Origin of the sequence: Martinezella lusitana (assembly GCF_900094565.1) — a bacterium.
Taxonomy (GTDB): domain Bacteria; phylum Pseudomonadota; class Alphaproteobacteria; order Rhizobiales; family Rhizobiaceae; genus Rhizobium; species Rhizobium lusitanum.
In genome coordinates this window covers 121,422-232,163 of the sequence record NZ_FMAF01000006.1, presented here as the reverse complement: position 1 = coordinate 232,163, position 110,742 = coordinate 121,422, and the positions used below count along the sequence as shown (strand labels likewise).

Below are 110,742 nucleotides of genomic sequence, written 5' to 3'. Positions count from 1 at the left end.
AATGGAAGTCGAGGCCGCGCTCCGCAAGACGGAATACGATCCGCGGGAACTGGAGCGGGTCGAGGAGCGTCTATTTGCGCTCCGCGGAGCCTCGCGCAAATATTCGGTGCCGGTGACCGAGCTTCCGGCACTGGCCGTTCGGATGATCTCCGATCTTGCCGATGTGGATGCCGGGGAGGAAAGACTGGCGCGTTTGGCTGGCGAGCTTGCCGTTGCCAAGGCGGAATATGATGCGGCCGCCCGCAGCCTCTCCGATAAGCGCCACCATGCCGGTGAAGCGCTTGCCGCCGCCGTGATGGCGGAGTTGCCGGCGCTGAAGCTTGAACGGGCGCGGTTCATGGTTGAAATCACCAGCGATTCGGAAGCGGCGACGGCCGATGGCATAGATGTCGTCGAATTCCATGTGCAGACCAACCCGGGCACGCGGCCAGGCCCGATCACCAAGGTCGCTTCCGGCGGCGAGCTGTCGCGTTTCCTCTTGGCGCTGAAGGTGGCGTTGGCCGACCGAGGTTCCGCGCCGACCCTTGTTTTCGACGAAATCGATACCGGCGTCGGCGGTGCGGTGGCGGATGCCATCGGCCAGCGGCTGAAGCGCCTTTCCGATCGCGTGCAGGTACTTTCCGTCACCCATGCGCCGCAGGTCGCGGCACGCGCTGCGACTCATCTGCTGATCTCCAAAGGCCCCGTTTCGGATGGCTCGGAAAAAATCTCCACGCGGGTTGCCACCATGGCGCCGAAAGACCGCACCGAGGAAATCGCCCGCATGCTAGCAGGCGCATCGGTGACCGAAGAGGCGAGGGCGGCTGCAAAGCGGCTGCTGGCAGGCAACGGCTGATCCCTGCACTCCAGCCCTCGTCCCATTGCCCGATTTTTCTCCTTGTTTTTGCGCATTCGGGACGGAAAACCGCTTCGCACTTTTTCTCGAAGTGCTCTAAAACATCTCCGAAATCGGGGAGTGTCGATTCATGAGCACCGAACAGAAGCCCGTCGAGGATTTGACCGAAGAGGAAGCGGCCGCCGCGCTCGCCTATCTGGCCGCGGAGATTGCGCGCAACGATGCACTTTATCACAGCAAGGATGCGCCGGAGATCTCGGATGCGGACTACGATGCGCTGAAGCGGCGCAACGATGCCATCGAGGCGCGGTTTCCGGAGCTCATTCGAGCCGACAGCCCTTCGCGGCGAGTAGGTGCCGCACCCTCGGAAACCTTTGCTCCCGTCGTGCATGCAAGGCCGATGCTGTCGCTGGACAATACGTTTTCGCAGGAGGACGTGGCGGATTTTGTGGCGAGCGTTTACCGCTTCCTCGGCCGTTTGCCCGACAACTCGATCGCCTTTACAGCCGAGCCGAAGATTGACGGCCTTTCGATGTCGATCCGCTACGAGAACGGGCGAATGGTCAGTGCTGCTACACGCGGCGACGGTACGACCGGCGAGAATGTCACCGCCAACATCAGAACCATCAAGGAAATTCCCCAGACCCTGCCAGCGGGCGCGCCTGCGGTCGTTGAGGTGCGTGGCGAAGTCTATATGGCCAAGAGCGATTTCCTGGCGCTCAACGCCCAGATGGAGGCGGAGGGCAAACAGACCTACGTCAACCCGCGCAACACCGCTGCAGGTTCGCTTCGCCAGCTCGACGCAAAGGTAACGGCAAGCCGTAAGCTGAAATTCTTCGCCTATGCCTGGGGCGAGATGTCAAACATGCCGGCCGATACGCAGTTCGGTATGGTGCAGACCTTCAAGACATGGGGTTTCCCGGTCAATCCGCTGATGGAGCGGCTGAATTCCGTCAATGACATTCTCGGCCACTATCAGGAGATCGGCCTGCAGCGGCCCGATCTCGATTATGACATCGATGGCGTCGTCTACAAGGTCGACAGCCTGGAACTGCAGGCTCGCCTCGGCTTCCGTTCGCGCTCACCGCGCTGGGCGACGGCGCATAAATTCCCTGCGGAGCAGGCGTTCACACATTTGATCGATATCGACATCCAGGTCGGCCGTACCGGCGCGCTGACGCCGGTCGCGCGGCTGGAGCCGATCACCGTCGGCGGCGTGGTCGTCACCAATGCGACGCTGCACAATGCCGATTACATCAGGGGTATCGGCAACAAGGGCGAGCCGATCCGCGACGGCCGCGATATTCGTGTCGGCGACATGGTGATCGTGCAGCGGGCAGGCGATGTCATTCCACAGATCGTCGACGTCGTGTTGGAAAAGCGTGAAGCGTCGAGCGTGCCTTACGAATTCCCTAGGGTATGCCCGGTCTGCGGCAGCCATGCCGTGCGCGATATCAACGAAAAGACCGGCAAGGTCGATGCCGTGACCCGTTGCACCGGCGGCTTCATCTGCCGCGCGCAGGCGACCGAGCATCTCAAGCATTTCGTCTCGCGCAATGCCTACGACATCGAAGGACTGGGTTCGAAGCAGATCGACTTCTTCTTTGCGAGCGATGACCCGGCGCTGCAGATAAAGACTGCGCCTGACATCTTCACCCTGGAAAGGCGTCAGCAGTCGTCGCTTACCAAGCTGGAGAACATCGACGGCTTCGGTAAGGTCAGCGTTGGCAAACTTTACGCCGCGATCAACGAACGGCGCCAGATTGCGCTCCATCGCTTCATCTTCGCGCTCGGCATCCGCCATGTCGGCGAGACGACGGCGAAGCTGCTTGCACGCTCCTATGGCACCTACGAAGCCTTCGAGATGGCGATGAAGGAAGCGGCCTCGCTTTCGGGCGACGCGTGGAACGATCTCAACAATATTGAAGGCATCGGCGAAGTGGTAGCGCGCGCGATCGTCGAATTCTACAAGGAGCCTCGAAATACCGAGGTGATCGCAAGCTTGCTCAAAGAGGTGCAGCCTCAGGAGGCCGAGCAGCCGGTGACTTCAGGCAGCCCCGTCGCCGGCAAGACCGTTGTCTTCACCGGATCGCTGGAAAAGTTCACCCGCGACGAGGCGAAAGCCAAGGCCGAGAGCCTGGGAGCCAAGGTTTCCGGCTCGGTTTCAAAGAAGACCGATATCGTGGTGGCAGGGCCGGGCGCAGGCTCGAAGCTCGACAAGGCGCGGGAATTCGACGTCCAGGTCATGACTGAGGACGAATGGCTCGACCTTATCGGCGGGTGAGGACGGCGGCGGTACTGCATCCGCCGCCGGAATTTTTCAAAGTCTCAGCCGCGCCATGGTGAAAGCGTCGACATATTCGCCATTGCGGAATGCGAAGGCTCTGAGCCGCCCCTCGGTTTCGAATCCGAACTTCTCATAGAGCCGGATCGCCGGTGCGTTGTCGACATAGACAGTCAACTCCACGCGCTTGATCGCCAGCCAGTTGTCGGCGGTATCGATGAGGGCTGCGAGGAGTGCGGAGCCGACGCCGCGGCCTGTAAAATCGTCATGCACGCCCATGCCGATTTGCCCAACGTGAATCCGCCGACCTGTGAGGCGGCGGAGGCCGGCATTGCCGACGATCTGTCCGTCAAGCACAGCCACAAGGTTGATCGCACCGGGCGCAGGCTTATCCAGCCACTGCTGCGTCTCCTCGATGCTTTGGAAGGGCAGGCGCAGCGTGCCGGCGCGAAAGCCGGAGAGGTTGGCGATCGATGTGATCGCTTCGGCATCGGACGGACGCGCTGCGCGAATCTCGACGGGTCCGATTTTGCCGGATCGTCGTTCGCTTGGTTCTGCCTGTTCGGAATTCATGGGCTCTCCTTGGGATAAGGGAGGAGAGCAAGGACCATTTCAACCCTGCTCGCCTCGGCAGGGTTGAAATGGATCGCGGTTCGCTCAGCGCAACACAGCTTCCACTCGCCCTGCAAGGGGTGAGGTGGTGATAAGATGCGTCGTGGTGGTGCGGTTTGCGATCATGAGGCGGATGATCCGATGCGAAAGCGTCATTGTCAATCGACTCCCATCATTTCTGCGATCCCCGACTACGACAGCACGTTCTCTCAAAGATTGCTTGACAGGCAACTATTTGGTTGCCTATAAGATCCAAAGAGGCAACCAAATGGTTCCGTATTGATATGAATGATGACGCGGTCTTCAAGGCCTTGGCGGATGCAAGCAGGCGACAGTTGCTGGATCAACTCTATGATCGCAACGGCCAGACATTGAGCGCGCTTTGCGAGGATCTGCGAATGACCCGCCAGGCGGTGGCAAAGCATCTCGCCATTCTGGAGGAAGCCAATCTGGTGTCCTCCGAAAAGCAGGGTCGGGAGAAGCTGCATTTTATCAATCCTCTGCCGATCAACGAGATCGCCGAGCGCTGGATCAACAAGTTCGAGCATCGGCAGCTGAGCACGCTTTCGGCCTTGAAGAAGGCGCTCGAAGGCGAGGGCGGCCAATAGCCCCAACAAGCACGACTATTGAAACAAGGAGAAATGACATGACTGGAAGCAAGTTCGTCTACGTCACCTTCATCCGCACTGCGCCGGAGAAACTCTGGTCGGCGCTTACCACGCCCGAATTCATCAGGCAGTATTGGTTCGACATGACGCACGAGACCGACTGGAAGGTCGGCTCGCCATGGAAGATGCTCTTTCCCGATGGCCGTATCGCCGATATGGGCGAAATCGCCGAGTTCGAGCCGCCACGACGTCTTGCCATCAGATGGCGCAACGAGTTCAGGCCGGAGCTGAAAGCCGAGGGCTGGTCGCGCTGCGTGATGGAGCTTGAGCCGGCCGACGGTGCGGTGAAACTGACGGTCACCCATACGATCGAGCTTGAGAATTCCAAGTTCATCGAGGCGGTCTCCGGCGGCTGGCCGAAGATATTGTCCAACCTCAAGTCTCTGTTGGAGACGGGCGGGGTCGCGATCGAAAGCAAATGAAGCCAAATGCTCTCGACGTGGTTTGAGGCGCTGTCGCCCTGGCGATGGCGCCTCGCGATGGGAGCTGCCGTCGGCGCCCATCGCTGAGCGGTCGTTCGTAGGCAGTGGCATTGGCGGCCTTCTCTTGCATAGCTCACCGGCACTCTTACCTTAGCGATGCCGCTCTAGCTCCGCGGCTGATATTGGAGGATGACCGATGAGTTCACCGAAATTCTGTGCCGCCATTGCCGCGTCTTTCCTGGCTTTGGCTCCTGTTTCCGCCTCTGCCGAAGTCGTCGGCAAGGTGGGAGTGGATTGGACAGGCAATGATATTCTGGTCGATGCCGTGTCTGATCCGGGGGTCTCCGGTGTCACCTGCCACGTCACCTATTTCGACCGCAGCGTCATAGACCGATTGCGCAAGGGCAACTGGTTCGAGGATCCTTCCAACAACTCCATCGCCTGCCGCCAGACCGGCCCGATCGAGATCGGCGATATCAATCTGTCCCAGAGTGGCGAGGAAGTGTTTCGCGCCGGATTGTCGCTTATCTGGAAGAAGCTGGTCGTGACCCGAATCTACGACAAGAAGAACGATACGCTGGTCTATCTCATCCATTCGCGGCAATTGACGGACGGCTCGGCCAAGATGACGATTTCGACAATACCGCTGTTCGGTCAGAATGTTAGCTGGAAGAACGGGAAACCCAAATAAGCTATCAGAATACCACATCGACAACCGTTAGAGGGTTATTACCAAAAAAAGTCATACTCTTTGGTTGTCGAATTCCTTCTAGTTGCTTTCGGATTGCATCTTTTTGATGCAATTTTGAAGACGAACAGTGAAGCGATGCTTCCGTCTGTTCACGGCCTGCATGGCTGGCGCATTGGCTACACCCCTGCCAACGCCGGTCGAACAAAAACGATCGCCCTGGAGCCTTGGCCCCAGGGCGATTCTCTTTTGCGGCAATGTGTTGAGATCAGGCTGCCTGCGCCAGTTGATCGGCGATGATGGTATCGAGGTTGAGGAAGCAGACCATGCTCTTTTCCAGCGCCACGATGCCGCGGCAGAAGGCGCGCTGTGTTTCCGGGATGATCTCCGGCGCCGGCTGCAGATCTTCGCTCTTGATGGTCATCATGTCGGAGACCTGTTCGACCAGGAGGCCAACGAGTTTTCCAGCTATGTCGGTGACGATGATCGCCGAGCGCTCGGATGGCTCGGTCATTTTCATACCGAGGCGGCAGGCCATGTCGATGACGGGGATGACGGCACCGCGCAGGTTGATGAGGCCGAGCACGTAAGGCGGCGTATGCGGCATGGGCGTTACCGGCGCCCATCCGCGGATTTCGCGGATGGCCATGATATCGATGCAAAACTCCTGATCGCCGAGATGGAAGGAGACGATTTCCAGGTAGGCGCCCGATTGTTTGATGGCGTTCGTCATGATTGAGGACTTCCCGTTTGGCGTCGGCGGCACGCGACGCTAGCGATTGAAAAAGAGGGATCGGCTGGAGCGGCTTGGGCAGCGGCAGCATCCGGTGGCTTCGGCGGAAAACGCCTGGCTGATCCGGCGGGCGTCATGCCCTTCTGAAAGAAATCGGTCTGCCGCGCTTTGCCTGCGGCCGGCGAAGTCGAGTCTTGCTTTTGTGGTTGATGTTGGCGCGGACAGGTTAGGATTGGTTTAACACACAGGCAGATTTCGCCGCGGTCTACCCGAAACGGCAAGGAAGAGCCGGGAGGACGCTTGAGACTTAGCGGCCCCCTGCTGCGACGATTTCGGCTCCGTCAAAACGTCTTGTTGAATTGCGTCCTCCACGACGAGCCGTTACACCGGCTGGAGGACCTTCCTTCGCCATTTTTCAGGCGGGATGGACGGTGGGGGCCGATCAAGGAATTGCAGTCATGAAAAGCGTGCGAATTGGTGTCTGGGTGGCCGTGTTGATCGTGGCCGGGATATTGGGCTGGCTGAGCTTCGGAAATGGCAGGGCGCCGGAGGCGGCAGCGGCGGGGCCTTACGGCGTGCCTTTCACGCTCGTCTCGCAGAGTGGCCAGCCAATCAGCGATCAGGCGTTTCGCGGTAAGCCTTCGGCCGTGTTCTTCGGCTATACGCATTGCCCGGATGTCTGCCCGACGACCCTGTTCGAACTGGACGGTTGGCTGCAGAAGGTCGATCCCGATGGCACCAAGCTCAATGCCTATTTCGTGACTGTCGATCCCGAGCGCGATACGCCTCAAATCATGGACCAGTATGTTTCCAACGTATCCAAGCGGATTACCGGCATTTCGGGCGATCCCTCGAAGGTGATGGACATGGTCAAGGGGTTCCGTGTCTATGCCAAGAAGGTGCCGGTGGACGAAAAGCAACCGAGCGGCGATTATACCATGGATCACACCGCCTCGGTTTTCCTGCTGGATTCGGCCGGCGGTTTTGCCGGAACCATTGCCTACCAGGAGGATCCGGACGTGGCGGTGAAGAAGCTGGAGAACCTGATCAAGAAGGGATAGGGGCCAAGATGGGCGACGGGGTTGGCGGCCAAGCGAAATCCAGATCCATCCTGATTGCCGGGGCGGGGCCTGTCGGCTTAACCGCCGCGCTTGAGCTTGCCCGACGCGGCTTCGCGCCGCGCATCATCGATGACGGCACTGGCCCGACACCCGCCGAGGAGAGCCGAGCTCTTGGTGTCAATGCACGCACGCTGACGCTGCTTTCCGCCTGCGGCGTCGGTGAACGCATCATCGCCACCGCTCAACCCATCGAACATTTTCGTGTTCGTTCGGGAGAGAAAACTCTCATCGAGCTGGATACCCGGCAGGTGAACGGTCGTTTCAGCGCCGTTCATGCTTTGGCGCAGGGCCGCACCGAACGCTTGCTGATCGAGGCGCTTTCGGCCCACGGCATTGCGCCGGAATGGCAAACGGCTGTTGTCGCGGGCGAGGTGGCCGATTTGAGGAAGCCGGAGGTTACGCTCAGGCATGCCGACGGCGCGATGGAAACGGTTCGGCCGGATATCCTCGTCGGTGCCGATGGTGCGCATTCTGTCGTGCGCAAGGCGCTGGGTGCCGGTTTCCCCGGGGAGGCGCTGGAGGCCTATTTCTATCTCGCGGATTTCCGCTACGAAGATCCGGTCGATACGCATGTCGCCGAGATCTCGCTCTTCGATCCAGGCATGATCGGACGCCTGCCTGTCGCTGCCGATGTCATACGCTATATTTCGACGCTGGAGGGTTTCGAAAGCCGCATCGTTCATCCGGCCAAGGTTGCCGAGAAGACCTGGGCCTCGCAGTTCCGCATTCACTTTCGCCATGTCGAGCCGATGGCGAAGGGCAATGTGTTTCTGGCCGGTGATGCTGCCCACATTCATTCGCCAGCCGGCGCGCGCGGCATGAACCTCGGCATCGAAGATGCCTGCTGGCTTGGCTGGCTCATTGCGGAAGGGCGAGAACAGGAGTATTCGGCGCTGAGAATTCCCGCCGTGAAGCAGGTGTTGAAGCAGACCTATGGCCTGACGCGACTGATCACCATGATAAATCCGCTGGCCATTGAGGCGCGCAATCTGTTGGCACCGCTACTCCTGCGATTCGGCCCGGCCCGGCTGGCCCTGCTTCGGAGTGTAGCCGGTTACGATACGCCAAAGCCGCCTTGGATCGATTGGGCCGAGTAAGAACGAGAAAGAGCGACGAGTTGAGTGAAATCCGCCTTTATGTGACGACGACCGAGAAGAAGGCAGAGCAGATCCTCGATCTGATGACGCCGGTGTTCGAAGACGAAGAGTTGCCGATCGCTACCAGCGAGATCGACGAGAAGAGGGACATCTGGGAAACCTCGATCTATCTCTACGCGGATGACGAAGACGACGTGCGCGCTCGCTTTGCCGCCTTGCTGAAGCCGACCTTTCCCGAGCTTGCCGTCGAAAAGGAAATCATTCCTGATGTCGATTGGATCGCCAAGTCGCTGGAGGGATTGAAGCCGGTTCGCGCCGGGCGCTTTCTGGTGCACGGTTCGCACGACCGCGACAAGATTGGCTCGAGCGACATCGCCATCGAGATCGATGCCGGCCAAGCGTTTGGTACCGGCCATCACGGCACGACGGCGGGTTGCCTGGAGACGATCGAGAAGGTTCTCGCCAGCCGGCGTGTGCGCAATGCCCTCGACCTCGGCACCGGCAGCGGCGTGCTGGCGATCGGGGTGCGCAAGCTGCGCAATATTCCGGTTCTTGCCACCGACATCGATCCGGTCGCCGTGCGTGTCGCGCGCGAAAATGTGCGCCGCAACGGCATTTCCTCAGGCATCGCGCTCGAGACTGCGCCGGGCTTTCATTCCACGGCCTTTTCGCGTCATGGGCCGTTCGATCTGATCATCGCCAATATTCTTGCGCGTCCGCTGATCAAGATGGCGCCGCAACTTGTGGCCCATCTGGCGCCGGGCGGCTCGGTCGTTCTTTCCGGCATTCTCGCCGAACAGCGCTGGAAGGTTCTTGCTGCTTATAATGGTGCGAAGCTGCGCCATGTGCGCACCATCTGGCGCAACGGCTGGGTCACCATCCATCTCGACCGGCCTTGAGCCGGTCGCTTTTCCGTAATCCTGTTTCCGACGAGAGAAAATAAAAAAAGGCGGTGCCGAGGCACCGCCTTGGATCGGCCTAGACCGATCTTACCCGCGAGCGTGTGGAGGAGTGCTCAAGCGGGCTCTACCGTTCTGATCATGATCCGGGGAGGGAGGAGGAGAACCGGACCACAACCGAATTAGAACGCGTAGCTCATGAACTCTTAGTGGCGATCGCCACGGCTTGTGCCGATTGCCCTGGACGTTTCGACTTCAAGCTGACGAAGCGAGCCGACGGAGTGGCGTACGGTGCGACGCTCGCCAGCCAGCGCCGGGCTAACATATGCAGAGCGGGAGATAGGCATTGTTTTTAGTCCTTTTTGGTTGGGCTCGTTGTGAGCCCCGTTCGATGCGCTGGATATAGCGACTCGCCCGCTTGCGTGGCAGGGGGTACGCCTCATGGGAGCCATGCGTCATATGCATATTGCATGCCGTGAAGATGTCATAATTGACCAGCGATGCTCATGAAATGGGCGGATTCGTTAACGGGCCAGGTTCGAGACCTGCGATGCTGCGGGCTCGATTTGCCGCCCAGCCGACAGTTTTCGCCCGCAGCCGAAAATCACGTCGCACTTCCGACAATCATGCTCTAACATACTGGCAGCACTCAGTTTCACGGATTCCCATCAGTCTCGGATCAAGCCATGTTTCAGTCTTTCGACGTCACCTCCACCCCGCAATTCGGCCGCGAACGTGTCGCCGGATTGCGCAACGCCTTCGGCGATCTCGGCATTGACGGCTTCCTCGTGCCTCGTGCCGATGAGTATCAAGGCGAGTACGTGCCCAGCTGCTCGGAGCGTCTGGCATGGCTCACAGGCTTTACTGGGTCGGCGGGTGTTGCACTTGTGACACACAGCCAAGCCGTGGTTTTCGTGGACGGTCGTTATGTGACGCAGCTCGCCGAGCAGGTGGATCGCACCGTCTTTACCGGCGGCGACCTGGTGAACGAGCCGCCGCATGTCTGGCTGCCGCGCAATGCAAAGAAGGGATTCCGGCTCGGCATCGATCCGTGGCTGCATACGGGCGCCGAAGTGCGGCGGCTGGAGAAGGCGCTGGGCGAAATCGACGGCAAGTTGGTTTTCCTGCCCCACAATCCGCTGGACCGGCTCTGGAGCGACCGGCCCGACGAACCGCTCGGCGGCGTCATCATTCAGGATATTGGCCAGGCCGGCATATTGGCGAGAGACAAGCTGGCGACGATCGCAGCCAGTCTGAAGGAAAAGAACCTCAAGGCGGCCTTGATCACCGATCCGTCCTCGGTTGCCTGGATCTTCAACATTCGCGGCAGCGACGTGCCGCACACACCGCATCCGCTGGCACGCGCCATCATCTATGCCGAGGCCGAGGCCGAGCTCTTCCTCGACAAGCGCAAGACCAAGGTCGAGGCCGAGGCCTACCTGGCGCAGATCTGCAAGCAGCTGCCGCCGTTTGACCTCGCCAAGCGGCTGGCTCTCGCGGCTGCGAATGGTGGGCGCATCCTGGTCGATCCGGACCTCGCTTCCTATGCGCTCACCGATATCATCCGCCGCGAGGGTGGCGAGGTCGTCGAGGGGAATGATCCCGCCAAGCTGCCGCGCGCCTGCAAGAATGCCGCTGAGATCAACGGATCCGCGGCAGCCCATCTGCAGGACGGCGCCGCCATGGTGGAATTCCTCTACTGGCTGGAAACCACCAAGCCGGGCACCGTGACGGAAATCGCTGCCGCCGAACGGCTGGAAGCCTGCCGCGCCCGTGTCGGCGAAAGCATGCAGAACCCGCTGAAGGACATTTCCTTCGATACGATCTCGGGCGCCGGCGAGCATGCCGCGATCATGCATTATCGCGTCACGACGGCGAGCGACCGGCTGATTCAAGCCGGCGAGCTGTTCCTGATCGATTCAGGCGCCCAGTATATCAACGGCACCACCGATATTACCCGCACGGTCGGAGTCGGCACCGTCCCCGAAGAACAGAAGCGCCTTTTCACGCTGGTTTTGAAGGGAATGATCGCGATCAGCACGGCGCGCTTCCCGAAGGGCACGCGCGGCTGCGATCTCGACCCGCTGGCGCGCATCGCGCTCTGGAAAGCCGGCGTCGATTTTGCCCACGGCACCGGCCATGGCGTCGGTTCCTATCTCTCGGTGCATGAGGGGCCGCAGCGCATCTCGCGGCTATCGACGCAGGAACTGTTGCCCGGCATGATTCTCTCGAACGAGCCCGGCTACTACCGCCCCGGCCATTTCGGCATCCGCATCGAAAACCTGATCTACATTCGCGATCCGGAGGAGATCGAAGGCGGCGATATGCCGATGCTGGGTTTCGAGACGCTGACCTTCTGCCCGATCGACCGCAGCCTGGTCCTTGTGGAACTGTTGACGCATGAAGAGCTGCACTGGCTGAACGACTATCATACCAAGACTCGTGAAGCGCTGATGCCGCTGATCCATGATGCGGATATCCGGGCCTGGCTGGAGAACGCGACGCTCGAACTCAGCCATTGAGACCATGCCATCCCGCCTCTCGTGTGAGGGGCGGGATCGGCTGCGGGCATTTCAAGCGCCGATGAAATGCCGCCAGGCCATCACGACGATCCAGCCTACGATCAACATGAATGTCGGCGGATAGCGCAAGCCCACCAGAAGGGCCGCGAATAGTGCCACCCTTGTATCCCAGCCGCCGATGAAGAAGGCCGGTGCGACGAGGGTCGTCAGCACTGCAGCGGGCACCGCATTCAGCGCCGCCTCGACGCGCGGCGGGATGCGGGTCATCTTGACGATGAGGATGTAGCCGCCGATGCGCGTCAAGAAGGTCACCACGGCTGCAGCCAGGATCAGCAGGACCATATGCGAATTGAAGTCGAGCATGGTCAGACCTCGTGGTTTTCGTGAACGAGGTCGGGCTTACGATTTGCTTTCACCGGCGGCAGAATAGCGGCGATGGCGACGCCGGCGAGCGCTCCGATGCTGACATGCCAGGGCGAGCCGACATAGCGATAGGCGAGGGCCGAAGCCGCGGCGCTGGCCACCACGACGGGCAGGAAGTTATCGCGCTTGCGAAAGCCTATGACGATTCCGAGGAAATAGATCGGCAGCAGGATATCGAGGCCGATGGATTTCGGATCGCCGATGAGACTGCCGAGCGAACCGCCGGCAAGGCTCACCAGTACCCAGGGAACATAAACCATTGCCGCAAAGCCGAAATACCAGGCGAAAGTTACGGGCTTGCCGCTTTCATGACGCTTGACCGTCTCGGCGAATTGCGGATCGACCAGCAGGAAGAAGGTGAAGAATTTTTCGACCGCCGAGAAATGCCTGATATAGCGGGCAATCGCCGCCGAATAGAGCACGTGGCGGAAGTTCACTGCCAGGATCGACAGCACTATGAGCCAAGCCTGGACGTTGTGGCCGAAGAGATCCAGCCCCACCATCTGGCTGGCACCGGCATAAACGGTGCCGCTCATCAGGGTCAATTCGCCGAGCGACATGCCCTGATCGCGCGCCAAGGCGCCAAACAAGGCGCCGAAGGGCGCTGCTGCAAGGCCGACGGGGATGCCACCCTTCAACCCGTCAAGAAATTCCGCGCGACTCATGGTCCGCTCTGTCCTTCATGGAAAACCCGGCACGTAATCCCGGACAGTGGATTTGCATCCCCGGGCGCGGATCACAAATATGATTGCACCCCTTGCGTGTCCGCTCCCGCGCGCTGTTCAATGGCGGAGCTGTAAGCTGCGCGCGAAGAGGCGGCAATTCAATTTACTTGATGGGTGAATTGATTTCCTTGATCCATCTTATTGGGCTTGTTCGCAAAATGGGAGGCGTTGACTATGAAGAAGATCACTTTTGCCAAGGAAGAGAAGGCAGCCATGGTCGCCCGCCTTCAGCGCTATTTCGCCGACGAGTTCGACCAGACGCTCGGCACGCTGCCCGCCGAATTCCTGCTAGATTTCTTCACCGCCGAGATTGGGCCCCATTACTACAATCAGGGCCTGCGGGATGCTCATGCCGCGCTGATGAGCAAGATGGAGGATTTCGGCGAGGCGATCTACCTGCTGGAGAAGGAGCCAGCCAAGGGTTGAACCCGGCTCTATTTTTTTGGCTGGAAGGTATGCTCCGGGCCGGGAAACGTCCGCGCCTTCACTTCTTCCGCATAGGTTTCCGCCGCCTTTGAAATGACGGGTGCCAGCTCCGCGAAATGCTTCACGAAGCGCGGCTTGAAATCGTTGAAGAGGCCGAGCATGTCGTCGGAGACGAGGATCTGGCCGTCGCAGGCGGGGGATGCGCCGATGCCGATGGTGGGGATGCCGATCGAGGCGGTGATCTCGCGGGCAAGCGGCTCGATCGTGCCCTCGACGACGACGGCGAAGGCGCCGGCATCGGCGACCGCCTTGGCGTCGCGCCGGATCTTGTCGGCTTCCTTGTCAGAGCGGCCGAGCGAGCGGTAGCCGCCCGTGGCGTTCACCTGCTGCGGCATCAGCCCAACATGCCCGAAGACGGGGACGCCGCGGGCCGTGAGGAAAGCGATCGTATCAGCCATTTCCTCACCGCCTTCCAGCTTCACGCCATCGCAGCCGGTCTCTTTGAGGATACGTGCGGCATTGCGAAAGGCCTGTTCTTTCGATTCCTGATACGAGCCGAAAGGTAGGTCGACGATGACGCAGGCATGCTTGACGCCGCGCATGACGCCCTGGCCGTGCGCGATCATCATGTCAAGCGTCACCCCGACCGTTGTCTCCATGCCGTAGAGCACCATGCCTAGGGAATCGCCGACCAGCAGCAGGTCGCAATGCGGATCGAGCAGGCGGGCGATCGGCGTCGTATAGGCCGTCAGGCTGACGATCGGGCGCGTGCCCTTCATCGCTTCGATGGCGGCGGGCGTCATGCGTTTGGTTTGTCCGACAGTGCTCATCTCAGGCGGCCTTTTCGCTGGCGGCCTGCTTGCGGCCGATTACGCGGTTGTCGAGCAAGCGGGTGGTGCCGATGCGTACAAAGAGGGCGACGAGCACGGGCTGGCCCTGCAGTTTCGTCAGCTCCGCCAGCGTATCGGGATGACGAACGGCGGCGACTTCGGCAGTTGCCAGCGGCTCCTTTTCGATGAAGGCGCGCAAGGCCTCCTCAAATGCGATGGGATCGTCGGCGCCGAGATCGTAGAGCCTTTCGGCTTCCGCCAATGCCTTCGGTACGATGACAGCGGCGGCACGCTCTTCTTGCGAGAGATAGACGTTGCGGGAGGACAATGCCAATCCGTCAGCATCGCGGACGGTCGGCACCGGCACAACCCGGACCGGCTGCGCCAGATCCTCGACCATGCGGCGGATGATCGCCACCTGCTGATAATCCTTTTCGCCGAAATAGGCGCTATCGGGCTGGACAATATTGAAAAGCTTGGTGACGACAGTGGCGACACCGGCGAAGTGACCGGGGCGAACCGCGCCTTCCAGCTCCGCACCGAGGTTCGGCACGTCAACCACCGCTTCCATCGGCCGGGGATACATGTCGGTCACGCCGGGCGCGAAGAGGAAATCGACGCCGCCGTCCCGCAGCACGGCGCTGTCGCGCTCAAGATCGCGCGGATATTTCGCCAGATCCTCGTTGGCGCCGAACTGCAACGGATTGACGAAGATCGAGGTGACAACGATATCGTTTTCCATCCTGGCGCGGGATACCAGCTCCATATGGCCGGCATGCAGGTAGCCCATGGTCGGCACCAGACCGACGCTCTTGCCGGCTCTGCGATGCGCAGCAAGGCGCTCGCGCAAGGCGGCTATCGTATTGACGATCTCCATAATGGCACTCCTCCGCGGGCCGCGCTGTCCCCCACCGCCCGTTTCCATCCCTTGAATTTGGCGGCTCTTCTAACGTGTGCAGTGCAAAAAGGCAATTCAATGCCAATCGGCCCCCATGGCTCCGGAGCGCATCGCCGGCAATCCGTGCACTGGCGTTGGGGTTCAATCGTCTGTGACTTTACCTAGAGCTATCCGATGGAGGAACGAAGCCAAGGGTGAATGAGAAGGGCGGTTCTAGAGCCTTCCACCAGGCAATGCGCTCGCTTGCCTGATCCAGTCTGAAAGACTGCTATCGTCGATCAGGTCATCCTCGTGGATATCGAGGTAGCGAACATCCTTCTGCTTCGACTGGCCCGGCGGTACCGGATCGAGCGATGCGCCGCGGAAGAACGTCACTTTCACATATCGCTCGTAGCAATGAAAACCAAGGAACCAGCCTTGGCCTTCGACGCCATATAACGGTGTGTTCCATTTGACCGCTTTTCTTGCGCCGGGAATGGTGCGTTCGATGACGTCGTCGATGGCGCGTCCGACGTGCTGCTTCCAACCGGGCATCGCCGCAATATAGGCCTGGACAGGCCCATTGCCTTCGCCTTTGGGTATTTGCGGGTTGCCGCCTGCAAGTAATTTAGGCTCCGTCAAAACGGCGTCTCTACTCTTTGGTGATGACGGCTGTTCTTTAGCACGGGCGAGCTAGATGTCTGCTTGCGGCCCCAAGTTGCGATTGCAGTCACGTCGTCATCAATGGCATTTGCCACTCAATTTCCGAATCTTCCCCTCAAGCTTAGCGCTTTTCTCAATCTTTTGCTGTTAGCTGCCCACATGGCGAAGATCGTGGCATTGGCGGCATATTTCTATCAGGCGGCGGTGGCCTTCGGGCTGCTGATCGCGGTCGCGCATCTGCTGGCTCCTGCTGATTACGCTGCCTATTCGCTCTTCATCTCGATCAGCCAGTTCGCGGCGATCTTCTGTTTCGAATGGATCCGCTTTGCCTGCAGCCGTTTCTATCCGGGGTCGACGCACGGAAGCGAGGCCCTGGAGCGAAGCGCGCTGACGATCGAATTCACCGTATGCGCCGCGATTTGTCTGGTGGCGGCATCTGCGTCGATTTTCTTTTCGGTTCCCGGCAAAATTGCCGTGTTCGGTGGCATGGTCGCTATCTTCCAGGGCGGCAGCGATCTCCACCTCACCATGTTGCGCTTCCGCCAGGAGTTTCGCGCCTTTTCGCGCCTCCAGGGTTCGCGCGCCACTATTCTTGCGGTCGGTACGCTGGCCGGTGCGGCCGTTGCGCCGAATTTCACCTGCACGGTCGCCGGCTTGCTGGCCGGCTATGTCGCCTACAGTATCTGGGCTGGGTTCCTCACGCGCAACAGCCTGCGCGAGGCGGCGCATTTCGAGCCGCCGCTGGTCCGCAAGCACTTCGTCTATGGCAGCGTCGCGGCCAGTGCATCGGTTATCGGCATTCTGGCGCCACTGGCATTGAAGTCGATCCTGACGTCGGTGCTGGGCGCAGGGGGGGCTGCCGGCGCGCTGTTGGCGTTCGATCTGCTGCAACGGCCTTTCGTGCTGATCGTTTCAGCCTTGCAAGCCATTCAATATCCGGATGTGGTTACCGCCTATGATCGCGAGGGCGCAACTCCGGCTTTCAGGAAGAAGCTCGGCGACTACTACTCGCTGTTGACCGGCTTTACTCTGATGACGGCGGCCGGCATCTTCGCGCTGTTGCAGCCCATCGGGCAATTCGTCATTTCCGCCGGCCTGCGCAACGAGTTTCTCGTGGCGGCGCCTTTCGTGACCGGCCTTGCGGTGTGCCGCGCCCTGACACTCAACATGCTGCCGACGCCGGCGCATCTGCAGCATCGGCTGCTGGCGATTTTCCTGCTCGCCGCGATCGACTGCGTGCTGTTGAATGCCGGGACACTGGCGGGCGGCTATCTCGGCTCCTTTGGCGATGCGGCCCTGATGGCCGGGGGCATGATCGGGGCGCTGATTGCGATGGCGGTCGGCGTGAAGGTGCTGATATCGCTGCCCTTCGATTTCGTCTGGCAGCCGGTCTTGCTCTCCGCCGTCGGCCTCGCCGTGCCGGTGCTTGCGACTGCGGGCTTCACCTATTCACTCTGGATATCGGTCTCGGCGGGCGTAATCGGTGGTGCGCTCTTCTGCCTGCTCGGGCTCTACAGCTATTTCGTTACGATGTTCCGGCCGAAAGCCCGGTCCTAGAGCATTTCCAGGAAAAGTGCGTAGCGGTTTTCCGTCCGGAATGCTCTTCGCGCTCAAAGATCTTCCAGCATCGAGAGTACACGATCGGCGCTGCGGTCCCAGGAGAAGCGGGCGACGTTTTCTCGGCCGCGTCGACGCAGGTTCTCTCGCAGGGCGCTGTCCTCGGCGATCCTTCGCATGCCGGTGATAAGCTCGGCCTGTCTGGTTGGATCGAAATAGAGCGCCGCGTCGCCGGAGGCTTCGCGCACGGCGGGAATATCGGCCGCGAGCACCGGGCAGCCCTGCGTCATGGCCTCGAGAGGCGGGATGCCGAAGCCTTCATAGAGGCTCGGAAAGACAAAGGCGGTGGCGTGACGCTGCAGCGCGGCGATCTCTGCATCGCTGAGCCGCCCCGGAAAGAGCAGGCGATCGCTCGACTGCGGACCATCCGATTTGAACACGGTCGGCGCAGTGCCGCCGACGACCACGAGCTTCTGGCTTTCGTCGCCGAGCGCCTCGAAAGCGCGCATGGCAAAATCGAGATTCTTGTTCGGCTTCATCGTGCCGACGAGCAGGAAGAAACCGTTGGTCTGCAGCCCGAGGCGTTGGACGATGGTCTCATCCGGCTCGATCGCGGCGAAATGATCGACGGCATTGTAGACGACATCGATCCCGCCGGACGAGACGCGGAAGACCGAGGCAAGCTCCTGGCGCGAAAACTCCGAGACCGTGCCGATCTTGGCGGTGCGGGTTAGCACCGTGCCGAGTGCGCCATGCAGCAGGCGGTAGCTGCGCTTGAAGGATTTGGGGTGCCGGAAGATCGTTACGTCGTGGATGACGACGGCCTGGCGGCGGTGCAGGATAGGGCCGCTGCCGCCGAAGCCGATCAGCCGGCCGCCGCGCGAACGCGCCAGCAGCGCCGTCTGCTCCCAGACATGGCCGGGGCCGGAGCCGAAGGAATCGATCACTATGGCGGAAAGCCCAAGATCGACTGGGGTGTGCCGCGGAACGGCCAGCCGCCAGCTTGCACCCTTTAATACGGCGGGTACATTGCCGGCGGAGATCTTACGGTCGAGCGCCAGCGTGAGTTCGCGCGCAAAGCGCTGTACGCCGGACAGAGGCTGGCCGAGAAAACGCCCGTTGATGATGATCGATTGCACGCGAAAAATCCCGATATCTCATTGATCGGGAACAGCTTGCACCATTTTCTTTAGAGAAGGTTTAGCCGGGCCGTCGCGATTTTACGCAAGCGCATCCTTGCTGCCGATAATGGCGACGCCACGCGTGCGCATTTCGTCGATCGCCGCCTTGACGCCGGCCGGATCGATACCGCGGCTCGCATCCTCAATGAAGCGAACGGTGACACCCGGCAGCATCTCGACCGCGTCGAGCGCTGAGAACTTCACGCAATAATCCGTCGCCAGCCCGCAGAGATCGAGCTCAGTCACCCCTTCGGCGCGCAGACGTGCGGCAAGGCCGGTGAGCGCCGCTTGATCGTTGTCGCGAAAGGCGGAATAGCTGTCAACGGCCGGATTCTGGCCCTTCTGCTGGACGAAGTCGATACCGTCGGCGTTGAGATCGGGGTGGAACATGGCGTCTTCGGTATTCTGGACGCAATGGTCTGGCCACATCATTTGCGGCTTGCCAGAGAGCATGCCCATTTCGAAAGGCTTCTTGCCGGGATGGGCCGAGGCAAAGCTGCCGTGACCGGCCGGATGCCAGTCCTGCGATGCCACAACCAGGTCGTATCTGCCGCTATCGATGAGCGCGTTGGCAACAGGCACCACCTGATCGCCATCGGGCACCGGAAGATTGCCGCCGGGGCAGAAGCCGTTCTGGATGTCGATGAGCAGCAGTGCTTTCATGAGGCCTGTCCTTCCGTCTCTGTTGCACTGCACGATGCCAAGCGACGGGATTCGGATCAAGCCTTTTGCGCCCCGCCGGCGGACCGGACGAGGCGCAATGGTTTGCAAAGGTTTACGCGGGCTTGTGGCCCTTCAGGCCGTAGAAGGCGATATAGACGTAGCAGATGATCGGCATCAGGAAGGCGAGATGGATGCCGATGGTGTCGGCAAGTCCGCCCTGGATCATCGGCAGGATGGCGCCGCCGACGATGGCCAGGCACAGAATGCCGGAGCCCTGGCTCGTATATTTGCCGAGACCGTGCAGCGCCAGGCTGAAGATCGTCGGGAACATGATGGAGTTGAACAGGCCGATTGCCAGCACCGACCACATGGCGACATGGCCGGTCGTGAGCACGGTGACCAGGAGCAGGATGATGACCGCAGCGGCATTGAAGGCAAGTGCCTTGCCGTCGTCTATATGGCGCATGATCAGCGAGCCGATGAAGCGGCCGATCATGGCGCCGCCCCAGAAATAGGAGACATAATGCGCGGCATCGGCCTCGGAGAGATGAGCGATGTCAGGCTGGCTCAAGAAGTTGACGAGGAAGCTGCCGACGCTGACTTCGGCGCCGACATAGAGGAAGATGCCAACAGCGCCGAGCACGAGATGGCGATACTGCCAGGCCGAGCCGCCGCCGCGCATCGGTTCGACCGTTTCCTCGTCTTCGACTTCGGGCAGCTTCAGCGCCGCAAAGATGGCGGCAAGCACCAGGAAAGCCACCGCAAGCAGTAGATAGGGGAATTTCACCGCACCCGCCTCGGCAAGGCGCATGGCGTCGATCTGTTCCGGTGTGGCGTTGGTTGCGGCAACGGTTGCGGCTGACAGGATCAGCATGGCGCCGAAGAGCGGTGCAATCGTTGTGCCGAGCGAATTGAATGCCTGCGTCAGGTTCAGCCGGCTTGCGGCGGTATCGGGAGGTCCCAATACGGTGACATAGGGGTTGGCGGCGACCTGCAGGATCGTGATGCCGGTGGCAAGCACGAAGAGGGCGCCGAGGAAGAGGGTATAGACGCGATAGCTGGCGGCAGGAATGAACAACGCGCAGCCGACGGCGGCAATAGCGAGGCCGGCGACGATCCCCCACTTATAGGTGATGCGCTTCACAAGCGCTCCGGCCGGCAGCGATACGATGAAATACGCGCCGAAGAAGCAGAACTGGATCAGCATCGACTGGGTGTAATTGAGCTGAAAGACGCTCTTCAGGTGCGGGACCAGAATGTCGTTCAGGCAGGTGATGAAGCCCCACATGAAAAAGAGTGAGGTGAGTGCGATAAGCGCGAATTGATAACTGCCCTGGCCTTGGTGTGCGGATGCACGGGCGCTGGTGGGCGCAGAGCTTGTTGCTGAGCCAGCCACTTTTTTATCCTCGGTTTTTGTTTTTGCCAGGCTTCGACGATCGGCCCGGGCGAGAGCCCGAACGGGCCGAGATGCAGGCTGGCAGCGGCTTGCCGAGATACCGCGGGAAACGCGCAATCCCGAAGCCGCCAAAGTCGATATAATCGATTAGGACCGGATTGGTAGCTTGCTAGCGATGCGGATTTTGCAGGGCTGGGATGTTGGGGGCGGGCGGCTGATTGAGCGTCTACCACAATTCATAATATAGGGTGCGCCAATCGGGGTTCATTTTCTCAATCAGCTCGATCTTCCATTGGCGATGCCAGCGTCTCAGAGACTTTTCCCGCTTTATGGCCGAAACGATGTCTGCGTGATCTTCATACCAGACGAACCGCGTGCACCCATACTTCCATGCGAATCCGGGTGTGTGACGCGCCCGTGGTTCTAGTGGGCACAATGCGTCCGATCGCAATGCTTGTGCGTGGATCCTCGCGTCAAGCCCGAGGATGAGGGGGTATTAGGAGATGGGGAGCCCTACAGTGCGTCCGGGGCCTTGCTCTGTATTCGCGTAGGCCTTCGCATTCGTGTGCGCCCTCTGGTCCCAAACCAGATGATCTAGGTAATCAAACCCTCTCCACAAACCCATCCAGCACACGTTTCTGTCCGGCACGGTCGAACTCGATCGTCAGCTTGTTGCCTTCGATCTCCGACACATTGCCATTGCCGAACTTGATGTGGAAGACGCGGTCGCCGATGGCGAATTTGGAGGGTTCGGAGGAGGTGGACTTGGCCACCAGCTCGCCGTCGATGGTGCGCACTTTCGGGCCGCTTTCGCCGTAGCCGATACGTTCGACGGCGTGGCCGGAGCGGCTGCCCCAGTTGTCGCGGGTCGCATCGGTCTTGTTGGCCTGGGCGCGTTTCCAGCCGGGGGTGGAATAGGAATTGGCGAAGGGCTCGGCCTTGTCGAAGCGCGACTGGCCATAGCCGCCACGGCCGTAACCGCCGTAGGATTGCTCGACTTCGGCGACTTCGACATGGGTGACCGGCAGTTCGTCGAGGAAGCGGGACGGGATGGTCGATTGCCATAGGCCGTGGATGCGGCGGTTGGAGACGAACCAGATGTGGCAGCGGTGTTTGGCGCGGGTGAGGCCGACATAAGCGAGGCGGCGTTCTTCCTCGAGGCCAGCGCGGCCGCTCTCGTCGAGCGAGCGCTGATGAGGGAAAAGGCCTTCCTCCCAGCCGGGCAGGAAGACGGTGTCGAATTCCAGGCCCTTGGCGGAGTGCAGCGTCATGATCGAGACGGCATCGAGGTTTTCGTTCTGCTCGACGTCCATGACGAGGGCGACGTGTTCGAGGAAGCCGCGCATGGATTCGAAGCTGTCCATCGAGCGGATGAGTTCCTTCAGGTTTTCAAGCCGTCCGGGCGCTTCCGCCGATTTGTCGTTCTTCCACATGTCCGTATAGCCGGACTCTTCGAGGATCTGTTCGGCAAGTTCGGTGTGCGGCGTATTTTCGAGCAGGCCCTGCCAGCGGCGGAAGGATTGCACGACGTCGAACAGCGCCTTGCGCGCCTTTGGCTTCATCTCGTCGGTCTCGATGATGTCGGCCGCTGCCGCCAGCATCGGAATATCGCGCACGCGGGCGTAGTCGTGCAGCGCGCGCACCGTGGTGTCGCCGAGGCCGCGCTTTGGGGTGTTGACGATGCGCTCGAAGGCGAGATCGTCGGCCGGCTGGCAGACCAGGCGGAAATAGGCCATGGCGTCGCGGATTTCGAGGCGCTCGTAGAAGCGAGGGCCACCGACGACGCGATAGTTCAGGCCGAGCGTGACGAAACGGTCTTCGAATTCGCGCATCTGGAAGGAGGCGCGCACCAGGATCGCCATGTCGTTCAGCTTGTGTTTGTTGCGCTGAAGCTGCTCGATCTCCTCGCCGATGGCGCGGGCTTCCTCCTCGGAATCCCAGGAGGCGTGCACCTGCACCTTGATGTCGTCAGGGTCGGTACGGTCGGTGAACAGCGTCTTGCCGAGCCGGCCCTCATTATGGGCGATCAGATGCGCGGCGGCACCGAGGATGTGCTCGGTGGAGCGGTAGTTGCGCTCGAGCTTGATCACCTTGGCGCCGGGAAAATCCTTTTCGAAGCGCAGGATATTGTCCACCTCCGCGCCGCGCCAGCCATAAATCGACTGGTCGTCGTCGCCGACGCAGCAGACATTCTGCAGCTCGCCCTTCGGCCGTTGGGCCAGGAGTCGCAGCCACATATATTGCGCCGTGTTGGTGTCCTGATACTCGTCGACGAGGATATAGCGAAAGCGCTGGTGGTAGTCCTTCAATATGTCAGGATTCTGCCGGAACATATTGATCGGATGCAGCAAAAGGTCGCCGAAGTCGCAGGCGTTCAGCGTCTTCAGGCGGTTCTGGTAAGCGGTATAGAGTTCGCGGCCCTTGCCGTTGGCAAAGGCGCGGGCATCGCCCTCGGGAATCTCGGCGGGGCCAAGACCCTTGTTCTTCCACGTGTCGATCATGCCGGCGAATTGCTTGGCCGGCCAGCGCTTGTCGTCCAGGCCCTCTGCCTGGATCAGCTGCTTGATCAGGCGGATGACGTCGTCGGTATCGAGAATGGTGAAGCTGGAAGAGAGGCCGACCAGCTCTGCATGGCGGCGCAGAAGCTTGACGCCGATCGAGTGGAAGGTGCCGAGCCAGGGCATGCCCTCGACAGCGCCGCCGACGAGCAGGGCGACCCGCTCCTTCATCTCGCGCGCCGCCTTGTTGGTGAAGGTGACGGCGAGGATCTGGCTGGGGAAGGCGCGGTTGGTGGAGAGGATATGGGCGATGCGGGTCGTCAGCACACGCGTCTTGCCGGTTCCGGCGCCGGCAAGCACCAGAACGGGCCCGTCGAGCGTCTCCACCGCTTCCGTCTGTTCCGGATTGAGGCCTGCGAGATAGTCCGGCCGGCGGTGGCTGTCGCGCGCCGCCATGGCACGGGCCGCAATGCCGCCGCCGATGCTGCCTGCATCCGGCGCAGAACGGCGCGGCGCCAGATGCTCCGGCTCCTCGTCAAAGAAGGGAATGTCGTCATGTCCGATGGTCATGTGGCCCAATGTAATGATTCTACCCTGAAAGGCAAAAGAAACGGGCTGAAAATAGAACAAAAAGTGCACATTCACAGGTAAAGCAGGTAACGGGGAGGCTGTTCCCGCATCTGAACGGGAGATGTGGGAGTGCGAATGAAACGCCTCGTTGTCTGCGGAAATATTACAACTTTGTCATAGTCTGCGGCAAAGCTTGCCGCATATGTATAAAAAAACGATATTGCAGAAAATCGGGCACAATCGTGCGTTATGAAGCCAACCCGAACTTGGCCTCGGCAAGCGCGCTTGACGCGACGAGGCCATGCCAAACCGACGACGCGATTTCATCGCCTCTGACACAACGAGCCGGAGACGTGCATGACCGCCTGGAAGCAGCTTTCCTTGTGTTTTTTCTTGCTGGTGGCAGGTCTTGCCGCCGCCGTGGCCTTCGTGCCGGGCGCAGCTGGCCTGTTGCGGGGAGCTGGCGTTCCAGAAGCCGTGGTGGCGGTTGTTGCGCCCGGCAAGAGCGACACTGGCGAGAAGCAGGCTAGTGCTGCCAATGGCGGTGCACGCCGCGGCCAGAATGTGCCGCTCGTCGTTACGGAGCCGGTGGTCGGCGGCATCGTCAATGACCGCCTCAGCGCCATCGGTACAGGCGACGCCATTCGTTCGGTCGTCGTCATGCCGCAGGCAGCCGGCACGATCCGGGAAATCCTCATCAAGTCCGGCGATCGGATAAAGCAGGGACAGGTGTTGGCCCGCCTCGACGATGACGAGCAGGTCATCGCTCGCGGCCAGGCGGAAGTAGCGCTGAGGAGCGCATCCGAGAAATCCCAGCTCTATCGCAATATCAAGTCCAGCGTGTCGCGCATGGATGTCTTCGATGCCGAGATCGTCGAGCAGGGGGCCAAGCTGGCGCTGCAATCGGCGGAACTCGCCTTGAAGCGCCGCGATATCGTTGCGCCGATCGACGGCATCGTCGGGATCGTGCCGGTCGTCGTCGGCGACAACGTGACGACGACGACCAGCATCGTGACACTGGACGACCGCTCCGAGATCCTGGTGGACTATTGGGTGCCGGAACGCTTCGCCAATACGGTCAAGGTCAATCAACCGGCGGAAGCGACATCGGTTGCGCTGCCGGGGCGCGTCTTCGCCGGTGTGGTCGAGGCGGTGGACAATCGTATCGATGGCGCCAGCCGGACCTTGCGCGTGCGCGCCCGCATCGACAACGCCGCCGATGAGCTGCGGGCCGGCATGTCCTTCAATGTCGGCATGCGCTTCTCCGGCGAAACCTATCCCTCCGTCGATCCGCTTGCGGTGCAGTGGGACGGAGAGGGCGCGCATGTATGGCGCGTTGCCGACGGCAAGTCGTCGAAGGTGCGTGTCAGCATCGTGCAGCGCAATCCGGATGCCGTCTTGGTCAAGGGTGATCTTCGCGATGGCGATCTCATCGTCATCGAAGGATTGCAGCGTGTGACCGAAGGCGGCGACGTTCGGTTTGCGCGCGATGTCGCCCAGGCCTCGGAGGTCATCACGCAATGACGGGGCAGGGCGATGAGATGAAGGAAGCCGGCGCGGGTTCGGGCAAGCAGTCCTTCACCGCGCTTTTCGTGCGCCGGCCGATCCTGGCGCTGGTTTTCAATACGCTGTTGGTCGTTGCCGGCCTTGCCGCTTATGTCGGGGTCGAGGTGCGTGAGCTGCCGGATGTCGACCGTCCCGTCGTCACGGTGCGAACCGTATTCGACGGCGCGTCGCCGCAGACGGTGGATCAGGAGCTGACCAAGGTCATCGAAGGTGCTGTCGCTCGCGTCAGCGGTCTGAAATCGGTCTCCTCCAGCTCGTCCTTCGGACAGAGCAGGGTGACGCTGGAGTTCTCCGACGCCACGGATCTCTCGGTCGCCGCCAACGACGTCCGCGATGCCATCGGCCGCATCACCGAGCAATTGCCCGATCAGGCCGATGCGCCGCAGATCGTCAAGGCGGATTCGGATTCGCAGCCGATCATGCGCCTTGCCGTAACCTCCAGCACGTTGACGATGGACGACCTGACGCAGCTCGTCGACAAGGAGATTACCGACCGGCTGGCTTCGGTCGAAGGCGTTGCCGATGTCGAGCTTTACGGCGATCAGGAGAAAGTCTTCCGGATCGATGTCGATCAGGCAGCGCTGGCGGGGCGAGGATTGACGATCGGCGATCTGACGACCGCGCTTGCGACGGCCGCGCTCGACGTGCCGGCGGGGTCGCTGAAAAGCGCCCGTCAGGATATAGTCGTGCGCGCTACGGCTGCGCTGCAGACGCCGGAGGATTTTGCGCGGCTGATGGTCAAGGACCGTGTGCGGCTTTCCGATGTCGCTACCGTAACGCTCGGTCCGCGCGACGGGACGACCGCGCTGCGCTCCAACGGCGTGCAGGGGATCGGCCTCGGCATTATTCGTCAGGCGCAGTCGAATACGCTCAATATCTCGGAAGGCGTGAAGTCTGTTGTCGCGCAACTTTCGAAGTCACTGCCCGAGGGGACGCGTATCGTCATCACCAGCGACGATGCCGTGTTCATTCAGGGAGCGATCCACGAGGTCGTGCTGGCGCTCATCCTTTCCGCGCTGATCGTCACCGTCGTTATCTACCTCTTCCTCAGAGACTGGCGGGCAACGCTGATCCCGGTCGTCACCATGCCGGTGGCGCTGACGGGTACGCTCGCCGCGCTCTACATGGTCGGTTTCTCGGTCAATATCCTGACGCTGCTGGCGATCGTGCTTGCCACCGGCCTCGTGGTCGACGACGCCATCGTCGTGCTGGAAAACATCGTCCGTCGCAGGGCCGAGAAAATCGGGCCGCGGGCCGCCGCCGTGCTCGGCACGCGCGAAGTCTTCTTCGCCGTCATTGCGACGACGGCCACGCTTGCTGCGGTGTTCATTCCGCTGTCGTTCCTGCCGGGGCAGGTGGGCGGCCTGTTCCGCGAGTTCGGCTTCGTGCTTGCCTTCTCCGTCGGCCTGTCGTCGATCGTGGCATTGACGCTTTGCCCCATGCTCGCGTCGCGCATGCTCACCAAGGAGATGCGCGAGGATCACGGCATGCTCGGCCGTTTCGGCGAGCTGTTTGCCACCGTCTATCGTCGGACGCTGCGGGCCTGTCTCAATGGACCGCTTGTGGTCATCGTCTTCTGCGCCCTGTTCTCGGCTGCCGCCGTCTTGGCATTCATGAATGTCAAAAGCGAACTGACGCCAAACGAAGACCGGGCCATGGTCATGCTTCGCCTGACCACGCCGCAGGGGGCGGGTCTCGATTACACGAAGGATCAATTGCAGCGCGTCGAGGAGCGGCTGCAGCCGCTGATGGATAGCGGCGATATCCGCAATATCTACGCAATCTCCGGCATGAACGGCCAGAAGAATAGCGGTTTCATGGTGCTGACCCTGGCGCCATGGAGCGAACGTCATCGCACGCAGCAGGACATCGTTTCCGACATCAACCGCGCCACGGCAAATGTGCCGGCCCTGCGCGGCAACGTTATTCAGGCCAACAGCCTGCGCATTCGCGGCGCCGGCAGTGGCGTGCAGATGGCGCTTATCGGCAATAATCATGAGGCGCTGACCGAATCGGCACTGAAACTGGTGCAGGCGCTCGATGCAACGGGCCAGTTCGACACGCCGCGTCTTAACAACGAACCGACCCAGGCCCAGGTTTCCGTCGCCATCGATCGCGAGCGCGCTTCCGATCTCGGGGTCGATATTACAGGTCTTTCGGTCGCGCTGCAGTCGCTGCTTGAAGGGCGTTCCGTGGTCGATGTCTTCGTCGCCGGCGAGTCCTATCCGGTGCTGCTGACCTCGACGATGCGCCCGATCGACGATCCGACCGATCTTGAGAACGTCTATTTGAAGACCGGCGACGGCAAGATCGTGCCGATGTCGGTTATCGCATCCTTGAAGGAGAATGCTGTTGCGCCGCAGCTGACCCGCGAGCAGCAGCTTGCGTCGGTTGCGATCACCGCCGGCCTCAAGAACGGCATGTCGCTCGGCCAAGCCGTCGAGGAGGTGACCAGGATCGCGGCACCGCTATTGCCGCCTGGCGCGCGGTTGATGCCGTTGGCGGAAGCGGCAACGCTGGAGGAGAATTCCAGCGGCATGGCGCTGACCTTCGGCTTTGCCATCGTCATCATCTTCCTGGTGCTTGCTGCGCAGTTCGAAAGCGTGCTGTCGTCGCTGATCATCATGTCCACGGTGCCGCTTGGCCTTGCCTGTGCCGTTTTCGCGCTTGTCATCACCGGTTCGAGCCTCAACATCTACAGCCAGATTGGGCTGGTGCTGCTTGTCGGCGTGATGGCGAAGAACGGGATACTGATCGTGGAATTCGCCAACCAGCTTCGCGACAAGGGCGAGGGCGTGCGCGAAGCAATCGAAAAGGCCTGCGCGCTCCGCCTACGTCCCGTCATGATGACCATGATTGCGACCATCCTCGGTGGCGTGCCGCTGGTGTTTGCCGAAGGCGCGGGCGCGGAAGCGCGCATAGCACTGGGCTGGGTGATCGTCGGCGGGCTTGGTTTCGCGACCCTGGTGACGCTTTACATCACGCCCGTCGCCTATCTCCTTATTGCCCGCTTCGCCAAGCCGCAGACACATGAGGAGCAACGCCTGCATGAGGAAATGTCGGACGCGGCGCTCCGCGCGAAACTGGCCGATCTCCGTGCTGCGGAATGAAGGTCGAGCACGGGTGAGTTGCGCCCGCTGCAGCTTCTGCGCTTATTTATGGCAAATCATGTGTTACGATTAGCTGTTTATTAAGCATGTTTGCTAATGATAGTGACCTGTAACCGCCGGAGTTCAGGTGTTGTTTTTGCCTGGCTTCCCGTTTGCCGACACTCTCGGCCCGCGCGCATGAGCGCCCGCGGCAAGGTTCCAATGTCTCATTGTATTTGTTGCGTATTGTTGCGTCCGGAGTTCGTGTGCCGTGAGTATTTTTTCGACTTTCATCAGGGTCAGTCCCTCTGTGAATACAGCGCTGGAAGTGCTGAGGGACACCCAGGTCAAACTGAACAATGCCGAACGGCAGATGTCGTCCGGTCTGCGTGTGCAGACGGTGAAGGACGACGCTACATACTGGAAAATTTCGACTCTGACTCGCACCGATGTCGGCGCCATTTCGGCGGTGCATGATGCGCTTGGCCTTGCCGCATCCACGGTCAGCACCGCCTCCACGGGCGTCAGCAGTGCAATCGACATCGTGACGCAGATCCGAACGAAGCTTGTCAGCGCCTTTGAGACGAGCGTCGACAAGACGAAGCTCAATGACGAGATTACCGAACTCAAGCAGCAGCTTCGAAGCGTCGGGGAGTCGGCAAGCTTCAACGGCGTCAACTGGATCGTATTGCAGGACGGCGAAGACCCGACAGAGCCGCACCAGGTGCCGGGCTCTCTCATCCGCCACACCAACGGAAGCATTTCGATCGGCATGCTGAACTACGAGGGCGTGGCATCGACGGGAGGCACCATCGTCCCAGCGGATGCGCGATACCTGATCGATGATCAGTCGAGTGGAACCGGCGGCTACGGCGTGCTGACCTCGACGGCCTTTGCGACGGATGCCGCGGCAGCGAAGAACTATGTACTGATCGACAGCAAGAATGGCGACACGAGCGGCCAGGTGGAAATTTCACTCGATGCGAATACGACGAAGGGCGCTATCGTCGATATGGTCAATACAGTTACGGCGATGTTGCAGCAGCTCAATACGATCGGCTCGGCCTTCGGCTCCCTGGAGACACGCATCAACCTTCAGAGCCAGTTCGCCGGCAATCTCAGCGATTCGTTGACGAGCGGCGTCGGCAAGCTCGTGGATGCCAATATGGAACAGCAGTCGAGCAAGGTATTAGCGTTGCAGACCCAGCAGCAGCTCGGGCTGCAATCGCTTTCGATCGCCAATGCGAGCTACAATACGGTTTTGCAGCTCTTCCAGAATCTCTGACTGTCGGGCCTACGCCGCAGCGGGGTGAAACGGGTTGATGTCAGCCCCGCAGATCGCGGGCGGCGATTGGTTTCCGCAAAAGCTGTGCCTTTGCGCTATGCACAGGGGACAAAGGTCCGGATAAGATTTCTCTTCATCATATTGCCGCAATGCTTCATATCTGCTGCGGCCATCGAACCGGAGAGCGACGATTCTATGATCAAGAAAATTGCCATCCTTGCCCTAGCGGCAGGTTTTTTGAATGCATGCACCACGACTGACCCCTATACGGGCGAGCAGAAGGTGTCCAATACGGCGGGCGGTGCAGCACTCGGTGCCGGCGTCGGTGCGGTTGCCGGTCTTCTCATCGGTCATTCCCCGGCTTCGCGCCGCAATGCCGCGCTGATCGGCGCCGGCGTCGGTGCGCTCGCAGGTGCCGGCATCGGCAACTATATGGATCAGCAGGAATCGGAGCTGCGCGCGCAGCTGCAGGGCACCGGGGTTTCGGTTACCCGCGCGGGTGACCGCATCATCCTGAACATGCCGTCGGCGATCACCTTCGATGTCGACCAGGATGCGATCAAGCCGGAGTTCTTTGCGACCCTCAATTCCGTCGCCATCGTCCTGCGCAAGTTCAATCGTACGCTGATCGACGTCAACGGCCACACGGATTCGACCGGTAGCCTGCAGCATAACCAGGATCTGTCCGAGCGCCGTGCCGGCTCGGTTGCCTCCTACCTCGGCAGCCAGGGCATCGACCAGCGCCGCATGTCCGCCATCGGCTTCGGCCCGTCGCAGCCGGTCGCGTCCAATGCAAACGAAGCTGGCCGCGCCCAGAACCGCCGCGTCGAGATCCAGATCGCACCGATCACCCAAAACGGCTGAGTCTTTTCAACCAGTGCGGCCGGGTCTCACGACCCGGCCGTTTTGCTTGCGCGCTTTTATCACGCGTGCATGCTTGCACCCTTGGTGATCTTGTCGACGATCTTCTTGTCGGCGCGGATCGCGATGCCGACGACCTTGGCATCTTCAGGAGCGAATTCGGAGAAAACGGCGCGATTGGCGACGTCGTGACCGGTCGCGAACATCTCCTCGATGAATAGCGAAGAAGTGACGCCGCGTTCCAGCGAGCGGCGATGGATGGTCGCGATGCTGTCTTCATTGGCCGAGAGGACGATGATCGGCTGGATCGATAATGCGTTGTAGACGTTGCCGGCACGATCGCGATAGGGTTCGCCGATGATTTCCGGACTTTGTCCGGCAATGCCGCTTGTCAGGAACGCGGTCACATTCAGCTTTTGCCAGGATTGAAGATCGTTTCGCAGAACGATGGCGATTTTGGTATCGAACATTGGTGGTCACTTTCATGCAGTCTGGACATGGGACATTGCGCGGGGATGTAGCCGTAGAGACCTTCGAGCGTCTTGAACGTTTGTGCGTGACGCCAGAGGCGAACCGCATCCTGTCGGCGCCCCCCTATCCGGGTATCGAGCGCATCCAGGCACAGTTTCGCGGCGATGCCTTCGAACTGCATCGGCACGATACCTATGCGCTTGGTGTCACCATGCGCGGCGTGCAGACCTTTCGTTATCGTGGCGAGCAGCGCAATAGCCTGCCGGGGCGGGTGATCGTCCTCCATCCGGACGAACTGCATGATGGCGGTGCTGCAACCGATGACGGCCTCGTCTACCGCATGCTCTATCTGGAGCCTTCCGTGCTGTTTCAATGCCTGGCGGCTGCCCGTATCGGGCTGCCCTTCGTCGACGAACCCGTCATTGAGGACAACCGCCTTGCCGGTCTGCTGCTGGCGGCACTCGGCGAGCTCGATCGCGAACTGGATGAGCTCTTTGTCGACGATTTCGTCTCCCGCCTTGCTGACGGCCTCGTGCAGCATGCGCGCTTGCCACAGAGGCCGTTGGGCAGCATCGCCTGGGGGCAGGCGAAGGCAGCGCGGGACTATCTCGAGGCGCATGTCACGCGCGACGTGCGTTCACAGGAACTCGAGCGCATCACCGGCCTCGACCGTTTTGCGCTCGCGCGGCATTTCCGCGCCGCCTTCGCGACCAGTCCGCACCGCTTCCTGCTGATGCGGCGGCTGCAGCAGGCGAAGGTGATGATCGGCAACGGCGAGTCGATCGCCGAGGTTGCCGCCGCGACCGGTTTTGCCGATCAGAGCCATCTGACGCGGCATTTCAAGAAAGCCTTCGGCATCGCACCGGGCGCATGGGGCAGCATGGTGCGGGGAGCCGGACAGCGAGGCTGACCGGCCCTCAGTGAAATCCGAGGAACTGCTTGAGCTCCGGTGTCTGCGGGTTGGCGAAGACTTCGCCCGGCGGGCCGATCTCATGCACTCGGCCCTGGTGCATGAAGACGACGCGGGAGCAGACGTCGCGGGCGAATTTCATTTCGTGCGTCACCATCAGCAGCGTCATTCCTTCGCTTGCCAGCTCGCGCACGACGGCGAGAACCTCAGCCACAAGCTCCGGGTCGAGGGCCGAGGTGATCTCATCACAGAGGAGCGCGATCGGCTGCATGGCGAGCGCCCTGGCAATGGCGACGCGCTGCTGCTGGCCGCCGGAGAGCTCGTCCGGATAGGCGTCGAACTTGTGCCCGAGACCGACGCGGTCGAGCATCCGCCGCGCCATGGCCTCCGCCTCGGCCTTGGCGATCTTCTTGACGACCATCTGCGACAGCATGACGTTGCGTCCGGCACTCAGATGCGGGAACAGATTGAACTGCTGAAAGATCATGCCGACCTTCAGACGTAATGCTTTCAGATGCAGATCATCTGGAAGAAGCTGCGCGCCTGCAACAGAGATCGAGCCGTCGTTGATCGTCTCCAACCCGTTGATACAGCGCAGCAGCGTCGATTTTCCCGAACCACTCTTGCCGATGATGGCGATGACTTCGCCCGGCTCGACATCGAGGTTGATGCCTTTCAGGACTTCGTTGCTGCCAAAGCTTTTGCGGACTTCAGTGACCTCGATGAGCGACATTGAGCTTCCTTTCCAGGATCTGGCTGCTTTTCGACAGCGGCCAGCAGAGGGCAAAATAGATGAGCGCGACGAAGCCATAGACGGTGAATGGCTGGAAGGTCGCGTTGGTGATGACGGTGCCGGCCTTTGACAGCTCGACGAAGCCGATGATCGAGGTGAGGGCAGTGCCCTTGACGACCTGCACGGAGAAGCCGACCGTCGGCGGCACGGCGATGCGCAGCGCCTGTGGCAGGATGACATAGCGCATCTGCTGGATATAGCCCATGCCGAGGCTGGCGGAGGCTTCCCATTGCCCCTTGGCGACGGCCTCGACGCAGCCGCGCCAGATCTCGGTGAGGAAGGCGGACGACCAGAGGGTCAGCGCTGCGCCGGCGGCCAGCCAAGCCGGCACGTCGATGCCGAAGAGGCCAAGGCCGAAGAAGGCGAGGAAGAGCTGCATCAGCAGCGGTGTGCCCTGAAACAGCTCGACGAAGTATTCGACGGCGATGCGACCGGCCTTGCGCTTGCCGATGCGAAGGAACAGCAGGATCGCGCCGACGATGGCGCCGCCGGCAAAGGAGACCAGCGACAGAAGTATCGTCCAGCGCGTGGCCAACAGCAGGCCGCGGAGAATATCCCATGTGGTGAACTGGATCATCGGCTGGCCCTGCGTGGAAAGATCAATGCGCCCACGCCCGCGAGCGCCTGTCGGAGCAGGATCGCCAGCCCCAGATAGATCGCCGTGGACACGAAATAGGCTTCGAAGGCGCGGAACGAGCGTGACTGGATGAAGTTTGCCGCGAAGGTCAGATCCTCTGCCGCGATTTGCGAGACGACCGATGAACCGAGCATGACGATGACGACCTGCGACGATAGCGCCGGCCAGATGCGTTGCAGGGACGGCACGAGAACGACATGGCGGAAGGTCTCGAACGGCGTCATCGCGAGGCTCGCGCCGGCTTCGAACTGGCCACGCGGCGTTGCCTGTATGCCTGCGCGGATGATCTCGCAGCTATAGGCGCCGAGATTGATGACCATGGCGAGGTTGGCTGCGGTCATCTCGTTCATCTGGACGCCGATGCCGGGCAGGCCGAAGAAGATGAAGAAGAGCTGGATCAGGAAAGGCGTGTTGCGGATCAGCTCGACATAGGTTGCAACGACGGGCTTGAGCCAGCGTGGGCCGAGCGCGCGCGCCCAGGCGCAGGCGATGCCGAGGATGATGCCGAGCACGGCGCCGATCAGGGTCAGCTCCAGGGTGACAAGGATGCCCTTGATCAGGACAGGGTAATATTCGGCGAGCCAGCCGAAGTCGAAATGATAGCGCATGGGAAGATACCTCGCTCGGACGGACCGCGCCGCCAGCCAGTGGTGCGGTCCGTCGTGCGTTGATCAGAAGCCGGCGGGAAGATCGGCACCGAGCCACTTCTGCGATATCTTGTTCAGCGTCCCATCGGCCTTGGCGGCGGCGATGATCTCATCGACCTTTTTCTGCAGGGCCGGCTCGCTCTTGTTGAAGCCGATGTAGCAGGGGGAGTTGGTGATGAGGAATTTCATCTCGGGCTTTTTCGGCGGGTTTTTGGCGAGGATTGCCGCCGCGACGACGTTGCCCGTCGCGATCAATTGCACCTGGCCGGAGAGGAAGGCGGAGATGGTGCCGTTATTGTCTTCATAGCGTTTGATCGTCGCGTCCTGCGGCGCGACCTTCGTCAGCGCCAGATCCTCGATCGCGCCACGAGTGACGCCGATCGTCTTGCTGGAAAGGTCCTCCGGCTTGGTGGCGGCGATGTCGGCGGGGCCGAAGATCCCGTTGAAGAAGGGCGCGTAGGCGTCGGAGAAATCGATGACGGCCTGGCGTTCGGCATTCTTGCCGAGGCTTGAAATCACCAGATCGACCTTGTTCGTCTGCAGGTAGGGAATGCGGTTGGCGCTGGTGACCGGCACGAGCTCGGTCTTCACGCCAAGTTTTTCGCCGATCAGGTTGGCCATGTCGATGTCATAACCCATCGGCGCCATATCCGTGCCGACGCTGCCGAAAGGCGGAAAGTCCTGCGGAACGGCGACGCGGAGCGTGCCGCGCGATGTTATGTCGCTCAAGGCATCCGCCCGGGCTGTGTGCGGGGCGGAAAGCGATCCCATCGCGAGCATCGCGATGCCGAGTGCCATGAGCAATTGTCTGCGCTTCATCGAGTGTCCTTCCAATCGGGCTATGTGAAAGCTGGAGGGCAAAACGCAAGACCCATGCCAGTCGCCGGCACGACGTTCATCTCAGGCGGCTGCCGGTGTCCTCGCGAGAGGGGTTCGTTTTCGATGGATAGTTTGCCGGCGCTTGCCTAAAAAATACGCATTTTAAGGTCGCGGCGTTTCTTTGCACGCGTCTATCCGGGGCGCTGCAAACGGGCACTCATGCAATAGAAGCAAGGGGCGATGTGGCGCGAGAACGGTGGATCATTTTCATGGCTGGACACCGCCACATCTATGTCCCATAGAACCGACAAAAGGTTAACGTCCTTTGACGCTCGCGATGGGAGATTCGGAAGATGGTGCTGGCTGATGCTAAGGCGGGAAAACGCAACGAGGCGGGGATATCAGCCGTTCTCGGCATTCTGAAGCAGACGTTCGGAGAGCGCTTCCAGACCGGCGAAAGCTTCCGCGCCCAGCATGCCCATACGACCACCTATATTCCCGCGCAGCTTCCCGACGGCGTGGTTTTCGCCGAAACGCGCGACGACGTGCAGGCTGTCGTCAAGGTCTGCGCCGAGCATAAAGTGCCTGTCATCCCCTTCGGCACGGGCTCTTCGCTGGAAGGGCAGGTGAATGCACCACAAGGCGGAATTTCCCTCGATTTCAGCCGGATGAACCGGGTTCTTGAAGTGAACGCCGAGGATCTGGATTGCACCGTCGAGCCAGGCGTGACCCGCGAGGAGCTCAACACGTATCTTCGTGACACCGGCCTGTTCTTCCCGATCGATCCCGGCGCCAATGCCTCGATCGGCGGCATGGCGTCCACTCGCGCCTCGGGCACGAATGCGGTCCGCTACGGCACGATGAAGGACAACGTGCTGGCGTTGACTGTCGTTACCGCCAATGGCGAGGAAATCCGCACCGCCCGCCGCGCCAAGAAATCGTCCGCCGGCTATGATCTGACCCGGCTGTTCGTCGGCGCGGAAGGAACGCTTGGGGTGCTGACGTCGGTGACGTTGCGCCTGCAGGGAATTCCCCAGAAGATCGCCGGCGGCGCGTGCGCCTTTCCCGATATCAAGGCGGCATGCGATGCCGTCATCATGACGATCCAGATGGGCATTCCCGTTGCCCGTATCGAGTTGCTCGATGCCATGCAGCTTCGGGCCTGCAATCGCTATTCCGGCCTGACCTTTGACGAGAAGCCCACGCTTTTCCTCGAATTTCACGGCACCGACGAGACTGTTGCGCTGCAATCGGCACAATTCGCCGAGATCGCAGCCGAGTGCGGCGGTGGTGAATTCCTTTGGACTGTTAATGCGGAGGAGCGCAACAAGCTCTGGAAGGCGCGGCATGATGCCTATTGGGCAGCGCGCGCCCTTGCGCCTGACCTGGCGGCACTGTCGACGGACGTCTGCGTGCCGATATCGCGGCTGGCCGAATGCGTCGCGGAGACCCAGGCCGATATCGAGGCGAATGGATTGTTGGCGCCGATCGTCGGACATGCCGGCGACGGCAATTTCCATGTGCTTGTCCTGTTCGACGACAAGACCCCGGAAGGTATCGCGACGGTCGAGGCTTTCGTTGCCCGCCTCAATGCGCGTGCACTGGCCATGGATGGCACCTGCACAGGCGAGCATGGCGTGGGGCAGGGCAAGATGTCATTCCTTGAACAGGAGCTCGGCGATGCCGTCGATTTGATGCGACAGATCAAGGAAGCGCTCGATCCCGATGCCATTTTCAACCCTGGTAAGATATTCCATACGCATTGAAAGGTGGAGCATTCCCATGATCTTGGCTTGCTACCCGCGTGAATGGCGCTAGGCTTGAGCCACCCTTTTCTGACCGTTGTCATGGAAAGCGGCCAGGATGCGCTAGATCACGCCGCATCGTTCGGGAAAAATGATGCGATTTTGCAATGGGATCGGATAGAAACGTGCGTATCCGGGGCGATGTGGTGTATGTGCTCCGATAGGTTACGGTCTATCGTATATTTGGAATGAAGATTGGAGACGGTGCGCATTGTTAGGTAAGGTCCTGGTTTTTCTGGGTGGATTGCTTGTGGTAGTGCTGTTCGTGGCGCTGCTCGCTCCGATCTTCATAGACTGGACCGATTTTCGTAAGAATTTCGAGGATCAGGCGAGCCGTATCATCGGCAAGAAGGTGACGGTTCACGGCACCGTCGATGCGCGCCTCCTGCCTTTTCCCTCCGTGACGCTGCATGATGTTCGCGTTGGTCAGGAGGCCGATGGTACGCCTCTGGTGCAGATTGCCGAATTCTCCATGGATGCCGAGCTAGCGCCCTTTCTTTCGGGCGAAGCGCTGATCTTCGATATGCGCGTGTCGAAACCGAAGGTGCACCTGCGGCTGGCAAAGGACGGCACATTGGATTGGATGCGCGGCAGCCAGCCAGAGATTCCCGCCAAGTCGGTGGTGCTCGAAAGCGTGCATGTGGACGATGGCGATATCCTGTTCATCGACGAGCAATCCGGCCGCACCCGGCATATTACCGGTTTCAATGCTGAGATGTCGGCGAAATCGCTGGCAGGGCCATGGCGGATCGAAGGCGATGCGGCGCTCGATGGCGAGCACGGTAACTTCAGTATTTCCAGCAGCCAGCCTGATGACAACGGCGTTTTGCGCGTTCGCACCCGGCTGATGCCCGACCGGCATCCGCTCAACGTCGATCTTGATGGCGAGTTGAAGCTGGTCAACAGCAAACCGGACTACATGGGTTCGTTCAACGCCGGGGTCGACGACAAACGTTCTGGCAATTCTGGCGACCAGCAAGTCCAGCCTCGCATCAAGGGCCGTTTCGAGCTGACCAACGATCGTATTCGCGTTCCCGAGTATAGGCTGGAAGTCGGCGCTGCCGACGATCCCTACGTGGTGACGGGCGAGGCGACACTGGATACCGGGACCAAGCCGGAGTTTCTGCTGACCGCCGATGGCCAGCAAATCGACGTCAATCGCCTGGGTAACAGCAAGGGTCCCAATGGCAAGACCAACCGGAACCCGGCCGTTTCGGCTCGCCAGCGTTTGAACAGCCTGATTGAGACCGCAGCAGAAATTCCGGTGCCGCAAGTGCCCGGTAAGGCGACCTTCCGTTTGCCCGCGATTGTTGCCGGCGACACGACCATTCGCGACGTGCAGCTCGATCTCGAGCCGGCGGGAACGGGCTGGAAGATCGATCATGCGATCGGCACGCTGCCTGGGCGCACGCAGGTCGAAGCGCGGGGCAATCTGATGCTGCAGGGCGAGCCGAATTTCATCGGCAATCTCGTCGTCGCCTCCAGCCAGCCCTCCGGCCTCGCCTCCTGGCTGGTGGGATCCGTGGATCCGTCTATCCGCCAACTGCACCAGGCCGGCTTCTCCTCTGACGTCAGCTTGCGGCATGAAGAGCAGCGCTTCGAGAATCTGGAGATCGCCATCGGTTCGGCTACGCTCAAGGGCCGCCTCGATCGCCAGGCGCCGAACGACAAGGATGCGCCGAAGCTTGCCGTCGATCTTACCGGCGATGCGTTCGATCTCGATGCGCTGAGAGCGTTGACCGGCCTGTTCACCGGTCAGGACGCCGGCGAATCCCTTTTTGATCACCGGATCACCGCTCATCTGCAGGCTGCGAAATTCGTCGCCTTCGGCGTGCCGGCCGACGATGTCGATACATCGTTCTCGATCGCGGATGGCGCACTGACGCTTGACAAGCTTGCGGTACGCAATGTCGCCGGCGCGGAGATCACTGCGACGGGCCGCGCCGACGGTTCGCCCGCGAGCTATAAGGGATCGGGCGAAATCACTTTCAAGGCGGCCGATCCCGGCCCCTTCTTCGAAATGCTCCGCCAGCATCTGCCCCATCATCCTGTCATGGATCGTCTGGTGCGCAACGCCGCCTGGTACGGAAACACCGCGCTTCGCGGCGCGGTGACGCTCGGCGGCGATCAGGACAATGCGTTGACGGTGACGCTCGCCGGCGTGTCCAACGGCAGCCGCGTCAATTTCGATTACCGCATGTCCGATCTGGCGGCGTTCGCAGGCAAGGGCAAGACGACGCTGGAAGGAACGCTCGAAAATTCCGTGACGTCGATCCTCTTCGGTCAGGCCGGTCTCGATCCGCTGCCGGTCGAAGCCGATGCGAATGGCCGCATGACCTTGAAAGTGTCCGCCAGCGGCACAGATCCGGCCGATGCGGCGCTGACTTTCGCGACCGATAAGACCTCGTTCACTGCAAACGGCAAGGTCGACGTGCGCCCCGACAGCTTCCTCAACGGCAACGTCGCACTATCGCTCGATAGCGCCGATCTCGATCCCTATTTCGTCATGAACGGCATCGGCATCCCGCAGATGGGCACAGGCTTACCGGTCAAGTTCCAGGCCAATGCCGCTGTCAGCCCCGACAAGATCGTATTCTCCGGCATGAAGGGGCTGTTTGCCGACAACAATGTGTCGGGCGCGCTCACCTTCGATAGAAAGGCGCCGAACATAAAGGCGACCGGGGAATTGGCGCTAGACAAGGTGGATCTCGGCTGGCTGGCCGAGGCGATCTATGGCCCGATCACGGACGCCAAAACCGGCAAGCTGACCAGGGACAAGCTCGGATTGCCGGCTTTCAGCGGGCTCGATATCGGCATCAAGCTTTCGGCGAAGCAGGTATGGCCGGGCATATTCGGTCCGATTTCGAATTTCACCGGCAATGTCGCCTACAAGGGCGAGGAATTGCGGCTGAACGATCTGTCCGGCGGCTGGAACGGCGGCACGCTGAATGGCAGCCTGATGCTCGCCAATTCCGACGGCACCGGACTTATGCAAACGAAGCTCAGCCTCGCCAACGGCGATCTTGCCGCGGTCGCCTGGCAACGTGACGGTGCGCCACTTGCCAGCGGCCGCTTTGGCCTGGCCATGAATGTCGAAGCCAGCGGCAAGAGCATGGGCGACCTTGCAGCCAACGCCAGTGGTTCGGGCGAGGTCAAGCTCGGAGAGACTCATGTGCGTGGCCTTAATCTGTCCGTCCTGCCGCCCTTGCTGTCGGCGACGGATCAGATCCAGGGCGATATCACGGCCGAAAAGGTGTTGCCGATCGTGCAGACGCTGCTCAACAATGGCGAGGCGGTGCTGCCGGCCACGAGCATACCGTTCAATATCTCCTCCGGCGTCGTGCGTGCTACGAACATCGTTGCCGGCAACGATGTGGCGAAGCTCTCCGGCAATGCCGAAATCAGCTTGCCGGATGAGCGTATGCGCGGCTCTCTCGGCATCGACTTGAATGCCGCAAGCGAGGCGCAGAGTGGCGCCGAGCCGGCTTTGCGCCTCGATTTCGCCGGCCCGCTGGCAACGCCCGGCCGGACGATGGACGTGAGCGACGTCACCAGCTTCCTGTCGCTGCGCGCTTTCGAGCGCGAGCGCCGGCGCGTCGAGCGCCTTCAGGCCAATGTCCTCGAAAAGCAGCGGCTCCGGCGCGAGGTCTCGCTTTACAAATACGTGGCCGTTGCGCGCGAAGCCCAACGGCAGCGCGACGCGGCCATCGAGCAGCAGCGGCGGGCCGAAGAAATCCGGCTGCGCGATTTGATGAGGCAAACTGCGGCACAGAAGCAAGCGGACGAGGAGGCTAAGGCCAAGGCCGCCGCCGAAGCTCGTGCCAAAGCCGAGGTCCAGCAATTGCCGGCGCTCAACGGCCAGTCGCCGCAGCCGACAACGCCATTGAACTTCAACGGATTGCCCGGTGTCGCCCAATAGCGCATGGCTTTGTGCGGCATTGGTTTCAACCGGATGCCGTAATCTGGAGCAGTGACGCTAGTTGCGTTCTTTCAGCCACTTGAGAACATAGAGGCGCAGCGCGGAGGAGAGGTTGCTCTCTGCATCGCGTCCGTCGTCGATTTCGGAAATCAGCGCTGCGAGCGACGTGCCGCGTACATTGGCGATTGCCTTCAGTTCTGTCCAGAAGGCATCCTCAAGAGAAAAGCTCGTGCGATGGCCATGCAGCGTCGCGGAATGTTTACGGATCATCGGCGGGTCGATCAAAAAAATCGGAAACGGTGGGATATTTGTAACGTGATTCAAAATGCACGGGTAAGCAACTGATTTCGGAAGTTTTTTAATTCTGGCGCAGTAGTCAGTCGTCTGTTTCTAGCGTCTCCCTGCGGCCGGCCTCGTGTTCTTTTGTGGCCTTGTCGTTGAGCGCCTTCGTCAGGTTCTTTTCCGTCTTGGTGCGGCCAAACGTGATGCGGTTCTGTTCTGCCTGCTTTTCTTTCTCGGAACGAGCCTGTTTCTTGCGGAACTGGCGCAGATTGACGATTTCGGCGTTCATCGATCTTTTCCCGTTGCCGATGTGGAAAGGGGAAGCGGATGCTTCCCCGACATGCTCACTGCTTCTTGCGGAATGCGTCGAGAGAGACGACGGAACCAGGCTTCTTTTCCTCGCCGTCCTTGGCCGCTGCCGGCTCTTCGGCGTGTTCGGCCGTCACGGGGTAGGCGGTGATCTCGCTGGAAGTGATTTCCTCGTCGTCGGCCAACGGCACGTCGAACTCCAGTTCGAAGTTGACGGAAGGATCGTAGAAGCCGCGGACCGCGTTGAAGGGGATGACCAGCTTTTCGGGGACATCGGAGAAAGACAGGCCGATCTCGAACTGGCTCTCAGTGACTTTCATATCCCAGAACTGATGCTGGATGACGATGGTCATCTGCTCTGGATACTTCGACTTCAGGTGCTGCGAAATGCGCACACCGGGAGCGCCCGTCAGAAAGGTGATGAAGAAATGATGATCACCGGGCAAACGGCCGGTGGCGCCAACCTCGGTCAACACCTTGCGTATGACTCCACGCAGGGCGTCCTGTGCCAAAATGTCGTAGCGGATATGATCCTGCGCCATGCTTTCCTGTCTTTCGTTGGCCCATGCTTTTTGTAAGGCTTATGCCACGCCGAACGTCGACGGGAAAGCCCCGTGCGCGAGTCATCGCCTCGTCATATATAATATAGCACTGGAGGATAAGGTGAAGGCTTCTGTTGCCAGGTGCCTTCGAACCCCGCCTAAGAGTGCGACCCCTTAGGACTTTATTTGAAGTGTCACACCGCGATTAAGCAGCGAGACGAGCTTCCGCATAGTTGTCGTTTGCAACTACAATTTTAGCCCGATAACGGCGGTACAATGCCGAGCAAAAAGTCGATCTTTACACCCTTGTCGATCCTGTTTCGCCCCCATCAAAAGCCGGTCTGACGCCAGTTAGCCGGCCGGTTTTTGGTGGAGGCGCCGGGTACCGCCCCCGGGTCCAATAGGTTTATTACACCGCTCATTTATCGCCATAGCCGGCCCGAAGACCGGCATGGCTGATATAGTGTTTTCCGCGGGCGAAGGGAAGGGCAATTGTCATAAATGCTTTGCTGAAACATCGGTTTGCGACAGGAAGGCAGAGAATCGGTGAGATTATTGTCAGCCGCGGTTGGTTTCCCACCAGCTTGTCACTAGAATTGCGAAAAAGGAATCGGCCGGGCGCGGCGGCGAACTGCCGCTGGCGGCACTCGCGCTGTCCGGAAAACTTCAAGAGCGATTTCGGAGCTGAAGATGGTTCGCCACCCGGAGTATCAATACCTCGACCTGATGGCGCACCTGCTCGATAACGGTGATCGCCGGATCGATAGAACGGGCGTCGGCACCCTGAGCGGCCTCGGAGCGATGATGCGCTTCGATCTCTCGAAGGGGCAGTTCCCGGTCTTCACGACCAAGCGCGTCTACTGGAAGCTCGCCGTCAAGGAAATGCTCTGGTTCCTGACGGGTGACACGAACATCCGCAACCTCCTTAAGGAAAACGTGCGGATCTGGACCGATTGGCCATTGGCGAAATATCGCAAGGCCACCGGCGAGAACATCGATCAGATCGCTTTCGAGGCGCGAATTCTGGCTGACGAGGCTTTTGCGCTCGAGTGGGGCGATCTCGGCCCGGTCTATGGCAAGCAATGGCGCCAGTGGCGCGATGCCGAGGGCCGGGTGCATGATCAGCTCGCATCGGTCATTCACGACCTGAAAACCAATCCCAGCAGCCGCCGGATGATCTTCCATGCGTGGAATGTCGGCGAATTGGCCGACATGGCGCTGCATCCCTGCCACATGGTCTATCAGTTCCATGTGTCGAACATATCCGGCGCCGAAGGCCGGCGTCCGCGCCTCAGCCTGATGGTCTTCCAGCGCTCGTGCGATCTGTTCCTGGGGAACCCCTTCAATATCTCGCAGCAGGCGGCCTTGCTGGCCATGGTTGCGCAGCAGGTCGATATGGACGTGGGGGAACTGGTCTGGTCGGGCGGCGACGTGCACCTCTATCTCAACCATCTGGATGCGATCCGCGAGCAGTTGAGCCGTGAACCCAGGCCGTTCCCGACCCTGCGCTTGCTGCGTCGGCCCGACAGCATAGACGGCTACCGCATCGAGGATTTCGAAGTCGTAGGCTACGAGCCGCACGCGGCGATTGCGGCTGAGGTTGCCGTCTAGGCGGCGTTTCGGCCGGGCAACGAATATTAGCCCGAGGGAACGAACGTTGCGGCCGTGATTGCCATGGTACCCGGCGCTTTCAGGCTGTCGGTGGGGAATCGGGCTCAGTGCGCCGATCGAGTAGCAGTTGCAGGAACGCCAGATCGAGCCATCGGCCGAATTTCGTGCCGACTTCCGGGAGAAAGCCGACCTGCTGAAAGCCGAGCTTCTCATGGAGCCTGATCGAAGCGACATTTCCGGCCTCGATGCCGGCGATCATCGCATGCTTTCCGATGGTTTTGGCGCGCTCGATCAGCTCGACCATCAACGCCCTGCCGATTCCGCTTCGATATTGATCATTTCGGACATAGACGGAATGCTCGACCGTATGCCGATAGCCGTCGAAGGCCCGCCAATCGCCGAATGAGGCATATCCGACGACTTCGCCGCGATCGTCAATGGCGACCAGCACCGGATAGCCCAGCCTGCGCCGATCCTGCAGCCATCGCTTTCGATTGTCCGCATCGACCTGTGTCTCGTTCCAGATCGCGGCTGTGTTGACGACGGCGTCGTTGTAGATCGCGGTTATTCCCGCGACATCTTCGTCATTGGCATCGCGAATTTGCATCGATTGCTCCGTGAAGCTATCCACTAAATTGGATTCTGGTGTGATTGATCGTTTCACTCTGTCATACGCCGATTTCTGCGCTTGTCCACTATGTTATCATAAAAACCAGCAAGCTGATAACGGGACGGCCTAAGGCATGAATTAACTTTCACATATTGCGTCAATATATCAATTATTTAGCTATGGAATCGTTGTGGATTTCCATATTGCCATCCTCAGGAAAGTCTACTATAGTAAAACGATGTCTCAACTTGATGAAATCGACAAGCGCATCGGTGCGCGCATTCGCATCGAACGCGAGAGCCGCGGCTGGTCGCTGACAGAGCTTGCCGAACGTTCCGCCGTTTCCCGCGCCATGATCCACAAGATCGAGCGTGGCGAGAGCAGTCCGACGGCAACGCTGCTCGGCAAGCTGTCGGGTGCTTTCAGCCTGAGCATGTCGACATTGATGGCACGTGCTGAAATGCAGCAGGGCCGTTTCCTGAAGAAGGAGGATCAGCCCGTGTGGGTCGATCCGCAGACCGGCTACGAGCGGCGGCATGTGTCCCCGAAGTCGGACCTGCCGCTGGATCTGGTTCGCATCGAATTGCCCGCGGGAGCCGATGTTCCCATGCCGGCATCGGCCTATGCTTTCATGCGGCAGCTCATTTGGGTGCTGGAGGGCGAGCTGATTTTTCTCGAAGGCGATGCAAGGCATCGGATGTCGGCAGGCGATTGCCTCGAGCTCGGCCCGCCGACGAATTGCGTGTTCAAGAACGAGAGCGGCAGGCCCTGCATCTATGCCGTTCTTGTTCTCCGCAACGCGTAGAGCAAGCGTCGCGGCGGCTAAGTTGCTTCCGGCGATGCGTTCACCCTTTCGCGGACGAAGCGCAGAAACAGGTCTTGGGGAAGCCGATGAATGCGATCGTCGACATGCGACTGGTGGTTCCAGATGCGAAAAGTCGGTGGGGAGGATTGCAGACAAGGCCTGCAAGGAGGGCCGGGGTGCGGCACGACCCTCCCACCGCCAGCCCACACGAGAGCACGAACAGCAGCATGCCGTGGGCGAGGCATCAAATAAATGGGTCAGCATTTTCCTCCATCTCCGGCCAACACCGCATCGAGACCGCTCGGTCCGGATGCGGTGCCGTACCGTGTTTGACGTGCCCTGATAGGTCTTGACCGGCGACTATGGATGACGGGAAGCGCGGCGATTGCCCATTCGAAATGGTCGGCAGCCTATAAGAAAAAGCTATGGTGCATGTCTTGGCCGATCGCTTTTTGGCCCATCGCCCATGGGCAAAACTTATCGTTACCGCGCCGCATTCCGCTCGTCGGCCTGATCGTGAGGCGCTATGTTGTCGTCCTTGCGTGAAGAGGGAGATCGGTCGTGGATATCGCAGTCATCGGAGCCGGCGCGATGGGCAGCGCCATTGCGATGCGTTTGGTCGAGAATGGCGCGAAGGTGCTGACCTATCTCGAAGGCCGTTCGGCGACAACGATCGATCGAGCGAAGTCTGCGGGCATGGAGGTTGTCGGGCTGGACGCTATCGCCGGAGCCGGCCTCATCCTTTCCATCGTTCCACCCGCCGCCGCCATCGGCGTGGCCGAGCAGATCGCAGCAGCCGTGCGTCGACGCGGCACGAAGACGACGTTCATGGATTGCAATGCGATTTCGCCGCAGACGATGGTGCAGGTCGCCTCGATCTTTGCCAGCGATTGCGGCGTGGTTCTCGATGGTTCCATCATCGGCGGCCCGCCGAAGCCCGGCCAGAAGGGACCCAAGCTTTATGTCAGCGGAGATGCGGCCAACAGCAGCGCCATGCTGGCCGAACGCGGGCTTCAGGTGCGCCGCATCGATGGGCCGATCGGCGCCGCATCGGCGCTGAAGATGTGCTATGCCGGCATCAACAAGGGCGTGACGGGCCTTGGGACCGCCATGCTGCTCGCCGCCATCCGCTCCGGAGCGGATGAGGCCCTGAAACGCGAGCTCCAGGAAAGCCTGCCGGATCTCGATGCGAAATTTGTGCAGGGCATCCCAGACATGTATCCGAAAGCCTATCGCTGGGTCGCGGAGATGGAGGAGATCTCGGATTTCCTCGGCGAAGATGATCCCGCCGCGCTGATATTCAAAGGCATGGCCGGTCTTTACCGCAAGATGGCGGATGATCGCGAGGATGGCGGCGTGCTGGCCGGACAGCTCGATAAACTCAACAATGGCGGTTGATTGCAGGCGGGTGGGTGCTTTCCAAGGTCTGTCAGCGCTATCATGCAATGGAATCATGAGGCCGACTCGCCTATGGCGATGGTGACGTTGTTTGAGGGAGGAAGCATGACCCAGCCGATCAAGACCATCGTCGTTGCCGTTTCGCGCAATGGCATTATCGGGCGTGACGGCGACATGCCCTGGCGACAGTCGTCCGACCTCAAGCGCTTCAAGGCGATGACCCTCGGAAAACCCGTCATCATGGGACGCAAGACATTCCAGTCGATCGGCAAGCCGCTGCCCGGCCGGCCGAACATCATCATCACTCGCGATGAAAGCTTTTCGCCCGAAGGCGTAACGGTGGTGCATTCGCTGAGCGAAGCCATCGATGCCGCGTCCCGCCTTGCGACCGAGAGCGGCGTCGACGAGATCTGCATTCTGGGCGGTGGCGAGATCTATCGGCAGGCGATCGGTCTGGCCGACCGGTTGCTCATCACGCATGTCGAGGCGGAGGTGGATGGCGACACCTCCTTCCCGGCCATCGATCCCGCCCTTTGGCAGGTCGACAGCGAGCTTGCCGTGCCCGCCGGCGAGAAGGACACCTATCCGACGCGTTTCGTCAGTTATTTTAGGCGAAATGCATAAGGGCTGCCCTGAAAATTCAAATATTTTCCAGTTAATCCGCCGAACTTCCTGAAGTTGCGTTGAAAGCAGGTGCGTCGATACCTATAACGGGATGCAATCGCTGCGGCCTGCTAATTTTGCGGGTTCGGCGCGGTGCTGGGAGTCAACAAACAAAGAGGTTTTGATGCCTTGGAGCAATCAGAATGGCGGCGGCGGTGGCCCGTGGGGCGGCGGCGGCGGCGGTGGAAATAATCAGGGACCTTGGGGGCAAGGACCGAACCGGCCGCGGGGAAGCGGCAACGGAGGGCCTCCGGATCTCGAGGATATTATTCGCCGCGGCCAGGACCGGTTGAAAGGCTTTATCCCTGGTGGCTTCAATGCGGGCGTCTTTCTTATCATCGCTGCGGTTATCGGTGTTTTCTGGCTGATTCAGTGCGTCTATACGGTGCAGCCGGATGAGCGCGGTGTGGAACTGCGTTTCGGCAAGCCGAACACGGAAGTCTCGATGCCCGGCCTGCATTTCCATTTCTGGCCGATGGATCGCGTTGAGTTCGTGAAGGTCACGGAACAGCAGCGCAATATCGGCGGTCGCTCGGCCGCCGGTTCGACTGCCGGCCTGATGCTGACGGGCGATCAGAACATCGTCAACGTCCAATTCTCGGTTCTCTTTGTGGTAACCAATCCGCAATCCTATCTCTTCAATCTCGAAAGTCCCGACGAAACGCTGCAGCAGGTTGCAGAAAGCGCCATGCGCGAAGTCGTCGGCCGCCGTCCCGCCCAGGACATCTATCGCGATAACCGCCAGGAAATCGCCGTTCAGGTGAGGGCCATCATCCAGGATACGCTGGACCGCTACGGCGCCGGCATCGCCATTACTGCCGTGCCGATCGAGGATGTAGCACCGCCGCGCGAAGTGGCCGATGCGTTCGAAGAAGTACAGCGCGCCGAGCAGAACGAAGACCAGCAGGTTGAAGAGGCCAATCAATACGCCAACCAGCAGCTCGGTCAGGCCCGCGGTCGCGCGGCTCAGATCCGCGAAGAAGCGGCTGCCTACAAGGATCGTGTCGTAAAGGAAGCTCAGGGTGAGGCGCAGCGCTTCATCTCGATCTACGACGAGTACATCAAGGCACCGGAAGTCACCCGCAAGCGGCTGTTCCTTGAAACCATGGAGACCGTTATCGGCAATTCCAACAGTGTCATCATCGACGACAAGCAGGGCGTCGTGCCCTATCTGCCGCTGAACGACATCGGCAAGCAGCCCGCGACGCGGGCGGGCAAGCCCGCCACTGCAGCTCAGCCGGAGGCCAAATAATGACGTCCAGCCGTTTACCAACCATTCTCATCGCGCTCGCGGTGCTGCTGCTGCTCGTTTATTCGTCGGTGTTCGTGGTCAATGCCCGGGAGCAGGCTATCGTCCTGCGTTTCGGCCAGATCCGCGCAGTCAAGGCGGAGCCGGGGCTCTACTTCAAGCTGCCCTTCGCCTTCATGGATGCTGACCGCGTTCAATACATACAGCTGCAGGAACTCCGTTTCGATCTGGACAATATCCGCGTCCAGGTGTCGGGCGGCAAGTTCTACGAGGTCGATGCTTTCGTGGTCTACAAGATCACCGATGCTCGCAAGTTCCGCGAGGCGGTGTCGGGCGATCGTGATGCGGCGGAATCCCGTCTCAGAACCCGCCTCGACGCCTCGCTGCGTCGTGTCTACGGTCTGCGCAACTTCGAAGCGGCGCTTTCCAACGAACGCGCGTCGATGATGACCGAAGTGCGCGACGATCTGCGCCGCGATGCCGAGACGCTTGGTCTCAACATCGAGGATGTCCGCATCCGCCGCACTGACCTGTCTCAGGAAGTGTCGCAGAATACTTACGATCGTATGAAGGCCGAGCGTTTGGCGGAAGCCGAGCTCCTCCGCGCACGGGGTAACGAAGAAGGCCAGCGCCGCCGCGCGATCGCGGACCGTCAGGTCGTCGAGCTTATCGCGGATGCGCAGAAGGATTCGGAAGTCCTGCGTGGTCAGGGTGAAGCCGAGCGCAACGGCATCTTCGCCGATGCCTCGTCGCGCGATCCGAATTTCTACGAATTCTATCGCACGATGGCCGCCTACAACAAGGCGTTCGTTTCCGGTGGCAAGACGCTGGTCCTGCCGCCGAACAAGTCGGACTTCTTCAAGTTCTTCGATAGTCCCAACGGTACCGCGCCCAATTCCGGCGCGCCGGCGCTGGCCAGTCCGACGACGACTCCGGCGAACTGAGGCGTCAACCCGCTGAAATCCAAGGGCTGCCTCACGGCGGCCCTTTTCTTTATCGGAAACGACATCACCTTTGCCATAAATGCCTTGGTCGGATTGAGGTTCGGGGATTTCGCAAAAAGGTGATTTCGCGCTTCATCATTCCGCCTTATGTTGATGCTTATTCAAGATTTCCCTTTATCGATGAGGATGCCTGATGGCCCCGACCATTCGCCTGCCTTTCAGACGTTCGTTCGCTTTGCTGGCCAGCATGGCGCTGATTGCCGGTCCCGTCGTCGGTGGCGCCGAACAGGCCTATGCGCAGACGCAGAATAGCGGCGCGGCTGCGGGCGCTCAGGCACCGGCAGCCACCAACAACCAGACGCCGCCTGCGGACACGCCGACGATGACGATGAACCCGGCGATGAATGCCGGCCCCGCTTCGGTTGCAGATCTTGCTTCCGGTTTGCTCGATGCCGTCGTCAACATCTCCACCTCGCAGAAGGTGAAGGACGAGGGGGACGGCCCGGCGACGCCGAAGGTGCCGGACAATTCGCCGTTCCAGGATTTCTTCAACGATTTCTTCAAGAACAGGAATAACGAGGACAGCAACCGCAAGGTAAGCTCGCTCGGTTCTGGCTTCGTCATCGATGCGGCCGGCTATATCGTCACTAACAACCACGTCATCGAAGGCGCCGATGATATCGAGGCGATCTTCCCGAACGGGACGAAGCTGAAGGCGAAGCTGATCGGAACCGATACGAAGACCGATCTCTCGCTCCTCAAGGTCGAGCCGAAGCATCCGCTGACGGCGGTGAAGTTCGGCGATTCCTCCAAGATGAGGATCGGTGACTGGGTGATGGCGATCGGCAATCCCTTCGGCCTGGGTGGATCCGTGACCATCGGTATCGTTTCTGCGCGCGGGCGCAACATCAATGCCGGTCCGTACGACAACTTCATCCAGACGGATGCGGCGATCAACAAGGGTAATTCCGGCGGCCCGCTCTTCAATATGAAGGGTGAGGTGATCGGCATCAACACGGCCATCATCTCCCCGAGCGGCGGCTCGATCGGCATCGGCTTTGCCGTGCCTTCGGAGCTGGCCGAGGGCGTCGTCAAGCAGCTCAGGGATTTCGGCGAAACCCGTCGCGGCTGGCTCGGCGTTCGTATTCAGCCGGTGACGGATGATGTCGCCAACAGTCTCGGTCTCGGCAGCGCGAAGGGCGCACTCGTGGCCGGCGTCATCAAGGGCGGCCCCGTCGACAACGGCACCATCAAGGCAGGTGACGTCATCCTGAAATTCGACGGCAAGGATGTGGCTGAAATGCGCGACCTGCCGCGTGTCGTCGCTGAAAGCCCGGTCGGCAAGGAAGTGGATGTGATCATCTTCCGCGACGGCAAGGAGCAGACCGTCAAGGTCACGCTTGGCCGGCTGGAAAATAGCGATCAGGCGGCAGCGGCGAGCACCGACAAGGACAAGCAGCCTCAGCTCGCGCCTGATGGCGACGGCAATCATGACGGCGTCATCAATCCGGACGGGGGCGATGGCGGCAATGATGATGGCATGGATGGACAGGACCAGGGTGACAACCAGCAGCAGTCGCCGCAGGCTCAGCCACCGGCCCAGGCAAACACAAGTATCCTCGGCATGAAGCTGGCGACGCTGACGGCCGAGAACCGCAAGAGCTTCGGTATCGCCGATAGCGTCGATGGCGTCGTCATCACGGAAGTTGCACCGGGTTCGGCTGCCGCCGAGAAGGGCCTGAAGCCCGGGGATGTTGTCGTCGAAGTCGCGCAGGAATTCGTGCAGACGCCGAGTGCCGCATCGGAAAAAGTGGCCTCGCTGAAGCGGGAAGGGCGCCGAAACGCGCAGTTGATGATTGCGTCTCCAAGTGGCGACTTGCGCTTTATCGCTGTTGCTCTCGAGTAGACACTTCAGTTTTCCGTTTGCCGCTGCGACCGCCACTCGGCGGCACGCAGGCGGTAGACGACGTGGCGTCTTAATTGCGGATGCGTGTCCGGGATCTGCGGATGGTCGAAGTCGATCGCCGGATCAGGATGCATGCCGATCCTTCGCATGACCGCCAGGGCGCGACGGTTGTCGTGAACGGCGATCGACAGGATTTCATCAAGCTTCAGCGTCGCGAAGCCGTGGCGCAGGACCGCCAGACCCGCTTCTGTGGCATAGCCATTGCGCCAGTGGCGTGCTGACATCCTCCAGCCGATTTCCACCGCGTCCTTCGGCAAATAGGGATCGAGCTGCGGCTTCGACAGCCCGCAAAGGCCGATCGCTTCGCCGCTCTGCTTCAAAGCCATCACCAGAAGATCGAAGCCGGGTTCCGGGACGATGCTCCGGATCATGGTGAAGACGGTATCGGCATCTGCTCGACTGCGGCGAAAGGGAAAGAACGCAAGCACGGCGGGATCGGAGCTGAGCTCGTAGAACAGATCGCGGTCCTCTTCCCGGCAGGGCCGGAGGGTCAGCCGGGACGTCTCGAGGAGGGTCATCGCCCGACGCGCCATTCATCCGCAGTCAGGCGGTAGAGCACGTGCCGTTTCAAATGTGGGTAGGTGTCCGGCACGTTGGGATGGTCGAAATCGCCACCGGCGACGCGATGCATGCCGATCCGCTCCATCACGGAGGTCGACCTGGTATTGTCGTGCACGGCAAAGGAAACGATCTGGTCGAGACCGAGCTTTTCGAAGCCAAGCGCGAGCAGCGCCCGCGCTGCCTCGCTGGCAAATCCCTTGCCCCAGTAGCGAGCCGCGAGCCGCCAGCCGATTTCGATTGTGCCCTTGGCTATGGGGGGCTCAAGGTGATCGACACGTGCCAGCCCGCAAAAGCCGATCGTCTCGCCGCTGGCTTTTTCCTCCAGTGCATAGAAGCCGAGGCCGGTTTCGGCGATCATCGAGTGGACGCGGTCGAAGAAGGCATCGGCTTCCGCACGGTTGCGGCGGAAGGGAAAGAACTCCATCACAGCCTCGTCGGAATTGATCTCGAAGACCAGATCGCGGTCCGTCTCGCGCCAGTTGCGGATGATGAGGCGTTCGGTTTCGGTGATGATCATCGATGGCACCCGATATTGGCGGCTTCCGCCGTTTCTATGGTTTGATGAAGTCGCTCTTTCGATAGCCCTGGAGATAGAGCAGGGCGGTCAGATCGCCGTGATCGATGCGCATGCGAGCCTGTGCCGAAACCGTTGGTTTGGCGTGCAGTGCGACACCGGAGCCGGCGAGCTGCAACATGCCGAGATCGTTGGCGCCGTCACCGACGGCGAGCGCGTCGTCGGTCAAAATGCCGAGTTTTTCGGCGATCTCGGTCAGCGCATCCACCTTGGCCTGCTTGCCGAGGATCGGTTCTTCGACGAGGCCGGTGAGGACGCCTCTTTCTTCCAGCAGGATATTGGCGCGATCCTCGTCGAAGCCCAATGTCGCGCCGATGCGGTTCGTAAAGACGGTGAAGCCGCCGGAAACGAGGGCAGTGTAATACCCCTTCGCCTTCATCGTGGCGATCAGCTCAGGACCGCCCGGCGTCAGGGTGATGCGTTTTGCGATGACATCGTCGACCACGGAAATCGGCAGGCCCTTCAGCAGGGCCACACGCTCGCGCAGGGCGGGCTCGAAGGCGATTTCGCCGTTCATGGCGCGGGCCGTGATGTCGGCGACCTTCTCCTTCAGGCCGACTTCGGCCGCGAGTTCGTCGATGCATTCCTGGCCGATCATCGTCGAGTCCATGTCGGCGATCAGCAGTTTCTTGCGCCGTGTTTCGGCTTCCTGGATCACCAGGTCGATCGGCGCGCCGCCGATGACGGCGAGGATGTTGGCTTCCGCCGCCCGCAGGTCGGCATCGTCGCGCAGCGCGATATCGCAAGCGATGCCGTCGGCCAGCCAATAGAGCCCTGAGGCCTTGACGGCATCTGCTGCCTGTTCAGCGATGGCCGGAGCAAGAACGGGATTTGACGGATTGGCAATAAGCGTGGCAACGAAGGCCATGAGCAGAAACCTTGTGAGCGATATCGACGCGATCCTGATAACCGGGCCGACCGCCAGCGGCAAGTCCGCACTGGCGGTTGAATTGGCGCGTGCGCATGGCGGCGTGGTCATCAATGCCGACAGCATGCAGGTTTATGATACGTTACGCGTGCTGACTGCTCGGCCTTCGCAGGCGGATATGGAGGGCATTCCGCACCATCTTTATGGTCATGTGCCGGCAGCGCAAGCCTATTCCACCGGCGTCTGGCTGCGCGAGGCCGCCGCATTGGTGGAACGATTGCGCGATGAGGGGCGAATACCTGTTTTCGTCGGCGGAACAGGGCTTTACTTCAAAGCGTTGACAGGTGGTCTTTCCGACATGCCTGAGATTCCCGTCGAGATTCGAAGCCGTCTGCGGGAACGACTCCTCGCGGAGGGAGCCGAAGCGCTGCATCGCGAGCTTGCCGACCGCGACGGTGCCGTTGCTGAGACTCTCAATCCTCAGGACGGCCAGCGCATCGTTCGCGCCCTGGAGGTGATTGAAGCGACAGGCCAATCCATCGCCGCCTTTCAGGGGAAGACCGGGCCAGTCGTGATCGATCCTGAGCGCGCCCGGAAGATCGTGGTGTTGCCGGACCGTGCCTTGCTGCACGAGCGCATCAACAGCCGCTTTGAAAAGATGCTGGCGATGGGGGCTGCGGACGAAGTGCGGGCCCTGCTGGCGCTGGAACTGTCGTCGGAGATGCCGGTCATGAAGGCGATCGGCGTGTCGCAGATTGCCGCGATGCTAAGAGGCGAGATGACGCGAGAGGACGTTCTGGAAACCGGAGCGGCAGCTACACGGCAATATGCCAAACGGCAGATGACGTGGTTTCGCAATCAGATGGACGAAAGCTGGGAGCGCATCAGCCCATAGGCTGACCGGTCAATCCTTGTCGTAAAGACTGCTCAGCGGCTTCTTCAGGATACTGTCGCGCAGCGAAAGGCCGGGCTCCCGCCGCAGGGACGGAGCGGGGTCTCTCGTCGGCATCGCGCGAGCGCCAGTCGTGTCGTCGCCACGGATTTCGCGGCGCAGTTCCGCGAGCTTGCTGTCGATCGATGTCTGCATAGAGGCCGCCGTCTGCGGCAGAGCGTCGGCGCGCGGCAGCATGTCCGGGCGATAGGGTTCAATCGATGGCAAGGTCGCCTCGATCAGGCGCCTTGCGGATTGTTCGATAGGGGCATCGCCAAGATCGTTCCTGATCTCAGGCATAACTTCACTCGCGGCATTGTAGCTCTGCTGCAGGGCGGAAATATCGGGAGCGGAGATCGAGCGCATGCGGCTGACAATGGTCCGCAGGTCGACGGTGTCAGGTGATTCCTCGCTGGCTTTCGCCACGCTGCCATTGGCTTTCGGCAGCAAATTCTCCGCCACGCGGGAAAAACGCATGCGCATCGGCACGGCAATGGCTTCGCCGAAGGCGATGGCTTCGCCGTTGCCTATGGATGACAGAAAGCTCGTCGTCGATATGGAGGAGTTCGGTATGGCCGAACGGATGATTTCCTGGTCGCGATCGTTGGCAAGGCGCATGGCGAACAGTGTCGAGCATTGCGACAGGATCGTCTGGTCGAGTTCGCCCGGACGCTGGGTGATGATGCCAAGCGAAACGCCGTATTTGCGTCCCTCCTTGGCGATGCGGGAAATGGCCTGCCGAGTGGGCAGGAAGCCGAGCGTCGGATCGGCGGGGATATAGCGATGCGCTTCCTCGCAGACGACGAGCATATGGATCGCGCCATCGCTCCAGAGCGTCAGCTCGAACGCCATGCGGCATAGGACTGACGCGACGGAGTTGACGACTTCCGAAGGAATTCCGGCGAGCTGGAAGGTGCAAATCGGCTTACCATCGCCCGGAATGCGGAAGATCTCGGCAATGGTCTCCATGATGGTATCGGTGATCGTGTTGTTGGAGAACATGAAATTATAGCGCGGATCGTTGATTGCCGAGATGACGCGCATTTTCAGCGAGCGCAGGTGCGGCTTTTCCTGGCGCCCCTCCAGCCGTCCGATGCGTTCGTCGATGAGCGCCAGCAGGTCGGCCATGCGATAGGGAACCGGCGTATCCGCCGTCACCGATGCTTTTTCCGACTGGCGACGCATCAAGGTTGAATCGCTGCCGCGAAAGGCGCGTTTTGCCTCCGGAATGAGATCGCGCAGCGCATCGAGCTCTTCCGGTACCGCCGGACGGCCACGGAAGACGACTTCGCTGAATTCCTCGAGCCGCATCAGCCAGAAGGGCAGGTCGAGCGTATCGGTATCGATGACGACGGAGTGCCTCGGAAAGGCGGCGGCGAATTCGTTGTGCGGGTCGAGGATCAGCACCCGCAGCTTCGGATCGGCGCCTATTGCCTTATGCAGCAGAAGCGAGACGGCGGTCGATTTGCCGACGCCTGTGGAGCCGACCACGGCGAAATGTTTCGACAGCATCGACGGGATGTGGATGGCGGCATCGATGCTTTCGTCCTGCGTCAGCTTGCCGATGACGCAGCTGCTGTCCTTGCCGGCATCGAAAATACGCATCAGGTCGCTGGCGCGGATGCGATGCGCGATGGCGCCGAGATAAGGATAAGCGGAAATGCCGCTTGAGAATTCCTCGCGGCCATCGGGCTCGACACGGACTTCGCCCAGCAGCTCCACTTCGATACGGAAGAGGTTGTCCTGCTCTTCGCCCCAGCCGATGTTGCTGGTGTTCATGGCGTAGACCATGGCGGCGACGCGATTTGCCCCGACGCTGATGGAGATCAGCTTGCCGACGGACCAAAGTTCCGTGAGATCGGTGCCGCCATTCTCGGCGACGGCGGCAATGGTCGCGCTGGAGCCGTTGCACGCGACAACGCGACCGAGAAAGCGATTTCCCGGCTTTAGTTTGTCGCGGCGATCAAAATCTCCAGCCTTGCCGGACGTCTGCAGATCATTATTGAGCAAACGGCTACCTCGAGCGTTAGATAGCGGAGCATAGGGTCGGCGGCTTAACAAAATCCTGTAGGCAAGCCATGCTTTTTACTTGGATCGGGAGAGGGCGCGATTTTTTATTGCTTGATGCGTTGACGCTTCGAAATTTTCTGTCTATCACTCGACCCCATGAAAATTTCGACGGTTCTTATCGTGGTGGGAAAGCGCATGGGCAGGATGGTGTAACCATCCGGCGACAGCCACCCATGCGCTAGACGACAGGCTCCCCAAGGAGCCTTTTTTTATGCCCGAAATCGAGATTTCATCTTTCCAAACCTCCAGCAGATAGCGGAACAAACGTATGACCGGCACAGATAATCAGGCGAGCGACAATCGAATGACAGGCGCGGAGATCGTGTTGCGGGCGCTCAAGGACAATGGCGTCGAACACATCTTTGGTTATCCGGGCGGCGCGGTGCTTCCGATCTACGACGAGATTTTCCAGCAGGACGATATCCAGCACATTCTCGTACGCCACGAGCAGGGCGCCGGTCATGCGGCCGAAGGTTATGCCCGCTCGACCGGCAAGGTCGGCGTCATGCTGGTCACCTCCGGTCCCGGCGCAACGAATGCGGTCACGCCGCTGCAGGACGCGCTGATGGACTCGATCCCGCTGGTCTGCCTGACCGGTCAGGTTCCGACCTCATTGATCGGCTCCGACGCTTTCCAGGAATGCGACACGGTCGGCATCACCAGGCCCTGCACAAAGCACAATTGGCTGGTCAAGGATGTCAACCAGCTCGCAGCCGTCATTCACGAAGCCTTCCGTATCGCGCAATCAGGCCGTCCAGGCCCGGTCGTCGTCGACATTCCGAAGGATGTCCAGTTCGCTACCGGCACCTACACGCCGCCGGAAGCGCATGATGTCCAGAAGAGCTATCAGCCCAAGGTTCAGGGCGATCTGAACAAGATCAACCAGGCCATCGAACTGATGAAGAATGCGCGCCAGCCGATCATCTATTCCGGCGGCGGCGTCGTCAATTCCGGCCCCGAAGCCTGCAAGCTGCTGCGGGAGCTGGTCGACTTGACCGGCTTCCCCATCACGTCGACCCTGATGGGCCTCGGCGCTTATCCGGCGTCCGGCAAGAACTGGCTCGGCATGCTGGGCATGCATGGTTCTTATGAGGCGAACATGGCGATGCATGATTGCGACGTCATGGTCTGTATCGGCGCGCGCTTCGACGACCGCATTACCGGCCGCCTGAACGCCTTCTCGCCGAATTCGAAGAAGATCCATATCGATATCGATCCGTCCTCGATCAACAAGAACGTTCGCGTCGATGTCGGCATTCTCGGCGATGTCGGCAATGTTCTCGAAGACATGGTTCGCCTGTGGCGGGCATTGCCCCAGAAGCCGGCCGCGGATCGTCTTGGCGACTGGTGGGGAAACATCGCTCGCTGGCGCGCGCGCAATTCCTTCGCCTACAAGCCGAGCGACGATGTCATCATGCCGCAATATGCCATTCAGCGCCTCTACGAACTGACCAAGCATCGCGACACCTACATCACGACCGAAGTCGGCCAGCATCAGATGTGGGCGGCCCAGTTCTATGGCTTCGAGGAGCCGAACCGCTGGATGACCTCGGGCGGCCTCGGCACCATGGGCTATGGCCTGCCGGCAGCGCTCGGCGTGCAGATCGCCCATCCGGAGAGCCTGGTCATCGATATTGCCGGCGATGCCTCGATCCAGATGTGCATTCAGGAAATGTCGGCGGCGATCCAGCACAACGCGCCGATCAAGATCTTCATCCTGAACAACCAGTACATGGGCATGGTGCGCCAGTGGCAGCAGCTGCTGCACGGCAACCGCCTGTCGAATTCCTATACGGAAGCGATGCCCGATTTCGTCAAGCTGGCGGAAGCCTATGGTGCGGTCGGCCTGCGTTGCGAAAAGCCCGGCGATCTCGATGCGATGATCCAGGAGATGATCGACGTCGACAAGCCGGTCATTTTCGATTGCCGCGTTGCCAATCTCGCCAACTGCTTCCCGATGATCCCCTCGGGCAAGGCGCATAACGAGATGCTGCTGCCGGACGAGGCCACCGACGAAGCCGTCGCCAACGCCATCGACGCCAAGGGCCGTCAGCTGGTCTGATCGAATGGCCGGGGCGCGGCAGACGCCGCGTCCCGGACCGTCGAGCTTACCAATGTCGAGTTGGCACACCGAACAAGAACTGAGGAAACGGAACAAGGACAATGAACGCACACCTTCAACCCACGGGCTCCGCCTACTTCATCTCGCCGGAAACGGCGGCAGCGGAGAGCCACACGCTTTCGGTGCTTGTTGACAACGAGCCTGGCGTGCTTGCCCGCGTCATCGGCCTGTTCTCCGGTCGCGGTTACAACATCGAAAGCCTTACGGTTTCGGAGACCGAGCATCAGGCGCATCTGTCGCGGATCACCGTGGTAACGCGCGGCACGCCGCAGGTGCTGGAGCAGATCAAGGCGCAGCTTGAACGCATCGTTCCGGTTCACCGCGTCGTCGATCTCACGGTGCGCGCCCGCGAACTCGGCCAGGAGCGGCCGATCGAGCGCGAAGTGGCGCTGCTGAAGGTGACCGGAAGCGGGGAGCTGCGTGCCGAAACATTGCGGCTGGCAGACGCCTTCCACGCCAAGGTAGTGGATGCGACCGTCGAGCACTTCATTCTCGAGATCACCGGCAAGTCGTCGAAGATCGATCAGTTTATCGCCATCATCAAGCCGCTTGGTCTCATCGAGGTATGCCGTACGGGCATCGCGGCGATGAATCGCGGCCCGCAGGGTATGTGACACCTATCCGTCGTTGACCGGTTTGCGGGCGTCGCCTAGCCTTTGCGACGCTCGGGCCGGATCGATGGCCGCATTTGCAGCGGGGTAAGAAGGGTGGCATTCGTCGTCGGGGAAATTTTGCCTGATCTCGGCGAGAAGCATTGGCATCCGCCGGCCGGAATGCGCCTCGGCGCTACCTTCTTCGTGCGTAACGACTTCCCTTGGCTCGGTCACTATTTCGGTTCACAGAAGTTCGCATCCACCCTGTCGCCTGGCATAGGCGGCATCGTTTCCTGGGGTGGCCGCGTGCCGGCCAAGACGGCAGCGGCGATCGCCCGGTTTCGTCGGCTGCCGCACTGGCATCTGGAGGACGGCTTTCTTCGTTCCGTCGGCCTCGGCAAGGCCGGGACCATCCCGCTTTCCATCGTCATTGACGATCTCGGACTACCTGTCGATGCAAACACGTCGTCGCGGCTCGAGCGTCTGATCGAGGGCGCCGGCGAGGCGGGCGAGCTCGGCCGGGCCATTCGAGAGCAGATCGTTCTCAACAGGCTCTCGAAGTACAATCACCTGCCGCATCGGCCGCCCCAAGTCGAGCGGACGGGCAAGCGCCGCATTTTGTTGGTCGACCAGGTCGTCGGCGATGTCTCGGTTGGCAGGGCGCTCGGTTCGCAGGCCTCCTTTGAGCGGATGCTTGCCGATGGGCTGAAAAGCGGTGCGCAATGCCTGATCCGCACCCATCCCGATGTCATGGCGGGACTTCGTAAGGGATATCTTACGAATGACGCTGCCGCGAAGGGTGGGGCGGTACTGATCGATGATGCCGTTTCGGTGGCGTCGATCCTGGAGGTCGTCGACGAGGTCTGGACGGTTTCGAGCCAGTTCGGTTTCGATGCGCTGCTGCGCGGCATTCCGGTTCGCTGCTACGCGGCACCCTTCTATGCCGGCTGGGGTGTGACGCAGGATCATTTCGGCGTCTATACGAAAGCAGCGTTGGCAGGCAGGCGCACGAAGCTGCGATCCGTCGACCAGATCGCAGCTGCCGCCTTTTCGCTTTATCCGACCTATCGCGATCCGGCGGACTGGCGAGAGATCGCCGTCTTCCGGGCTATCGAGCTGATCGTCGCGCAGCAGAGGGCGGCGGCCTGAGCCTACAGCATTTCCAATGACTTCTTTCGCGATGGCGGCGGAAACGCGGCATCGAGGACGGCCCAGTCCTCGTCGGTAATGTCGAGGTCTACGGAGCCACGATTTTCCTCGATGCGCTGCGGGTTCGAGGATTTCGGAATAGCTATCACGCCATCGCGGTCCAGCAGAAAGGCGAGAGTGATCTGGGCAGGGGTGGCCTGGTAGGTCTTGGCGATGCGGATCAAATCCGGATGGTGGGTCAGTCGGCCCTGTTCGATAGGGGAATAGGCCATGATCGGAATGCTGCGTTCCTGGCACCAGGGCAGCAGATCATATTCGATGCCGCGTCGGGCAAGATTGTACAGCACCTGGTTGGCGGCGACATTGCCGCCGTTCGGCACGCCTAGAAGCTCGTCCATATCGGCAACGTCGAAATTCGACACGCCCCAGGCTTCGATCTTGCCGACCGCCTTCAGGTGTTCGAAGGCTTCCACCGTCTCGGCAAGCGGATGATTTCCGCGCCAATGCAGCAGATAAAGATCGATGCGATCCGTCTTCAGGCGCTTCAGGCTGCGCTCGCAGGCTTCGACAGCACCTCTGAGGCTTGCATTGGCCGGATAGATCTTGCTGACCAGGAAAACCTCGTCGCGCCGCCCCTCGATCGCCTTGCCGACGATCTCCTCCGAGCCGCCATCGGCATACATTTCGGCAGTGTCGATCAGCGTCATACCGAGATCCAGCCCGATCTTCAGGCTGGCGATCTCATCCCGGGCCTGGGCGGCATTGTCTCCCATGTTCCACGTTCCCTGACCGAGTGCGGGAACCGTGACACCGGAGGGTAGGGTGACGGTAGGAATGGGGTCTCGCATGGTATGTCCTCACTGCAGAGAGCGGAAGGATAGTTTCATTCCGCCGGATTTCAATCGACACGGCTGATGTCACCGTGACAATCGCATTATGGCTTTCGGATTGCGCGCGAATTAGTGTCAAGCCAGACATGCGTCGCCATACTCGGCGCGCATGACAAGAATCACGAGAAAAATTTTGGATGCCGCCCTTTGTTACAATACGGTGTCCGGGGAGGCTCCATGGCGCTGGATACATTTCTGGCTCTTCTTCTGTTCGCATTCACGACCTCGATCACGCCGGGGCCGAACAACATGATGCTGTTTACATCGGGCGTGAATTTCGGCTTTCGGCGCACCATCCCGCATATGCTCGGCATCGGCGTCGGCTTTTTCGTGCTGCTGATTGCGGTGGGGTTGGGATTGGGCGCGCTTCTGCACACGGTGCCGCTGCTCTATACCGCGCTGAAATTCGCCGGCGGGGCTTATCTCGTCTGGATTGCCTGGAAGATCGGCACGTCGCGCAGCCTCAGCGAGAGGGAAAGCGGTGCCCAGCCTATGAGCTTCCTCAGTGCCGCCGCCTTTCAGTGGGTCAACCCAAAGGCCTGGGTGATGGCCGTCACCGCCATGGCGACCTACACCAATGAGCAGCTCTATCTCTTCAGCGTGCTGCTGGTCGGCCTGGCTTTTGCTGCTGTGAATGTTCCGAGCGTCTCGACCTGGGCCGGCTTCGGCTCGGCGCTGCGCGACTGGCTGTCCGATCCAGTTCGCCTCAAACGGTTCAACATAACGATGGCGGTGCTGCTGGTGCTCAGTCTCTGGCCGATGCTAAAATAGCGCTATGGATGGTTTATTGAGCATCAGCCAGAATATGCCGACTACGGAAAAAAATGCGGGAAAGCCGCAGGCGAACCAGACACGGTAGAGCCGGTGATAGGCTGAGGGCAGCGGCAATCCTGCCGCTGACGCGGACCGTGCGAGATTGCGCAGCCGGATTTGTATCCAGACGACCGGCAACCAGAAAATCCCTGTGAGAACGTAGAGCAGCAGGGACAAGGCGATCCACCCCTCCTGAAGCGACCAGCCGATCGATTGCGCCAGAAGATAGCCTGTTACCGGCTGGAGAATGGCAGCGGTCGCGGTGAAGATGGTATCGGCGATGACGACCGTGCCAGCGACATGTGCAATGAGTTTGGGATCACCGGTGCGATGCGCCATGACCATGAAGAAGGCGATGCCCGCGCCTGTGCCAAAAAGCACGGTGGCGCCGACGACATGCGCGAGACGAAGAAATTCCTCCAGCAGCATCAGCGTTCCTCCAATACCGCAAGTGTGGCAACCGTCAGCAGGATCGACGGCAGGACTTTGACAAGCGGTCCGAGCGGATCGAGCCAAAGGGATGGTTCGAGTAAGGTGCCTCCGGCGAGATAGGCGAGCGTGACCGCGAGCATCCCGTATAACGCCGTGCGCGCGAACGGCCGCACCAGGATCAGCACGCCGAGGGCCATGTCGATGAAACAGGTTGCGATCGTCAGCGTCGTCGCCATGTCCTGAGACATAAAGGGCAGGAAATGCCGGCTTGCGGTGATCGGAGCCAGTATTGGCACAATTCCGGACACTATCCAGAACAGCGCCAGGCCAGCGATCATCAGGGGCTTCAGCAGGTAAAGACGGGCGGACCACACATCCTGAATGCCGGAAGGATTGGCGTCGAGTATCTCCGCCGCCGTCGTCAGACGCTGGCTGAGACGATGTTGCGCACTCCGTCGGCTGAGAACACCTTCGGACATTACCGCCATAGCGGTGGAGCGGAGCGGAGAGCGCCATCCGAGCCGTCCGGCGATATCGGCAGCCCATGTGACCGGTCTTGCTAGGCCGGCCGGTATAGCTACGACTGGCACTGGCGCTAGGCCAAACCAGTTTCGATGAAGTGTGACCAATTCGCGGAGCGTCAACACATCGTCGTTGGCAAGATCGATATCTGCGCCGGATGGAAATTGACCGGCGATTGCTTTTGAGACGGCCGCTGCGACATCATCGACCGAGATCGTTTCCATCGGGCTTTGGGCATGGATGAGCGGGAAGGCAAAGGGCATGGCGGCCAGCGCGCGCAACAGTGCCGTACCACCATGCGCATTACGGCCGAGAACAAGGGCGGGTCGGAGGATCACATGGTTGAGCCCGCTGGCCGCAAGTGCCTCATCGGCGTTGCGTTTTGTCGTCAGGAATGGTTGCTTCTTGCCGCCGCCATCGGTACGCGCGGAAATCTGCACGATGAGGTCGATCGCCGATTGTTTGGCTGCGACATAAAGGGCGTGCATCGCCCTTTCCTGTGTGGCGGCAAGATCGTCCGAAAGCCCGTCCTGAAGCGCGCCTGCACAATTGATAACGGCCTGATGACCGCTCAGCGGCACTTGCCAGTTCGAAGGATCCGTCATCGTCGCCAGATCGGCTTTGATCCAGGTGATCGAAGGATATTTGATCCGCGCCCGGCTGGGATTGCGGGCAAGACCCGTAACCAGATGCCGTTCCGCGTGCAATCGCGCCGCGACCGCTGAGCCGATGAAACCAGTTGCGCCGAGAATCAGAATGTTCATGACAGGCAGATTAGCCAAAAGCGCTAGCAAAGGCAGTGGGTTGCGGCATCCAGGCACGGTTGCAACAATGAAGAAGATGCTTGGCGACCGTCTGGCTAAAGCTTAAGCTCGAGTCCCGTCCGATAGGGAGATCCATGATGCACGATCATGACGACCACCATCACCATGATCACGACAACAGTTATTCCGACATGCAGGCGCGCGTGAAAGCGCTGGAAACGCTGCTGACGGAAAAGGGCCTGATCGATCCGGCGGCGATCGATCGCATCGTCGAAACCTATGAAACGAAGATCGGGCCGCGAAACGGGGCGCAGGTGGTGGCAAGGGCCTGGAGCGACCCCGCCTTTGCCGACTGGCTGCGGCGTGACGCGACTGCAGCGATTGCGAGCCTCGGTTTTACCGGCCGGCAGGGCGAGCATATGCGCGCGGTGTTCAATACGCCGGATACGCACAATCTGGTCGTCTGCACGCTTTGCTCCTGCTACCCATGGTCCGTGCTCGGGTTGCCGCCGGTCTGGTACAAGGCGCCGGCCTATCGTTCGCGTGCGGTGATCGATCCGCGCAGCGTGCTGGCCGAATTCGGCCTGACGCTGCCGCAGGAAACGAAAATCCGTGTATGGGATTCGACGGCAGAGCTGCGCTATCTGGTCATCCCGCAGCGGCCCGCCGGCTCCGAACGTCTGGACGAGGCTAAATTGGCCGATCTCGTCAGCCGCGATGCCATGATCGGAACGGCGCTCGCCAGATCCCCGGAGGCAGCGATATGAACGGGCCGCATGATCTCGGCGGGCAAATGGGGTTCGGCCCGGTTGCGCCGGAACCGAACGAGCCGTATTTCCATGCCGAGTGGGAAAAACGCGCTCTTGGCATCACGCTTTCCTGTGGTGCCTTTGGAGCCTGGAGCATCGACGAGAGCCGGCATGCGCGCGAGAATATTCCGCCGGCCAACTATCTTGCCGCCAGCTACTACGAGATCTGGACCCGAGCCATCGACATGCTGCTGGAGCGGCATGGTTTCGCGACGGCCGAGGAGTTGCAAACCGGCCATTCTCTCCACCAGGGTGCGGTGCCGAAGCGGGTTCTGAAGGCTGAGATGGTCGATGCGGCGCTCAACACGGGTGGTCCTTGCGATCGGCCTGTTGATTCCGCACCGCTCTTTGCCGTCGGCGAGCGCGTGCGCACCAGGAATTTCAATCCGACTGGCCACACAAGGCTGCCGCGTTATGCTCGCGCCAAGGCCGGCGTGGTCGAGGCCGTACAAGGCTCCTTCGTGTTCCCCGATGACAATGCCCATGGCCGGGGCGAGAATCCGCAATGGGTCTATACCGTTGTCTTCGACGCGCTGGAAATCTGGGGCGAGGGTGCCGATCCCTCGCTCACGGTCTCCATCGATGCCTGGGAGAGCTATCTTGAGCGCCTATCAGATCGTCTCGCCTCTGGCGCAATCGCCTGAAATGCCAAAGTCCGATGATGGCGCGCCGGTTTTTCCCGAGCCGTGGGCTGCCGAAGCTTTCGCCATGACCGTGCATCTGCATGAGAGAGGCTTGTTTGCCTGGAGTGAATGGGCGGAACGGCTCTCGGCCGAGCTGCACAAACCGGGCCGCGCGCCTGACGGCAGCGATTATTTCGATTGCTGGGTGGCGGCTCTCTCCGGCCTGCTGGTGGCGAAAGGCATTGCTGATGCGGACGTGATCGCCGACCTGCAGAGAAGCTGGCAGCGAGCGGCGGAGGCGACGCCGCATGGCAAGCCGATCGTGCTGGAAAACGATCCGCAGCGCTAGAACAATTCCAGGAAAAGTGCGCAGCGGTTTTCCGTTCGGAATTGCGTAAAAACAACTGCCTAGGTTGGTCTAGGACGAGAACTGCTTGTAGCATTCGTCCGCAACCTGCTGAAGCATCTCGCGGGAGATCTCGCCGGTCACGGTGTAGCCGAGACTGCCAACGATCCAGTAGAAGGTCTCGACATCTCCGCTGCTGGCGAAACGGAAGCTGGTCGTGGTATTTTCGGTATTGTGCCCGACGAGCACGGTCAGGCGCTGGCCGTTGGCATTTTCATACATGAACATGGCTCCCGGCGTGCCGTTGATCGGCAAGAGCCTGCCGCCGACGAGTTGGAAGCCAAGCACTTGCAGGCCCGGCACCTTGAGGCCGGCGACATTCATGCGTTTGCCGAGCCATGTGGCGAGATGCGCTTCCTGATCCGCGCCGACTTCGACGGGATGGCGCACCTCGCTGGCATAGACGATGAAGGCCGAATGCGCCTGCTGCGGCCATGCTTCCATGGCGGTCAATTGCAATTCAGGCCGCGCAAACAGATCCGGGCCGAAATGGCCTGCGGCAGCGCCGGCAAGGAAGAGCGTCAGCGCGGCTGCGACCGCAGTCAAGCGGCGAAACCGATGCTGCGCTGCCTCGTTTTTCGGCGAAGTTTCCTTGCCTTTCGCGATCAGATCCGGATCGCCGTCCTTCGATATCGCATATGGTTGGAACAAGGCTTTGATGCCCTCGTTCTGGGCCTGCCACGCGGCGACCGCAGCGGCATCTTCGGGGTTCTCGGTAAGCCATGCCTCCAGCTGCGCGTGTCTCTCCGGCGGCAGTAAACCATCAGCAAAGGCGTGGAGGTCCGCTTCGGTCACGGTCAGGTTGCGTTCGGTCATTTTGGTCTCCGAAGCGTAATGACATTGTCGGCGCTCAATAGGCTGGTCATCTTCTGGCGCGCGCGTGAGAGACGCGACATGACGGTCCCGATCGGGATATCAAGCATGCCGGCGACATCCTGATAGCTGTAGCCTTCGACGACGACGAGCATCAGTACCGCGCGATAGTCCTCGGCCAGGCTGTTGAGGGCCGCTTCCAGCTGCGACCGTTGCAGCGGGTCGCTGTCCGTCTCGGTCGCAGGCAAATGGCTGTTGTCGTCGATGTCGACGAAATTGCGGTTGGCTTGTTGGCGCAATCCGTTGCGATAGAGATTGGTCATGATGGTGAGAACCCAGCCGCGCAGGTTCAGCCCGCGCCATTGGCCGCGCCGCACCAGCACTTTCTCCACGCAGTCCTGAAGCAAGTCCTCGCCGTCGGCGTCGGAACGGGCGAGGCTGCGCGAATAGCGTCGCAGCGAGGGGAGGAGCGCCAGCACCTCCGCCTCGAAACTATCGGGCGCGGAAGGCATTGCCGCCGCGCCCTTTCCGCTCCCGTCAGGGCTTTGCGACATCCCATACGCCCTTAAAGCCATCGCCGGCGACGTCGCCGGACTTTGCATCCTTGACGAAGAAATAGAGCGGCATACCGTCCTTTGCCCACTGTTTCATCCCATCCTTGCGGGTGATGATGGAATATGCACCTTCCGCCTTGGCTTTGCCATCGGCCATGAGCGGCGGCCAGGCTTTCGCGCAATCACCGTTGCAATTGGACTCGCCCGACTTGTCGTTCTTGAAGGTGTATAGCGTCATGCCGTTTTCGCCGGCAAGAACCTTGCCCTTGGCGCTTTCGACTGTCTTTACCGGTGCTGCGGCGAAGGCGGCTGTGGCAAAGGCCGATGCCGCGGCGAGCGCAGCCAGGAATGTCACGGTCTTCATGATATCTCTCCTCGGGTGATGAACGGGTATTCGTCCAGGCCTCGCATTCTGCGCTGCCGGATGTGAGACACGCTCCGCCCCGATTTTATTCCCGCCCGCCAGGTGTTTTTTTACGGCTTGCTTCCTGAGGCCGAATCCTGCCAAGTCGGCCCATGCAATTCGCGCCGCAACAAGACGAAGCGCTCAAGGCCGTGGCCAAATGGCTGAAGGAAGGGCGTTCACCGCTGTTTCGCCTGTTCGGCTATGCCGGCACGGGCAAGACGACGCTGGCGCGGCATTTTGCCGAGAATGTCGATGGCGAAGTTCTGTTTGCGGCCTTTACGGGCAAGGCGGCGCAAGTGCTGCGCTCGCGCGGGGCAAGCAACGCCAAGACAATCCATTCGCTCATCTATCGTCCGCGTGGCGAAGAGGCCGTCGAGGATGAGGAAACCGGCAAGACCTCGATCGCGCCGATGTTCACCATCAACCGGCAGAGCCCGGTTGCGAAGGCCGCGCTCATCATCGTCGACGAATGCTCGATGGTGGACGAGGCGCTCGGCAAGGATCTGATGAGCTTCGGCACGCCGATCCTCGTGCTCGGCGATCCCGGTCAGTTGCCGCCAATCTCCGGCGGCGGCTTCTTCACCAATGAGGAGCCGGATTATCTGCTGACGGATATTCACCGACAGGCCCGCGACAATCCGATCATCCAACTCGCCATGCATGTGCGCGAGGGCAAGGAGATCATGCATGGCGACTATGGCACGGCGCAGGTGATTTCGAAGAACGAGGTTACGCAGCCTTTGGTGATGGAGGCGGATCAGGTGCTTGTTGGCACCAACCGCACCCGCAAACGCTACAATCAACGTCTGCGCGAGCTCAAGGGCTTTACGGCCGAGTATCCACAATCCGGCGATAAGCTCGTCTGCCTGCGCAACGATCCCGCCAAGGGCCTGCTCAACGGCTCACTCTGGCAGGTCATGACCTCATCCAGGGAAACGGCGAAACCGGGTATCAATCTTTTGGTGCGCCCGGAAGACGACGACATGGACAGGGGTGCCGCAAAGATCAAGCTGCTGAAGCAGGCCTTCGAGGATGTCGAGGGCGAGATCCCCTGGTCGACGCGCAAGCGTTACGACGAGTTCGACTACGGCTATGCCCTGACGGTGCACAAGGCGCAGGGCTCGCAATGGAACAATGTGGTGCTGTTCGATGAGAGTTGGGCGTTCCGCGATACGCGCGAACGGTGGCTCTATACGGCCATCACCCGCGCCGCCGAGACGCTGACCATCGTCCGCTAGAACCGCTTTTTTTCTGTGCAAACCGCGATAGGGTCAGCCTCTGTCCGGGTGTCACTGGGCGGTGATGGACCGCCGAGCGCTTCATCAATCTTTTGCATGGGTCGATGTTCGAATCTCGTTGGTCTTGCTGTCCGCAATGGCATAAAACGACGGTATTATCCTCTTCGAAAATCAGGGATTTCGATCATGCCTGCCAAGCTTTCCGTGAACCTCAACGCCATAGCCATGCTGCGCAACCGGCGTGACCTTCCCTGGCCGAGCGTCACGGGGCTCGGTCGTATCGCGCTTGCTGCCGGCGCCAGCGGCCTCACGGTGCATCCACGGCCCGATCAGCGGCATGTCCGCTTCTCCGACCTGCCCGAGATCCGGGCGCTGATCGATGACGAATTTCCGGAGGCGGAGTTCAACATCGAGGGCTATCCGAGCGACGAATTCTTCGATCTCTGTGCTTCAGCAGAGCCTGAGCAGGTGACGCTTGTGCCTGATGATCCCTCGCAGGCGACTTCGGACCACGGCTGGGATTTCCGCAAGAACCGCGATCTGCTGATCGACGTCGTTGCCAAGTACAAGAAGATCGGCTGCCGCGTGTCGTTGTTTGCCGATGGCGATGGCGATGCCGACGCCGTGAAAATTGCCAAGGAGGTCGGTGCCGATCGCATCGAGCTTTACACAGGTCCCTACGGCGGCTGCTACGACGCCCCGGAACGCGCTGCCGTCATTCTCGAAGCGCTCGGCAAAACAGCTGATGCCGCCTTCGCCAATGGCCTTGACGTCAATGCCGGCCACGATCTGACGGTTGCCAACCTGCCTGCGCTCCTCAAGCGGATTCCGAAACTTGCCGAAACGTCGATCGGCCACGGGCTGACCGCCGATGCGCTGGAATATGGCATGGCCGAAACGGTGCGGCGCTTCCGCCGGGCCTGCGGGCAAGCGGTTTAATCAGCGGCTGCAAGCGTCGGGATCGCGGATCCATCAAAGCTGGCGGGCGTCGTAATGAAGGCGGTTGTCTTCGATCTGTCCTCGATGAGCTGCCGCCCAATCGGCGAGATGCCGCGCTGTTTCCGACAAGGAATGTCCGAGCGGTGTCAGCGTGTATTCGACCTGCGGCGGCGTGCTATGGCGAACGGTGCGTTCGACCATGCCGTCACGTTCGAGTGTCTTGAGTGTTCTCGTCAGCATTTGTTGCGAAATGCCGCCCACCTGCCGCTTGATTGCATTGAAACGCTGTGAACCCGCGCGAAGCGTGACGACCACCTGGATCGTCCACTTGTCGCCGACGCGGCTGAGGATCTCGCTTACCCCCTTGCAGTCAGCTCCTGCGGGCGTGCCGGTCACATCCATCTGACCTGCTCCTAAAAATATGCTTTTGACGGTTACTTCTTGGTCTCATAAATGGCTGTGGTCAACATTGTAGACCTTATTTTCGACCCGGAAATGTTGAGATGGGGTCACCCACGGAGACCACGATGAATCTCTTCTATTATCCCGCCGCCTGTAGCCTGGCCGATCACATAGCGCTCATCGAGGCCGGGCTTCCCTACAAGCTCCTCAGCATCAACCGCGAAAAAAGGACGGAAGATGGCCGGGATTTTCTGTCGATCAATCCGAAGGGCTATATCCCGACCCTCGAGATGAACGACGGAACGATCCTCACGGAGAACCAGATTATCCTCGCCTATATTGCGGAACAGAGCGGCAAACTCGTGCCCGACGATAGCATTCTCAGGTGGCGGACCTTCGAGGCGCTCGCCTTCATGTCCTCCGAAATCCATGGAAGCTACAACCCATTCTTCAGGGATTTCCCAGAGCCGGAGAAGGAGCGCGCCCGCGAGAAGCTCAAGAAGACCTTCGCCATTCTCGCCGATCAGATGGGCGACAAGGCATTCCTGGTGAGCAACGAGATGACGATCGCCGATTGCTATCTCTTCTGGGTCCTGATGGCCGCGCCGAGAAGCGGCATCGAGCTGCCGAAAAATCTGCGGAACTGCCTGGATCGCATGAAGGCGATGCCTTCCGTGATCCAGGCGCTCGCAGAGGAGGGATTGAGTTGACCGGGCGACAGTCCGAGCGAGCCGCGCATGCCCCGTTGCCGGGCGTACCCGTAACAGCGGTGCGTTTGGCTGGGAGGGGCGCCAGTGAACGAAGGGCCGCAAATGGCGCAAAATGGTCTTCAGGAGCGCCGGGAAACGGCTGGTGGTATTTCTTGTATGATACCGAACAGGTTCTCCGACGCGACGCGGTTAGAATTTGCGTCCAGAGCGTGAAAACTCCCTCGCCCCGCTTGCGGGGAGAGGGCTGGGTGAGGGGCTATGCTTGAGGCTGCGGCAAAGAAAGTCTTGCCTGGCCGCTCCAATAAATCAACCGAGCAATGCGGCCTTGTGTTCCTCAAAGAAGCTGCGCAGCGTCTGCGGCTCCTTGCCGGTCAGCTTGTTGAAGTCGTTAGTGAGGATGTCGAATTTGCCGGCGCGGGCGTTGGCGTCGGCGGAAACGAGCATGTCGACCACGAATTTCGGCAGGCCGGCGCCGGTCAGGCCTGCGGCGAACTGCTCGTCGTTGACCTGTACGACTTCCAGAGGACGGCCGGTGATCTTGCTGACGACGCTTGCGACATCTTCGATCGTCAGGGATGTGGAGCCCGTCAGCGTATAGGTCGCGTTGTCGGTGGTGTCGGAGGCAAGTGCTGCGGCGATAGCGAGCGCGCAATCGTTGCGGCTGATGTTGCTGGTACGGCCGCCGCCGGTCGCTGTGTACCACTTGCCGACGGCAAGACTATGCGGCAAGCCCATCATATAGTTGTCGAAATACCAGGCGTCGCGCAGGATCGTGTAGCCGATACCGCTCGCCTTGATGGCATTTTCCGTGCCGAGATGGTCGGGTGCGAAGGAGACAAGCGAGTTTTCCGGAGCCGGCATGGAGGTATAAAGGATGTGTTTCACACCAGCCTTCTTTGCAGCTTCGACGGCAGCCGTGTGCTGCTTCAGGCGCAGACCGGGAACGGCGAGTGCGTCGGTGCTGATGATCAGCAGGCGGTCGACGCCGGCAAAGGCGGCGGGCAGCGTGGCGGCATCGTCGAAATCGGCCTTGCGGGTGATGACGCCCTTGGCGGCGAGATCGGCAAGCTTCTCCGGGCTGCGTGTGGCGGCGATGATGCGGCCGGGGGCTACCTTATATGTCTCCAGCAGGTGATGAATGACGCGCTGGCCGAGCTGGCCTGCGGCACCGGTGACGAGAAGAGTGCTGCTCATGTCTTTATCCTTGTTTGACCGCCGCGCATTGCAAGGGTCTGGGTTGCTCTCAAAAAGAGACTAGCACTAGAATAGGAATTGACTTCTAGATGTAAAGGAGGCAGTTTTTCGGCTCCAAGTTACGAAAAGGGAACCGGCATGAGCGCCAGCACCGTCGTCAATCTGCGCAGCATAGATCCGCCGCTGCGCGACGTCGACCTCAGCAATCTCGATTTCAGCAATTGTCCTGTGCGCGATTTGATATCGCAAATCGGCGGCAAGTGGTCGGTGCTGTTGCTGGAAACGTTGGCAAAGCGGCCTTACCGCTTCGGCGAGTTACGCCGTCTGGTGCCCGATATTTCCCAGCGTATGTTGACGCAGACGCTACGCGACCTTCAGCGCGACGGCTATATCGACCGCGAGGTTTTCCCGACAAAGCCGCCGAGCGTCGAATACAGCATGACCGATCTCGGCCATTCGCTGTATCAGCCGTTGGCACAGCTTTTGAACTGGGCAGAGGCCAATCACGAGTCCGTGCGCGCAGCGCGCGCCCGTTTCGATCAATCGCCGGACTGAGCCTCGCAGTGAAGCCTTTGAAGATCGCCATTGTTGGCGCCGGGCCTGCCGGCCTTGCCGCGTCTCTCTTTCTCACGCGCGCCGGTCATATTACCGACATCATCGAACGCTTCGACAGCCCGGCGCCGGTCGGCTCGGCGCTGATGCTGCAGCCGACCGGATTGACCGTGCTTGAAACACTCGGGCTCGGCCCGGCCATCCACGCAACCGGCAACCGCATCGACCGCTTGTTCGGCACGGAAACCACCCGTGGCCGCACCGTCCTCGACGTGCGCTATAACGCGCTGCCGAGCGGGCGCTATGGGCTTGGCGTCCATCGGGCGGCTCTTTTCGATACGCTTTACGATGAAGTCTCCGCTCGGAGACACCCGATCTTCACGGGACAGAAGATCGTAGGCGTGATGGAAGAGGGTGATCGCAGCTATCTCTCTGTCGAGGGTGGAGAGCGTCTCGGACCATACGATCTTGTCATCGATGCCAGCGGCGCGCGGTCAGAGCTAGCAGCGGCTTTGCCGCGGGCGCCGCGGGCGCGCAATCTTGTCTATGGCGCCTTCTGGGCGACGCTCGATTGTCCGGATGGGCTCGTGGATCAGGCGGCGCTGACGCAGCGTTACGACAAGGCGAGCGTGATGATCGGGGTTCTGCCGATCGGCAGCAGAAAACCGGATATGCCGAAGCAGGCGGCTTTGTTCTGGAGCTTGAAGGTCGCCGATGTCGACGAAGTTCGCAGGCGCGGGCTCGATCGCTGGAAGCAGACTATCCGTGGTTACTGGCCTGAATGCGAGCCGTTGTTGGAGCAGGTGACGGATTGGGAGCAGTTGACGCTGGCGCGCTATGCGCACCGCACCGTGAAAGTACCCTATAGCGGGCGAACGGTCTTCGTCGGCGATGCAGCGCATTCCACCAGCCCGCAACTCGGGCAGGGCGCCAACATGGCGCTGCTTGATGTGGCGGCGCTGGCGCATGCGCTTGCGAGCCATGACACGATAGAAACAGCACTTTCCGCCTATGCCGGAGCGCGACGGATGCATGTGCGGCTGTTTCAGCTGCTGTCGCTGGCATTCACGCCATTTTATCAGTCGGATTCGGCCGCTTTGGCCTGGATCCGGGATCGGCTGGTGGCGACCATCGCCAAGGTGCCCCCGGCGCCGCAGATCCTCGCGGCGATCGTTTCCGGCACCTTGGTCGATCCCTTTGCGGCCGCCGGCCTCAGCGAATGCGACTGGCTGCGGGCTTCCGCTCCTCAGCCGTCCTGATCACTTTTCCCGCTCGGTCAGGAAGGCGAGGAGCGCAATCACCGGGAAGGCGATGCCGAACCACGAGGCGAGGTTCCAGCCACCGGCGGCATAGGCCCAGCCGCCGAGCGCCGAACCGATGGCGCCGCCGCCAAAGAAGGTTGCCATATAAAGGCCATTCAGCCGGCTGCGATGTTCGGCGCTCAGCGCGTAGATGGCGCGTTGGCCGAGGACAAGATTGGTCTGCACGCCGAAATCGAGCATGATGCCGGAGAGCGTCAGCGTGATCAGTGCCAGCAGCGAACCGCTGCCTGAGACATGGCCGATAAAAAAGGCGACGATGGCGAGCGCCATGGCGAAGGCGGTGGCAAGTTTTGTCCAGCCGCGATCGGCGACCCGGCCGGCAATCGGCGAGGCGACTGCGCCAGCCGCGCCGGCGAGCGCGAAGAGGGCAATGCCGTTCTGCGTCAGGCCGAAAGCGGGGCTTGCCAGCAAGAGCGGCGTCGTCGTCCAGAACAGGCTGAAGGCGCCGAACATGCAGGCCTGATAGAGCGCGCGCCGCTGCAGCACCGGCGTATGCAGGGCGAGGTGACCCATGGAGGAGAGCAGCTGACCGTAATGCAGCCTCGTATGCGGTACCCGGGTCGGCAGCACGACGCGCAGTATGACGGCGAGACCGATCATGATGGCGGCCGAGATGATATAGACGGCGTGCCACGAAAGGAGTTCTGACAGGAAGCTTGCCGCCGGGCGGGCCAGCATGATGCCGCAGAGCAGGCCGCTCATGACGTTCCCGACGACCGCGCCGCGGCTGGCATCCGGCGCCATATGGGCTGCGAAGGGCACCAGGACCTGCACGGCGACAGATGCAAGGCCGATACAGAGCGAGGCGAGCAGGAACAGCGACGGCGACCAGGCGAGGGCGGCGCCGACAAGTGCAATCGCCGCAAGCGCTACCAGCGTCAGTACCAGCTTACGGTTCTCCAAAAGATCGCCGAGCGGCACGATCAGTAGCAGGCCGAGACCATAGCCGATCTGGGTCAGGGTCACGATCAGGCCGGTTGCCGCCGGAGAGAAGCCGAGCGACTGGCTGATGGGACCGGCCAGCGGCTGACCGTAATAAAGATTGGCAGCCACCAGTCCGCAGGCGGCGGCGAACATGAAGGTCATCAGCGGCGAAATGGTCTTCTCAGGGAGCGGCATGCTCTCGGTCCTGGCGGCGGCACTTGCAGTCATGGCTCTATTCCTTGATGGGGCGGGCAGGAGAGTGGGCTCCCCGAAATTCTAGCGAAAAATCAATCCAGCAGTTTCATGGTGACCTCGGCAACCGCGAGCATTGTTTCATGCTTACGGCCGGTCTTTCCGACTACGCGCATGCCTTTCGTGAGGCAGAGCATCGCGCAGGCGGCGCCCTCGGCATCGACATGCTGTGGTATGGAACCATCCGCTTGTCCGAGGTGGATCAGATCGAGGATACGCCGCTCGTCAAAATCGAAAGCGACGCCGACGCGGCCGGCGACCTCCTGGTCGAAGAGCGCGAGTTCTGTCGCGCTGCCGACGACGAGGCAGCCTCTTCGGCCGACCTCGCCGCACGAGGCTTCAGCGAAGAATGTCACCAATGCGCGCAGCTTCTCATAGCCGTTTGTGGCGCTCGCCAAAGACTCGTCGATCAGTTGCTGGCGCACATGACGATAGCGATCGAAAGCGGCTAGGAAGACGCCGCGTTTGTCGCCGAAAGCCTTGTAGACGCTGCCTGCGGTCAGCCCCATGGCCTCAGTCAATTCGCTGATCGAGGCGGCATAATAGCCGCGCTCCGAAAAGACCCGCAGTGCTTCGTCGAGCGCTGCGTTCATATCGAATTCCCTGGGGCGGCCGCGAAGTCTGGGCGCGATATCGATGGTGTCCGTTGTCATGCGACTCTTTTAGGAAATGATCGTTTCCAAATCAAGCGGATTTTTGCGTTGCAGCAAGATTATCCCTGACGGCGACTATCGTCAGTCGGAAAGGTGACCGCCGGTTGCGTTGCCGTTACTGGTATATGAGCGCCATACGGATCGCGTTCTCGTAGCGCCCGTCTGCGTACACGAATCTGCTTGTGACGCGTTGGTGGTCATGGGCCGGTTACAGGTCGAGCTCCCATGTCTGGCCGTTCAATTCCGGGCCGAACATACGATGCCTTTCCTCTGCGACGAGCCTGAATCCGGCTTTGACATAGATGCCGCGAGCGATATCGAGGATGTCGTTGGTCCACAGCGAAAGTTTGTCATAGCCGGCATCGCGCGAGAAGCGGATGCATTCGTCGACCAGAAGCTTGCCGAGGCCGAGGCCGCGCGCCGCCTTGTCGACGTAGAGCAGCCGGAGCTTGGCGACACCATTGCCGCCGTCGGCGACCATGGCGGAGCCGACATTCAGGCCGCTCCGTTCGGCGATCCAGCACCGGTCCTTTGCCGGATTGAAGTTGGACAGGAACTTGCCCGCGACGTCGGCGACCAATGCCTCGAACCGATGATCCCAGCCGAATTCCTCGGTATAGAACCGCGCCTGACTTTGGACGATCCAGCCGATGTCACCGGGCCGCGGGGCGCGGATGATGGCAGGGGGCGCAGCGGCCTGGTCCGTGCCGAGCGTATCCTGGATCGTCCGCATCGCTTCGACGATGCGCTCGGGCTCGCCGATGGCAAGCCTGTCGAAATATCCCGCGATCTGCGTGCGGGAGCGGCGGACGAACTCCTCGAACTGAGCCTGCCCCTTATCGGTGACATTCATGATCTGGCTGCGCGCATCGCTCGGGTCGGGCTCCGTCTCGATGAGCCCGTCCTCGCGAAAGCGCTTTACGATGCGGCTGAGATAGGCGGGATCGAGATGTAGCTCGCGCGTCAGTGTCGAAGCGGCGACGCCACCGCGAGAGCCGACTTCGAACAGGACGCGCGCGTCCGTCAGCGTATAGGGGCTATCGAGATAGGCCTTGTTCAGCACGCCGAGAAAGTTCGTGTAAAAGCGATTGAAGTCGCGGACGGCATCTATGGTCGCGAATTCTGCAGCAACAGTCATGGAACATCGTCTCCTTAGATATAAGAGACGATGTCCATCATCTATTGGACTGAGTCAAGTAAATTGGTTTTCACCTATGCGGCGCGGCTACTGCGGGCGCCTTCCTCCGCAAGAGCAAAATCGACGGCAGCTTCAGCATGGATGGTCGTCGTGTCGAAGCCGGGCAGGATCAGCGCATTGGGATCGAGGATGAGGCAGATCTCGGTGCAGCCGAGAATGACGCTGTCGGCGCCCTCGGCCTTGGCACGCTCGATGATGTCATGCAGCTTCCGGCGCGATTCGTCCTTGATGATGCCGGCGCAGAGTTCGTTGAAGATAATGTCGTGGGTCACCGTGCGGTCTTCGGGGCCGGGCACCATGATGGAGACGCCATTCTCAGCCATGCGTTCGGCATAGAAACCGTGCTCCATGGTGTAGCGCGTGGCGAGCAGCAGCGGCTTGACGCGACCCGCAGCCTTCAGCGTGGCAGCGGTTTCGTCTATAATGTGGATGAGCGGCACGGAAATGCGGGCGGCAACTTCCGGCGCGATCAGGTGCATGGTGTTGGTGCAGATGAGCACGCATTCGGCGCCGGCTGTCTGCAGGCGATGTGCGGCATCGCCGAGGCGGGCGGCGGCATCACCCCAGCGCCCGGCCTTCTGCAAGGCCACGATCTCTTCGAAATTGACCGAGTACATCAGCAGTTCGGCGGAGGAGAGGCCACCCAGCCGGTCGCGAACCATTTCGTTGATCTGGCGATAATAGACCGCCGAACTCTCGAAACTCATGCCGCCGATCAGGCCTATGGTGCGCATATTACTGTTCTCCGCTCTTGTCTGTGAATGGAGGAATGGTGCCGCAATTCATGCGCCTTGTGTTTGCAAACTTTGTGATGCCTGCAATTGAATCTGCAATGATTTGCGCATATTTCATGTTTTGTGCAAAATGACGGCGTGATGATAAGGATTTCTGCACATGCTTGATGAGCGCGACCGAAAGATTCTCGAATTTTTGCAGGCAGATGCCGGCATATCGGTGACGGAACTTGCCGATCGCGTGGCTCTATCAGTCTCCGCCTGTTCGCGTCGCATCCAGCGGCTGGAGGAGAGCGGCCACATCGCCAGGCGCATCGTCGTGCTCGACCGCGAGAAGATGGGCGTACCGACGACGGTCTATGCGATGATCAAAACAGCGCATCACGCCGACGAATGGATAGAGACGTTCCGCAAGGCGATCGGCGACATTCCCGAGATCGTCGAGGCGCATCGGCTGACCGGCAACTACGACTACATTCTGAAGATCGTTCTGCCCCGTGTCGAGCACTACGACGTCGTCTACAAGCAGCTTGTGCGCAGGGTCGAGCTGTTCGATGTTTCGGCGTCAATCTCGATGGAAGAGCTGAAAAGCGGTGCTTCCGTTCCCGTCGGCTATGCGCAGTAAGTTCGCCACAATCACGTGCTGATTTTGCATATCACCTTGTTAAAGGTGTCATGGGGAGCAAGTGCTTTTGGGTTGTACAATCACATGCGTGGTTATCGCCGTGGAGGCAATTCGCAATGAGCAATGCAGATATTCAAAACTACTTTCTGCCCGGTGAAAAGTTGTTGTGGCTAGGCCGGCCGAAACAAGGCCTCATGTTTAGCAAGAAAGACATGCTGCAAGTGCCGTTTTCGCTCATATGGGGCGGTTTTGCAGTCTTCTGGGAAAGTATGGCCATGCGCCAGGCCAATGCTCCGCTCTTTTTTAGATTATGGGGCGTGCCGTTTATATTAATTGGCCTGTACCTCATCATCGGCCGTTTTGCGCTGGATGCGTTTGTTCGCGCCAGGACACAGTATGCGGTCAGCGATCAGCGCATAATAATCTTGCGCGAAGGCTGGTTTTCCAAGCTTCTGACCTTGCCGTTGCAGAGGTTGCCGGCTCTTGATTTGGATCAGAGAGGCGATGGCACGGGGACAATCAGCTTTGGAAGCGATGCCCAAGTTGGCTATGGCCGCCGCAACGGCATAAGCGCCTGGACTCCCGCGCTTTCAAATGCTCCTCAATTTCTTGGTATCACCGAGGCGCGTGAAACATTCAATCTCATCCAACAAGCACAGTCGACGAAACCATCTTAATTTGTATCACAGCTGGCGGCCGCAGGGGTGCCATGCATAAAAGATGATTGCCGCTCATCCTTCGCAACTCTACGTTTTCGATGAACCGCAGACATGAGGGGTCGCCATGCAGGATTATCACGTTGTCATCGTCGGGGGCGGTTTTGGCGGTTTGCAACTCGCCAATGATCTGAAGGGTGCGCCTGTCCGCATCACGCTGATCGATCGGCGCAACCACCATCTGTTTCAGCCGCTTCTCTATCAGGTCGCGACCACCTTGCTTGCCACCTCCGAAATCGCCTGGCCGATCCGCAGCTTCTTCAGGGATCGGCCCGAGGTGACGACGTTGCTGGCTGAGGTCGTCGGCGTCGACAGCGAGGCGCATCAGGTGCTGCTGAAGGGCGGCCAGACCATTGCCTACGATACGCTGGTGCTGGCGACGGGGGCGACCCACGCCTATTTCGGCCATGACGAATGGGAGCCGGTGGCGCCCGGCCTGAAAACGCTGGAGGATGCGACGACCATTCGCCGCCGCGTCCTGCTGGCCTTCGAGCAGGCGGAACTGGAGAGCGACCCGGCGGTGCGCGACGCGCTCCTGACCTTCACCATCGTCGGCGCGGGTCCCACGGGGGTCGAGCTGGCCGGCATCATCTCGGAACTGGCAAGGACGACGCTGCCGAAGGAATTCCGCAACATCGACACCAGCAAGGCAAGGATCATCCTGGTGGAAGCCGGGCCGCGGGTGCTGGCGGCCTTCGCCGAAGACCTGTCCGCCTATGCTCTCAAGGCGCTGGAGGCGCTCGGCGTCGACATCCGCTTCGGCAAACCTGTCACCTCCTGCAGTGCGGAAGGGGTGACGATCGGCGATAGCTTCGTGCCATGCCGCACAATCGTCTGGGCGGCGGGTGTCGAAGCGTCGCCGGCGGCGAAATGGCTGGATATCCCGGCCGACCGTGCCGGTCGCGCCGTTGTTGACAAGGAGCTGCGGGCGCCGGGCAAGGAAGATATCTTTGTCATCGGCGATACCGCATCCGTCCTGCGCGAGGATGGCAGTCCGGTGCCGGGGATCGCTCCGGCCGCCAAGCAGCAGGGAGATTATGTCGCCAAGGTCATCAAGGCGAAGCTGGCGGGCAAGCCGGCACCCGGGCCGTTTCGCTATCGGCATCAGGGCAGCCTTGCAACGATCGGCAAGAGTGCCGCGATCATCGATTTCGGCTGGATCAAGCTCAGGGGATGGCTCGCCTGGTGGGTCTGGGGCCTTGCCCACATCTATTTCCTGATCGGCACCCGCTGGCGCATCGCGGTCGCCTGGAGCTGGCTGTGGATCTATATCAGCCGGCAGCACAGCGCCCGGCTGATCACGCAGAAGGAAACCATGCGCGAGGAATGAAAAAGGGCAGCCACAGTGGCTGCCCTTTCTTATAAGCCGTTGCGCCGTGACGCTTAGGCCAACGATGCGATGTCGATGACGAAGCGATAGCGGACGTCGCTCTTCAGGACGCGCTCATAGGCTTCATTGACCTGATCGATATTGATCACCTCGATCTCCGAGACAATGTTGTGCTTGCCGCAGAAATCGAGCATTTCCTGGGTTTCCTTGATCGAGCCGATCATTGAGCCGGAAAGGCTGCGACGGCCAGGGATCAGCGAGAAGGCATGGACCGGGACGGCATGTTCCGGAACGCCTAGCAGCACCATGCTGCCGTCGTATTTCAGGAGATTCAGGTAGGCATTCCAGTCGATGGCGGTGCCGACCGTATTGAGGATAAGGTCGAAGCTGCCTGCAAGTTTGGTAAAGGTTTCGGCATCGCTGGTGGCGTAGTAGTGGTCAGCGCCGAGCTTGAGGCCGTCTTCCTTCTTCGACAGCGTTTGGCTCAGAACCGTCACGTCAGCGCCCATGGCATGCGCCAGCTTGACCCCCATGTGACCGAGGCCGCCCATGCCGACGATCGCGACCTTCTTGCCCGGACCTGCCTTCCAATGACGCAGCGGCGAGTAAAGCGTGATGCCGGCGCAGAGGAGTGGCGCACCGGCGTCGAGCGGGATATTCTCCGGGAAGGAGAGGACATAGCCTTCCTTGACGACGATCGAGTCGGAATAGCCGCCGAAAGTCGGCGTCTTGCCGTCGGCTTCGACGTCGTTATAGGTCTGGACGAGGCCAGGCATGTAGTGTTCGTAATCCAGGTCGCGCGTGGCGCAGGTCGTGCAGGAATCGACGAAGCAGCCGACGCCGACGCGGTCGCCGACTTTGAATTTCGTCACCTTGGAGCCGACGGCAGTCACGATGCCGGCAACTTCGTGGCCCGGCACCATCGGGTACTTGGAGAAGCCCCATTCATTGCGGGCCTGGTGGATGTCGGAATGGCAGACACCACAATATTTGACGGAGATCGCGACATCGTCGTCGTTCGGCTCGCGGCGTTCGAAGGTGAACGGCGTGAGCGGCTTCGACGCGTCGGTGGCAGCATAACCCTTTGCGATAGGCATGGGAGACTTCCTTGTTTTCGGATGGGGTGGGAGTGGAATTGGGATGGCGCACTATGCATCGGGAGCGGACCGGAGCGTTAGAGCGATCCTGCAAGCTTTATGTACGATCCTGCGAATCTAAATGCGCGGCTACCCTTTCGCACTCGGGGTAGGTTCCCTAGATAAGCCTCAACAGCTCCTCGAAAAACAGTTGGTTGCGCATGACACTTCCCTTCAATCCCAATCAGGAACTCGCATCCATCATTGCCCGTTTCGCCACGGAGGACGGAGAATACCGCACGCCGATAGATGGTCTCAACCTATACCGGCAGTCGGCTGCGACAGTATGGCAGCATGGGGCTTATCGGCCTTGCTACGCCATTGTGGTCCAGGGGCGGAAGACTTTGACTGTTGGCACTGATACGTACCATTACGGTGTCGGCGAGTATATTTTGACTGCCCTCGACCTGCCCGTATCGAGCCAGGTAACCAATGTCCGCAGTGACACGCCGTATCTCTGTTTCAGCATGGCGCTGGACGGTGAGCGCCTGAAGGAGCTTTTGTCGCGCGTCAACGTTCCACGCCAAGCGGTGACGGCGGAGCCCTTGCGTGGGCTTGCGGTCAATGCGGCGTCGCCAGAATTGCTCGATGCCTCGTTGCGGCTGCTCAGATTGCTCGATCAGCCCGAGGATATTTCGGCCATGGCGCCATTGATCGAGCAGGAGATCCTTTATCGCCTGCTAACCGGGCCGAACGGTCCCCGGCTGCTGCAGGTCGCGATGGCGGAAAGCCAGAGCAACCGGGTGGCGCGTGCCGTTGCCTGGCTTCGCGGCAATTTCGAGCAGCCGTTGCGCATCGAGGAACTGGCTGAGCGTGTCGGCATGAGCGTTTCCTCACTGCACCATCATTTCAAGGCTGTCACCGCCATGTCGCCGATGCAGTATCAGAAGCAGCTTCGCTTGCACGAAGCGCGTCGCCTGATGATCGTCGAGCAGCTCGACGTCGGCTCGGCCGGCCATCGCGTCGGTTATCAGAGCCCCTCGCAATTCAGCCGCGAGTACAGCCGCCTTTACGGCCTGCCGCCGCTCAAGGATGTCGAGGCCATGCGCAATAATGCTGTGGCGGCCGAATAGGCCTAGCTGATGGGTGCGCCACAATTGCCGCCGTTCCAAGTGTAGCTGGGAACGGCATCCTGAGGTCCCCACAGGCCCTCGAAACGACCGTAGCCGGCATCGAACCGGATCGTCAGCGAACCCATTCCATATTTGTCGGACCAACGCAGCGTTCGCGCGGTGCCGTGCGCTGTCCCGATTTCCGACAAGGTGCCGGCCGTTGTATTGCCGTCATCATCGAAGCGATAGGTCCCCGATATGTGGCCCTTTGGGTCGGCCTGTAGCGAAGTCTCGACATCCACCAGCAACCCACTAGATAGAAGCTTGCCGCAATAATGTCCGTCGGGTCCGGTAAGCGGCTTTGTCGTTGCATGTGCCGACACTGTAAGGGGAAACAGGGGAAGGGGAAACAGGCCGAGCACAAGGCAGATCCCTACAATGCGGGTAGGTGCCCGCTGTTTGCTCCCGCCCGTGCCGCTGCCAGCCGGGAAGCGGGGAGGTGACGTCTCGTAATGAAGGTTGAACGCGGCTTTCATCAAAGGATCTCGAAAGGAAACGGATGTGCCGGCAAGCTCTATCCACCACGCGCCGGCCATGACAAGCGCGCTCCGATTTTTGGCGCAGTGCAGCAACGAATTCCGCTTGACGACCGCTTCGGCGTGCTGCATAACGCGGCACGAACCGTACCGTACGGTACGCATTTGGGAGTGGCCATCGTGCTGAGCGAAGTAGGACAGTCGAGCGAGTTTTCGCCGCGCCAGAACGCCGTTCTGGAGCAGGCGCTGCGTCTGCTCGTCGACGGCGGCGAAAAGGCGCTGACGACCTCGGGCGTCGCACGCGCCGCCAATTGCTCGAAGGAAAGTCTCTATAAATGGTTCGGCGACCGTGACGGTCTGCTGTCGGCGATGATCGCCTATCAGGCGAGCAAGGTGCGCACCTTCGAGCGCAATGGCGAGCGGCTGACGGTGTCGAGCCTGCATGATCATCTCGTTGTCTTCGCCCGCGATCTGCTGGAAGTTCTGGCGGGCGACGTCTCGCTGGCGCTGAACCGCCTGGCGATCGGCCAGTCTAACCGCGATGGCTCGAAGCTCGGCAAGCTTTTGCTGGAGCGCGGCCGCCGGCAGATCGACCGCCGCGCCAGCGGCTTGATCGACGCTGGCAAGCGGGCAGGGCTGCTCCGTTTCACCGATGCCGACGAGGCATATCACACGCTTTACGGGCTCATCGTTTCCGATCTGCATGTCCGCATGCTGCTCGGCGAGCCCGGTTTGAAGGATTCCAGCCGTCAGGCGGAGAGGGCTGTTACAGCCTTCCTCAAGCTTTACGGCACGGAAAAGGTTTTGGCGGAAGCAGCGGCGACCGTCTGAGACATCGAAATTATACCCAGACAAGCAAAGGGAAGGACAAACAATGCGCGTCTATTACGATCGTGATGCCGATCTCAACCTCATCAAGTCGAAGAAGGTCGCCGTCATCGGCTACGGTTCCCAGGGCCGCGCTCATGCGCTGAACCTCAAGGACAGCGGCGCCCAGAACCTTGTGATTGCGCTGAAGGCCGGTTCGCCGACCATCAAGAAGGCTGAAGCCGATGGCTTCAAGGTCATGACCGTTGCCGAAGCTGCCGCATGGGCCGACCTGATGATGATGGCGACCCCGGACGAGCTGCAGGCCGACATCTACAAGGCCGACATCGCTCCGAACATCCGCGACGGCGCTGCAATCGCTTTCGCTCACGGCCTCAATGTCCATTTCGGCCTCATCGAGCCGAAGGCTTCGGTCGACGTCGTCATGATCGCGCCGAAGGGCCCGGGCCACACGGTTCGCGGCGAATACCAGAAGGGCGGCGGCGTTCCCTGCCTCGTTGCCGTTCACCAGAATGCTTCCGGCAATGCGCTTGAACTCGCTCTCTCCTACGCTTGCGGCGTCGGCGGTGGCCGTTCGGGCATCATCGAAACCAACTTCCGCGAAGAGTGCGAAACCGACCTCTTCGGCGAACAGGTCGTTCTTTGCGGCGGTCTCGTCGAACTCATTCGCGCTGGTTTCGAAACGCTGGTCGAAGCCGGTTACGCTCCGGAAATGGCCTATTTCGAGTGCCTGCACGAAGTGAAGCTGATCGTCGACCTGATCTATGAAGGCGGCATCGCCAACATGAACTATTCGATCTCGAACACGGCCGAATGGGGCGAATACGTCACTGGCCCGCGCATCATCACTGAAGAGACCAAGGCTGAGATGAAGCGCGTCCTGAAGGACATCCAGACCGGCAAGTTCACCTCCGAGTGGATGCAGGAATACCGTTCGGGTGCTGCCCGCTTCAAGGGCATCCGCCGCAACAACGACAGCCACCAGATCGAGGAAGTCGGCGCCAAGCTGCGCGGCATGATGCCCTGGATCGGCAAGAACAAGCTGGTCGACAAGAGCGTCAACTAAGCTTTCCGTACGATGAAGCATTGAAAGCGGGGCCGAGGAGGGAAACTTCCTCGGCCTTTCATTTTCTGCGACCTAATCCGGGCTGGCGAGCTATTCGCGAATTCGCTATAGGGTTGTATATGAACTCCGATGAAACCAATTTGGCTCGAGCGGCGACCAAGCTCCATGGATATTGGCAGGCAGCCTATGCAGCATTTGCTGAATATCCATCTCCTGAAATTCTGGATGCGTCGCCATTGCTTGACGCGGAGAAGATTTTGCTCGAATTGCGTTCTGCACCTTTAGCGAACTTAAGTGGGAACGCTCTGAGTGGCTACGCCACGAGCGCCATGACCACCGTTGGGGGAGTCAAGGAATACAGACATTATCTGCCGCGCATTCTGCAGCACGCTTTTTTGACCCCGAGTGAGCCAGGCTTTGATCCGCTGATAATCTTGTCGAAGCTGGAATATGCTAACTGGCGTAGATGGCCAGTGTCAGAGCGTTCTGCGATCGAGAACGTTTATCGCGCGTCGTGGCACTGGGCACGATTGCAGCATCCAGACGAGTTCGATGCGACGAATTGGTTCGCCTGCGTAATTCGTCTCGAAAAGGATATTGATTCTGTTCTGAAGTCATGGCTGTCCAATCTGACACCGAATTCTGCCCTTCAACTCGCTGACGTCATCAGTCGGTCGGACGGGCTGCCATATGGTCGCTCTTTTTGGGAAGATCTTGATTTGGCGACAAGGCGGACGATCGCCGATTGGCTTTGCGGCGATGGATTGCAAGCTGCCATAGTGGCGGTTGTCGACAATGTAGCCGATAGAGATATGTGGCGCATCGATTCCATTGAGGCTGCTTTGGCCCTTTTGCGTGCGATGCCCTGCCGTTAACGCAGGTTTGGAGTAGCCGGCAGGGCAAGTTTTGCTTGGGTCAACAGAGCCAACTCCAAGCCGCTTGGGGCGATGAGAGCAACAACTAAGTTCAGACCGATTTCTATTTCCGTACGCTAACATAGAGCCATTTCGTCGGCTTGCCGTCGAAGCCACCTCCATCGGCTTCGGTTATCGCTACATCTCTCCATCCGCCTTCATTCAGAAGAGCCCCCAGCCATTCGGCCGAAGGATAATTATAGTAGCGGCCGAGCGTGTCATGCCCCTCAGCAGCGCCGGCCTTGAAGCTGCTATGGAAGATGCCGCCGTCCCTCAAAGCACGCAGAATCCGATCGAAGATATTTGGGAGGTCTGATCGCGGTACATGAAGGAGGCTGGCCTCCGCCCATATACCGTCAAAAGCGGCACTGGCGTCCAGGGTCTCGAACCGCATGATCCGGACAGGTCTGCCGATTAGCTTTTCAGCCTCATTGGCGAGTTCTGCCGAACCGTCTGTCGGCGTGATGTCGAAGCCACGCGATAGCATGTAGGCCGCATCCTGACCGGCTCCGCATCCCAGCTCAAGGATAGACGCTCCGGCCGGAAGGGCGGCAAGAAACGCGTCGAGTCGGCTTGTCGGAAGATTGCGTTTACGCGCGGCATAGAGGGCGGCGTTGTCGGCGTAAAACGATGATGTCGGATCCGTGCTCATGATCTCTTTTGACTCTGTTACTCGGGTTCAGAAGCTCATTCCTATCAGGAAAGATTGCGATTCTGAGAGGCAATGAAAACAAATTAGGTCAGTATTGTTGACTTATCTTTTGTTGCGTGATCTTGTGCCGGAAAGACCAAAAATTACGAGGAAGCCCCATGTTGAATTGGGAAAATATCTTTGCGACCCGCTCGAGCCGTATGCGCGCCTCCGAAATCCGCGAATTGCTGAAGCTGCTGGAGCGGCCGGATATCATCTCGTTTGCCGGTGGGATTCCCGACCCTGCGCTGTTTCCGGATCAAGAATTCAAGCAGGCCTATGCCGATATTTTTTCCGGCCCGACCGTCAATGCCGCCCTGCAATATTCGGTCAGCGAAGGCTACAAACCACTGCGCGAGTGGCTGGTTGGCCAGATGAAGGCGCTCGGCGTTCCCTGCGAACTCGATAACGTCTTCATCGTCTCCGGCTCGCAGCAGGGGCTCGATTATCTCGGTAAGCTCTTCCTGTCGCCGAAGGATACGGCGCTTGTGACAGCGCCGACCTATCTCGGCGCGCTGCAGGCCTTCAATGCTTACGAGCCGACCTATGACCAGCTGACGCCGAACGGCAACCGGACGCCGGATTCCTATAGCGCCGCTGCCACGAAGGCCGGAGGCAGGGTCAAATTCGCCTATCTCTCGGCTGATTTTGCCAATCCGACCGGTGAAACGGTCGATCTGGTTGCCCGCGAGAAACTCATCGACCTCGCCGACGAGCTCGATATCGCCATCATCGAAGACGCCGCCTATCAATCGCTGCGCTACGATGGTGAGGCGATCCCGCCGATCCTGGCGCTGGAGATCGCGCGCAAGGGGAATATCAACGACACGCGGACGATCTATTGCGGCAGCTTTTCCAAGACCTTGGCGCCGGGTCTTCGCGTCGGTTTCGTCGTTGCCAATGCGCCCGTCATCCGCAAGCTGGTGCTGATGAAGCAGGCGGCGGACCTGCATTCCTCGACGATCAACCAGATCGCCATCCATCAGGTCGCCGAACGCGGTTTTGATGCGCAGGTTGCCAAGGTCCGCAAGACCTATAGCCACCGTCGCGACTGCATGCTGGCGGCGCTTGCGAAGTATATGCCTGAAGGTACGAGCTGGACGAAGCCGCAGGGCGGCATGTTCGTGTGGGTCACCCTGCCGAAGGGCATGGATGGCGCCAAGCTGCTGGCAAGATCGCTCGAAACCGCGAAGGTTGCCTTCGTTCCCGGTCAGGCCTTCTTCGCCGACGGCACTGGTGCGAATACATTCCGCGTCAGCTTCTCCTGCGCCAATGACGAGATGATCGAAGAGGGCATTTCGCGGCTCGGCAAGTTGATATCAGGCGAGATCGGGGCATTGGCCGCCTGATTTACCTTCTCCCCGATGGGGAGAAGGATGGGCTCCGGAGCTTGTCGAAGTGGCGTCGGTTGAGGGGGCATCGCACCGTTATGGTGGACACTGAATGTGCCGCGCCACCTCCTCATCCGCCCTTTGGGCACCTTCTCCCCGAGGGGGAGACGCAGCTTCTTACTTCGCCAGATGTGGGTCGATCAGCGAAAGGTCGGCCTCGCTCAGACGGTCGCTGGCGGTGTTGCGCTGATGCCAATAGGGATACATCAGCGGCGGCAGGCTGACATCATCAAGACGCTTGCGTTCTTCATCGGTTAGCTTCAGTTCGGCGCTGGCGAGATTGTCCTGGAACTGGGCTTTCGTGCGGCCGCCGATGATGACCGAGGTCACGCCCTTGCGACCGATCAGCCAGGCGAGCGCTACCTGTGCGGCCGAGACGCCGCGGCCATCGGCAATCTCCACCAGCGTATCGACGATATTCCACAGGCGGTTCTCATCGCGGATCGGCGGTTCCGTCCAGCCGGCGAACTGGCGCGTGCCTTCAGGCGTTGCCTGGTTGCGGCGATGCTTGCCCGACAGCAGCCCGCCGGCGATCGGGCTCCAGACGAGGATGCCAAGGCCTTGGTCGATGCTGATCGGAACCAGCTCGTTTTCGGCGTCGCGAGCCTCCAACGTATAGTGGATCTGCTGGCTGACGAAACGTTCGCGCTTGTCACGCTCGCTGACGCCAAGCGCCTTCATGATGTGCCAGCCGGAAAAGTTCGAGCAGCCGATGTAGCGGATCTTGCCCTGGCGAACCAAGGTATCGAGCGCTTCCATCGTCTCTTCCAGCGGCGTCTGACCGTCCCATTCATGCAGCTGGTAAAGGTCGATGACATCGGTCTTCATGCGCTTCAAGCTTGCCTCGCAAGCCTGGATCAGATGCTGGCGGGAAGAGCCGACATCGTTGACACCAGGCCCCATCGGAAAGCGGGCCTTGGTGGCGATGAGCACGCCGTCCTTGCGCGGGCCGCCGATGATCTCGCCGAGGATTTCCTCCGAGGCGCCCTGCGAGTAGACATCGGCCGTGTCCAGCAGGTTGACGCCGGCATCGACGCACATGTCCACGAGCTTCTTTGCATCCTTGACGCCGAGATCGCCGACGGTCTTTGCCCAGCCGACCCCGCCGAAGGTCATCGTGCCCATGGTGATGGTGGAAACTTTGAGGCCGGAGCGGCCAAGCAGGCGATATTCCATGGATATGTCCTCCCGGATCCCATCTGAAATTCGAGTGCCAAGAAATAGCGTGAGGCGCCGACGGTCAAGGTTTAATCATCATATGAAACGCATCTTCTTCAAATTCAACTGTCACAATCATGTTAAGCCGCACGTCTAAGGAACCTTCCTACAACCTAGCCGAGGACGTCTTATGAAGACCTTTGTTTCCGCCTTCGCCGGCCTGCTGGCCGTCGCTCTTTTCTCCGGCGCCGCCACCGCCGCCGACCTCGTCCTCTATACCAGCCAGCCGAACGCCGACGCGCAGGCGACCGTCGATGGTTTCATGGCTGCCAATCCGGGCATCAAGGTCGATTGGGTTCGTGACGGCACGCCGCAGATCATCGCCAAGTTGCAGGCGGAAATGCAGGCCGGCGCTCCCGCTGCCGATGTTCTCCTGATTGCCGACACGGTGACGCTGGAGCGCCTGAAGGAAGCTGGCAAGCTGCTGGCCTACAAGTCGCCGGAAGCCGCGAACTACGACGCGTCGCTCTACGATGCCGATGGCTACTATTATTCCACCAAGCTGATCACCACAGGCATCGTCTACAACACAGCCGCTTCGATGAAGCCGGCCAGTTGGCAGGATCTGGTCAAGCCGGAAGCGAAAGGTCTTGTCGCCATGCCGAGCCCGCTTGCTTCGGGTGCCGCTCTCATTCACGCACAGACGCTCGCCGGCGTCGGCAGCCTGGGCTGGGACTATTACAAGAATCTTGCCGACAACGGCGCTATCGCTTCGGGCGGCAACGGCGCAGTGCTCAAGGCGGTCGCCTCTGGCGAGAAGGCCTATGGCATGATCGTCGACTACATGCCGATCCGCGAAAAGGCCAAGGGCGCGCCGCTAGAATTCGTTTTCCCGACCGAAGGCGTTTCGGCCGTGACGGAGCCGGTCGGCATCCTCGCCAGCACGCAGCATGCCGACGCCGCCAAGAAGTTCGTCGATTACGTCCTGTCCGAAAAGGGCCAGGAAGGCTTCCTGAAGCTCGGCTATATTCCGGCCCGTAGCGGCACGCCGCTACCGGAAGGTTTTCCGGCACGTGACAGCATCAAGCTTTTGCCGTTGAATGCCGCCGCTGCTCTCAAGAATACGGATCAGGATCTGAAGACCTTCTCCACCTACTTCAAGTCGAAGTGATCCGGCCCGGATTTTAGATGTACGGATATGTGCGTAAGGGAAACAGCCAGCCGGCCTGGCTGTTTCCTTTTGTTGTTGCCGTCGTGCTGCTGCTTAGCGTTCTGCCGCTGGCGCGGCTGGCGATGGTTGGCATCGAGGCGCTGCTGCGCGGCGGCACCTATGAGCTCATCACCGATCCCGCGCTGTGGCGCTCCACTCGGTACACTATCGAAACGGCCGTGCTGGGCACGATCATTTCCGTGGCTCTCGGCTGCCTCTTCGCATTCCTGCTGACATTGACCGACATGCCGGGCAGGGGCGCGCTCGGCTTCCTCTTCGTACTGCCGATGATGATCCCGCCGCAGGTGACGGCGCTTGCCTGGGTGCAGATGTCCGGTCCGTCGAGCCCGCTGCTGAAGGCGCTGCATATCGCGCCGCCGCTCGGCTCGCCGCAGCCGCTCTATTCCATCGGCGGCATCGCGCTTCTCTACGGCGTGCAGCATGCGCCGCTGGTCTATCTGGCGCTCAGGGCCGGATTGATGGCACTCCCACGCGACGGTGTCGAGGCGGCAAGGCTTTCGGGAGCCTCGGGCCTGCGCGTCTTCAGGGATATCATCCTGCCTCTGTCGCTGCCCGGCGTCATTGCCGGTGCGGCAATCGCCTTCGTCTCCTCGATCGGCAATTTCGGCATTCCGGCGATCCTTGGTATTCCCGCCTCGATCTATACGCTCTCTACCCTGATCTTCACCAAATTCTCCAATTTCGGCCCACGGACTTTCGGCGATATCGCCGTGCTTTCGACTATGATCGCCGTCATCGCCGTTGCGGGACTTGCGGTGCAGGCCAAGGCGTTGAAAGGGCGGGACTATCGTGTCATCGGCCTTTCCGGCGCGTCCGCTGCCTTTTCGCTCGGCCGCTGGCGTTATGTTGCCGTGCCGGTGCTCTGGGCGATCCTGTTCGTTATGCTCGTGGCGCCTTTTCTGGCGCTGGTTGCAGGCGCGTTGGTGTCGGCCTATGGCGTGCCGCTGACGTTCAAGACGGCGTCGCTGAACGCCTTCGTGGAAATCCTGTTTCGGCAGACGGTGACACGCACGGCCTTTTCCAATTCCCTGTTTCTCGCCGCGACGACGGCGCTCGGTCTCCTGCTGGTGACAATTCTTGCCGCCTATGCGCTGACGCGGCGCAAGGACATGCTGAGCCGCATCGTCGGCTGCCTGATCGAGATACCCTATGCACTCCCCGGCATCATCATCGCCGTCTGCTTCATCCTGGTGTTTGCAGCACCCCTGCCGATCCTCAACGTCACGCTCTACGGCACGATCTGGATCATTCTGCTGGCCTATTTCTCCGCCTACTTCGCCGTCAGCTTGAAGCCGGTCATGAGTGCTTTCCTGCAGCTCGATCCGGCGCTGGAAGAGGCGGCGCGTCTTTCGGGCGCCGGCTTCTTCCGCCGCCTTGCGGATATCATCGTGCCACTGATCGCGCCGGCGGCGGGCGCGTCCGTGATCCTGGTTTTCCTCATTGCCTGCAACGAGCTGACAGTTTCGGCGCTGCTCTGGTCGGCGGGCACGCAGACGCTCGGCGTCGTCATCTACAATCTCGACGATGGCGGCAGCGCGGATCTTGCCTCTGCCATGTCCGTCATCGTCATTGCCATGGTAGTGATCATGATGGTGCTGCTCGAAGTCATGGCCAAGCGCCTGCCGAAAGGAGTGGTGCCGTGGCGAAGCTGATCCTCAACCACCTCTGCAAGGATTTCGGCACGGGCGGCGGCGCTGCCGTCAATGCACTGTCGCTCGACGTGCGCGAGGGCGGTTTCCTGGCGCTGCTAGGCCCCTCCGGCTGCGGCAAGACGACCGTGCTCAGAATGATAGCCGGCTTCGAACAGCCGACGGATGGTTCCATCCATCTCGGCGAGCGATTGCTGGCGGATGCGGCGAACATGTTGCCGCCGGAGCGGCGCAACATGGCGATGGTGTTTCAGTCCTACGCGCTCTGGCCACATATGAACGTCGCAGACAATGTCGGCTATCCGCTGAAGGTACGTGGCATTTCCGGCGAACGTTACCGCGAGAAGGTGCGTGAAGCGCTGGCCACGGTGCGTTTGGCCGACTATGCCGAGCGCCGGCCCGCCGATCTCTCCGGCGGCCAGCGCCAGCGCGTGGCGCTTGCGCGCTGCCTGGTGACATCGCCTGACGTCGTGCTGCTCGATGAGCCGCTTGCCAATCTCGACCGTCATCTCAAGAAAGAGATGGAGGAGACGTTCCGTGAATTTCATCAGCGCTCGGGTGCCACGATGATCTACGTGACGCATGATCAGAGCGAAGCCATGGCGCTGGCGACCGATGTCGCCGTCATGTCAGAGGGGCGGCTGTTGCAGGTGGCACCTCCGGCGGAGATCTATGCCCGGCCCGAAGGGCGGATGGTCGGCAGCCTGGTCGGGCAGGGCGCCATCCTGTCGCTGATCCTGCCCGATGGTCGGCCCCGTCTCATCGATTGGTCCGCCTTGAAGAAGATCTGGAACGAACAGGAGGGCGCCTCTGAGCATGCCGATATCCTTGTGCGGCCGGAGGATGTGATCGCCGACGCGCAGGGCATTTCCTGTCGGGTCGTTTCGGTTCTCTATGAGGGCGAGCGTTACGCGATACGGCTCTCGTTGCCGGACGGGCAGATGCTCAGGGCCTATAGCCGCGAGGTGGTAAAGGCGGGTGACGTCTATCCCGTCGCCATCCGCTCGGCCTGGAGGCTCTGATTGTGCGGCGGGAGACAAGATGGTTGTTCGCCGCCGCCGCCTATGCTTGATTTGACCGATGTCACGAATGGGAGTCGCGCATGTCCAGTCAGAGCTTCCCGATTTTCGATCTCGGCGCCTTCGAGGCGGCACATCTCGAGGACAAGAGACGTCTTGGGACCGAGGTGGACCGGATATGCCGCTCGACCGGTTTCCTGGCGATTGCCAATCATGGCGTCGCGGATGCGGTGATTGCGAATGTCTGGGACAAGACCCACAGTTTCTTCGATCTGCCTGCCGAGACGAAGCAGCGGGCCAAGACGCTCTATCCGGGCTATCCCTACGGTTATCTCGGCCCCGGCACGGAAGCCCTCGCGAAATCGCGCAATGTCGACACGCCGCCGGACTTGAAGGAAAGCTTCAATGGCGGTCCGCTCGCCGTGCCATCAGGCATGAGCGATCCGGAGGCGCTCGGCTTCTGCTATGCCGCGACGATCTGGCCCGAGGGACCGGAGGGTTTCACGGAGGCATGGAAGGCCTATTATAGCTCCATGGAGGATCTGGCGGCGCGGATCATGCGGGTGTTTGCGACGGCGCTCGGTCTCGACGAGCATTTCTTCGATACTTACGTGGACGCGCCGATCAGCGCGCTGAGGGCATTGAACTATCCCGAGCAGCATGTGCCGCCGCAGCCGGGCCAACTGCGTGCTGGCGCCCATACCGATTACGGCAGCCTGACGATCCTGCTGCCGCAGCCGGGTTCCAAGGGGCTGGAGATCATTGCACCTGACGGTCGCTGGACGCCGGTGCCGCCGGTGGAGGGCGCTTTCGTCATCAATATCGGCGACCTGATGGCGCTTTGGACCAATGATCGCTGGGTTTCGACCGTGCATCGCGTCGTCAATCCGCCGCCGGAAGAGGGCGGTATGCAGCGGCGGCAGTCGCTGGCATTCTTCCATCAGCCGAACTGGTTTGCCGAAATCGCCTGCCTGCCTTCGTGCCTGAAGCCGGGAGAGGCGCCGAAATATGCACCTGTTCTTTCCGGCCCCTATCTCATGGGTAAGTTCAAATCGACGGTCACCGCCAAGGCCGGCTAATGCGAGCAGGATAAGCCGGCTCTCAGTCTTCTTCAGAAATTGGAATGCTTCATGTCCCTGCGCCTTGCGACCTTCAATGTCGAAAACCTGCTGACCCGTTTTGATTACACCGGCTTTCGCAATCAGTTGCGCCAGGATCGCGTGTTGCAGCTCTTCGATGTCCGCAACGAGAATGTCTATCAGCAGCTGGAAGCTGCCCGCGTGGTCGCCGCGGCTGACGACACCCGGCAGATGACGGCGCTCGCGATTGCCGACGCGGATGCCGACATCATCTGCCTGCAGGAGGTCGACAACATGGCGGCGCTGCAGGCATTCGAATATGGCTATCTCTACCGCATGGTCGGCAATGGCTATCGGCAAAAATTCCTGATCGAAGGCAATGACAGCCGTGGCATCGATGTCGCCGTGATGATGCGCGAGGAAACGCGTGACGGCCAGCCGATCGTGCTTAATGACATCAAGAGTCACGCCATGGTGACTTATGGCGATTTCGGCCTTTTCAATGACGAGTTGGCGGAACTTGGCCTTCATTCGGAAGACAAGATCTTCAAGCGCGATTGCCTGGAACTCCATCTCCATATCGGCGGCGTACCTTTTTCGCTTTATGTCGTGCATCTGAAATCGATGGGGCCGGCGCGGGAGGGCGTCGATGGCCGCCGGGCGACCATACCGATACGCCGTGCCGAGACGATGGCCGTTCGCCGCATCATCGAAGACCGGTTCGGCGCCGGCCATACGGCAACCAAGAACTTCGCTATCTGCGGCGACATGAACGACTATCAGGAGTGGATCGACGTCATCGGCACGCGCCGCACCGGCTATAGCTTCGAGTACCGAACAGAAAAAGGAGAAAGTGCGCTCGACGTTTTCAGTCGCGACGGCTTTATCGAAAATGTCATGCATCGTCGGGAGGAGCTCGACCGCTGGACGCTTTATCATGCGCGGGGGCCGCAGGAGCAAAGGCTCTGTCAGCTCGATTACATCTGGCTGTCTCCCGCTCTGGCGCGCGCCAATGCTACGCGCGTCCCCGACATTGTCCGCTCGGGCCAGCCTTTCCGGACCATATTTCCGCCGGGACAGGAGGTGGAGCGATATCCGCGCGTCGGCTGGGACCGGCCGAAGGCATCCGACCATTGCCCCGTTGTCATCACATTGGATCTCGTATGACCGCCCCGAAATTGCAGAGTGACATGGCCGGCTGGCCGCCGGAAAGTACAGTGTTTCCAGTTTCCCGGATCGATCTCGCCGTGCTGCCTGGCGAGCATCCTTTCCATCTCAGCGAATTGGAGGCGGCAAGAGAGAACTGGATGAAGGAGATCGCCGCCAACCCTGCACTCTTTGATGGCCGCATGATCTTCCAGCATCGGCTTTCGCTTGCCGATGGTGTGGTGAAGGGGGAAGCCTATGTGACACCGTTTTCCACATTCCTCTGGTGGCGCAAGCAGAGGGAGCGGGGCGGCTTTCACGTCTTTGCATTTGCGGTGGCGGTGTCGTCCGACGGCGCGATCATCGCGATTCGCATGGCGCCGCATACGGCCAATCCGGGCCAGGTTTATTGCGCCGCCGGATCGATGGATGAAAACGATATCGTGGATGGGCATTGCGATGTCGAGGGTAACATGCGCCGCGAGGTTCTGGAGGAAACTGGCCTGGATCTGAATGAGGCAGCCGCCGAGCCTGGCTATTATGCTACACAGGCGAACCGTTCCGTAACGCTTTTTCGTGTTTTCCGCTTCCCATGGACCGCGGAGGAGATGCTGCGGCGGATCGAAGCGCATATGTTGGTCGCCGAGGAGGATGAGATCGACGGCGCGATCGCAATCCGCTCGGCCGATCCCACGGCGCATCGTTACAATGTTGCGATGCTGCCTATTCTCGCCTGGTTCTTCGGCGAAGCGGAATAGCTTGGGCTTGCGCTGGAGTCGCTTGCCGGTATGAATGGTTAAGTCTGGAAACTTGGATGGAGGCCGGATTGGCGCGCAGCTACAGTGTCTATGATGTGTTCACCGACAGGAAGCTGGCGGGCAATCCCCTTGCGATCATCTTCGATGCCGAGGGCTTGAGCGACGAGGCGATGCAGGCCATCGCCAGGGAGATGAACCTTTCCGAGACGGTGTTCGTGCTGCCGCCGCAGAATCCCGCGCATACGGCCAGTCTGCGAATATTCACGCCTGGTCGCGAACTTCCCTTTGCCGGGCATCCCACCGTGGGCACGGCGATCGCACTTGCGGAGAAGGCCCATGCCACGCATGGCGGCGACATCGATCTCGTTTCCGTGCTGGACGAACGGGTCGGGCCGGTGCGCTGTGCGATCAGGCTGCGCCAGGACAAGGCGAGCTTTGCCGAGTTCGACCTGCCGAGGAAATCGCAGCAGATCCTGCTGCCGCTCGACAGGGCCGATATCGCCAATGCGCTCAGCCTGAAGATCACCGAGATCGGCTTCGAGAATCACGTGCCGTCCATCTGGAGCGCCGGCGTACCTTTCCTGCTGGTGCCGGTGCATGATGTCGGCGCGGCGGAGCGGTTGGAATTCGATCTGCAGCTCTGGGAGAAGACGGTTCCCTTCGTCGATGGCGCGCTGGCCTCGGCCTTCATCTATTGTCGCGGCGGCGTCAATCATGCCGCCAAGTTCCATGCGCGCATGTTTCCTGTGGGAATGGGTATCGTCGAGGATCCGGCGACGGGTTCAGCAGTGGCCGCGCTATCGGGCGCGATCAATCAATTCGACGCGCTCCCGGACGGGCATCATCCCATCATCATAGAGCAGGGTATCGAGATGGGACGGCCCTCGCTGATTCATCTCCACCTCGATGTCGACGACGGCCTGATCGCCAACGCCCGCATCGGCGGCCAGGCCGTGCGCGTCGGGTCCGGAATTCTTGAGCTTTGATTTTGCTGGCTTTTCGGCGGTCTCTGAAATTTTTTTGACAAATAATCAAAGAAAATTCGTCTGGCCGCTGGACAATCAAACCGATCCTATTTATATGCCCGGTCACGCCGCCAGCAAGCGGTACGGGTGATTAGCTCAGTTGGTAGAGCAGCTGACTCTTAATCAGCGGGTCGTAGGTTCGAGCCCTACATCACCCACCATTTAACTACCTGAAATGGTATCATAATTTCCATTTATATCCAAGACTTTCCAGACTAGGTTTGGAGAAGTTTGGATTTGGTTTGGAGATTTGTTCACGAAGTTTTCCCTTCAAGCTTGAGAATAACGGCATCCCCTGCGGTTGCATCGCCTGCGAGATAGTGCGTCTCCAGAATGCTCCGCACATCCACGATCGAATGGCCGGAAGCTTCGGCTATGTCTTCGATCGAGGCGCCAGCGCGTCGAGCCCTGGTAATGAAGGTTCCGCGCAAGTCGTGGAACGTGAGGCCTGACACCTTGGCCGCTTCAACTGCTTTCCCCCAAGAAGTTCGAAAACCATCACTGGTCCATGTCTTTCCATGCGAATTGGTGAGGATCGTCAAAGCTGGCACTTTCCGCTCATCATTCAATTTCTTCAAGCGCTCAAGGGTCGCCCGCAATTCGCCAGAAACCAAGACGATGACATGTCGGCCGGTCTTGGCTTGCTTGAGGCGAATGCGCATCCCATCGTAGGATGACCATTGAAGGCGCAACAGGTCGCCTTGGCGCTGTCCGGTCCACAGGGCAAGCGTAAGCGCATCAGTGATCTGCTGTGATGCCTTTTCGCGAAGCTTTGAGATATCTGCCGGCAGCCATATCTTCTCGCGCCGCGTGCCAGTCTCAGCCAGCCTACCGGCTTTCACGCATGGATTTCGCTTCAGCTTCTCGGTATGGACGCCGAATGCCATGATTTTTTGGAGTACTGACCAAGCGAGGTCGGCAGTACGCGGGCGATCCGCCATTTCCGAGCGCCAGTCTAGAAATACGGCACGCGATCCGGTCTCCTCGATCGCCGCAATCGACATATCCCCGAACTCCTCTTCGATCAGTTTGATATATTGAAGGTACGAACGGCGGGTGCTAGGCTTGCGCTGTTGAAGATCCGTGCGCTTATAGAGCGTGATGATCGATTGAAAGGAATTCGAATCTGGAGACTTTTTCTCTTTCGTCAGCCTTCTGAACTCATCATAAAATGCGCTGGTCCCGTATTCAGCTTTGATCCGCGGGCCATTTTTCCAAGCATAATAGTAATCGCGCTTGGTCCCATCAGCCAATTTCTTGCTGGTTTTATGCAGACCTTTGAGCTCGACGCGCATTCCTGCGTTCCTTCCACGCATCTAGTTCAGAAACAGCTTTCGATTCTGTCGCAATGCCGGATAGGCGGTCAAGCTCTCGATCGAGAGCGACCCGATCCCATCTATGAGTTCCAGGAATGGCAGGTGGAATTCTCCCCTCCTTGATCCAATTGTTGAATTGGGTCGGCTTCAGGTTCAAGTAGGCAGCAGCTTCGGTCTTGGTGAGAAGGCGATGGTTTATGGTCATTTCCCCTCCCTACCTATGTTTTCCCTTTGTTCTTGCAAAGGATTGGAGGAGGTTCCCGGAACGACAGAGTCCAGAGCTTCCAGAAAGTCATCACGCTTGATAATAATGTCGGCGAAGGTTAGATCTTCACGACCGAAAACGTGCTTCCATGCCCATTTGATCCGGTGCCAGACGCTACCGTTTCTAGTCGATACGAATGAGACGGTCAGACTTTCTGGGATATCTTCGTCTGGCTCGATCACCAAGCAATGGTATGGCGTCCTACAGTCGCAAGGAATATAAATCGGTTTCATCGACCCACCTCACATTCCCAATCTCCCCAGGATCGGACAAACAGACCCTTGCGCTCGCGGCAATCCTCATGGAGGCTATTCCACTGTGCTGTCTCGCTTTCGATCTTGGCAACTTCGACAGCAGAGTGGTAGCGCTGGCAAGAGACGACGGAGACTGACAGAGTAACGCCGATCGATATCCACATGACGATTGTTGCTGCGGCTTTTGATTTAGTCATGGTCCGCCTCCTTTGCCTTAGCAACTGCGCTAATACCCATCCCAAACAAAAAGCCACTGGTGGCACCAGCTGCCCATAGGTTCCAATCTGACGGGGATGTGAGGAAAATAGCAGTGAGACCAAATATGGCTGTGATCACGCCCATCGTTATAAAATACCGCGGAGTCATGGTGTAGGCTCCTTCCCGATGTTAGCGGTTTGTTCTGGCAAAGGATTGGGAGCGAAACCCATCTGTGCCGCATCAAGCGGAACAAGCTTAAAATTGAGCATTGACCCATCAAGGGCGAAGAACCACACGGCCAGATCATCGATGCGAAGAGTGTAGTTGGAAGCGACGAGAACGCGCTCAAGTTTGTCCTGGCGCCATCCGAGACGACGGCACATGGTGCGGCTAGAAATTCCCTTGTCGAGAAACGACTTTAACATCCACCAGCGAAACCAAGTGTTCAAGTCCACAAATTTTGTGAGGTTTTGGCCGTATAGGTTCATTCCGGCTCCTTTGCCACAGAAAGAGAGCGGATAGCGGCTGCTACGTCCAGATTGCCACCGACATACTCGGGGCCGGATTCGCCGCGAACTAGATGACTGCCGAGGCGTTCGGCGACTTGGGCGGCTTCTTCCAACGCTTTATTCCGTATGTCTAGCGCTGGATCAGGCAAAATGCTGCCATCGCTAACCAATTTAGGGAAAAGGCTCTGATTGCAATTGAGTAAAATATGCGCATACAGGTGGTAGTCGATAGATTTGGTGAAAGCATGTCGGCAGGCTATTCGGTGCGCTTCTTCCATGCGCTGGAGCTTGCCTTCGGCCTTTTGTGCCCGGCGATGCAACTCTCTGTTTGCAGAGAATAGATTGTCTCGATCTTTTTCGGCGGCTCTAAGCTTCTCTCTCGTATCCACTTTCTCGTGATGAATGCGGACCATATCGTCCTCGGCAGCTTCTATGCGCTGCCTGAATCTCTCGGCCTCGGTATCAACATTCAAGAAATCGCATTTGTGAATCTTGGCTCCGAAGAGTAGTGATAGGCCACGCCCGATATATCCGACTGGCTTCAAGCAGTAGGGGCAGCAATGGGCTGGAGCCTCGTGCCGCAAGTGGAGGTCAGCCATTCCCCACCTCCTTCTCCTTGCGGTAGAGAGAATTCAACCATCCCCATTTGGTGCCACGGTGGATCTCACTCACGGTTGAGTGAGTGATGCCAAACATTAAGGCTATCTCTTTTTGAGTTTTCGAACCCTTGAGAGAAAGTATTTGTCTAGCCTGATCGTTTGACAATTTAGCCCGCGCGTTCCGTTCTCCACGATTGTGCGTGCCATGTGATAACTTGTCGGCACTATTCTCTTCTTGGGTTTTCCAAGACAAGTGCCTAGGAGCCACGCACCCTAAATGACCATTCCCACAGCTATGAGCAGCGACAAGCTCAGGCTCCGGGGGCTCTCCGTAAACAACTATGCAAACATACCGGTGGGCACCGATATGTTTTCCATCTATTTTCAATTGCCCGTAATTATTGCCGGATCGGCTAAATGGCCAGATAAGGCAATCTGTGCCATTATAGTGAACGGCACTTTCATGAACAAAGCGTATCGCATCGCCTGGGGAAGCCCATCCGGCTTCTGGGTCGCCGTTTCTCATAAAACGTTGATAGTGAGGATAACAAAATCCTCTGCATCCTTTCTCATCGGTGTGAGAGTTCCGGGCGCAATCATTTACGGAGCATGGCTTGAATCTTATGTTCATACCGCACCCTCCGTATCTTTAATCAGCCGGTATCCTCCGCGCTTGCCATTGAAGCGCTCCGGCTTGGCTTTGGTTTTCCTCTTCCCAAAGAGACCGCCGGTCGATAGAAGGACTTTCCCTTCTTCAAAACCGACGACCGTCTTAGGCGGCATGTTTGGAAATCTCGGGTCGATCTCTTGCCAGACTTGGCCGATTTTGATCTCGCTCATGGCTTTTCTCTCCCTTCTTCTGATCGGGAGGGAGGAGCGGGGAGAGGACGGTAGTGCGAAGGATTGGGCTCGCTATCAGCCTCATCCATCCATAGCCATCCGCCTTCGTATTCGTCGAACTCCATCCACGCATTGTAATATCGGCCTTTTTCGAAGACCAAGACCTGCCGATCTTTCGTCGCCGCCTTGATCAGCTCATTTGTCATTTCCTCAGGGACGAGAATCCACTCATCGCCTTTTCCAGCTATAGGGAGAGGGGCGTGAAGGGGTGTTGAATTGACAGTGAACTCGGCGGAGAACTCGACGCCAGGCTCTCCGAATGGATGTTCAGGCTCCCCGGTAAATTCAGTGAGGAACTGGTCTAGCTCTAGGTTTAGTCGATGCGCCCATGCCGATGGATTCCGCTGGCACACCACGCCGCCGATGGAAGAGAGATAGGCGGAGATGGCCATTTCAGCCTCGCGCAATTCGAGGTGGACCGGCTTGTAGTTTTCATCTTCGCCGAGGATGGTCGCTTCGCAGGCCGCAGCCAAAGCCTTATCGTGTGGTGTGGTCATTGGGAGGGACCTCCGAAAATCTTCCGATGCGCGTCGATCAACGCCATCTCGGATTCAGTGAAAAGCGGTTGCGAGACGTCTTTGCCGATCAGGGCATTGAGTGAGCATTGAAGCGCCTCGCAAAGGCCGAGGATCATCCAAAGGGTCGGGTTCTTCGAGCGGCCGTTTTCCAATTCCCATATGTGGGCTTTGGAAGAACCCATGCGATTGGCGACATCATCGAGCGACAATCCGAGGGCCTTGCGGCGGTCCCGGATGAAAGACGCCATGTGCGATGTGATTTCCGGATGGTGGTCTGGTCTCGTCACCCACGCCCCTCCTGTGCCTCTGAGTGGGCAGCTCGTCCGGCTTGGAATGCTCTAACCACATCGGTCAGATCGTATTGAAGCATTCCATTGTCCTTCCGCAATGCCGTAAGGTTTGTCGTTACCCACGACAGAGCCTCGTCATCGGCCTTATCGAACAGCTTCAGCTTGTGAGCATGCTCTGGGGGAGGCTCGCAATTATATGGATCGCCGCAACACGGATTGAATTTGCAACGGTTCTTCATCACTTCGCCTCCCCTTGCTCAGGGGTGAGGGCGGCGCGGCCTTCCGATGTAATGTAAAAATCGTGGTGCATGTAAATCGCTGGGCGTAAGTATCCGTAGTCATGGAGTTTATCGGCAGTTCGCTGTTCCCACCCACCTCTAGTGATTAGACCGCCATTACTTGAGGCAGCGCGCTCAAGTAATTTCCTTTGTAATGGAGTGAGCTTCATGACCGGCTACCCTTTCGAAGTTCGTGTAGAGTACATTCAATGCAATCGATCAAATCGCGGTAGCTGCGCCAATCAGGGAAAAGCTCCTCAATCTGACCGATGATTTGGTTAGCGGGGTGTGCATTGCTGTTCTCAGCCCTAAGCGCGGCTATCTCGGGTGGGGGCGGAGGGTCTTGGACGGGTAACGCAGCGTTGGCGATGGAGATCGCATCGTCCAAATCAGCATCTTCGTCATCGACCATGCCAGCAATTTTACACAATGCCTTTTGCATCTGATTGTGGTGGCTGTTGAAAAGCTCGATGCTCTCCCAAGCCGCAAATGGATCTTCAAGTTCATCCACCTGTTCGGCGACCTTCAGCATCTCCGCAGCCAAGGCAACGACCGTTTCAATGGGGACTATCCCTTTCCCACCGCATGCGCTGCACAACAATGAAGGCTGTCCTACAGGGCAATCTTCATCCTGCTCGAATGTCGTGCAGGGGCAAGCTATCTCGGGTGCGGGGTCGCTTTGGGAGTTGGAGAGAGCGGAGCGGATGCGAGACCGGCATGCCGCAGTATCTTTACTATCTGCAATGTGGCGAAGTTGTTCATCGGAAATATTGTCCACGACGACAGATACGGCCGGAGGTTCGGCGTACAGCGGTTGCATTACGCAGCCCGTTTTCTTTTGGTATTCACGCGCACTTCTTTCGCTCGCGTCCAGTATCCACCCGTCAGCAAAATCTTTGCATCTCCAGGCGACAGCCTTCACGGCCACCGGCTCTTGCACCGCTGCGGGTGGGGATGGGACGTCCGAAAGGGCTTCGACAATACGACGCAATCCGTCAAGTTCATCGCTCAGCGGGTCGCCCTCCCAGTCACTGGGCATATTTGAACGAAATTCCTTGTCGGCCTCTAAAACCGCAGCAACGGCAATTTCAAGCATCTCCGATTTTGGTGCCCTCTCATGCCGTTCAGCATCAGAGGGGGAGGCATAGACTGGAAACGGGTCCGAACCATCAACGGACTTGTCGCCGGCCCGCGCTACCTCGTAGTAGTCCTCGACATCATCGGCGGCGCGGCGGCCCTGAAGCCAAACTAGGTGCGCAATCGGTTCATTCAGCATTGTTCTTCTCCTGAGTGAGCTTGGAGCGGAGGGCTGCTATGCAGATGGCCAGCGGAAGACTGCCGCACTCGCTGCTTCCATACGACGGGCCGAAATCGCCTTGATTGTAGACAGTGACGCGAGCAACCCCGTAGAGGTTCGTCATCTCGAATTCGTCTCCGCCAATTAGGGAAACGGCAGCATCGATGGAATCGGTAAAGGGAAGGCTGCCCCAGATCAGCCCGAGATCACCGTTAGTATGCTGGACGCCACACATGCCGCGCGCTTGCTTGTGATGCCCCCATGTGGGGAAGTTAGCCCACGCCCACTCAAAGCCACCGCTGCGCATCTTGACGGTGCCTACGCGCAACGCTGCATCGATCTTGGCATCAAGCCAGCGATCTGGCCCCGTCGCCTTCTCCAGCGCTGCAATCAGCTCTTCAAGCTTTTGCATGGGAAGAACCCTCCAGTTTGGAATCAGCGATGATTTTGGCGACGCGCTTCCGATCCATCCAGACGACGATGCCGAGCTTTTGCGTTCCATCAAGGCTGAGGGGCTGCTCGGTACCAAAGGTGATCTTCGTGACGCCCTTGTTCATGTTCAGCGTCTCGGCACACTGGTCGAGGTTCTGAAACTGAACCTTGTCGTCGCCGTATTTTGCGATAAGCTCGGACAGATTCATGACCGTTCCTCCCGCATCATCTCACGACGGGAGTCGGCGGCATCCTCTACGGCTACCTGATGCTGTTCCGCCGCTTCCGACATCAGCCAGGACTTGAAGCCGTCGGCACTGGTAAAGCGATCACTGATCGACCAAGGCAGCGTCAGTTCGTCTTTGCCATCGAAGAAGCGAACGCTATCAACCTCGGCAGTCGGCTCTTCCGGAGGGGCGATCTCGGTAGCCTTGGAGCCGGGATTGACCGTGAAGTTCACGACCATCTTCATTTCAATCTCGGTTCCGCATTCCCAGCCGGATATGCAGACGACTTGTTCGGCGCGATATTTGTTGCTCACTGCTCGATCCTCTCTCTAAGACGGCCGGCAAGAGCCAAGCCTTGGTTGATGCGGGCGGTGCAGCGAACGACAGCCTCGGCGCGGTCGTAGTCGCAGAAGATGCCCCATAGGGTGTTGGCGAGTTCGTGAGGGTCGACGCCCTTGGCGAGCCAGTAGGCCTGCTCAGTGCCGAGCTTGCCGCTATGCTGCAGGGCGTGCTCCTCGGCTATGAGGGGGAGAGCGAAACGATCCGGAGCCTTGGTGCCTTTCCCTCGACCGAAATGGCCGTGCCATGTATTGGCGAATGAGACGTGGGCCGCCTGAACGCCGTATCTGCCAGTGACGACACAGGGCAATTCGTGGATGAAGCTAATATAATCGGCGCGCTTGGCCGGTCGGCGCTTCGGAGGCTCTTCTCTTGGGATATAGGCGATCCGGGATGCCATCAGAATAAATACTCCGCTTGATCAGTAAAGCGCTGTTTCTGCGGCGCATCTCGGCAGTAGTCCTCATGTCCAGCAAGCCGAACGATGCGCTTGCAGAAATCGCAGACGTGTTCGCGGACTGCATCGCGATGAGAAACGCGGGCTAGCGGAACTTTGACGTGGCCATTGCCGTGAGCTTTCGGCTCGAACGGAACTTCCCCATCATCAAGAGCGCCTGGCTCAATGAAGCAGATCAGCCTAGATCCCTTGGCTTGAATGACCGTTGCCGGCCATTTACTGATATAGACATCCTCGTCGCCTTCTGGCTCATAGCCGATCGTCTCGACGAAAACCGCATCGCCCGGGTTGAAGGCCAAGCGCTTCCACTTGCATCTCCATTTCAGCGAAGTGACGCCGAGGCCAGAGACTTGAGCCTTTACAGCTTCGCGAGCATGGCAATAGCCGGATCTGAAGACGCAGCCAGCGCAGGTTCGGTAGGTCACGATGATGCCTCCAAATCCTTGGAATGCATATGCCGGCGAACCCGATGGCGCATGCCGTAAATTTGTGAAGACATATCGCGTACGCGGTCGTCGCCATATTTTTCAGCGAAGCTATCCAAAGCGCAGATGAGGTTATAGACTTGGAGGTCCAGCTTATCGGCGTCGATCTGTTTGGCGGTTCGGAACTCAGTTCTCATCGTCTACCTCCCACTGATCGTCGATGACGATATCGTGCCAAGGATCATCGAATATTTCTTCGATCTGACGCAGCTCTTCTTCCGTGGCGCTCCTCTCCTTACGGACAACATCGCCGGCAGAAATATCCCAGACGGTGATTTCATAACGAGGGCTCACACGCGCCTCCATATCCAAACCAGCCAGGAAAGACGCTTCTTCCAACGGAGGAAGGTGGCGTAGTCCTTTAAGTCCTGCATGCGCTGGTCGTGCTTATCGAGGCGCTGGAGGGTGGTTGATCGAGCGTGCGGGTTTTTCTGGCGATGGAGTTCGGCGGATTTCATGATTCACCTCGCGTATCGCGCACAGCGCCGGAATTGATGAGATCATCGGCAGCCTTGCGGAGGTCGATCCGGCCAAGACCCGTTGCCTTCGCAGCCTGTCCCTCGCTCAATGTGCCTTCGACATGCAGACGGACAAGCCAGCCGCGCATGCGGGCGCAATCTGGGCATGGGCCAGGATTTCGGCTATACGATCCCCTGTGGCCGATAGGGCCGTATTTCTCGCGACGGGTTATCCACGCGCGCTTGCGGGTTTCGGAGATGGAAGTCATTGCATATGCCTCCATTCGAGGCATTCCTTGCAGGCCGTACCGATCGGTCGGCCGCAGCATTTCTCCATGGCGGTCTTGCCTTCGCGCCGAGCGATGATTCCCTTTGCGTTGCCGCTGACAGGGTTTTGCCGGATTGGGGTGTAGGAGACGCTGCAGAAACCTTCCTTGCCGTTGGTCGGCTCGAATTCATAATCTCCACAGTCGCTTTTCGTGCCGGGTGCGATATAGACAATCGCGCGGCTCATACTATCGTTGTACTGAACGAAATGGGCCGGAAATTCCGAAAACGTGACGCCCCAATATGGATCAGCATCTCCGTCAGAAGTCCGAACAATGACGTTGTCACCCGGCTGAAACTCAGGTACGAATTCCTTGCAACGATGCATGATAGAGCCGACGCCAAAGCCCTTGATAGCCTCAGCGAGTTTGGCCTTTATCTCGCATCCATTACGATGGGCGCAAGGGCCGCACTTACGATAGACGGTCATGCTGCACCACCTTTCGCCGGCCAGATCGTCACCGTCTCGCCGTACTTAAGAGCCTCGCGCACGAGCCAAACGATTTCCTCGTCGCTCTCGAAAGGCACATGGGTACGGCAGAGGTGGCCATCAGCATCGCGGGTCTCCGCCTGCCATCCGGCTTTGCGGACATCTTCTTGCGTCTGAAGATTTACCGGGAACGGATTTTTCATGCCGCATCCTCCCCATACTTCGTCCCACAGAAGGCGCAATACGTAAGGAACATGGAGACAGCCTTCATCTTACCGCGACCTTTATCGATCTGATGTGTTTCGATCATAAGGCCAGGGTGCTTGGCTTCGCCGAACATGATCGCTTGCGACAGGCGCGTGTTGCGAGAGGCCAGCTTTTCATTTACGGTTTCGATGCATTTGCACGTCATTCTGCATCCTCCTCGAAACCTTCAAGATCGACAGACCAATTCACAATCTTCCCGTCAGGACCGATCGTCATGATGACGTAATCGCCATAGCCGGAACCGCCGGGAGACATGATCTTCGGAACGTAGCCTCCGATCTCGCGAACGACGTTCTTTTCGGGATCGAGAAGGAAATACCGGCCTTCATCGCAGACCTTGTAATGAACGTCTGCCGTCGTTCCCTCGGGCCAATCCTCGATGACGCCGGTAGCCAGATCAATAATCGGGCACCAGTTGGACCCGACGCGAAGTGGGATCAGTTCGCCGTCCGTATCTTCCACGCCATTGACTTCGCCGTCTTCCCAATACCTGACGCCACATTCGGCTTTGAGGTATTTGACTTCCTTGCTGATGACCTGGGTAAGTTCGATTGTGAATGTCATGCGGCTCTCCGGTTCTTCAAATCTTCGGGATTAGTGAGGATCAGGCCCTGTTCTGAGAAATGCCGGTGCACGTCGTTGAGATAGGCCGTCTTCTGACGCGTCGTCATTATTCGAGTAACTCCGAAATCAAACGGCACCATCATCAGCTTGAGCTTATGCTCGTACGGGAGCGGCATGATCACGGCGTCATACTCGGCCTTGAACACGTCGTTCTCATTCCGAAGGATCGGCACGCCTAAGTGAAGCTTGCAGTAGCCGCGAACTTCTTCCGGCGTCTGGTCTCCGAGTTGGGCCGATATTTCCATGACCCATTGGCGCTGAAGACGGTTCTGGTCGTTGGTCCGGTGCTTGCCGTCCGTAATGCTGGACGCGAAAGGCAGCTTCTTACCGGCGATGAACTTGACCAGCATATCGCGGGCCTGTTCGGTTTCGATGATGCGGTTGTTGGTTGCCATGGATCACCTCAACTGTAATGAGAGAAGAGGACAAGAGAGAAGTCGGAGGAGGTCAGTGCCCGGTCAAAGGCTTCCGATACCTTTCGGGCCAGTTCGTCACGGTCAACGCCAATATCAGCGGGATCAATCTTCTTGGGAGAGAAGCCTTCATGCTTGTCGCTAACAGCGATGATCTTTCCGGCCATGCAATAATCTCCTGACATGCCGTCGTAGACGACATCGAAACGGCGATCGGGGCGGCCTTCTCCTTCGGCCTCGTGCTTATCCCAGTTGAAAGCTTTCGCGCCGACGTCAGTTGCCCACATGAGGTAGTCTGTTCTGGAAACGCCCATGGTCTTAGCCTCCGTTCAGCGAGTTAAGCCGAGCAAGCGCCCGATCACGAACCGCAAAGGCCGCATCTATCATGTCGGCATGACCTTCTGTTTCGAGCACTGCCGGCGCATCAAAGTCGTTCCAGATTTCTTCGGCGGCCTCTTCATCCTTGGCGCTGGAAAGAGACGTTTCCAGATTTTCCATGAACTCGCCGAGAACAAACTCACCTTCTTGAGGCTGGGAATTATCCACCGGTGCAGTTTCTTCCTTGGCGGGTTCGACGTTTGCCTTAGGCGGTCTTGGAGGCGTCAAAGACTTCTTGGCGGGGGACGACGATTCCGACTGATCTTTCGGCGTTATGTCGCGCATCTCCGGATCGTCACGCATGTTGCTACGGGCAATCTCGCGCTCTTCGAACTCATCACGGATACCGCCGAGGACATCACCGAATAGTTCGCGAAGGCAATATCCAGCCGCGCGCCAAGACAACATGCGTTTAGGGAATCGATACCAAGTCGCATCATTCGGCACGTTGTCGCGCCAAACCTTCTGACCATTTTCCCAGATCTGCTTTTTGACCGTCGCCCTGTCATCCCAGAGGCGAGCGCGAACTGCGTCGTCTTGGGTGAACTCGACGCGCTTGTCTTCGCTGGTATCAAGGCGCTTGGCTTCACACCATCCGACCATCTTGCCGCCGACGATATCGCAGCCGGTGCGCAGATAGGCGACCTTGCCGGACTGGCGAACGACATTGATCAGGCCATCGCCATATAGCGCCGGCTTGCCGTTGATGACAGTGAAACTGCGAAGGGAGACCATCGGCTTCAACCCAAGCTCTGATCCGGACATGATGACGATAGCCACAGCGCTGGCCGCATCGTCGCCGGTCAGCTTGCCGACAAGCGAGGATGGGGCAAGGCCAGAGGCAACAACGGCGCGCGCTACGCGGAACGTTTCTTCGAACGTTTGGGGGATGATGGCCATGACCTGGCCGCCGCCTTCAAGTGCTGGAACGTGAGCGTTCATGGATTATCTCCTAAGCATCTACGTCGTCGAAGATTGAACGATTGCCCTTGTCGTCGAGCATCGTCCGGTCTTCCGAAAACATGCGCTGTCCATTGGGATACTTGGCCTGGCGCTCTTCATCGGTGCGCAGGTCTTCGACATGGCGAAGGATCGAGGCGGAAGCCATTTCGGATTCGGTCTTGATCTCCATGACCTCAACCTTTGCCTCGCCGTGTTTGGTCGGAACATAGACGCGCTGCCCGACCTCGACGGGAAAGTCGGCGAAATAGTCGTATGTCTTGCCGCTCTTTTCCCAAGAGAACTTGACGGCGACGATTGTGCGGGTCGCTGTCTCGGTCATAGGTGTCTCCATGTTTTGCGGCGAACCGCATAGGTGATCGTTGAAGGATGGACGCCATACTCTGAGGCGAGTTCTAGATGCGACTTGCCAACCGAATTGCGGATTGACATCACCTGTTCGGCAGTCAATCGAGCCGCGCCATGGCGGTCGCCGCAAGCGCGGTTACCGTGCTCGAGCTTGTCAGCCTCATTTTCTTTGGGGGTCGCCCACTTGAGGTTTGATGGCCAATTGTGGGTGTTTATTCCGTCCTGGTGAGCGGCATGATGTTTTGCTGTCGGCGCTGGACCGTGGAATGTCCTGCATATGAGACGGTGAAGGCTCACGGAGCGCGGACGTCCTTCGTCAGTCATGATGCATGCGCGCAGATAGCCCTTCCTCTGCCTTTCAGGCTTACCAGCTATGATTTTTCCGACGAAGGTGACCGGACCTGGAAGAGCACGACGAAGGCGTCCGTGAGTGGAAACCTCATACTTGCTGTAGCCGTGGGCCGGCACCCAGCGTTCTGGCTCAAGCAGCACGTTGTTCACTGCGGATCTCCATTCCTGCGAGAGGAACACCGGCGCGCGCGGCTCTGTTTGCCAGCGTCTCGACGAGTTCGCGGATTTCGGAACGATCTTTCAGCGCCATCAGCAACTTGTCGAAGTCGGTGATCTCGGCAAAGACGAAGGTGCGGAGCGCAACGCGCGCGCCAGTGCGGCCAGCCGCAGCATTTCTCACCTGTGCGTCGCGTTCGGCATCAGCGGCTAACTGCTCAAGTCGCTCGGCTGCTGCTTTCGCGGCGGAGTTTTCGGACGCCGCAGCGGCTCGTGCTGCATCTTCGGCTTCGCGACGTTTGCGGTCTGCTTCCTCCTGCGCTTTACGCTGGCGCTCGTTTTCGATACGCTGCTGTTCGAGGAGGTAAGCATCCATGTGCCTCTTGAGCTGCTTGCTCAGGTCGGCAGGGCCTTCCTTCAGATCACGCCACTTGTCGTCGATACGACGGCCTTCGTCGAGCGACGGCTGTTTCGCGACCTTGTGCAAGTCGGTCGCCTTCTTGGCTATACCGGCGAGACGCTTCGACCAGACGGCGGCGCGGTCGGCTTGATCTTGCGTCGTGATCTTGGTCTTGAGGAATGCGGCTGCCAATTCCTTCTCGCCGGCGAACTCTTCGGTCAGAGCCTCGAAGGGATCGGACGGCTGATTGTGGTCCTTCGGAGCTAGGGCATTCGTCGGGGCGTCGTCGGCCCAGCCATTGCCGGCGGTCGCAGAATCGAAAGCTTCCTCAGTTACAGGATGACGGCAGCACCAAGTCCAGATATCCTCCGGGTGCCTCACTTCTGTTCCGTTGCGAGTGGCAACGAATGCGCCGGCTTCGTCCTGCCAGATGGCGACAGGAACCCACGGCCCGTTCTTGCCATCACGGACACGATAAAAACCCCATTCAGGCTGACCATCATGGATAGGGCCAATCTTGCCGGCGAGCGCGTCGCTCCACCAAGACCAGACATTCTTTTCAGCGGCGTGCGACATGAACATTCTCCTGATTATCGAGAAGCTGAACCTTGCTGACGTAATCCGCCCTAGACAAAGCCCCGTAGACACAGATGGAAATGAAGACGGAAGCGAGAATAACGACGTAGAATTGAACTCTCGCAGTCCACGGGGTGATAGGGAGTTGGGTGAGGTCGATCTGCTTCGGAGGTGCGGCGGAGCATTCGCCTGGGCACCAGCATTCGTGCAGATCTCGTAGAGAGCAGGGTTCCATCACAGCGCCTCGACCGGCTGGCCGTTGCGGAGCGTATAGAAGGTATTCGGCTTGATGCCGTCTTTGCCGGCGATGCCAGCCCATACGGCGACAATGGGACCGTTCCATTCAGTGCGCTCGACGAGGAAGAGGGCATTACCCTCAACGCCACTCACTTTTCCTCCGAAACCGGAAGACATGGCCGCGCCCCGAGTGCCGGTGGCGGATGCCGCGCCC

121 protein-coding genes, 1 tRNA gene, 1 other RNA gene and 1 pseudogene (1 of these 124 cut by a window edge) are annotated in these 110,742 nt (G+C 59.9%); 54 read left to right on the top strand and 70 right to left on the bottom strand.

All coding sequences use genetic code 11. From position 1 onward, the window contains the following. Positions 1-835, top strand: the final stretch of a protein-coding gene (gene recN, locus GA0061101_RS16205) for a DNA repair protein RecN (protein ID WP_092574157.1). The gene continues 839 nt to the left of window position 1, outside the view; the window shows 835 of its 1,674 coding nt (coding positions 840-1,674); its start codon lies beyond the left edge, outside the window; its stop codon occupies positions 833-835. A gap of 130 nt (positions 836-965) precedes the next feature. After that, complete coding sequence (gene ligA, locus GA0061101_RS16200; RefSeq protein WP_092574155.1) at positions 966-3,119, top strand: NAD-dependent DNA ligase LigA; 2,154 nt, start codon at positions 966-968, stop codon at positions 3,117-3,119. Between the two features lie 36 nt (positions 3,120-3,155). On the opposite strand, the gene GA0061101_RS16195 is transcribed toward ligA, so the two are convergent. Continuing rightward, positions 3,156-3,692 carry a GNAT family N-acetyltransferase gene (locus tag GA0061101_RS16195; protein ID WP_092574153.1) on the bottom strand — a complete coding sequence of 179 codons (537 nt, stop codon included), beginning with the start codon at positions 3,690-3,692 and terminating at the stop codon, positions 3,156-3,158. A 323-nt stretch (positions 3,693-4,015) separates the two neighbouring features. On the opposite strand from GA0061101_RS16195, the gene GA0061101_RS16190 reads away from it, so the two are divergent. The 3 genes from GA0061101_RS16190 to GA0061101_RS16180 all read left to right on the top strand — a co-directional run bounded on the left by GA0061101_RS16190 (position 4,016) and on the right by GA0061101_RS16180 (position 5,512). Beyond that, the gene (locus tag GA0061101_RS16190) at positions 4,016-4,339 is read left to right on the top strand and encodes an ArsR/SmtB family transcription factor (RefSeq protein WP_047558067.1); all 324 of its coding nucleotides are present in this window, start codon (positions 4,016-4,018) and stop codon (positions 4,337-4,339) included. 38 nt (positions 4,340-4,377) lie between these two features. Next, positions 4,378-4,821, top strand: a complete 444-nt coding sequence (locus GA0061101_RS16185; RefSeq protein WP_037202708.1) for an SRPBCC family protein — start codon at positions 4,378-4,380, stop codon at positions 4,819-4,821. Positions 4,822-5,017: 196 nt separating this feature from the next. Next, complete coding sequence (locus tag GA0061101_RS16180; RefSeq protein WP_092574151.1) at positions 5,018-5,512, top strand: CreA family protein; 495 nt, start codon at positions 5,018-5,020, stop codon at positions 5,510-5,512. A 265-nt stretch (positions 5,513-5,777) separates the two neighbouring features. Here GA0061101_RS16180 and GA0061101_RS16175 read toward each other — a convergent pair whose 3' ends face one another. Beyond that, complete coding sequence (locus GA0061101_RS16175) at positions 5,778-6,242, bottom strand: chemotaxis protein CheW (RefSeq protein ID WP_034504287.1); 465 nt, start codon at positions 6,240-6,242, stop codon at positions 5,778-5,780. A 458-nt stretch (positions 6,243-6,700) separates the two neighbouring features. Here GA0061101_RS16175 and GA0061101_RS16170 point away from each other — a divergent pair, with 458 nt between their 5' ends. The 4 genes from GA0061101_RS16170 to GA0061101_RS16155 all read left to right on the top strand — a co-directional run bounded on the left by GA0061101_RS16170 (position 6,701) and on the right by GA0061101_RS16155 (position 11,881). Beyond that, entirely contained in the window at positions 6,701-7,303 is a 603-nt protein-coding gene (locus tag GA0061101_RS16170) for an SCO family protein (protein WP_092574149.1), read from the top strand. Between the two features lie 8 nt (positions 7,304-7,311). After that, positions 7,312-8,460 carry an FAD-dependent oxidoreductase gene (locus tag GA0061101_RS16165; protein WP_092574147.1) on the top strand — a complete coding sequence of 383 codons (1,149 nt, stop codon included), beginning with the start codon at positions 7,312-7,314 and terminating at the stop codon, positions 8,458-8,460. A gap of 20 nt (positions 8,461-8,480) precedes the next feature. Then, entirely contained in the window at positions 8,481-9,359 is an 879-nt protein-coding gene (locus GA0061101_RS16160; protein WP_037202705.1) for a 50S ribosomal protein L11 methyltransferase, read from the top strand. A 686-nt stretch (positions 9,360-10,045) separates the two neighbouring features. Then, positions 10,046-11,881 carry an aminopeptidase P family protein gene (locus tag GA0061101_RS16155; protein ID WP_092574145.1) on the top strand — a complete coding sequence of 612 codons (1,836 nt, stop codon included), beginning with the start codon at positions 10,046-10,048 and terminating at the stop codon, positions 11,879-11,881. Between the two features lie 51 nt (positions 11,882-11,932). On the opposite strand, the gene GA0061101_RS16150 is transcribed toward GA0061101_RS16155, so the two are convergent. Next, the gene (locus GA0061101_RS16150; protein WP_037202703.1) at positions 11,933-12,244 is read right to left on the bottom strand and encodes an AzlD family protein; all 312 of its coding nucleotides are present in this window, start codon (positions 12,242-12,244) and stop codon (positions 11,933-11,935) included. A 2-nt stretch (positions 12,245-12,246) separates the two neighbouring features. Continuing rightward, entirely contained in the window at positions 12,247-12,969 is a 723-nt protein-coding gene (locus GA0061101_RS16145; RefSeq protein ID WP_047639877.1) for an AzlC family ABC transporter permease, read from the bottom strand. Positions 12,970-13,203: 234 nt separating this feature from the next. Here GA0061101_RS16145 and GA0061101_RS16140 point away from each other — a divergent pair, with 234 nt between their 5' ends. Next, complete coding sequence (locus tag GA0061101_RS16140) at positions 13,204-13,455, top strand: DUF2164 domain-containing protein (protein ID WP_092574143.1); 252 nt, start codon at positions 13,204-13,206, stop codon at positions 13,453-13,455. Positions 13,456-13,463: 8 nt separating this feature from the next. Here GA0061101_RS16140 and panB read toward each other — a convergent pair whose 3' ends face one another. The 3 genes from panB to GA0061101_RS16125 all read right to left on the bottom strand — a co-directional run bounded on the left by panB (position 13,464) and on the right by GA0061101_RS16125 (position 15,804). Then, positions 13,464-14,285 (bottom strand): 3-methyl-2-oxobutanoate hydroxymethyltransferase, encoded by an 822-nt coding sequence (gene panB, locus GA0061101_RS16135; protein ID WP_092574141.1) that lies wholly within the window; start codon positions 14,283-14,285, stop codon positions 13,464-13,466. Between the two features lies 1 nt (position 14,286). Next, positions 14,287-15,162: a pantoate--beta-alanine ligase gene (gene panC, locus GA0061101_RS16130; RefSeq protein WP_047558057.1), complete on the bottom strand. Its 876-nt coding sequence runs from the start codon at positions 15,160-15,162 to the stop codon at positions 14,287-14,289. A 234-nt stretch (positions 15,163-15,396) separates the two neighbouring features. Then, positions 15,397-15,804, bottom strand: a complete 408-nt coding sequence (locus tag GA0061101_RS16125; RefSeq protein ID WP_047558054.1) for a DUF1801 domain-containing protein — start codon at positions 15,802-15,804, stop codon at positions 15,397-15,399. Between the two features lie 180 nt (positions 15,805-15,984). Here GA0061101_RS16125 and GA0061101_RS16120 point away from each other — a divergent pair, with 180 nt between their 5' ends. Further along, positions 15,985-17,382, top strand: coding sequence for a hypothetical protein (locus GA0061101_RS16120; RefSeq protein ID WP_047558052.1), 1,398 nt, complete (start codon positions 15,985-15,987; stop codon positions 17,380-17,382). A gap of 53 nt (positions 17,383-17,435) precedes the next feature. Here the strand turns inward: GA0061101_RS16120 and GA0061101_RS16115 are convergent, their stop codons facing one another. From GA0061101_RS16115 to GA0061101_RS16095, 5 genes are all read right to left on the bottom strand, one after another. Continuing rightward, the gene (locus GA0061101_RS16115) at positions 17,436-18,521 is read right to left on the bottom strand and encodes a glycosyltransferase family 4 protein (RefSeq protein ID WP_092574139.1); all 1,086 of its coding nucleotides are present in this window, start codon (positions 18,519-18,521) and stop codon (positions 17,436-17,438) included. An 81-nt stretch (positions 18,522-18,602) separates the two neighbouring features. Continuing rightward, entirely contained in the window at positions 18,603-19,226 is a 624-nt protein-coding gene (gene pncA / locus GA0061101_RS16110; RefSeq protein WP_092574137.1) for a bifunctional nicotinamidase/pyrazinamidase, read from the bottom strand. Positions 19,227-19,338: 112 nt separating this feature from the next. Then, positions 19,339-20,622 (bottom strand): sugar MFS transporter, encoded by a 1,284-nt coding sequence (locus GA0061101_RS16105; RefSeq protein ID WP_037202695.1) that lies wholly within the window; start codon positions 20,620-20,622, stop codon positions 19,339-19,341. A gap of 226 nt (positions 20,623-20,848) precedes the next feature. Next, positions 20,849-21,088: a GIY-YIG nuclease family protein gene (locus GA0061101_RS40095; protein ID WP_425350000.1), complete on the bottom strand. Its 240-nt coding sequence runs from the start codon at positions 21,086-21,088 to the stop codon at positions 20,849-20,851. Positions 21,089-21,224: 136 nt separating this feature from the next. Then, entirely contained in the window at positions 21,225-23,690 is a 2,466-nt protein-coding gene (locus GA0061101_RS16095) for an ATP-dependent helicase (RefSeq protein ID WP_092574200.1), read from the bottom strand. 357 nt (positions 23,691-24,047) lie between these two features. On the opposite strand from GA0061101_RS16095, the gene GA0061101_RS16090 reads away from it, so the two are divergent. The 4 genes from GA0061101_RS16090 to GA0061101_RS16075 all read left to right on the top strand — a co-directional run bounded on the left by GA0061101_RS16090 (position 24,048) and on the right by GA0061101_RS16075 (position 30,494). Further along, a complete protein-coding gene (locus GA0061101_RS16090) occupies positions 24,048-25,214 on the top strand; it encodes an efflux RND transporter periplasmic adaptor subunit (protein ID WP_092574136.1) in 1,167 nt (388 codons plus the stop codon). Beyond that, positions 25,211-28,366, top strand: a complete 3,156-nt coding sequence (locus tag GA0061101_RS16085) for an efflux RND transporter permease subunit (protein WP_047558043.1) — start codon at positions 25,211-25,213, stop codon at positions 28,364-28,366. The genes GA0061101_RS16090 and GA0061101_RS16085 overlap by 4 nt, the downstream gene beginning before the upstream one ends. Positions 28,367-28,616: 250 nt before the next feature. Further along, the gene (locus GA0061101_RS16080; RefSeq protein ID WP_092574134.1) at positions 28,617-29,630 is read left to right on the top strand and encodes a flagellin N-terminal helical domain-containing protein; all 1,014 of its coding nucleotides are present in this window, start codon (positions 28,617-28,619) and stop codon (positions 29,628-29,630) included. Between the two features lie 195 nt (positions 29,631-29,825). Beyond that, complete coding sequence (locus tag GA0061101_RS16075; protein ID WP_037202877.1) at positions 29,826-30,494, top strand: YiaD family glycine zipper/OmpA-like lipoprotein; 669 nt, start codon at positions 29,826-29,828, stop codon at positions 30,492-30,494. A gap of 59 nt (positions 30,495-30,553) precedes the next feature. Here the strand turns inward: GA0061101_RS16075 and GA0061101_RS16070 are convergent, their stop codons facing one another. Next, entirely contained in the window at positions 30,554-30,961 is a 408-nt protein-coding gene (locus GA0061101_RS16070; protein ID WP_037202692.1) for a DUF2000 family protein, read from the bottom strand. A gap of 35 nt (positions 30,962-30,996) precedes the next feature. Here GA0061101_RS16070 and GA0061101_RS16065 point away from each other — a divergent pair, with 35 nt between their 5' ends. Next, positions 30,997-31,872, top strand: coding sequence for an AraC family transcriptional regulator (locus GA0061101_RS16065; protein WP_092574197.1), 876 nt, complete (start codon positions 30,997-30,999; stop codon positions 31,870-31,872). Between the two features lie 7 nt (positions 31,873-31,879). Here GA0061101_RS16065 and GA0061101_RS16060 read toward each other — a convergent pair whose 3' ends face one another. The 4 genes from GA0061101_RS16060 to GA0061101_RS16045 all read right to left on the bottom strand — a co-directional run bounded on the left by GA0061101_RS16060 (position 31,880) and on the right by GA0061101_RS16045 (position 34,747). Then, complete coding sequence (locus tag GA0061101_RS16060; RefSeq protein WP_092574133.1) at positions 31,880-32,605, bottom strand: amino acid ABC transporter ATP-binding protein; 726 nt, start codon at positions 32,603-32,605, stop codon at positions 31,880-31,882. Beyond that, on the bottom strand, positions 32,583-33,242 hold the full coding sequence (locus GA0061101_RS16055; protein WP_092574131.1) for an amino acid ABC transporter permease: 660 nt from the start codon (positions 33,240-33,242) through the stop codon (positions 32,583-32,585). Before GA0061101_RS16055 ends, GA0061101_RS16060 begins: the two co-directional genes overlap by 23 nt. Next, positions 33,239-33,910 carry an amino acid ABC transporter permease gene (locus GA0061101_RS16050; RefSeq protein WP_092574130.1) on the bottom strand — a complete coding sequence of 224 codons (672 nt, stop codon included), beginning with the start codon at positions 33,908-33,910 and terminating at the stop codon, positions 33,239-33,241. The genes GA0061101_RS16055 and GA0061101_RS16050 overlap by 4 nt, the downstream gene beginning before the upstream one ends. Before the next feature lie 63 nt (positions 33,911-33,973). Next, the gene (locus GA0061101_RS16045) at positions 33,974-34,747 is read right to left on the bottom strand and encodes a transporter substrate-binding domain-containing protein (protein WP_245297489.1); all 774 of its coding nucleotides are present in this window, start codon (positions 34,745-34,747) and stop codon (positions 33,974-33,976) included. A gap of 374 nt (positions 34,748-35,121) precedes the next feature. On the opposite strand from GA0061101_RS16045, the gene GA0061101_RS16040 reads away from it, so the two are divergent. Together GA0061101_RS16040 and GA0061101_RS16035 are read left to right on the top strand one after the other, a co-directional pair. Beyond that, positions 35,122-36,534 (top strand): FAD-binding oxidoreductase, encoded by a 1,413-nt coding sequence (locus GA0061101_RS16040; protein ID WP_092574128.1) that lies wholly within the window; start codon positions 35,122-35,124, stop codon positions 36,532-36,534. A gap of 250 nt (positions 36,535-36,784) precedes the next feature. Next, entirely contained in the window at positions 36,785-40,492 is a 3,708-nt protein-coding gene (locus GA0061101_RS16035; protein ID WP_092574126.1) for an AsmA family protein, read from the top strand. Between the two features lie 57 nt (positions 40,493-40,549). Here the strand turns inward: GA0061101_RS16035 and GA0061101_RS16030 are convergent, their stop codons facing one another. From GA0061101_RS16030 to ssrA, 4 genes are all read right to left on the bottom strand, one after another. Further along, the gene (locus GA0061101_RS16030) at positions 40,550-40,762 is read right to left on the bottom strand and encodes a ribbon-helix-helix domain-containing protein (RefSeq protein ID WP_037202875.1); all 213 of its coding nucleotides are present in this window, start codon (positions 40,760-40,762) and stop codon (positions 40,550-40,552) included. Between the two features lie 106 nt (positions 40,763-40,868). After that, the gene (locus GA0061101_RS16025; RefSeq protein WP_092574125.1) at positions 40,869-41,063 is read right to left on the bottom strand and encodes a DUF4169 family protein; all 195 of its coding nucleotides are present in this window, start codon (positions 41,061-41,063) and stop codon (positions 40,869-40,871) included. A 55-nt stretch (positions 41,064-41,118) separates the two neighbouring features. Beyond that, positions 41,119-41,625, bottom strand: coding sequence for an SspB family protein (locus tag GA0061101_RS16020; protein ID WP_037202684.1), 507 nt, complete (start codon positions 41,623-41,625; stop codon positions 41,119-41,121). Between the two features lie 120 nt (positions 41,626-41,745). Beyond that, positions 41,746-42,115: a transfer-messenger RNA gene (gene ssrA / locus GA0061101_RS16015) on the bottom strand. 200 nt (positions 42,116-42,315) lie between these two features. On the opposite strand from ssrA, the gene GA0061101_RS16010 reads away from it, so the two are divergent. Then, positions 42,316-43,236 carry a thymidylate synthase gene (locus tag GA0061101_RS16010; protein WP_092574124.1) on the top strand — a complete coding sequence of 307 codons (921 nt, stop codon included), beginning with the start codon at positions 42,316-42,318 and terminating at the stop codon, positions 43,234-43,236. Positions 43,237-43,315: 79 nt separating this feature from the next. Here GA0061101_RS16010 and GA0061101_RS16005 read toward each other — a convergent pair whose 3' ends face one another. After that, positions 43,316-43,843, bottom strand: a complete 528-nt coding sequence (locus GA0061101_RS16005) for a GNAT family N-acetyltransferase (protein WP_092574122.1) — start codon at positions 43,841-43,843, stop codon at positions 43,316-43,318. Between the two features lie 241 nt (positions 43,844-44,084). Between GA0061101_RS16005 and GA0061101_RS16000 the strand changes: the two genes are divergently transcribed. The 6 genes from GA0061101_RS16000 to GA0061101_RS15970 all read left to right on the top strand — a co-directional run bounded on the left by GA0061101_RS16000 (position 44,085) and on the right by GA0061101_RS15970 (position 50,811). After that, complete coding sequence (locus GA0061101_RS16000; protein ID WP_037202681.1) at positions 44,085-44,651, top strand: helix-turn-helix domain-containing protein; 567 nt, start codon at positions 44,085-44,087, stop codon at positions 44,649-44,651. A 561-nt stretch (positions 44,652-45,212) separates the two neighbouring features. After that, a complete protein-coding gene (locus GA0061101_RS15990) occupies positions 45,213-46,049 on the top strand; it encodes an NAD(P)-dependent oxidoreductase (protein ID WP_092574120.1) in 837 nt (278 codons plus the stop codon). Between the two features lie 105 nt (positions 46,050-46,154). Beyond that, positions 46,155-46,673, top strand: coding sequence for a dihydrofolate reductase (locus GA0061101_RS15985; RefSeq protein ID WP_037202679.1), 519 nt, complete (start codon positions 46,155-46,157; stop codon positions 46,671-46,673). A gap of 163 nt (positions 46,674-46,836) precedes the next feature. After that, complete coding sequence (gene hflK / locus GA0061101_RS15980; RefSeq protein ID WP_037202678.1) at positions 46,837-47,964, top strand: FtsH protease activity modulator HflK; 1,128 nt, start codon at positions 46,837-46,839, stop codon at positions 47,962-47,964. Next, positions 47,964-48,905 (top strand): protease modulator HflC, encoded by a 942-nt coding sequence (hflC, locus tag GA0061101_RS15975; protein ID WP_037202677.1) that lies wholly within the window; start codon positions 47,964-47,966, stop codon positions 48,903-48,905. Before hflK ends, hflC begins: the two co-directional genes overlap by 1 nt. Before the next feature lie 193 nt (positions 48,906-49,098). Beyond that, positions 49,099-50,811 (top strand): DegQ family serine endoprotease, encoded by a 1,713-nt coding sequence (locus GA0061101_RS15970; protein WP_037202676.1) that lies wholly within the window; start codon positions 49,099-49,101, stop codon positions 50,809-50,811. Positions 50,812-50,816: 5 nt separating this feature from the next. Here the strand turns inward: GA0061101_RS15970 and GA0061101_RS15965 are convergent, their stop codons facing one another. From GA0061101_RS15965 to serB, 3 genes are read right to left on the bottom strand one after another with little or no spacing between them, the layout of a single operon-like run. Next, positions 50,817-51,389 carry a GNAT family N-acetyltransferase gene (locus GA0061101_RS15965; RefSeq protein ID WP_037202874.1) on the bottom strand — a complete coding sequence of 191 codons (573 nt, stop codon included), beginning with the start codon at positions 51,387-51,389 and terminating at the stop codon, positions 50,817-50,819. After that, positions 51,386-51,949, bottom strand: a complete 564-nt coding sequence (locus tag GA0061101_RS15960) for a GNAT family N-acetyltransferase (protein ID WP_037202675.1) — start codon at positions 51,947-51,949, stop codon at positions 51,386-51,388. Before GA0061101_RS15960 ends, GA0061101_RS15965 begins: the two co-directional genes overlap by 4 nt. A gap of 34 nt (positions 51,950-51,983) precedes the next feature. Continuing rightward, on the bottom strand, positions 51,984-52,874 hold the full coding sequence (gene serB, locus GA0061101_RS15955; RefSeq protein WP_037202674.1) for a phosphoserine phosphatase SerB: 891 nt from the start codon (positions 52,872-52,874) through the stop codon (positions 51,984-51,986). Between serB and miaA the strand changes: the two genes are divergently transcribed. Continuing rightward, the gene (miaA, locus tag GA0061101_RS15950) at positions 52,873-53,769 is read left to right on the top strand and encodes a tRNA (adenosine(37)-N6)-dimethylallyltransferase MiaA (protein WP_037202673.1); all 897 of its coding nucleotides are present in this window, start codon (positions 52,873-52,875) and stop codon (positions 53,767-53,769) included. The genes serB and miaA overlap by 2 nt on opposite strands. A gap of 9 nt (positions 53,770-53,778) precedes the next feature. On the opposite strand, the gene GA0061101_RS15945 is transcribed toward miaA, so the two are convergent. Further along, positions 53,779-55,815: an ATP-binding protein gene (locus tag GA0061101_RS15945; RefSeq protein WP_037202672.1), complete on the bottom strand. Its 2,037-nt coding sequence runs from the start codon at positions 55,813-55,815 to the stop codon at positions 53,779-53,781. Positions 55,816-56,143: 328 nt separating this feature from the next. On the opposite strand from GA0061101_RS15945, the gene GA0061101_RS15940 reads away from it, so the two are divergent. From GA0061101_RS15940 to GA0061101_RS15930, 3 genes are all read left to right on the top strand, one after another. After that, positions 56,144-57,937, top strand: coding sequence for an acetolactate synthase 3 large subunit (locus GA0061101_RS15940; protein WP_037202671.1), 1,794 nt, complete (start codon positions 56,144-56,146; stop codon positions 57,935-57,937). 101 nt (positions 57,938-58,038) lie between these two features. Then, positions 58,039-58,611, top strand: a complete 573-nt coding sequence (ilvN, locus tag GA0061101_RS15935; protein ID WP_037202670.1) for an acetolactate synthase small subunit — start codon at positions 58,039-58,041, stop codon at positions 58,609-58,611. A 93-nt stretch (positions 58,612-58,704) separates the two neighbouring features. Then, complete coding sequence (locus tag GA0061101_RS15930) at positions 58,705-59,739, top strand: capsular polysaccharide export protein, LipB/KpsS family (RefSeq protein WP_092574118.1); 1,035 nt, start codon at positions 58,705-58,707, stop codon at positions 59,737-59,739. Positions 59,740-59,741: 2 nt separating this feature from the next. Here GA0061101_RS15930 and GA0061101_RS15925 read toward each other — a convergent pair whose 3' ends face one another. Then, on the bottom strand, positions 59,742-60,587 hold the full coding sequence (locus tag GA0061101_RS15925) for an aldo/keto reductase (protein WP_092574117.1): 846 nt from the start codon (positions 60,585-60,587) through the stop codon (positions 59,742-59,744). A 219-nt stretch (positions 60,588-60,806) separates the two neighbouring features. Between GA0061101_RS15925 and GA0061101_RS15920 the strand changes: the two genes are divergently transcribed. Beyond that, positions 60,807-61,400 carry a LysE family translocator gene (locus GA0061101_RS15920; protein ID WP_092574116.1) on the top strand — a complete coding sequence of 198 codons (594 nt, stop codon included), beginning with the start codon at positions 60,807-60,809 and terminating at the stop codon, positions 61,398-61,400. On the opposite strand, the gene GA0061101_RS15915 is transcribed toward GA0061101_RS15920, so the two are convergent. Continuing rightward, a complete protein-coding gene (locus tag GA0061101_RS15915; RefSeq protein ID WP_092574196.1) occupies positions 61,392-61,868 on the bottom strand; it encodes a DUF2269 family protein in 477 nt (158 codons plus the stop codon). The two genes, GA0061101_RS15920 and GA0061101_RS15915, sit on opposite strands and share 9 nt — an antisense overlap. Before the next feature lie 2 nt (positions 61,869-61,870). After that, a complete protein-coding gene (locus GA0061101_RS15910; protein WP_092574115.1) occupies positions 61,871-63,160 on the bottom strand; it encodes an SDR family oxidoreductase in 1,290 nt (429 codons plus the stop codon). Positions 63,161-63,297: 137 nt separating this feature from the next. On the opposite strand from GA0061101_RS15910, the gene nthA reads away from it, so the two are divergent. The 3 genes from nthA to GA0061101_RS15895 are packed head-to-tail and all read left to right on the top strand — an operon-like array spanning position 63,298 to position 64,941. Further along, positions 63,298-63,927 (top strand): nitrile hydratase subunit alpha, encoded by a 630-nt coding sequence (nthA, locus tag GA0061101_RS15905; protein WP_092574114.1) that lies wholly within the window; start codon positions 63,298-63,300, stop codon positions 63,925-63,927. Next, complete coding sequence (gene nthB / locus GA0061101_RS15900) at positions 63,924-64,613, top strand: nitrile hydratase subunit beta (RefSeq protein WP_092574112.1); 690 nt, start codon at positions 63,924-63,926, stop codon at positions 64,611-64,613. The genes nthA and nthB overlap by 4 nt, the downstream gene beginning before the upstream one ends. A gap of 1 nt (position 64,614) precedes the next feature. Beyond that, a complete protein-coding gene (locus GA0061101_RS15895; protein ID WP_244655163.1) occupies positions 64,615-64,941 on the top strand; it encodes a nitrile hydratase accessory protein in 327 nt (108 codons plus the stop codon). Positions 64,942-65,010: 69 nt separating this feature from the next. Here GA0061101_RS15895 and GA0061101_RS15890 read toward each other — a convergent pair whose 3' ends face one another. Genes GA0061101_RS15890 through GA0061101_RS15880 form a run of 3 tightly spaced genes read right to left on the bottom strand, consistent with a single transcriptional unit; the run spans position 65,011 to position 66,729 of the window. Beyond that, positions 65,011-65,814: an anti-sigma factor family protein gene (locus tag GA0061101_RS15890; RefSeq protein WP_092574110.1), complete on the bottom strand. Its 804-nt coding sequence runs from the start codon at positions 65,812-65,814 to the stop codon at positions 65,011-65,013. Next, positions 65,811-66,323, bottom strand: a complete 513-nt coding sequence (locus GA0061101_RS15885) for an RNA polymerase sigma factor (protein ID WP_047639906.1) — start codon at positions 66,321-66,323, stop codon at positions 65,811-65,813. Before GA0061101_RS15885 ends, GA0061101_RS15890 begins: the two co-directional genes overlap by 4 nt. A gap of 25 nt (positions 66,324-66,348) precedes the next feature. Continuing rightward, a complete protein-coding gene (locus GA0061101_RS15880) occupies positions 66,349-66,729 on the bottom strand; it encodes a COG4315 family predicted lipoprotein (protein WP_047558010.1) in 381 nt (126 codons plus the stop codon). Between the two features lie 152 nt (positions 66,730-66,881). On the opposite strand from GA0061101_RS15880, the gene GA0061101_RS15875 reads away from it, so the two are divergent. Together GA0061101_RS15875 and GA0061101_RS15870 are read left to right on the top strand one after the other, a co-directional pair. Beyond that, complete coding sequence (locus GA0061101_RS15875; protein ID WP_037202659.1) at positions 66,882-68,009, top strand: ATP-dependent DNA helicase; 1,128 nt, start codon at positions 66,882-66,884, stop codon at positions 68,007-68,009. A gap of 186 nt (positions 68,010-68,195) precedes the next feature. Beyond that, entirely contained in the window at positions 68,196-68,948 is a 753-nt protein-coding gene (locus GA0061101_RS15870; protein ID WP_037202658.1) for a pyridoxine 5'-phosphate synthase, read from the top strand. Between the two features lie 33 nt (positions 68,949-68,981). Here GA0061101_RS15870 and GA0061101_RS15865 read toward each other — a convergent pair whose 3' ends face one another. Further along, on the bottom strand, positions 68,982-69,350 hold the full coding sequence (locus GA0061101_RS15865; protein ID WP_037202657.1) for a winged helix-turn-helix transcriptional regulator: 369 nt from the start codon (positions 69,348-69,350) through the stop codon (positions 68,982-68,984). 125 nt (positions 69,351-69,475) lie between these two features. On the opposite strand from GA0061101_RS15865, the gene GA0061101_RS15860 reads away from it, so the two are divergent. Continuing rightward, positions 69,476-70,060 carry a glutathione S-transferase N-terminal domain-containing protein gene (locus tag GA0061101_RS15860; protein WP_092574109.1) on the top strand — a complete coding sequence of 195 codons (585 nt, stop codon included), beginning with the start codon at positions 69,476-69,478 and terminating at the stop codon, positions 70,058-70,060. 306 nt (positions 70,061-70,366) lie between these two features. On the opposite strand, the gene GA0061101_RS15855 is transcribed toward GA0061101_RS15860, so the two are convergent. Continuing rightward, the gene (locus tag GA0061101_RS15855) at positions 70,367-71,254 is read right to left on the bottom strand and encodes an SDR family oxidoreductase (RefSeq protein WP_047639858.1); all 888 of its coding nucleotides are present in this window, start codon (positions 71,252-71,254) and stop codon (positions 70,367-70,369) included. Between the two features lie 138 nt (positions 71,255-71,392). Here GA0061101_RS15855 and GA0061101_RS15850 point away from each other — a divergent pair, with 138 nt between their 5' ends. Further along, positions 71,393-71,809, top strand: a complete 417-nt coding sequence (locus GA0061101_RS15850; RefSeq protein ID WP_037202654.1) for a winged helix-turn-helix transcriptional regulator — start codon at positions 71,393-71,395, stop codon at positions 71,807-71,809. An 8-nt stretch (positions 71,810-71,817) separates the two neighbouring features. Beyond that, a complete protein-coding gene (locus GA0061101_RS15845) occupies positions 71,818-73,065 on the top strand; it encodes an FAD-dependent oxidoreductase (protein WP_092574108.1) in 1,248 nt (415 codons plus the stop codon). Here GA0061101_RS15845 and GA0061101_RS15840 read toward each other — a convergent pair whose 3' ends face one another. The 4 genes from GA0061101_RS15840 to GA0061101_RS15825 form a co-directional block, all read right to left on the bottom strand. Further along, the gene (locus GA0061101_RS15840; RefSeq protein WP_092574106.1) at positions 73,066-74,280 is read right to left on the bottom strand and encodes an MFS transporter; all 1,215 of its coding nucleotides are present in this window, start codon (positions 74,278-74,280) and stop codon (positions 73,066-73,068) included. It abuts the gene before it with no gap. A 59-nt stretch (positions 74,281-74,339) separates the two neighbouring features. Further along, positions 74,340-74,957, bottom strand: a complete 618-nt coding sequence (locus GA0061101_RS15835; RefSeq protein WP_092574104.1) for a TetR/AcrR family transcriptional regulator — start codon at positions 74,955-74,957, stop codon at positions 74,340-74,342. Between the two features lie 208 nt (positions 74,958-75,165). Next, entirely contained in the window at positions 75,166-76,095 is a 930-nt protein-coding gene (locus tag GA0061101_RS15830) for a bifunctional helix-turn-helix transcriptional regulator/GNAT family N-acetyltransferase (protein ID WP_092574102.1), read from the bottom strand. A gap of 74 nt (positions 76,096-76,169) precedes the next feature. After that, a complete protein-coding gene (locus GA0061101_RS15825; RefSeq protein WP_092574101.1) occupies positions 76,170-76,889 on the bottom strand; it encodes an aspartate/glutamate racemase family protein in 720 nt (239 codons plus the stop codon). Positions 76,890-77,049: 160 nt separating this feature from the next. On the opposite strand from GA0061101_RS15825, the gene GA0061101_RS15820 reads away from it, so the two are divergent. From GA0061101_RS15820 to GA0061101_RS15810, 3 genes are all read left to right on the top strand, one after another. Further along, a complete protein-coding gene (locus GA0061101_RS15820) occupies positions 77,050-77,514 on the top strand; it encodes an Lrp/AsnC family transcriptional regulator (RefSeq protein ID WP_047557986.1) in 465 nt (154 codons plus the stop codon). A gap of 116 nt (positions 77,515-77,630) precedes the next feature. Then, entirely contained in the window at positions 77,631-78,191 is a 561-nt protein-coding gene (locus GA0061101_RS15815) for a PH domain-containing protein (protein WP_047557983.1), read from the top strand. A 106-nt stretch (positions 78,192-78,297) separates the two neighbouring features. Then, positions 78,298-79,560: an NAD(P)/FAD-dependent oxidoreductase gene (locus tag GA0061101_RS15810; RefSeq protein WP_037202645.1), complete on the top strand. Its 1,263-nt coding sequence runs from the start codon at positions 78,298-78,300 to the stop codon at positions 79,558-79,560. Positions 79,561-79,613: 53 nt separating this feature from the next. Here GA0061101_RS15810 and GA0061101_RS15805 read toward each other — a convergent pair whose 3' ends face one another. After that, complete coding sequence (locus GA0061101_RS15805; RefSeq protein WP_037202644.1) at positions 79,614-80,657, bottom strand: NAD(P)-dependent alcohol dehydrogenase; 1,044 nt, start codon at positions 80,655-80,657, stop codon at positions 79,614-79,616. Positions 80,658-80,857: 200 nt separating this feature from the next. Between GA0061101_RS15805 and GA0061101_RS15800 the strand changes: the two genes are divergently transcribed. Next, positions 80,858-81,769, top strand: coding sequence for an AraC family transcriptional regulator (locus GA0061101_RS15800; protein WP_092574099.1), 912 nt, complete (start codon positions 80,858-80,860; stop codon positions 81,767-81,769). Positions 81,770-81,771: 2 nt separating this feature from the next. Here the strand turns inward: GA0061101_RS15800 and GA0061101_RS15795 are convergent, their stop codons facing one another. Then, complete coding sequence (locus tag GA0061101_RS15795) at positions 81,772-82,284, bottom strand: hypothetical protein (RefSeq protein WP_037202872.1); 513 nt, start codon at positions 82,282-82,284, stop codon at positions 81,772-81,774. 180 nt (positions 82,285-82,464) lie between these two features. On the opposite strand from GA0061101_RS15795, the gene GA0061101_RS15790 reads away from it, so the two are divergent. The 3 genes from GA0061101_RS15790 to GA0061101_RS15780 all read left to right on the top strand — a co-directional run bounded on the left by GA0061101_RS15790 (position 82,465) and on the right by GA0061101_RS15780 (position 85,053). Next, positions 82,465-83,115, top strand: coding sequence for a TetR/AcrR family transcriptional regulator C-terminal domain-containing protein (locus GA0061101_RS15790; protein ID WP_037202871.1), 651 nt, complete (start codon positions 82,465-82,467; stop codon positions 83,113-83,115). 43 nt (positions 83,116-83,158) lie between these two features. After that, on the top strand, positions 83,159-84,178 hold the full coding sequence (gene ilvC, locus GA0061101_RS15785) for a ketol-acid reductoisomerase (RefSeq protein WP_037202641.1): 1,020 nt from the start codon (positions 83,159-83,161) through the stop codon (positions 84,176-84,178). A gap of 119 nt (positions 84,179-84,297) precedes the next feature. Further along, positions 84,298-85,053, top strand: a complete 756-nt coding sequence (locus GA0061101_RS15780) for a hypothetical protein (RefSeq protein WP_051964424.1) — start codon at positions 84,298-84,300, stop codon at positions 85,051-85,053. Positions 85,054-85,156: 103 nt separating this feature from the next. Here GA0061101_RS15780 and GA0061101_RS15775 read toward each other — a convergent pair whose 3' ends face one another. Next, positions 85,157-85,744: a class I SAM-dependent methyltransferase gene (locus GA0061101_RS15775; RefSeq protein ID WP_037202639.1), complete on the bottom strand. Its 588-nt coding sequence runs from the start codon at positions 85,742-85,744 to the stop codon at positions 85,157-85,159. A gap of 158 nt (positions 85,745-85,902) precedes the next feature. Here GA0061101_RS15775 and GA0061101_RS15770 point away from each other — a divergent pair, with 158 nt between their 5' ends. After that, positions 85,903-87,132 carry an aminotransferase-like domain-containing protein gene (locus GA0061101_RS15770; protein WP_037202637.1) on the top strand — a complete coding sequence of 410 codons (1,230 nt, stop codon included), beginning with the start codon at positions 85,903-85,905 and terminating at the stop codon, positions 87,130-87,132. 159 nt (positions 87,133-87,291) lie between these two features. Here the strand turns inward: GA0061101_RS15770 and GA0061101_RS15765 are convergent, their stop codons facing one another. After that, positions 87,292-88,350 (bottom strand): aldo/keto reductase, encoded by a 1,059-nt coding sequence (locus GA0061101_RS15765; protein ID WP_047639848.1) that lies wholly within the window; start codon positions 88,348-88,350, stop codon positions 87,292-87,294. 172 nt (positions 88,351-88,522) lie between these two features. On the opposite strand from GA0061101_RS15765, the gene GA0061101_RS15760 reads away from it, so the two are divergent. The 8 genes from GA0061101_RS15760 to GA0061101_RS15725 all read left to right on the top strand — a co-directional run bounded on the left by GA0061101_RS15760 (position 88,523) and on the right by GA0061101_RS15725 (position 96,400). After that, positions 88,523-89,503 carry an ABC transporter substrate-binding protein gene (locus tag GA0061101_RS15760; protein ID WP_092574098.1) on the top strand — a complete coding sequence of 327 codons (981 nt, stop codon included), beginning with the start codon at positions 88,523-88,525 and terminating at the stop codon, positions 89,501-89,503. Between the two features lie 17 nt (positions 89,504-89,520). Then, complete coding sequence (locus tag GA0061101_RS15755; protein WP_092574096.1) at positions 89,521-91,215, top strand: ABC transporter permease; 1,695 nt, start codon at positions 89,521-89,523, stop codon at positions 91,213-91,215. After that, positions 91,203-92,234, top strand: a complete 1,032-nt coding sequence (locus GA0061101_RS15750) for an ABC transporter ATP-binding protein (protein ID WP_092574094.1) — start codon at positions 91,203-91,205, stop codon at positions 92,232-92,234. The genes GA0061101_RS15755 and GA0061101_RS15750 overlap by 13 nt, the downstream gene beginning before the upstream one ends. Positions 92,235-92,314: 80 nt before the next feature. Further along, positions 92,315-93,310 carry an isopenicillin N synthase family dioxygenase gene (locus GA0061101_RS15745; RefSeq protein WP_037202626.1) on the top strand — a complete coding sequence of 332 codons (996 nt, stop codon included), beginning with the start codon at positions 92,315-92,317 and terminating at the stop codon, positions 93,308-93,310. 51 nt (positions 93,311-93,361) lie between these two features. Continuing rightward, entirely contained in the window at positions 93,362-94,477 is a 1,116-nt protein-coding gene (locus GA0061101_RS15740; RefSeq protein ID WP_037202624.1) for an endonuclease/exonuclease/phosphatase family protein, read from the top strand. Further along, entirely contained in the window at positions 94,474-95,214 is a 741-nt protein-coding gene (locus tag GA0061101_RS15735; RefSeq protein WP_092574092.1) for an NUDIX hydrolase, read from the top strand. Before GA0061101_RS15740 ends, GA0061101_RS15735 begins: the two co-directional genes overlap by 4 nt. 68 nt (positions 95,215-95,282) lie before the next feature. After that, entirely contained in the window at positions 95,283-96,200 is a 918-nt protein-coding gene (locus tag GA0061101_RS15730; protein ID WP_037202868.1) for a PhzF family phenazine biosynthesis protein, read from the top strand. 124 nt (positions 96,201-96,324) lie between these two features. Then, positions 96,325-96,400, top strand: a tRNA-Lys gene (locus GA0061101_RS15725). Positions 96,401-96,493: 93 nt separating this feature from the next. Here the strand turns inward: GA0061101_RS15725 and GA0061101_RS15720 are convergent. The 28 genes and pseudogenes from GA0061101_RS15720 to GA0061101_RS39405 all read right to left on the bottom strand — a co-directional run. Further along, positions 96,494-97,534 carry a tyrosine-type recombinase/integrase gene (locus GA0061101_RS15720; protein WP_092574090.1) on the bottom strand — a complete coding sequence of 347 codons (1,041 nt, stop codon included), beginning with the start codon at positions 97,532-97,534 and terminating at the stop codon, positions 96,494-96,496. After that, positions 97,506-97,760 carry a helix-turn-helix transcriptional regulator gene (locus GA0061101_RS15715; protein WP_092574089.1) on the bottom strand — a complete coding sequence of 85 codons (255 nt, stop codon included), beginning with the start codon at positions 97,758-97,760 and terminating at the stop codon, positions 97,506-97,508. The genes GA0061101_RS15720 and GA0061101_RS15715 overlap by 29 nt, the downstream gene beginning before the upstream one ends. A 289-nt stretch (positions 97,761-98,049) precedes the next feature. After that, positions 98,050-98,271: a hypothetical protein gene (locus GA0061101_RS38660; protein ID WP_141694083.1), complete on the bottom strand. Its 222-nt coding sequence runs from the start codon at positions 98,269-98,271 to the stop codon at positions 98,050-98,052. 165 nt (positions 98,272-98,436) lie between these two features. Beyond that, positions 98,437-98,760: a hypothetical protein gene (locus tag GA0061101_RS15705; RefSeq protein WP_092574088.1), complete on the bottom strand. Its 324-nt coding sequence runs from the start codon at positions 98,758-98,760 to the stop codon at positions 98,437-98,439. After that, on the bottom strand, positions 98,757-99,380 hold the full coding sequence (locus GA0061101_RS15700) for a hypothetical protein (RefSeq protein WP_092574086.1): 624 nt from the start codon (positions 99,378-99,380) through the stop codon (positions 98,757-98,759). Before GA0061101_RS15700 ends, GA0061101_RS15705 begins: the two co-directional genes overlap by 4 nt. A gap of 627 nt (positions 99,381-100,007) precedes the next feature. Next, positions 100,008-100,220: a hypothetical protein gene (locus GA0061101_RS15695; RefSeq protein ID WP_092574085.1), complete on the bottom strand. Its 213-nt coding sequence runs from the start codon at positions 100,218-100,220 to the stop codon at positions 100,008-100,010. Next, positions 100,217-100,777 carry a DUF551 domain-containing protein gene (locus GA0061101_RS15690; RefSeq protein WP_092574084.1) on the bottom strand — a complete coding sequence of 187 codons (561 nt, stop codon included), beginning with the start codon at positions 100,775-100,777 and terminating at the stop codon, positions 100,217-100,219. Before GA0061101_RS15690 ends, GA0061101_RS15695 begins: the two co-directional genes overlap by 4 nt. After that, on the bottom strand, positions 100,774-101,085 hold the full coding sequence (locus tag GA0061101_RS15685; protein WP_208865006.1) for a helix-turn-helix domain-containing protein: 312 nt from the start codon (positions 101,083-101,085) through the stop codon (positions 100,774-100,776). The genes GA0061101_RS15690 and GA0061101_RS15685 overlap by 4 nt, the downstream gene beginning before the upstream one ends. Positions 101,086-101,532: 447 nt before the next feature. Beyond that, on the bottom strand, positions 101,533-102,642 hold the full coding sequence (locus GA0061101_RS15670) for a hypothetical protein (RefSeq protein ID WP_092574079.1): 1,110 nt from the start codon (positions 102,640-102,642) through the stop codon (positions 101,533-101,535). Continuing rightward, entirely contained in the window at positions 102,632-103,075 is a 444-nt protein-coding gene (locus tag GA0061101_RS15665; protein ID WP_092574077.1) for a hypothetical protein, read from the bottom strand. Before GA0061101_RS15665 ends, GA0061101_RS15670 begins: the two co-directional genes overlap by 11 nt. After that, complete coding sequence (locus GA0061101_RS15660; RefSeq protein WP_092574075.1) at positions 103,062-103,304, bottom strand: hypothetical protein; 243 nt, start codon at positions 103,302-103,304, stop codon at positions 103,062-103,064. The genes GA0061101_RS15665 and GA0061101_RS15660 overlap by 14 nt, the downstream gene beginning before the upstream one ends. After that, positions 103,301-103,636, bottom strand: a complete 336-nt coding sequence (locus GA0061101_RS15655) for a hypothetical protein (protein ID WP_092574074.1) — start codon at positions 103,634-103,636, stop codon at positions 103,301-103,303. The genes GA0061101_RS15660 and GA0061101_RS15655 overlap by 4 nt, the downstream gene beginning before the upstream one ends. Next, the gene (locus GA0061101_RS15650) at positions 103,633-104,061 is read right to left on the bottom strand and encodes a DUF968 domain-containing protein (protein WP_092574072.1); all 429 of its coding nucleotides are present in this window, start codon (positions 104,059-104,061) and stop codon (positions 103,633-103,635) included. Before GA0061101_RS15650 ends, GA0061101_RS15655 begins: the two co-directional genes overlap by 4 nt. Then, on the bottom strand, positions 104,061-104,417 hold the full coding sequence (locus GA0061101_RS15645; protein ID WP_141694082.1) for a hypothetical protein: 357 nt from the start codon (positions 104,415-104,417) through the stop codon (positions 104,061-104,063). The genes GA0061101_RS15650 and GA0061101_RS15645 overlap by 1 nt, the downstream gene beginning before the upstream one ends. 312 nt (positions 104,418-104,729) lie before the next feature. Beyond that, positions 104,730-104,897, bottom strand: coding sequence for a hypothetical protein (locus tag GA0061101_RS39415; protein WP_167669563.1), 168 nt, complete (start codon positions 104,895-104,897; stop codon positions 104,730-104,732). Further along, entirely contained in the window at positions 104,894-105,061 is a 168-nt protein-coding gene (locus GA0061101_RS39410) for a hypothetical protein (RefSeq protein WP_167669562.1), read from the bottom strand. The genes GA0061101_RS39415 and GA0061101_RS39410 overlap by 4 nt, the downstream gene beginning before the upstream one ends. Further along, a complete protein-coding gene (locus GA0061101_RS38655; protein WP_141694081.1) occupies positions 105,058-105,330 on the bottom strand; it encodes a hypothetical protein in 273 nt (90 codons plus the stop codon). The genes GA0061101_RS39410 and GA0061101_RS38655 overlap by 4 nt, the downstream gene beginning before the upstream one ends. Then, on the bottom strand, positions 105,327-105,818 hold the full coding sequence (locus tag GA0061101_RS15630; RefSeq protein WP_092574064.1) for a hypothetical protein: 492 nt from the start codon (positions 105,816-105,818) through the stop codon (positions 105,327-105,329). The genes GA0061101_RS38655 and GA0061101_RS15630 overlap by 4 nt, the downstream gene beginning before the upstream one ends. Further along, positions 105,815-106,021, bottom strand: coding sequence for a hypothetical protein (locus tag GA0061101_RS15625; RefSeq protein WP_092574062.1), 207 nt, complete (start codon positions 106,019-106,021; stop codon positions 105,815-105,817). Before GA0061101_RS15625 ends, GA0061101_RS15630 begins: the two co-directional genes overlap by 4 nt. Then, positions 106,018-106,230, bottom strand: a complete 213-nt coding sequence (locus GA0061101_RS15620; protein ID WP_092574060.1) for a hypothetical protein — start codon at positions 106,228-106,230, stop codon at positions 106,018-106,020. The genes GA0061101_RS15625 and GA0061101_RS15620 overlap by 4 nt, the downstream gene beginning before the upstream one ends. After that, positions 106,227-106,649: a hypothetical protein gene (locus GA0061101_RS15615; protein ID WP_092574058.1), complete on the bottom strand. Its 423-nt coding sequence runs from the start codon at positions 106,647-106,649 to the stop codon at positions 106,227-106,229. The genes GA0061101_RS15620 and GA0061101_RS15615 overlap by 4 nt, the downstream gene beginning before the upstream one ends. Next, on the bottom strand, positions 106,646-107,104 hold the full coding sequence (locus GA0061101_RS15610) for a hypothetical protein (RefSeq protein ID WP_092574056.1): 459 nt from the start codon (positions 107,102-107,104) through the stop codon (positions 106,646-106,648). Before GA0061101_RS15610 ends, GA0061101_RS15615 begins: the two co-directional genes overlap by 4 nt. Before the next feature lie 8 nt (positions 107,105-107,112). Further along, a complete protein-coding gene (locus tag GA0061101_RS15605; RefSeq protein ID WP_141694080.1) occupies positions 107,113-107,436 on the bottom strand; it encodes a hypothetical protein in 324 nt (107 codons plus the stop codon). A 4-nt stretch (positions 107,437-107,440) separates the two neighbouring features. After that, positions 107,441-108,442 (bottom strand): hypothetical protein, encoded by a 1,002-nt coding sequence (locus tag GA0061101_RS15600; RefSeq protein ID WP_092574052.1) that lies wholly within the window; start codon positions 108,440-108,442, stop codon positions 107,441-107,443. 10 nt (positions 108,443-108,452) lie between these two features. Then, positions 108,453-108,782: a hypothetical protein gene (locus GA0061101_RS15595; protein WP_092574050.1), complete on the bottom strand. Its 330-nt coding sequence runs from the start codon at positions 108,780-108,782 to the stop codon at positions 108,453-108,455. Further along, positions 108,779-109,309, bottom strand: a complete 531-nt coding sequence (locus tag GA0061101_RS15590) for an HNH endonuclease (RefSeq protein ID WP_092574048.1) — start codon at positions 109,307-109,309, stop codon at positions 108,779-108,781. The genes GA0061101_RS15595 and GA0061101_RS15590 overlap by 4 nt, the downstream gene beginning before the upstream one ends. Then, on the bottom strand, positions 109,290-110,291 hold the full coding sequence (locus GA0061101_RS15585; protein WP_092574046.1) for a hypothetical protein: 1,002 nt from the start codon (positions 110,289-110,291) through the stop codon (positions 109,290-109,292). Before GA0061101_RS15585 ends, GA0061101_RS15590 begins: the two co-directional genes overlap by 20 nt. Before the next feature lie 234 nt (positions 110,292-110,525). Then, a pseudogene (locus tag GA0061101_RS39405) lies at positions 110,526-110,742 on the bottom strand (DUF7666 domain-containing protein); the annotation flags it as partial.

Coding starts and splice junctions, on each gene's coding strand:
- ligA (WP_092574155.1), top strand. CDS start 966: ATGAGCACCGAACAGAAGCCCGTCGAGGATTTGACCGAAGAGGAAGCG.
- GA0061101_RS16195 (WP_092574153.1), bottom strand. CDS start 3,692: ATGAATTCCGAACAGGCAGAACCAAGCGAACGACGATCCGGCAAAATC.
- GA0061101_RS16190 (WP_047558067.1), top strand. CDS start 4,016: ATGAATGATGACGCGGTCTTCAAGGCCTTGGCGGATGCAAGCAGGCGA.
- GA0061101_RS16185 (WP_037202708.1), top strand. CDS start 4,378: ATGACTGGAAGCAAGTTCGTCTACGTCACCTTCATCCGCACTGCGCCG.
- GA0061101_RS16180 (WP_092574151.1), top strand. CDS start 5,018: ATGAGTTCACCGAAATTCTGTGCCGCCATTGCCGCGTCTTTCCTGGCT.
- GA0061101_RS16175 (WP_034504287.1), bottom strand. CDS start 6,242: ATGACGAACGCCATCAAACAATCGGGCGCCTACCTGGAAATCGTCTCC.
- GA0061101_RS16170 (WP_092574149.1), top strand. CDS start 6,701: ATGAAAAGCGTGCGAATTGGTGTCTGGGTGGCCGTGTTGATCGTGGCC.
- GA0061101_RS16165 (WP_092574147.1), top strand. CDS start 7,312: ATGGGCGACGGGGTTGGCGGCCAAGCGAAATCCAGATCCATCCTGATT.
- GA0061101_RS16155 (WP_092574145.1), top strand. CDS start 10,046: ATGTTTCAGTCTTTCGACGTCACCTCCACCCCGCAATTCGGCCGCGAA.
- GA0061101_RS16150 (WP_037202703.1), bottom strand. CDS start 12,244: ATGCTCGACTTCAATTCGCATATGGTCCTGCTGATCCTGGCTGCAGCC.
- GA0061101_RS16145 (WP_047639877.1), bottom strand. CDS start 12,969: ATGAGTCGCGCGGAATTTCTTGACGGGTTGAAGGGTGGCATCCCCGTC.
- GA0061101_RS16140 (WP_092574143.1), top strand. CDS start 13,204: ATGAAGAAGATCACTTTTGCCAAGGAAGAGAAGGCAGCCATGGTCGCC.
- panB (WP_092574141.1), bottom strand. CDS start 14,285: ATGAGCACTGTCGGACAAACCAAACGCATGACGCCCGCCGCCATCGAA.
- panC (WP_047558057.1), bottom strand. CDS start 15,162: ATGGAGATCGTCAATACGATAGCCGCCTTGCGCGAGCGCCTTGCTGCG.
- GA0061101_RS16120 (WP_047558052.1), top strand. CDS start 15,985: ATGGCGAAGATCGTGGCATTGGCGGCATATTTCTATCAGGCGGCGGTG.
- pncA (WP_092574137.1), bottom strand. CDS start 19,226: ATGAAAGCACTGCTGCTCATCGACATCCAGAACGGCTTCTGCCCCGGC.
- GA0061101_RS16095 (WP_092574200.1), bottom strand. CDS start 23,690: ATGACCATCGGACATGACGACATTCCCTTCTTTGACGAGGAGCCGGAG.
- GA0061101_RS16090 (WP_092574136.1), top strand. CDS start 24,048: ATGACCGCCTGGAAGCAGCTTTCCTTGTGTTTTTTCTTGCTGGTGGCA.
- GA0061101_RS16085 (WP_047558043.1), top strand. CDS start 25,211: ATGACGGGGCAGGGCGATGAGATGAAGGAAGCCGGCGCGGGTTCGGGC.
- GA0061101_RS16075 (WP_037202877.1), top strand. CDS start 29,826: ATGATCAAGAAAATTGCCATCCTTGCCCTAGCGGCAGGTTTTTTGAAT.
- GA0061101_RS16070 (WP_037202692.1), bottom strand. CDS start 30,961: ATGTTCGATACCAAAATCGCCATCGTTCTGCGAAACGATCTTCAATCC.
- GA0061101_RS16060 (WP_092574133.1), bottom strand. CDS start 32,605: ATGTCGCTCATCGAGGTCACTGAAGTCCGCAAAAGCTTTGGCAGCAAC.
- GA0061101_RS16055 (WP_092574131.1), bottom strand. CDS start 33,242: ATGATCCAGTTCACCACATGGGATATTCTCCGCGGCCTGCTGTTGGCC.
- GA0061101_RS16050 (WP_092574130.1), bottom strand. CDS start 33,910: ATGCGCTATCATTTCGACTTCGGCTGGCTCGCCGAATATTACCCTGTC.
- GA0061101_RS16045 (WP_245297489.1), bottom strand. CDS start 34,747: ATGGCACTCGGCATCGCGATGCTCGCGATGGGATCGCTTTCCGCCCCG.
- GA0061101_RS16040 (WP_092574128.1), top strand. CDS start 35,122: ATGGTGCTGGCTGATGCTAAGGCGGGAAAACGCAACGAGGCGGGGATA.
- GA0061101_RS16030 (WP_037202875.1), bottom strand. CDS start 40,762: ATGATCCGTAAACATTCCGCGACGCTGCATGGCCATCGCACGAGCTTT.
- GA0061101_RS16025 (WP_092574125.1), bottom strand. CDS start 41,063: ATGAACGCCGAAATCGTCAATCTGCGCCAGTTCCGCAAGAAACAGGCT.
- GA0061101_RS16020 (WP_037202684.1), bottom strand. CDS start 41,625: ATGGCGCAGGATCATATCCGCTACGACATTTTGGCACAGGACGCCCTG.
- GA0061101_RS16010 (WP_092574124.1), top strand. CDS start 42,316: ATGGTTCGCCACCCGGAGTATCAATACCTCGACCTGATGGCGCACCTG.
- GA0061101_RS16005 (WP_092574122.1), bottom strand. CDS start 43,843: ATGCAAATTCGCGATGCCAATGACGAAGATGTCGCGGGAATAACCGCG.
- GA0061101_RS16000 (WP_037202681.1), top strand. CDS start 44,085: ATGTCTCAACTTGATGAAATCGACAAGCGCATCGGTGCGCGCATTCGC.
- GA0061101_RS15985 (WP_037202679.1), top strand. CDS start 46,155: ATGACCCAGCCGATCAAGACCATCGTCGTTGCCGTTTCGCGCAATGGC.
- hflK (WP_037202678.1), top strand. CDS start 46,837: ATGCCTTGGAGCAATCAGAATGGCGGCGGCGGTGGCCCGTGGGGCGGC.
- hflC (WP_037202677.1), top strand. CDS start 47,964: ATGACGTCCAGCCGTTTACCAACCATTCTCATCGCGCTCGCGGTGCTG.
- GA0061101_RS15970 (WP_037202676.1), top strand. CDS start 49,099: ATGGCCCCGACCATTCGCCTGCCTTTCAGACGTTCGTTCGCTTTGCTG.
- GA0061101_RS15965 (WP_037202874.1), bottom strand. CDS start 51,389: ATGACCCTCCTCGAGACGTCCCGGCTGACCCTCCGGCCCTGCCGGGAA.
- GA0061101_RS15960 (WP_037202675.1), bottom strand. CDS start 51,949: ATGATCATCACCGAAACCGAACGCCTCATCATCCGCAACTGGCGCGAG.
- miaA (WP_037202673.1), top strand. CDS start 52,873: ATGAGCAGAAACCTTGTGAGCGATATCGACGCGATCCTGATAACCGGG.
- serB (WP_037202674.1), bottom strand. CDS start 52,874: ATGGCCTTCGTTGCCACGCTTATTGCCAATCCGTCAAATCCCGTTCTT.
- GA0061101_RS15940 (WP_037202671.1), top strand. CDS start 56,144: ATGACCGGCACAGATAATCAGGCGAGCGACAATCGAATGACAGGCGCG.
- ilvN (WP_037202670.1), top strand. CDS start 58,039: ATGAACGCACACCTTCAACCCACGGGCTCCGCCTACTTCATCTCGCCG.
- GA0061101_RS15925 (WP_092574117.1), bottom strand. CDS start 60,587: ATGCGAGACCCCATTCCTACCGTCACCCTACCCTCCGGTGTCACGGTT.
- GA0061101_RS15920 (WP_092574116.1), top strand. CDS start 60,807: ATGGCGCTGGATACATTTCTGGCTCTTCTTCTGTTCGCATTCACGACC.
- GA0061101_RS15910 (WP_092574115.1), bottom strand. CDS start 63,160: ATGAACATTCTGATTCTCGGCGCAACTGGTTTCATCGGCTCAGCGGTC.
- nthA (WP_092574114.1), top strand. CDS start 63,298: ATGCACGATCATGACGACCACCATCACCATGATCACGACAACAGTTAT.
- nthB (WP_092574112.1), top strand. CDS start 63,924: ATGAACGGGCCGCATGATCTCGGCGGGCAAATGGGGTTCGGCCCGGTT.
- GA0061101_RS15895 (WP_244655163.1), top strand. CDS start 64,615: ATGCCAAAGTCCGATGATGGCGCGCCGGTTTTTCCCGAGCCGTGGGCT.
- GA0061101_RS15890 (WP_092574110.1), bottom strand. CDS start 65,814: ATGACCGAACGCAACCTGACCGTGACCGAAGCGGACCTCCACGCCTTT.
- GA0061101_RS15885 (WP_047639906.1), bottom strand. CDS start 66,323: ATGCCTTCCGCGCCCGATAGTTTCGAGGCGGAGGTGCTGGCGCTCCTC.
- GA0061101_RS15880 (WP_047558010.1), bottom strand. CDS start 66,729: ATGAAGACCGTGACATTCCTGGCTGCGCTCGCCGCGGCATCGGCCTTT.
- GA0061101_RS15875 (WP_037202659.1), top strand. CDS start 66,882: ATGCAATTCGCGCCGCAACAAGACGAAGCGCTCAAGGCCGTGGCCAAA.
- GA0061101_RS15870 (WP_037202658.1), top strand. CDS start 68,196: ATGCCTGCCAAGCTTTCCGTGAACCTCAACGCCATAGCCATGCTGCGC.
- GA0061101_RS15865 (WP_037202657.1), bottom strand. CDS start 69,350: ATGGATGTGACCGGCACGCCCGCAGGAGCTGACTGCAAGGGGGTAAGC.
- GA0061101_RS15860 (WP_092574109.1), top strand. CDS start 69,476: ATGAATCTCTTCTATTATCCCGCCGCCTGTAGCCTGGCCGATCACATA.
- GA0061101_RS15855 (WP_047639858.1), bottom strand. CDS start 71,254: ATGAGCAGCACTCTTCTCGTCACCGGTGCCGCAGGCCAGCTCGGCCAG.
- GA0061101_RS15850 (WP_037202654.1), top strand. CDS start 71,393: ATGAGCGCCAGCACCGTCGTCAATCTGCGCAGCATAGATCCGCCGCTG.
- GA0061101_RS15840 (WP_092574106.1), bottom strand. CDS start 74,280: ATGACTGCAAGTGCCGCCGCCAGGACCGAGAGCATGCCGCTCCCTGAG.
- GA0061101_RS15835 (WP_092574104.1), bottom strand. CDS start 74,957: ATGACAACGGACACCATCGATATCGCGCCCAGACTTCGCGGCCGCCCC.
- GA0061101_RS15830 (WP_092574102.1), bottom strand. CDS start 76,095: ATGACTGTTGCTGCAGAATTCGCGACCATAGATGCCGTCCGCGACTTC.
- GA0061101_RS15825 (WP_092574101.1), bottom strand. CDS start 76,889: ATGCGCACCATAGGCCTGATCGGCGGCATGAGTTTCGAGAGTTCGGCG.
- GA0061101_RS15820 (WP_047557986.1), top strand. CDS start 77,050: ATGCTTGATGAGCGCGACCGAAAGATTCTCGAATTTTTGCAGGCAGAT.
- GA0061101_RS15815 (WP_047557983.1), top strand. CDS start 77,631: ATGAGCAATGCAGATATTCAAAACTACTTTCTGCCCGGTGAAAAGTTG.
- GA0061101_RS15810 (WP_037202645.1), top strand. CDS start 78,298: ATGCAGGATTATCACGTTGTCATCGTCGGGGGCGGTTTTGGCGGTTTG.
- GA0061101_RS15805 (WP_037202644.1), bottom strand. CDS start 80,657: ATGCCTATCGCAAAGGGTTATGCTGCCACCGACGCGTCGAAGCCGCTC.
- GA0061101_RS15800 (WP_092574099.1), top strand. CDS start 80,858: ATGACACTTCCCTTCAATCCCAATCAGGAACTCGCATCCATCATTGCC.
- GA0061101_RS15795 (WP_037202872.1), bottom strand. CDS start 82,284: ATGAAAGCCGCGTTCAACCTTCATTACGAGACGTCACCTCCCCGCTTC.
- ilvC (WP_037202641.1), top strand. CDS start 83,159: ATGCGCGTCTATTACGATCGTGATGCCGATCTCAACCTCATCAAGTCG.
- GA0061101_RS15780 (WP_051964424.1), top strand. CDS start 84,298: ATGAACTCCGATGAAACCAATTTGGCTCGAGCGGCGACCAAGCTCCAT.
- GA0061101_RS15775 (WP_037202639.1), bottom strand. CDS start 85,744: ATGAGCACGGATCCGACATCATCGTTTTACGCCGACAACGCCGCCCTC.
- GA0061101_RS15770 (WP_037202637.1), top strand. CDS start 85,903: ATGTTGAATTGGGAAAATATCTTTGCGACCCGCTCGAGCCGTATGCGC.
- GA0061101_RS15765 (WP_047639848.1), bottom strand. CDS start 88,350: ATGGAATATCGCCTGCTTGGCCGCTCCGGCCTCAAAGTTTCCACCATC.
- GA0061101_RS15760 (WP_092574098.1), top strand. CDS start 88,523: ATGAAGACCTTTGTTTCCGCCTTCGCCGGCCTGCTGGCCGTCGCTCTT.
- GA0061101_RS15755 (WP_092574096.1), top strand. CDS start 89,521: ATGTACGGATATGTGCGTAAGGGAAACAGCCAGCCGGCCTGGCTGTTT.
- GA0061101_RS15745 (WP_037202626.1), top strand. CDS start 92,315: ATGTCCAGTCAGAGCTTCCCGATTTTCGATCTCGGCGCCTTCGAGGCG.
- GA0061101_RS15740 (WP_037202624.1), top strand. CDS start 93,362: ATGTCCCTGCGCCTTGCGACCTTCAATGTCGAAAACCTGCTGACCCGT.
- GA0061101_RS15735 (WP_092574092.1), top strand. CDS start 94,474: ATGACCGCCCCGAAATTGCAGAGTGACATGGCCGGCTGGCCGCCGGAA.
- GA0061101_RS15720 (WP_092574090.1), bottom strand. CDS start 97,534: ATGCGCGTCGAGCTCAAAGGTCTGCATAAAACCAGCAAGAAATTGGCT.
- GA0061101_RS15715 (WP_092574089.1), bottom strand. CDS start 97,760: ATGACCATAAACCATCGCCTTCTCACCAAGACCGAAGCTGCTGCCTAC.
- GA0061101_RS38660 (WP_141694083.1), bottom strand. CDS start 98,271: ATGACTAAATCAAAAGCCGCAGCAACAATCGTCATGTGGATATCGATC.
- GA0061101_RS15705 (WP_092574088.1), bottom strand. CDS start 98,760: ATGAACCTATACGGCCAAAACCTCACAAAATTTGTGGACTTGAACACT.
- GA0061101_RS15700 (WP_092574086.1), bottom strand. CDS start 99,380: ATGGCTGACCTCCACTTGCGGCACGAGGCTCCAGCCCATTGCTGCCCC.
- GA0061101_RS15695 (WP_092574085.1), bottom strand. CDS start 100,220: ATGAGCGAGATCAAAATCGGCCAAGTCTGGCAAGAGATCGACCCGAGA.
- GA0061101_RS15690 (WP_092574084.1), bottom strand. CDS start 100,777: ATGACCACACCACACGATAAGGCTTTGGCTGCGGCCTGCGAAGCGACC.
- GA0061101_RS15670 (WP_092574079.1), bottom strand. CDS start 102,642: ATGCTGAATGAACCGATTGCGCACCTAGTTTGGCTTCAGGGCCGCCGC.
- GA0061101_RS15665 (WP_092574077.1), bottom strand. CDS start 103,075: ATGCAAAAGCTTGAAGAGCTGATTGCAGCGCTGGAGAAGGCGACGGGG.
- GA0061101_RS15660 (WP_092574075.1), bottom strand. CDS start 103,304: ATGAATCTGTCCGAGCTTATCGCAAAATACGGCGACGACAAGGTTCAG.
- GA0061101_RS15650 (WP_092574072.1), bottom strand. CDS start 104,061: ATGGCATCCCGGATCGCCTATATCCCAAGAGAAGAGCCTCCGAAGCGC.
- GA0061101_RS39410 (WP_167669562.1), bottom strand. CDS start 105,061: ATGAAATCCGCCGAACTCCATCGCCAGAAAAACCCGCACGCTCGATCA.
- GA0061101_RS38655 (WP_141694081.1), bottom strand. CDS start 105,330: ATGACTTCCATCTCCGAAACCCGCAAGCGCGCGTGGATAACCCGTCGC.
- GA0061101_RS15630 (WP_092574064.1), bottom strand. CDS start 105,818: ATGACCGTCTATCGTAAGTGCGGCCCTTGCGCCCATCGTAATGGATGC.
- GA0061101_RS15625 (WP_092574062.1), bottom strand. CDS start 106,021: ATGAAAAATCCGTTCCCGGTAAATCTTCAGACGCAAGAAGATGTCCGC.
- GA0061101_RS15620 (WP_092574060.1), bottom strand. CDS start 106,230: ATGACGTGCAAATGCATCGAAACCGTAAATGAAAAGCTGGCCTCTCGC.
- GA0061101_RS15615 (WP_092574058.1), bottom strand. CDS start 106,649: ATGACATTCACAATCGAACTTACCCAGGTCATCAGCAAGGAAGTCAAA.
- GA0061101_RS15610 (WP_092574056.1), bottom strand. CDS start 107,104: ATGGCAACCAACAACCGCATCATCGAAACCGAACAGGCCCGCGATATG.
- GA0061101_RS15605 (WP_141694080.1), bottom strand. CDS start 107,436: ATGGGCGTTTCCAGAACAGACTACCTCATGTGGGCAACTGACGTCGGC.
- GA0061101_RS15600 (WP_092574052.1), bottom strand. CDS start 108,442: ATGAACGCTCACGTTCCAGCACTTGAAGGCGGCGGCCAGGTCATGGCC.
- GA0061101_RS15595 (WP_092574050.1), bottom strand. CDS start 108,782: ATGACCGAGACAGCGACCCGCACAATCGTCGCCGTCAAGTTCTCTTGG.
- GA0061101_RS15585 (WP_092574046.1), bottom strand. CDS start 110,291: ATGTCGCACGCCGCTGAAAAGAATGTCTGGTCTTGGTGGAGCGACGCG.